Origin of the sequence: Streptomyces sp. NPDC052036 (assembly GCF_040680495.1) — a bacterium.
In the GTDB taxonomy this organism is placed as follows: Bacteria; Actinomycetota; Actinomycetes; order Streptomycetales; family Streptomycetaceae; genus Streptomyces.
On sequence record NZ_JBFAWW010000016.1, the window covers coordinates 1 to 114,688 of the forward strand.

General features: G+C 71.3%; 99 protein-coding genes, 1 pseudogene and 1 riboswitch. Of the genes and pseudogenes, 53 read left to right on the forward strand and 47 right to left on the reverse strand.

The window, feature by feature from the left end; all coding sequences use genetic code 11:
• Positions 1-121: 121 nt before the first annotated feature.
• On the reverse strand, positions 122-1,372 hold the full coding sequence (locus AB0L95_RS22185; protein WP_365163753.1) for a YncE family protein: 1,251 nt from the start codon (positions 1,370-1,372) through the stop codon (positions 122-124).
• A 235-nt stretch (positions 1,373-1,607) separates the two neighbouring features.
• Here AB0L95_RS22185 and AB0L95_RS22190 point away from each other — a divergent pair, with 235 nt between their 5' ends.
• A complete protein-coding gene (locus tag AB0L95_RS22190) occupies positions 1,608-2,252 on the forward strand; it encodes a TetR/AcrR family transcriptional regulator (protein ID WP_365163754.1) in 645 nt (214 codons plus the stop codon).
• A gap of 15 nt (positions 2,253-2,267) precedes the next feature.
• Here AB0L95_RS22190 and AB0L95_RS22195 read toward each other — a convergent pair whose 3' ends face one another.
• Positions 2,268-2,609: a hypothetical protein gene (locus AB0L95_RS22195; protein WP_365163755.1), complete on the reverse strand. Its 342-nt coding sequence runs from the start codon at positions 2,607-2,609 to the stop codon at positions 2,268-2,270.
• Positions 2,606-4,255, reverse strand: a complete 1,650-nt coding sequence (gene ctaD / locus AB0L95_RS22200; protein ID WP_365163756.1) for a cytochrome c oxidase subunit I — start codon at positions 4,253-4,255, stop codon at positions 2,606-2,608. The genes AB0L95_RS22195 and ctaD overlap by 4 nt, the downstream gene beginning before the upstream one ends.
• Positions 4,256-4,360: 105 nt before the next feature.
• Between ctaD and AB0L95_RS22205 the strand changes: the two are divergent.
• From AB0L95_RS22205 to AB0L95_RS22220, 4 genes and pseudogenes are all read left to right on the forward strand, one after another.
• Positions 4,361-4,852, forward strand: a pseudogene (locus AB0L95_RS22205) (sigma-70 family RNA polymerase sigma factor); the annotation flags it as partial.
• A 241-nt stretch (positions 4,853-5,093) separates the two neighbouring features.
• Positions 5,094-6,080, forward strand: coding sequence for a CU044_5270 family protein (locus AB0L95_RS22210; RefSeq protein WP_365163965.1), 987 nt, complete (start codon positions 5,094-5,096; stop codon positions 6,078-6,080).
• Positions 6,081-6,262: 182 nt separating this feature from the next.
• The gene (locus AB0L95_RS22215; protein ID WP_365163757.1) at positions 6,263-6,913 is read left to right on the forward strand and encodes a TetR family transcriptional regulator; all 651 of its coding nucleotides are present in this window, start codon (positions 6,263-6,265) and stop codon (positions 6,911-6,913) included.
• A 274-nt stretch (positions 6,914-7,187) separates the two neighbouring features.
• Entirely contained in the window at positions 7,188-8,399 is a 1,212-nt protein-coding gene (locus AB0L95_RS22220) for an FAD-dependent oxidoreductase (protein WP_365163758.1), read from the forward strand.
• A gap of 85 nt (positions 8,400-8,484) precedes the next feature.
• Here AB0L95_RS22220 and AB0L95_RS22225 read toward each other — a convergent pair whose 3' ends face one another.
• Positions 8,485-9,393: an EamA family transporter gene (locus AB0L95_RS22225; RefSeq protein WP_365163759.1), complete on the reverse strand. Its 909-nt coding sequence runs from the start codon at positions 9,391-9,393 to the stop codon at positions 8,485-8,487.
• A 68-nt stretch (positions 9,394-9,461) separates the two neighbouring features.
• Between AB0L95_RS22225 and AB0L95_RS22230 the strand changes: the two genes are divergently transcribed.
• From AB0L95_RS22230 to AB0L95_RS22240, 3 genes are all read left to right on the forward strand, one after another.
• Positions 9,462-10,319: a LysR family transcriptional regulator gene (locus AB0L95_RS22230; protein WP_365163760.1), complete on the forward strand. Its 858-nt coding sequence runs from the start codon at positions 9,462-9,464 to the stop codon at positions 10,317-10,319.
• 151 nt (positions 10,320-10,470) lie between these two features.
• The gene (locus tag AB0L95_RS22235) at positions 10,471-11,229 is read left to right on the forward strand and encodes a polysaccharide deacetylase family protein (RefSeq protein ID WP_365163761.1); all 759 of its coding nucleotides are present in this window, start codon (positions 10,471-10,473) and stop codon (positions 11,227-11,229) included.
• A gap of 25 nt (positions 11,230-11,254) precedes the next feature.
• Positions 11,255-11,779 carry a MarR family transcriptional regulator gene (locus AB0L95_RS22240; RefSeq protein ID WP_365163762.1) on the forward strand — a complete coding sequence of 175 codons (525 nt, stop codon included), beginning with the start codon at positions 11,255-11,257 and terminating at the stop codon, positions 11,777-11,779.
• Positions 11,780-11,806: 27 nt separating this feature from the next.
• On the opposite strand, the gene AB0L95_RS22245 is transcribed toward AB0L95_RS22240, so the two are convergent.
• Positions 11,807-13,534: an ABC transporter ATP-binding protein gene (locus tag AB0L95_RS22245; RefSeq protein WP_365163967.1), complete on the reverse strand. Its 1,728-nt coding sequence runs from the start codon at positions 13,532-13,534 to the stop codon at positions 11,807-11,809.
• 250 nt (positions 13,535-13,784) lie between these two features.
• Here AB0L95_RS22245 and AB0L95_RS22250 point away from each other — a divergent pair, with 250 nt between their 5' ends.
• From AB0L95_RS22250 to AB0L95_RS22260, 3 genes are all read left to right on the forward strand, one after another.
• Positions 13,785-14,873 carry an S-(hydroxymethyl)mycothiol dehydrogenase gene (locus AB0L95_RS22250; protein WP_365163763.1) on the forward strand — a complete coding sequence of 363 codons (1,089 nt, stop codon included), beginning with the start codon at positions 13,785-13,787 and terminating at the stop codon, positions 14,871-14,873.
• Positions 14,873-15,502, forward strand: a complete 630-nt coding sequence (locus AB0L95_RS22255; protein ID WP_365163764.1) for an MBL fold metallo-hydrolase — start codon at positions 14,873-14,875, stop codon at positions 15,500-15,502. The genes AB0L95_RS22250 and AB0L95_RS22255 overlap by 1 nt, the downstream gene beginning before the upstream one ends.
• Positions 15,503-15,801: 299 nt before the next feature.
• Positions 15,802-16,770 (forward strand): aldo/keto reductase, encoded by a 969-nt coding sequence (locus tag AB0L95_RS22260; RefSeq protein ID WP_365163765.1) that lies wholly within the window; start codon positions 15,802-15,804, stop codon positions 16,768-16,770.
• A gap of 58 nt (positions 16,771-16,828) precedes the next feature.
• Here the strand turns inward: AB0L95_RS22260 and AB0L95_RS22265 are convergent, their stop codons facing one another.
• The gene (locus AB0L95_RS22265) at positions 16,829-17,380 is read right to left on the reverse strand and encodes an RNA polymerase sigma factor (RefSeq protein WP_365163766.1); all 552 of its coding nucleotides are present in this window, start codon (positions 17,378-17,380) and stop codon (positions 16,829-16,831) included.
• 46 nt (positions 17,381-17,426) lie between these two features.
• On the opposite strand from AB0L95_RS22265, the gene AB0L95_RS22270 reads away from it, so the two are divergent.
• The 4 genes from AB0L95_RS22270 to AB0L95_RS22285 all read left to right on the forward strand — a co-directional run bounded on the left by AB0L95_RS22270 (position 17,427) and on the right by AB0L95_RS22285 (position 22,129).
• Entirely contained in the window at positions 17,427-18,830 is a 1,404-nt protein-coding gene (locus AB0L95_RS22270) for a serine/threonine-protein kinase (RefSeq protein WP_365163767.1), read from the forward strand.
• Between the two features lie 317 nt (positions 18,831-19,147).
• Positions 19,148-19,807: a DUF4232 domain-containing protein gene (locus AB0L95_RS22275; protein WP_365163969.1), complete on the forward strand. Its 660-nt coding sequence runs from the start codon at positions 19,148-19,150 to the stop codon at positions 19,805-19,807.
• Positions 19,808-19,997: 190 nt separating this feature from the next.
• A complete protein-coding gene (locus AB0L95_RS22280) occupies positions 19,998-21,251 on the forward strand; it encodes a hypothetical protein (protein ID WP_365163769.1) in 1,254 nt (417 codons plus the stop codon).
• Between the two features lie 86 nt (positions 21,252-21,337).
• Positions 21,338-22,129, forward strand: a complete 792-nt coding sequence (locus tag AB0L95_RS22285) for an SDR family NAD(P)-dependent oxidoreductase (RefSeq protein WP_365163770.1) — start codon at positions 21,338-21,340, stop codon at positions 22,127-22,129.
• Between the two features lie 16 nt (positions 22,130-22,145).
• Here the strand turns inward: AB0L95_RS22285 and AB0L95_RS22290 are convergent, their stop codons facing one another.
• On the reverse strand, positions 22,146-24,155 hold the full coding sequence (locus AB0L95_RS22290; RefSeq protein WP_365163772.1) for a glycosyltransferase family 39 protein: 2,010 nt from the start codon (positions 24,153-24,155) through the stop codon (positions 22,146-22,148).
• 231 nt (positions 24,156-24,386) lie between these two features.
• A complete protein-coding gene (locus AB0L95_RS22295; RefSeq protein WP_365163775.1) occupies positions 24,387-25,058 on the reverse strand; it encodes a 1,4-alpha-glucan branching protein in 672 nt (223 codons plus the stop codon).
• A 375-nt stretch (positions 25,059-25,433) separates the two neighbouring features.
• Here AB0L95_RS22295 and AB0L95_RS22300 point away from each other — a divergent pair, with 375 nt between their 5' ends.
• The 9 genes from AB0L95_RS22300 (at position 25,434) to AB0L95_RS22340 (ending at position 37,281) form a co-directional block, all read left to right on the forward strand.
• Positions 25,434-28,328, forward strand: a complete 2,895-nt coding sequence (locus AB0L95_RS22300) for a bifunctional glycosyltransferase family 2 protein/CDP-glycerol:glycerophosphate glycerophosphotransferase (RefSeq protein ID WP_365163776.1) — start codon at positions 25,434-25,436, stop codon at positions 28,326-28,328.
• Positions 28,325-29,458, forward strand: coding sequence for a glycosyltransferase (locus AB0L95_RS22305; RefSeq protein ID WP_365163778.1), 1,134 nt, complete (start codon positions 28,325-28,327; stop codon positions 29,456-29,458). The genes AB0L95_RS22300 and AB0L95_RS22305 overlap by 4 nt, the downstream gene beginning before the upstream one ends.
• 205 nt (positions 29,459-29,663) lie before the next feature.
• Positions 29,664-30,980 (forward strand): sugar ABC transporter substrate-binding protein, encoded by a 1,317-nt coding sequence (locus AB0L95_RS22310; RefSeq protein ID WP_365163779.1) that lies wholly within the window; start codon positions 29,664-29,666, stop codon positions 30,978-30,980.
• Between the two features lie 14 nt (positions 30,981-30,994).
• Positions 30,995-31,990, forward strand: a complete 996-nt coding sequence (locus tag AB0L95_RS22315; RefSeq protein ID WP_365163781.1) for a sugar ABC transporter permease — start codon at positions 30,995-30,997, stop codon at positions 31,988-31,990.
• Between the two features lie 7 nt (positions 31,991-31,997).
• Positions 31,998-32,837 carry a carbohydrate ABC transporter permease gene (locus tag AB0L95_RS22320; protein WP_365163970.1) on the forward strand — a complete coding sequence of 280 codons (840 nt, stop codon included), beginning with the start codon at positions 31,998-32,000 and terminating at the stop codon, positions 32,835-32,837.
• 29 nt (positions 32,838-32,866) lie between these two features.
• A complete protein-coding gene (locus AB0L95_RS22325) occupies positions 32,867-34,231 on the forward strand; it encodes a GH1 family beta-glucosidase (RefSeq protein ID WP_365163782.1) in 1,365 nt (454 codons plus the stop codon).
• 109 nt (positions 34,232-34,340) lie between these two features.
• Positions 34,341-35,018 carry a response regulator transcription factor gene (locus AB0L95_RS22330; protein WP_365163783.1) on the forward strand — a complete coding sequence of 226 codons (678 nt, stop codon included), beginning with the start codon at positions 34,341-34,343 and terminating at the stop codon, positions 35,016-35,018.
• 4 nt (positions 35,019-35,022) lie between these two features.
• On the forward strand, positions 35,023-36,402 hold the full coding sequence (locus AB0L95_RS22335) for an ATP-binding protein (RefSeq protein ID WP_365163784.1): 1,380 nt from the start codon (positions 35,023-35,025) through the stop codon (positions 36,400-36,402).
• A 183-nt stretch (positions 36,403-36,585) separates the two neighbouring features.
• Positions 36,586-37,281 carry a L,D-transpeptidase family protein gene (locus AB0L95_RS22340; protein WP_365163785.1) on the forward strand — a complete coding sequence of 232 codons (696 nt, stop codon included), beginning with the start codon at positions 36,586-36,588 and terminating at the stop codon, positions 37,279-37,281.
• Between the two features lie 24 nt (positions 37,282-37,305).
• Here AB0L95_RS22340 and AB0L95_RS22345 read toward each other — a convergent pair whose 3' ends face one another.
• Positions 37,306-38,508, reverse strand: a complete 1,203-nt coding sequence (locus tag AB0L95_RS22345; protein WP_365163786.1) for a Gfo/Idh/MocA family oxidoreductase — start codon at positions 38,506-38,508, stop codon at positions 37,306-37,308.
• A 183-nt stretch (positions 38,509-38,691) separates the two neighbouring features.
• On the opposite strand from AB0L95_RS22345, the gene AB0L95_RS22350 reads away from it, so the two are divergent.
• Both AB0L95_RS22350 and AB0L95_RS22355 read left to right on the forward strand, forming a co-directional pair.
• The gene (locus tag AB0L95_RS22350; RefSeq protein ID WP_365163788.1) at positions 38,692-39,885 is read left to right on the forward strand and encodes an ROK family transcriptional regulator; all 1,194 of its coding nucleotides are present in this window, start codon (positions 38,692-38,694) and stop codon (positions 39,883-39,885) included.
• Between the two features lie 67 nt (positions 39,886-39,952).
• Positions 39,953-40,141 carry a hypothetical protein gene (locus tag AB0L95_RS22355; protein ID WP_365163789.1) on the forward strand — a complete coding sequence of 63 codons (189 nt, stop codon included), beginning with the start codon at positions 39,953-39,955 and terminating at the stop codon, positions 40,139-40,141.
• A gap of 114 nt (positions 40,142-40,255) precedes the next feature.
• Here AB0L95_RS22355 and AB0L95_RS22360 read toward each other — a convergent pair whose 3' ends face one another.
• Both AB0L95_RS22360 and AB0L95_RS22365 read right to left on the reverse strand, forming a co-directional pair.
• The gene (locus tag AB0L95_RS22360) at positions 40,256-41,638 is read right to left on the reverse strand and encodes a S1 family peptidase (protein WP_365163790.1); all 1,383 of its coding nucleotides are present in this window, start codon (positions 41,636-41,638) and stop codon (positions 40,256-40,258) included.
• Between the two features lie 117 nt (positions 41,639-41,755).
• Positions 41,756-42,706, reverse strand: a complete 951-nt coding sequence (locus tag AB0L95_RS22365; protein WP_365163792.1) for a DUF3800 domain-containing protein — start codon at positions 42,704-42,706, stop codon at positions 41,756-41,758.
• Positions 42,707-42,966: 260 nt separating this feature from the next.
• Between AB0L95_RS22365 and AB0L95_RS22370 the strand changes: the two genes are divergently transcribed.
• Together AB0L95_RS22370 and AB0L95_RS22375 are read left to right on the forward strand one after the other, a co-directional pair.
• Positions 42,967-43,608 carry an HAD family acid phosphatase gene (locus AB0L95_RS22370; protein WP_365163793.1) on the forward strand — a complete coding sequence of 214 codons (642 nt, stop codon included), beginning with the start codon at positions 42,967-42,969 and terminating at the stop codon, positions 43,606-43,608.
• Positions 43,609-43,690: 82 nt separating this feature from the next.
• The gene (locus tag AB0L95_RS22375) at positions 43,691-44,095 is read left to right on the forward strand and encodes a PPOX class F420-dependent oxidoreductase (RefSeq protein ID WP_365163795.1); all 405 of its coding nucleotides are present in this window, start codon (positions 43,691-43,693) and stop codon (positions 44,093-44,095) included.
• Here AB0L95_RS22375 and AB0L95_RS22380 read toward each other — a convergent pair.
• Positions 44,073-44,420, reverse strand: coding sequence for a VOC family protein (locus AB0L95_RS22380; protein WP_365163796.1), 348 nt, complete (start codon positions 44,418-44,420; stop codon positions 44,073-44,075). The two genes, AB0L95_RS22375 and AB0L95_RS22380, sit on opposite strands and share 23 nt — an antisense overlap.
• Before the next feature lie 982 nt (positions 44,421-45,402).
• Positions 45,403-45,609: a hypothetical protein gene (locus tag AB0L95_RS22385; protein ID WP_365163797.1), complete on the reverse strand. Its 207-nt coding sequence runs from the start codon at positions 45,607-45,609 to the stop codon at positions 45,403-45,405.
• An 80-nt stretch (positions 45,610-45,689) separates the two neighbouring features.
• On the opposite strand from AB0L95_RS22385, the gene AB0L95_RS22390 reads away from it, so the two are divergent.
• Positions 45,690-45,947: a hypothetical protein gene (locus AB0L95_RS22390; protein WP_365163798.1), complete on the forward strand. Its 258-nt coding sequence runs from the start codon at positions 45,690-45,692 to the stop codon at positions 45,945-45,947.
• 298 nt (positions 45,948-46,245) lie between these two features.
• On the opposite strand, the gene AB0L95_RS22395 is transcribed toward AB0L95_RS22390, so the two are convergent.
• Both AB0L95_RS22395 and AB0L95_RS22400 read right to left on the reverse strand, forming a co-directional pair.
• The gene (locus AB0L95_RS22395) at positions 46,246-46,713 is read right to left on the reverse strand and encodes a DUF4231 domain-containing protein (RefSeq protein ID WP_365163800.1); all 468 of its coding nucleotides are present in this window, start codon (positions 46,711-46,713) and stop codon (positions 46,246-46,248) included.
• An 86-nt stretch (positions 46,714-46,799) separates the two neighbouring features.
• Positions 46,800-47,981 (reverse strand): permease, encoded by a 1,182-nt coding sequence (locus AB0L95_RS22400; protein ID WP_365163802.1) that lies wholly within the window; start codon positions 47,979-47,981, stop codon positions 46,800-46,802.
• Between the two features lie 192 nt (positions 47,982-48,173).
• Here AB0L95_RS22400 and AB0L95_RS22405 point away from each other — a divergent pair, with 192 nt between their 5' ends.
• On the forward strand, positions 48,174-48,866 hold the full coding sequence (locus AB0L95_RS22405) for a peptidoglycan-binding domain-containing protein (RefSeq protein WP_365163804.1): 693 nt from the start codon (positions 48,174-48,176) through the stop codon (positions 48,864-48,866).
• Between the two features lie 135 nt (positions 48,867-49,001).
• Here AB0L95_RS22405 and AB0L95_RS22410 read toward each other — a convergent pair whose 3' ends face one another.
• Entirely contained in the window at positions 49,002-50,930 is a 1,929-nt protein-coding gene (locus AB0L95_RS22410) for a phosphatase PAP2 family protein (protein ID WP_365163805.1), read from the reverse strand.
• A 378-nt stretch (positions 50,931-51,308) separates the two neighbouring features.
• Between AB0L95_RS22410 and AB0L95_RS22415 the strand changes: the two genes are divergently transcribed.
• Positions 51,309-53,132, forward strand: a complete 1,824-nt coding sequence (locus AB0L95_RS22415) for a hypothetical protein (protein WP_365163808.1) — start codon at positions 51,309-51,311, stop codon at positions 53,130-53,132.
• 29 nt (positions 53,133-53,161) lie between these two features.
• On the opposite strand, the gene AB0L95_RS22420 is transcribed toward AB0L95_RS22415, so the two are convergent.
• Genes AB0L95_RS22420 through AB0L95_RS22430 form a run of 3 tightly spaced genes read right to left on the reverse strand, consistent with a single transcriptional unit; the run spans position 53,162 to position 54,601 of the window.
• Positions 53,162-53,497 carry a hypothetical protein gene (locus AB0L95_RS22420; protein ID WP_365163809.1) on the reverse strand — a complete coding sequence of 112 codons (336 nt, stop codon included), beginning with the start codon at positions 53,495-53,497 and terminating at the stop codon, positions 53,162-53,164.
• Between the two features lie 36 nt (positions 53,498-53,533).
• The gene (locus tag AB0L95_RS22425; protein WP_365163810.1) at positions 53,534-53,737 is read right to left on the reverse strand and encodes a hypothetical protein; all 204 of its coding nucleotides are present in this window, start codon (positions 53,735-53,737) and stop codon (positions 53,534-53,536) included.
• A 9-nt stretch (positions 53,738-53,746) separates the two neighbouring features.
• The gene (locus AB0L95_RS22430) at positions 53,747-54,601 is read right to left on the reverse strand and encodes a nucleoside/nucleotide kinase family protein (RefSeq protein ID WP_365163811.1); all 855 of its coding nucleotides are present in this window, start codon (positions 54,599-54,601) and stop codon (positions 53,747-53,749) included.
• A 17-nt stretch (positions 54,602-54,618) separates the two neighbouring features.
• Between AB0L95_RS22430 and AB0L95_RS22435 the strand changes: the two genes are divergently transcribed.
• Both AB0L95_RS22435 and AB0L95_RS22440 read left to right on the forward strand, forming a co-directional pair.
• Positions 54,619-55,359 (forward strand): beta-phosphoglucomutase family hydrolase, encoded by a 741-nt coding sequence (locus AB0L95_RS22435; RefSeq protein WP_365163812.1) that lies wholly within the window; start codon positions 54,619-54,621, stop codon positions 55,357-55,359.
• Positions 55,356-57,713: a glycosyl hydrolase family 65 protein gene (locus AB0L95_RS22440; RefSeq protein ID WP_365163813.1), complete on the forward strand. Its 2,358-nt coding sequence runs from the start codon at positions 55,356-55,358 to the stop codon at positions 57,711-57,713. The genes AB0L95_RS22435 and AB0L95_RS22440 overlap by 4 nt, the downstream gene beginning before the upstream one ends.
• Positions 57,714-57,808: 95 nt before the next feature.
• Here the strand turns inward: AB0L95_RS22440 and AB0L95_RS22445 are convergent, their stop codons facing one another.
• From AB0L95_RS22445 to AB0L95_RS22460, 4 genes are all read right to left on the reverse strand, one after another.
• The gene (locus AB0L95_RS22445; protein WP_365163814.1) at positions 57,809-59,053 is read right to left on the reverse strand and encodes a serine hydrolase domain-containing protein; all 1,245 of its coding nucleotides are present in this window, start codon (positions 59,051-59,053) and stop codon (positions 57,809-57,811) included.
• A 204-nt stretch (positions 59,054-59,257) separates the two neighbouring features.
• Positions 59,258-59,563, reverse strand: a complete 306-nt coding sequence (locus AB0L95_RS22450) for a YkvA family protein (protein WP_365163815.1) — start codon at positions 59,561-59,563, stop codon at positions 59,258-59,260.
• 124 nt (positions 59,564-59,687) lie between these two features.
• On the reverse strand, positions 59,688-60,071 hold the full coding sequence (locus AB0L95_RS22455; protein WP_365163816.1) for a hypothetical protein: 384 nt from the start codon (positions 60,069-60,071) through the stop codon (positions 59,688-59,690).
• A 332-nt stretch (positions 60,072-60,403) separates the two neighbouring features.
• On the reverse strand, positions 60,404-61,324 hold the full coding sequence (locus AB0L95_RS22460; RefSeq protein WP_365163817.1) for a MurR/RpiR family transcriptional regulator: 921 nt from the start codon (positions 61,322-61,324) through the stop codon (positions 60,404-60,406).
• 202 nt (positions 61,325-61,526) lie between these two features.
• Between AB0L95_RS22460 and AB0L95_RS22465 the strand changes: the two genes are divergently transcribed.
• A complete protein-coding gene (locus AB0L95_RS22465) occupies positions 61,527-61,916 on the forward strand; it encodes a hypothetical protein (RefSeq protein ID WP_365163819.1) in 390 nt (129 codons plus the stop codon).
• Between the two features lie 111 nt (positions 61,917-62,027).
• Here the strand turns inward: AB0L95_RS22465 and AB0L95_RS22470 are convergent, their stop codons facing one another.
• The gene (locus AB0L95_RS22470; RefSeq protein WP_365163820.1) at positions 62,028-62,864 is read right to left on the reverse strand and encodes a hypothetical protein; all 837 of its coding nucleotides are present in this window, start codon (positions 62,862-62,864) and stop codon (positions 62,028-62,030) included.
• Positions 62,865-63,024: 160 nt separating this feature from the next.
• Here AB0L95_RS22470 and AB0L95_RS22475 point away from each other — a divergent pair, with 160 nt between their 5' ends.
• Entirely contained in the window at positions 63,025-64,008 is a 984-nt protein-coding gene (locus tag AB0L95_RS22475) for an aldo/keto reductase (RefSeq protein ID WP_365163822.1), read from the forward strand.
• A gap of 19 nt (positions 64,009-64,027) precedes the next feature.
• Here AB0L95_RS22475 and AB0L95_RS22480 read toward each other — a convergent pair whose 3' ends face one another.
• A complete protein-coding gene (locus AB0L95_RS22480; protein ID WP_365163823.1) occupies positions 64,028-64,315 on the reverse strand; it encodes a hypothetical protein in 288 nt (95 codons plus the stop codon).
• A gap of 251 nt (positions 64,316-64,566) precedes the next feature.
• Between AB0L95_RS22480 and tgmA the strand changes: the two genes are divergently transcribed.
• The gene (gene tgmA, locus AB0L95_RS22485) at positions 64,567-64,758 is read left to right on the forward strand and encodes a putative ATP-grasp-modified RiPP (protein ID WP_365163825.1); all 192 of its coding nucleotides are present in this window, start codon (positions 64,567-64,569) and stop codon (positions 64,756-64,758) included.
• A 14-nt stretch (positions 64,759-64,772) separates the two neighbouring features.
• Positions 64,773-65,729, forward strand: coding sequence for an ATP-grasp ribosomal peptide maturase (gene tgmB / locus AB0L95_RS22490; protein WP_365163827.1), 957 nt, complete (start codon positions 64,773-64,775; stop codon positions 65,727-65,729).
• Positions 65,730-65,786: 57 nt separating this feature from the next.
• Here tgmB and AB0L95_RS22495 read toward each other — a convergent pair whose 3' ends face one another.
• Together AB0L95_RS22495 and AB0L95_RS22500 are read right to left on the reverse strand one after the other, a co-directional pair.
• On the reverse strand, positions 65,787-67,424 hold the full coding sequence (locus tag AB0L95_RS22495; protein ID WP_365163829.1) for a serine/threonine-protein kinase: 1,638 nt from the start codon (positions 67,422-67,424) through the stop codon (positions 65,787-65,789).
• A gap of 175 nt (positions 67,425-67,599) precedes the next feature.
• Positions 67,600-68,832: a 4-hydroxybenzoate 3-monooxygenase gene (locus tag AB0L95_RS22500; RefSeq protein ID WP_365163831.1), complete on the reverse strand. Its 1,233-nt coding sequence runs from the start codon at positions 68,830-68,832 to the stop codon at positions 67,600-67,602.
• Positions 68,833-69,277: 445 nt separating this feature from the next.
• On the opposite strand from AB0L95_RS22500, the gene AB0L95_RS22505 reads away from it, so the two are divergent.
• Complete coding sequence (locus AB0L95_RS22505; RefSeq protein ID WP_365163833.1) at positions 69,278-70,759, forward strand: serine hydrolase domain-containing protein; 1,482 nt, start codon at positions 69,278-69,280, stop codon at positions 70,757-70,759.
• On the opposite strand, the gene AB0L95_RS22510 is transcribed toward AB0L95_RS22505, so the two are convergent.
• The 4 genes from AB0L95_RS22510 to AB0L95_RS22525 form a co-directional block, all read right to left on the reverse strand.
• Positions 70,725-71,519: a protein phosphatase 2C domain-containing protein gene (locus tag AB0L95_RS22510; protein ID WP_365163834.1), complete on the reverse strand. Its 795-nt coding sequence runs from the start codon at positions 71,517-71,519 to the stop codon at positions 70,725-70,727. The genes AB0L95_RS22505 and AB0L95_RS22510 overlap by 35 nt on opposite strands.
• A gap of 88 nt (positions 71,520-71,607) precedes the next feature.
• Complete coding sequence (locus AB0L95_RS22515; protein ID WP_365163835.1) at positions 71,608-71,958, reverse strand: UBP-type zinc finger domain-containing protein; 351 nt, start codon at positions 71,956-71,958, stop codon at positions 71,608-71,610.
• The gene (locus AB0L95_RS22520; protein ID WP_365163836.1) at positions 71,955-73,454 is read right to left on the reverse strand and encodes an ATP-binding protein; all 1,500 of its coding nucleotides are present in this window, start codon (positions 73,452-73,454) and stop codon (positions 71,955-71,957) included. Before AB0L95_RS22520 ends, AB0L95_RS22515 begins: the two co-directional genes overlap by 4 nt.
• Before the next feature lie 22 nt (positions 73,455-73,476).
• Positions 73,477-75,156, reverse strand: a complete 1,680-nt coding sequence (locus AB0L95_RS22525) for an FAD-dependent oxidoreductase (protein ID WP_365163838.1) — start codon at positions 75,154-75,156, stop codon at positions 73,477-73,479.
• Between the two features lie 130 nt (positions 75,157-75,286).
• On the opposite strand from AB0L95_RS22525, the gene AB0L95_RS22530 reads away from it, so the two are divergent.
• Positions 75,287-76,156: a universal stress protein gene (locus AB0L95_RS22530; protein WP_365163839.1), complete on the forward strand. Its 870-nt coding sequence runs from the start codon at positions 75,287-75,289 to the stop codon at positions 76,154-76,156.
• A gap of 111 nt (positions 76,157-76,267) precedes the next feature.
• On the opposite strand, the gene AB0L95_RS22535 is transcribed toward AB0L95_RS22530, so the two are convergent.
• The 4 genes from AB0L95_RS22535 to AB0L95_RS22550 all read right to left on the reverse strand — a co-directional run bounded on the left by AB0L95_RS22535 (position 76,268) and on the right by AB0L95_RS22550 (position 83,123).
• The gene (locus AB0L95_RS22535; RefSeq protein ID WP_365163840.1) at positions 76,268-77,023 is read right to left on the reverse strand and encodes a dienelactone hydrolase family protein; all 756 of its coding nucleotides are present in this window, start codon (positions 77,021-77,023) and stop codon (positions 76,268-76,270) included.
• Positions 77,024-77,229: 206 nt separating this feature from the next.
• Positions 77,230-79,779 (reverse strand): SpoIIE family protein phosphatase, encoded by a 2,550-nt coding sequence (locus AB0L95_RS22540; protein WP_365163841.1) that lies wholly within the window; start codon positions 79,777-79,779, stop codon positions 77,230-77,232.
• Between the two features lie 278 nt (positions 79,780-80,057).
• The gene (locus AB0L95_RS22545) at positions 80,058-81,992 is read right to left on the reverse strand and encodes an AMP-dependent synthetase/ligase (RefSeq protein WP_365163843.1); all 1,935 of its coding nucleotides are present in this window, start codon (positions 81,990-81,992) and stop codon (positions 80,058-80,060) included.
• 180 nt (positions 81,993-82,172) lie between these two features.
• Positions 82,173-83,123, reverse strand: a complete 951-nt coding sequence (locus AB0L95_RS22550; RefSeq protein WP_365163844.1) for a TauD/TfdA family dioxygenase — start codon at positions 83,121-83,123, stop codon at positions 82,173-82,175.
• 235 nt (positions 83,124-83,358) lie between these two features.
• On the opposite strand from AB0L95_RS22550, the gene efeU reads away from it, so the two are divergent.
• Both efeU and efeB read left to right on the forward strand, forming a co-directional pair.
• A complete protein-coding gene (efeU, locus tag AB0L95_RS22555) occupies positions 83,359-85,584 on the forward strand; it encodes an iron uptake transporter permease EfeU (protein WP_365163845.1) in 2,226 nt (741 codons plus the stop codon).
• A 47-nt stretch (positions 85,585-85,631) separates the two neighbouring features.
• Positions 85,632-86,912, forward strand: coding sequence for an iron uptake transporter deferrochelatase/peroxidase subunit (efeB, locus tag AB0L95_RS22560; RefSeq protein ID WP_365163847.1), 1,281 nt, complete (start codon positions 85,632-85,634; stop codon positions 86,910-86,912).
• Positions 86,913-86,960: 48 nt separating this feature from the next.
• Here the strand turns inward: efeB and AB0L95_RS22565 are convergent, their stop codons facing one another.
• Positions 86,961-87,980, reverse strand: coding sequence for an LLM class flavin-dependent oxidoreductase (locus AB0L95_RS22565; RefSeq protein ID WP_365163848.1), 1,020 nt, complete (start codon positions 87,978-87,980; stop codon positions 86,961-86,963).
• Between the two features lie 228 nt (positions 87,981-88,208).
• On the opposite strand from AB0L95_RS22565, the gene AB0L95_RS22570 reads away from it, so the two are divergent.
• A complete protein-coding gene (locus AB0L95_RS22570) occupies positions 88,209-89,630 on the forward strand; it encodes an aminotransferase class V-fold PLP-dependent enzyme (RefSeq protein ID WP_365163849.1) in 1,422 nt (473 codons plus the stop codon).
• Between the two features lie 47 nt (positions 89,631-89,677).
• Here the strand turns inward: AB0L95_RS22570 and AB0L95_RS22575 are convergent, their stop codons facing one another.
• Entirely contained in the window at positions 89,678-90,493 is an 816-nt protein-coding gene (locus AB0L95_RS22575; RefSeq protein WP_365163850.1) for an ABC transporter permease subunit, read from the reverse strand.
• Positions 90,490-91,434 carry an ATP-binding cassette domain-containing protein gene (locus AB0L95_RS22580; protein WP_365163851.1) on the reverse strand — a complete coding sequence of 315 codons (945 nt, stop codon included), beginning with the start codon at positions 91,432-91,434 and terminating at the stop codon, positions 90,490-90,492. Before AB0L95_RS22580 ends, AB0L95_RS22575 begins: the two co-directional genes overlap by 4 nt.
• 259 nt (positions 91,435-91,693) lie before the next feature.
• On the opposite strand from AB0L95_RS22580, the gene AB0L95_RS22585 reads away from it, so the two are divergent.
• From AB0L95_RS22585 to AB0L95_RS22595, 3 genes are all read left to right on the forward strand, one after another.
• Positions 91,694-92,461 (forward strand): NPP1 family protein, encoded by a 768-nt coding sequence (locus AB0L95_RS22585; RefSeq protein WP_365163971.1) that lies wholly within the window; start codon positions 91,694-91,696, stop codon positions 92,459-92,461.
• Between the two features lie 158 nt (positions 92,462-92,619).
• A complete protein-coding gene (locus tag AB0L95_RS22590; protein WP_365163852.1) occupies positions 92,620-93,981 on the forward strand; it encodes a lectin in 1,362 nt (453 codons plus the stop codon).
• Positions 93,982-94,110: 129 nt separating this feature from the next.
• Entirely contained in the window at positions 94,111-96,264 is a 2,154-nt protein-coding gene (locus AB0L95_RS22595; RefSeq protein WP_365163972.1) for an RICIN domain-containing protein, read from the forward strand.
• 81 nt (positions 96,265-96,345) lie between these two features.
• On the opposite strand, the gene AB0L95_RS22600 is transcribed toward AB0L95_RS22595, so the two are convergent.
• The 3 genes from AB0L95_RS22600 to AB0L95_RS22610 all read right to left on the reverse strand — a co-directional run bounded on the left by AB0L95_RS22600 (position 96,346) and on the right by AB0L95_RS22610 (position 100,679).
• Entirely contained in the window at positions 96,346-97,710 is a 1,365-nt protein-coding gene (locus tag AB0L95_RS22600) for an FAD-dependent oxidoreductase (protein ID WP_365163853.1), read from the reverse strand.
• Positions 97,711-97,814: 104 nt separating this feature from the next.
• The gene (locus AB0L95_RS22605; protein ID WP_365163855.1) at positions 97,815-98,924 is read right to left on the reverse strand and encodes a PP2C family protein-serine/threonine phosphatase; all 1,110 of its coding nucleotides are present in this window, start codon (positions 98,922-98,924) and stop codon (positions 97,815-97,817) included.
• 228 nt (positions 98,925-99,152) lie between these two features.
• Entirely contained in the window at positions 99,153-100,679 is a 1,527-nt protein-coding gene (locus tag AB0L95_RS22610; protein WP_365163857.1) for an NlpC/P60 family protein, read from the reverse strand.
• Positions 100,680-100,686: 7 nt separating this feature from the next.
• Positions 100,687-100,860, reverse strand: a riboswitch (cyclic di-AMP (ydaO/yuaA leader).
• A 389-nt stretch (positions 100,861-101,249) separates the two neighbouring features.
• On the opposite strand from AB0L95_RS22610, the gene AB0L95_RS22615 reads away from it, so the two are divergent.
• The gene (locus AB0L95_RS22615) at positions 101,250-101,777 is read left to right on the forward strand and encodes a hypothetical protein (protein WP_365163859.1); all 528 of its coding nucleotides are present in this window, start codon (positions 101,250-101,252) and stop codon (positions 101,775-101,777) included.
• Between the two features lie 110 nt (positions 101,778-101,887).
• The gene (locus tag AB0L95_RS22620; protein WP_365163861.1) at positions 101,888-102,085 is read left to right on the forward strand and encodes a hypothetical protein; all 198 of its coding nucleotides are present in this window, start codon (positions 101,888-101,890) and stop codon (positions 102,083-102,085) included.
• Positions 102,086-102,318: 233 nt separating this feature from the next.
• Here AB0L95_RS22620 and AB0L95_RS22625 read toward each other — a convergent pair whose 3' ends face one another.
• A complete protein-coding gene (locus AB0L95_RS22625) occupies positions 102,319-103,509 on the reverse strand; it encodes a PP2C family protein-serine/threonine phosphatase (protein ID WP_365163862.1) in 1,191 nt (396 codons plus the stop codon).
• Between the two features lie 173 nt (positions 103,510-103,682).
• On the opposite strand from AB0L95_RS22625, the gene AB0L95_RS22630 reads away from it, so the two are divergent.
• On the forward strand, positions 103,683-104,168 hold the full coding sequence (locus tag AB0L95_RS22630; RefSeq protein WP_365163864.1) for an SRPBCC family protein: 486 nt from the start codon (positions 103,683-103,685) through the stop codon (positions 104,166-104,168).
• A 131-nt stretch (positions 104,169-104,299) separates the two neighbouring features.
• Here AB0L95_RS22630 and AB0L95_RS22635 read toward each other — a convergent pair whose 3' ends face one another.
• From AB0L95_RS22635 to AB0L95_RS22650, 4 genes are all read right to left on the reverse strand, one after another.
• Positions 104,300-105,535: a cytochrome P450 gene (locus AB0L95_RS22635; RefSeq protein ID WP_365163866.1), complete on the reverse strand. Its 1,236-nt coding sequence runs from the start codon at positions 105,533-105,535 to the stop codon at positions 104,300-104,302.
• A gap of 38 nt (positions 105,536-105,573) precedes the next feature.
• On the reverse strand, positions 105,574-106,968 hold the full coding sequence (locus AB0L95_RS22640; protein ID WP_365163867.1) for an FAD/NAD(P)-binding oxidoreductase: 1,395 nt from the start codon (positions 106,966-106,968) through the stop codon (positions 105,574-105,576).
• Entirely contained in the window at positions 106,958-107,203 is a 246-nt protein-coding gene (locus tag AB0L95_RS22645) for a ferredoxin (RefSeq protein ID WP_365163868.1), read from the reverse strand. The genes AB0L95_RS22640 and AB0L95_RS22645 overlap by 11 nt, the downstream gene beginning before the upstream one ends.
• A gap of 178 nt (positions 107,204-107,381) precedes the next feature.
• Positions 107,382-108,059, reverse strand: coding sequence for a hypothetical protein (locus AB0L95_RS22650; protein WP_365163870.1), 678 nt, complete (start codon positions 108,057-108,059; stop codon positions 107,382-107,384).
• Positions 108,060-108,552: 493 nt separating this feature from the next.
• Between AB0L95_RS22650 and AB0L95_RS22655 the strand changes: the two genes are divergently transcribed.
• Together AB0L95_RS22655 and AB0L95_RS22660 are read left to right on the forward strand one after the other, a co-directional pair.
• Positions 108,553-109,170, forward strand: a complete 618-nt coding sequence (locus AB0L95_RS22655; RefSeq protein WP_365163872.1) for a hypothetical protein — start codon at positions 108,553-108,555, stop codon at positions 109,168-109,170.
• Between the two features lie 233 nt (positions 109,171-109,403).
• The gene (locus AB0L95_RS22660) at positions 109,404-109,850 is read left to right on the forward strand and encodes an SPW repeat protein (RefSeq protein ID WP_365163873.1); all 447 of its coding nucleotides are present in this window, start codon (positions 109,404-109,406) and stop codon (positions 109,848-109,850) included.
• A 70-nt stretch (positions 109,851-109,920) separates the two neighbouring features.
• On the opposite strand, the gene AB0L95_RS22665 is transcribed toward AB0L95_RS22660, so the two are convergent.
• Positions 109,921-110,985 carry a galactosyldiacylglycerol synthase gene (locus AB0L95_RS22665; RefSeq protein ID WP_365163974.1) on the reverse strand — a complete coding sequence of 355 codons (1,065 nt, stop codon included), beginning with the start codon at positions 110,983-110,985 and terminating at the stop codon, positions 109,921-109,923.
• A gap of 358 nt (positions 110,986-111,343) precedes the next feature.
• Here AB0L95_RS22665 and AB0L95_RS22670 point away from each other — a divergent pair, with 358 nt between their 5' ends.
• The 3 genes from AB0L95_RS22670 (at position 111,344) to AB0L95_RS22680 (ending at position 114,447) form a co-directional block, all read left to right on the forward strand.
• The gene (locus AB0L95_RS22670; RefSeq protein ID WP_365163874.1) at positions 111,344-112,123 is read left to right on the forward strand and encodes an SDR family NAD(P)-dependent oxidoreductase; all 780 of its coding nucleotides are present in this window, start codon (positions 111,344-111,346) and stop codon (positions 112,121-112,123) included.
• Between the two features lie 7 nt (positions 112,124-112,130).
• Positions 112,131-113,057, forward strand: a complete 927-nt coding sequence (locus AB0L95_RS22675; RefSeq protein WP_365163875.1) for a DMT family transporter — start codon at positions 112,131-112,133, stop codon at positions 113,055-113,057.
• 238 nt (positions 113,058-113,295) lie between these two features.
• On the forward strand, positions 113,296-114,447 hold the full coding sequence (locus AB0L95_RS22680; protein WP_365163975.1) for a glutathione-independent formaldehyde dehydrogenase: 1,152 nt from the start codon (positions 113,296-113,298) through the stop codon (positions 114,445-114,447).
• The last annotated feature ends 241 nt before the right edge of the window (positions 114,448-114,688 follow it).

A 114,688-nucleotide genomic window follows, 5' to 3' on the forward strand; every position in this document is an offset into this window, starting at 1 on the left:
CTCAACTCCCTCGCCGACTACCTCACCAAGGTCGGAACCGACAGCCAGAAAACAGAGGAGAACTAACCATCAGGATTTCTGGCGCATCACACTAGCGGAGGAGATCGTCCGGCCGAGGAGATCAGCCGGCGGAGGGACCTGTCCAGTCCGCCGGGACATGGGCCAGGCGAACCCGCTGGGGGTGGTCGCCGACCGGGACCGAGACGACCTTCTCGCCCGTCGAGAAGTCGATCGCGGTGACCTGGTCGGCGCCGCTCTCCGAGATGATGCAGTCCTTGCCGTCCCCGCTCACGGTCGCCCAGTAGGGCTTGGAGGCGGTGACGAGCGGGCCCTCCTGGAGGGTGGCGCGGTCGACGACGGTCGCGTAGTCGTCCATCGTCCCCGCGACGCACAGCTTGGTGCCGGACGGGTTCATCGAGATGCCGTGGTGGCGCGAGTCGTTGACCCAGGTCGTACGGTCCTCGCTGGTCGCCGGGTTCTTCGGCAGGGTCTTCACCCGGGTGATCTTGTCGGCGGCCACGTCGTACTCCAGGAAGCCGTTGAAGAACGACACCTGGAAGTAGAGCTTGGAGTCGTCCGGGGTGAACACGGCGGGACGCACCGCGTCGGAGAAGTCCTTGAGCCCGATGGCGTTGAGTCGGCTGCGCATGTCGATGATCTTGACCTGTCTGAAGGTGTGGGCGTCCACGACCGTGATGTGACGGTCGCCCTTGGTCCAGTCCCACGCCGGGTCGTCGAGCGAGGTGTTGACGTCGCCGATGGCCATGTTCCAGATGTACTTGCTGTCCTTGGTGAAGATGTTCTCGTGCGGCTTGTCGCCGGTGCCGAACTCGCCCAGTTCCTGTCCTGTGCCGATGTCGAGCACCTGCACCTTGTTGGCGGTCGAGGCGGAGACCGCGACCCGGGTCCCGTCGGGGGAGACCGCCATGTGGTCGGCGCGGTAACCCGCCACCGGGAACCTCCAGTTGATCTTTCCGGTGGCCAGATCGATGGACACGACGTCGGCGAAGCTCGGCCGGGAGACGACCATCGACCTGCCGTCCGGCGTGGAGTACATGTCGTCGACGAACTGGTCGTGCCCCTCGCCGACGCTGTTGCGGATGGCCATGAAGTAGATCCACTTGATGGGATCGGCGTTGATCTCCGCCATGCGTTCGGCCTTGTCGGGGATCACGTCGACGCGGCCGATCTTCGCGAAGTCGCCGCTCGACTTGATGACGTCGGCGGTGCCGTCCCAGTTGTTGCCGACGAACATCACTTCGCGCAGCGCGGTGGAGGTGTCCTGTGCCGAGGCCGCTGTCGCCGTCCCGCCGGCGGTCAGGGCGAGGGCGGCGGACAGCGCGAGCAGGTGCCGGGGTCTGAGGGCAGGCATGGTGGGGGTCCTGTCGTCGAGGGAGAGTGGCGGTCTGAACCTGGTGCGGGCATGACAATGCAGTCGGGGTGTGACGCCCGGCGGAGCCGGGTGGTGCGGGTCGCCGATTCTGAACATGTCCGGGTTCAGAATGACTTACTGGAAAGTAAGGAGGGTGCCGCCCTCTTCACAAGACTCCGTGCGCGACAAAATTGAGCGAGGGGCGAACACATCAGCGAGTGATGCGGGGGAGTGCGTGGCGGGCAGACTCAGACAGCCCACGGGGCGCTACGGCGGCAAGTCGGCCGAGGAACGGCAGGCCGAGCGACGCCGGCGGTTCCTGGACGCCGCGCTACAGCTGTTCGGCGACACCCCCGGCTACCGGTGCACCACCGTCGCGGCGCTGAGCGAGGCGGCGGGGCTGTCGACACGCCAGTTCTACGAGCAGTTCCACACCCTTGAGGACGTGCTGGCCGCCCTGCACCTCCAGGTCAACGACTGGGCGGAGCAGGCCGCGGCGGCAGCCCTCGCGCGCGCCCGCGACCTCCCGCTCGCCGAGCGCGCCGCCGCGGTCTTCGGGGCGTACGCGGCCGATGTGACCTCCGATCCGCGGCGGATCCGGATCACCTTCGTCGAGATCATCGGCGTCAGCCCACGGCTGGAGGAACAGCGGCTGGAACGCCGTTCCCGATGGGTGGAGTTCATCTGTGCCGAGGCCGCGCTGGCCGCCGAACGCGGCGAGGCGGCGCCGCGCGACTACCGGATCGCGGCCACGGCGTTCATCGGCAGCGTCAACGGCCTGCTGCACGACTGGCGGGCCGGCTGGGTGGAGGCGACCCTCGACGAGATCGTGGCCGAACTGGTGCGGCAACTGCTGGCCATGATGCGGCCGGCCGCATGAGCGGCGGCCCGGCCCTCACCCCGCCACGACGGCCAGCAGGGCCGCCGCGACGGTGAGCGCCGCACCGAGCAGACAGCCCGCGCACCACCTGCGGCGCAGGGCACGGTATCTGTCCTCGTACTCGGCGCGCAGTTGCGTGCCGCGCCGTGCCGTGTGCTGCCAGGAGCGGCGGGCGAGCGCCAGATACTCATGGGTGAATCGCTCCTGGAGCTCCTCCCGTTCGGTGGCCGTGAGCCAGACCAGGGAACCGGTGAAGCGCTCCGCCGCGGCGCGGCCCTCCACGACCGCCGCCTGGAGCAGCAGATGCCCCTCGATCTCGTTGACCAGCGCCCTCGCGTCCACCGGCCGGTCCGTCACCGGGGGGTCCTCTCGGGGTGGTGCAGGTCGAACGCGGGGGACTCGGAGCGGATCCGCGGCAGGGCCACGAAGTTGTGCCGCGGCGGCGGGCAGGAGGTCGCCCACTCCAGTGAACGGCCGTAGCCCCACGGGTCGTCGGTGCGCACCGGCTCGCCGTACTTGGCGGTCTTCCAGACGTTGTAGAGGAACGGCAGGAACGACAGGCCGAGGACGAACGAGAAGATCGTGGAGACCGTGTTGAGCGTGGTGAGGCCCTCCACCGCGAGATAGTCCGGGATCCGGCGCTGCATCCCGTTCGCGCCCAGCCAGTGCTGCACCAGGAAGGTGCCGTGGAAGCCGATGAACAGCGTCCAGAAGGTGATCTTGCCGAGGCGCTCGTCGAGTATCTTGCCGGTGAACTTCGGCCACCAGAAGTGGAAGCCGGCGAACATCGCGAACACCACGGTGCCGAAGATGACGTAGTGGAAGTGCGCGACCACGAAGTACGAGTCGGACATCGCGAAATCCAACGGCGGGGACGCCAGGACGACCCCGGTCAGACCGCCGAACACGAAGGTGATCAGAAACCCCGTCGCCCACAGCATCGGCGTCTCGAAGGACAACGAGCCCAGCCACATCGTGCCGATCCAGTTGAAGAACTTCACCCCGGTCGGAACGGCGATGAGGAACGTCATGAAGGAGAAGAACGGGAGCAGCACGCCACCGGAGACGTACATATGGTGCGCCCACACCGTCACGGACAGACCGGCGATGGCGATCGTCGCGCCGACCAGCCCCGTGTAACCGAACATCGGCTTGCGGGAGAACACCGGGATGACCTCGCTGATGATGCCGAAGAACGGCAGGGCGATGATGTACACCTCCGGGTGTCCGAAGAACCAGAAGAGGTGCTGCCACAGCAGGGCCCCGCCGTTGGTCGCGTCGAAGACATGGGCGCCGAACCGCCGGTCCGCCTCCAGGGCGAACAGCGCGGCCGCGAGGACCGGGAAGGCCAGCAGGACGAGCACGCCGGTCAGCAGCACGTTCCACACGAAGATCGGCATGCGGAACATGGTCATTCCGGGTGCGCGCATACAGACGATCGTGGTGATGAAGTTGACCGACCCGAGGATCGTGCCGAAGCCGGAGAGGGCCAGACCCATGATCCACATGTCAGCGCCGGCCCCCGGCGAGCGGATCGCGTCCGACAGTGGCGCATACGCGAACCAGCCGAAGTCCGCGGCCCCCTGCGGGGTGAGGAAACCTCCCACAGCGATCAGTGAGCCGAGCAGATAGAGCCAGTAGGCGAACATGTTCAGCCGCGGGAACGCCACATCGGGCGCGCCGATCTGCAGCGGCATGATCCAGTTGGCGAAACCGGCGAACAGCGGCGTCGCGAACATCAGCAGCATGATCGTGCCGTGCATCGTGAAGGCCTGGTTGAACTGCTCGTTCGACATGATCTGCAGACCCGGCCGCGCCAGCTCCGCGCGCATCAGCAGAGCCATCACCCCGCCGATGCAGAAGAACGCGAACGACGTGACCAGATACAGCGTGCCGATCGTCTTGTGGTCCGTGGTGGTCAGCCACGCCACCGCTGCGGTTCCCGGACGTCGCGCGGGCGCGGTGGGTAGCGCCGGACGCGTCGTGACAGTGTTGCTCTCCATGCCCCGCCTGTGTCCGCCGCCCCGCGGGCCGTCACACCCGGGGAACGCGACGAGCGTCACATCGAGGGGCGTGACGTACCCGAACCTGCCGGACACCAACGGAACATGAGCGACGACGAGAACTTCGCCGCTGCCTATCGCGCGCACTACTGGGCGGTCAGCCGCTATGTCGCGCGACGGCTCGACGGCGGCAGCGGCGACGTCGAGGAGGTGGTGGCCGAGGTGTTCACGGTGGCCTGGCGACGCCGGACCGACCTGCCCCCCTCCCCACTGCCCTGGCTGTACGGCGTGGCGCGCAACTGCCTGGCCAACACCGTACGGGGCCACGGTCGCCGTCGGCGGCTCCTCGACCGGCTGGGCAACGACGAGACCGCGCACCGGCGGCAGATCGTGGCGAGCCCCGACGCGGACACCCCCGGCGGCTGGGTGCACGAGGCACTGGCCCGGCTGGCCCCGGCGGACCAGGAGGTGCTGCGGCTCACGGCCTGGGAGGAGCTCGGCGTCGACGAGGTGGCCGTGGCGCTCGGCTGCGGCAGCCGGGCAGCGGCGATGCGGCTGCACCGAGCACGCAGACGTCTGAGAGCGGAGATCGACCGTACGCGGGTCACTCGGGCGCCCGGTGACGCGGCAGGCACGGTCCCCGACGTCGGCCGTGGCGCGTCGACGGCATCCTCCGGAGGCGCAGCGCCCCCGCACGATCCCTCCACCGCACCCTCCGGTGCCGAGGCGCCCGACCGCGACACCCCCACCGCACCGGCCCGCGCCATGGCGCCCCGGCGCGACACCCCGAAGGAGCACGACCATGGCTGACGGACACGACACGCGGGCCCAGCCGGCCCTGCCCGACGAACTCGCCTTGCTGCGCCACGCCAATCCCGTGCCCGCCTCGGACCTCCGCTACCAGGACGGCCCCCTCGGCCATGAGGCCGATCGCCGGCTGCGCCACCTGCTGCGCAGTGGCACACCCGCGCGCCGCACCCGGCACGTGCGCCGCTGGGTCTGGTCCCTCGCCGCGGCCGGTGCCGTCGCCGCGGTCGCCGCCACGCTGTTGCTGTCCGGGGCCGGCACCACGCCCGCCGTGGCCGCGCCCCGGCCGCTGACCGTGCGGGCCGGCTCCTCCCCCCTGCCCCTGGGGGAACTCGCCGACCGGGCGGCCGCGGCGCACGGCTCGCTGCCGTTGCGCCAGGGCACCCATGTGCAGACCTGGAGTCTGAGCCTGAGCAGCGGTCCCGGGTCCCGTCCGCCGATCACCCTGCCCGAGGAGCGCGTAGTCCGCTGGAGGGCGGACGACAGCCACACCGAACTCGTCGTGGCGACCGATCCCCGGCATCCGGGGAAACCCGTCATCACCGACGCCGACGGCACCCCGCGCACGGTTCAGGACGGGCATGTCCTCAGCCGGAAGACGTACTGGCCGAGCTGGAGCGACGCTCCGCCCCAGGCGCAGCCACCGCACACGGCCGCGGCCCTGCGCGCCTATCTGGAGGAGATCGAAACCACCACCACGATGAACACCTCCGAACTCGTCGGCGCCGTCTGCGAGTTGCTCGACAACTGGACGCTGGGCTCGCGGGAGGACGCCGCCTTGGTCCGTGTCCTCGCCGACGCCAAGGGCCTGCGCCCGGTCGGTGCGGTCACCGACCGGCTGGGCCGTCCGGGACAGGCGTATGTGTACGACGACGCCGCCCACGCCGGCCGGGGGATGCTGATCCTGGATCCGGTGACCGGCGCGGTACTGGGCCTGGAGAGCACCGCCACCCGGGCCGACCCCGAGTACGGCCTGAAGGCCGGTGAGGTGCTGTCGTACAGCGCCTGGATGCGCTGATCAGGGCTTGGGCGATGCCGGACGGCCGCGAGCCGCCCGGACCCTCGGACGCCGGCGGATCAGCGGGGTGCCGCCGTTGCGTAGGCTTCCGCCCGTGGACCTCGCCACCCCGGTCGAGGACCTCCGGCCGCTCGCGGGACTGGCCGCCGGAGGACCGCCCGCAGTCCCGGTGCGGTGGTGACATGGTCGGCAGGACAGGACGGGCGGAACAGGTCGGCGCGACGCGCGAGCTGATCCTCACCGCCGCGGAGCGGCTGTTCGCCGAGCGCGGAGTGCACGCGGTGTCCAACCGTCAGGTCAGCGAGGCCGCGGGCCAGGGCAACAACACCGCGGTCGGCTACCACTTCGGCACCAAGGCCGATCTGGTCCGCGCGATCGTCCGCAAACACGCCGCACGCATCGAGGACGTGCGCCTGCGGTTGCTGACCGAGACCGGCGACTCCACGGACGTACGCGACTGGGTGTCCTGTCTGGTGCGTCCCCTCCCCGAGCATCTTGCGGCGCTCGGCAGCCCCACCTGGTACGCCCGGTTCTGCGCCCAGGTGATGACCGACCCGGCGATGCACGCGATCATGGTCGAGGAGTCCCTCTCCTCGCCGTCACTGCGGCAGGTGCTCGACGGACTGCATCGCTGTCTGCCCGACCTGCCGCCCGAGATCCGGGCCGAACGCAGCGCCATGGCACGGGAGCTGATACTCCATCTGCCCGCCGAACGCGAACGCGCCCTGGCCGAGGGCATGCCCACGCCCCGTGCCACCTGGGGCGACGCCGCGAGCGGCCTGGTCGACGCGATCGTCGGCATCTGGCTGGCACCGGTCACGAACGGCGCCTGAGACACGGGAGTTGCGGACGCGGCCGGTGGGCGGACGAGGGCTGTCACTACGCCGTGAACGAACTCCCGTTCCCACGCGCTGTGTGTGTCGGACTACGGTGTCCCCAACTGTCCCTCCTCTGGTGGCCGTTCATACCCGACCACGCACCCGCTCTACCGAGCGTTCCGACGAACCGGCACCAGATGAATCCGACGAACGGGGAAGGGAACATGCGGATGGAACAGGACGAGCCGAGCGCCCTGCGCGACGCCCTGGCGATACGGACGGCCGCGCAGTGAGGCACATCGTGGTCGTCGGCGCGTCGGCCGCAGGTCTCGCCGCGGTCGAGACGCTGCGCCGCGAGGGGTACGAGGGCGCCCTGACCCTCGTCGGCGACGAAGCCCACATGCCCTACGACCGGCCGCCCCTGTCCAAGCAACTGCTGGCCGAGGCCTGGCAACCGGAGCGGCTGACGCTGCGCACGCCAGGCGATCTGCGCGCACTCGGCCTGGACCTGCGGCTGGGCGTCGCGGCGACCGGGCTGGACCTGGCGGCCCGCGTGGTCCGGCTGGCCGACGGCTCCACGGTCGCGTACGACGGACTGGTCATCGCCACCGGGGTGCGCCCGCGCCGGCTGCCCGGCGAGGGCGCGCACGTCTTGCGCTCCCTGGACGATGCGCTGACCCTGCGGGACGGGCTCGCCCCCGGCCGGCGACTGGTCGTGGTGGGCGCCGGGTTCCTCGGCGCGGAGGCCGCCGCCGCGGCCCGCGGACTCGGGGCCCGGGTGACCGTGCTGGAACCGGCGCCGGTGCCGCTCGCCCACGCGGTCGGCGAGGACGTCGGACGCGTGCTGGCACAGGCCCATCTGGACCACGGGGTGGAACTGCGCACCGGGGTCACGGTGACGGAGGTGACCGAGGAGGGGGTGCGGCTCGCGGACGGAGAGGTGGTCGAGGCCGATGAGATCCTGGTCGCGATCGGCTCGGTGCCCAACACCGGCTGGCTCGCGGACAGCGGTCTGGCGGTGGACGACGGGGTGGTCTGCGACGAGTACTGCGCGGCGGCCCCGGACGTGTACGCGGCCGGGGACGTGGCCCGCTGGCATAACCCGCTGTTCGGTGTGTCGATGCGGATCGAGCACCGCACCAACGCGGCCGAGCAGGGCATGGCCGCGGCCCGCAACCTGCTCGCGGCCGGACCGGGCAGACCGTTCGCACCCGTGCCGTACTTCTGGTCCGACCAGTACGAGCTGAAGATCCAGGCCTACGGGCATCTGCGCGGCCATGACGAGGTCGCCGTCGTGGAGGGGACCCTCGCCGCACGGCGTTTCCTGGCCGTGTACCGCACCGGTGACCGGGTGACGGGAGTCGTTGCCCTGGGCATGCCGCCGAAGGCGATCCGGCACTGGAGGCAGGCCGTCGCGTCGGGAGCGGCCTGGCGGGGGGCCGTGGGGTCCGACGCGGGAGCCGCGGTGCGTGAGGCCGCCCCAGGTGGTCTGTCGCTCTGACGACGGGAGGGCCGGGGGACCGGCCCTCCGCTCGCGTCCCACCGCACACTGCCGTCGGCCGAGCGCCGACGGCCCGCCGGCTCCGTCAGCGCCGTCCGGCCGCGATGCTGACCGCGTTGGCGGCCACGACAGCCCCGATGGCCGCCCACTCCAGGCTGCCCAGCCGCTGGCCGAGCACGAGCAGGCCGACGATCGCGGCCAGCACGGGGTTGACGCTCATGAACAGTCCGAACGCGGGCGCGGAGACCCGCCGCAGCGTGAACAGGTCCGCGAGATACGGCACCGCCGAGGACAGGACACCGGCCGCGACGGCGCACCCGGCCGCCTCGGCGGTCGGCGGGTGCCGAAGCACGACGACGACGCCGACGGGCAGGAACACGAAGGCGGACACGGCTGCGGCGGCTGCCGAGCCCTGCGCCCCGGGGACGCGCCGGCCGACGACACGGTTGAGCACGATGTACGCCGCCCAGCAGCAGGCGGCCAGGAGGCCGAGCCCCATTCCCCCGTAGTCCGCGGACGGCTGAGGGCGCATCAGGACGATGACCCCCGCCGCCGCGATCAGCGCACAGCACGCGTCGACGGGACGTCGTGACGCGGTCAGGGCGATGGCGAGCGGGCCGAGGAACTCCAGGGTCACCGCGAGCCCGAGGCCGATCCGGTCGACGGCGCTGTACAGGGACAGGTTCATCGTGCCGAACACCACGGCGAGCAGCAGCACCGGCCACCACTGCGGCCAGGTGAACAACCGGAGGCGGGGCCGGCCGACGGCCAGCAGGACGAGCGCCGCGACGTACTGGCGCACCGCGACGACGCCGAGCGGTCCGAGGACGGGGAAGGCGAGGGACCCGATCGCGGCGCCGGTCTGATTGGACAGACCGCTGCCGACCATGGTGACGACACCGGCCACGCTCGTGCCGGCGGACTGCGGCCCCGGAACCGGCGGATCGGCCGGGCCCACGGCGGGCGCCGCGGGGTCTGCGGATGCTGCTTGCATGCTCCGATGGTGGAAGGGCAGGAAGCTTGCGAAAAATGCATGCACCGGGCCACCCATACGCTTGAGTCATGCATGACGTGGAACTGCGGCAGTTGCGGTGTCTCCTGGCGATCGTCGACGAGGGCACCTTCACCGACGCGGCCATCGCCCTCGGCGTCTCCCAGGCGGCCGTGTCCCGCACCCTGGCCTCGCTCGAACGCTCTCTGGGCGTACGACTGCTGCGCCGTACCTCCCGTGAAGTCACCCCCACCCCCGCCGGAGTGCGCGTGATGGCGCACGCTCGGCGGGTGCTCGCCGAGGTGGACGAACTGGTCCGGGACGCGACCTCCGGCCCCGCCCGGCTGCGCATCGGCTACGCCTGGTCGGCGCTCGGCCGCCACACCCTCGCCTTCCAGCGGCGCTGGCGTGAACAGCATCCGGCGACCGAACTGCTTCTCGTACGCGCGAACTCGGCGACGGCCGGACTGGCGGAAGGAGCCTGCGACCTGGCGGTGGTGCGCAGACCGGTGGACGACCGGCGTTTCGACTCGGCGATCGTGGGGCTGGAACGGCGGCTGTGCGCCATGGCCGCCGACGATCCGCTGGCCAGGCGCCGTTCGGTGCGTCTCGCGGACCTCAGCGGGCGCACCCTGCTGGTGGACCGCCGCACCGGCACCACCACCGCGGACCTGTGGCCGCCGGACGCCCGCCCGGCCACCGAGGCCACGCACGACGTGGACGACTGGCTGGCCGCGATCTCCACCGGCCGTCGTATCGGCATGACGGCGGAGTCCACCGCCAACCAGTACTCCCGGCCCGGGATCGTCTACCGGCCGGTGCGTGACGCCGAGCCCATCGCCGTCCGACTCACCTGGTGGCGGGACGACCCGCACCCCGCGTTGCAGTCCGTGACCGAGCTGCTGATCTCGCTCTATCACCCGAGCTGACGCGGCAGCGCGGTGAGCGCCGCGCCGCCGACACCCGGCTGTCATCCTGGATCGTGACCCCGGTCGACCTCGCGCCGGGCCCCGCCCGCCCCCCGACCGGAGGGACACCCCTCGTGACCACCGCACGGCCCCGACCGGAGGGACCCTACGCATGACCGCCGCACGCCTGGTGCGCGCTGCCGCCCGTGCCGCGCTGCCCGTCCTCGCCGCCGCCCATGTCGCGCCCGTCGTCTCCACCTTCGGTCCCCTGCGCAACCGCGTCATGCCGCGCCTGTCCGGCCGTGGCCGGACCGGTCATGTCGCCCTCACCTTCGACGACGGCCCCGACCCCGGGTCCACCCCGCTGTTCCTGCGGCTGCTCGCCGACCGCGGCGTGCACGCCACCTTCTTCCTGCTCGGCAGCCAGGCGCACCGCTCTCCCGGTCTGGTCCGCGACATCGCGGCGGCGGGCCACGAGATCGGCGTCCACGGCTGGCTGCACCGTCCGCTGCTGCTGCGCGGCCCGCGCGCCACCTACGACGACTTCGCCCGCGCCCGTGACACCGTCGCCGCGATCACGGGGCGGCAGCCACGGCTGTTCCGGCCGCCCTACGGCATCATGTCGGCCGCCGCGCATCTGGCCGCCCGCCGCCTCGATCTCACCCCCGTGCTGTGGACCTGCTGGGGCGAGGACTGGACCGCCCGCGCCACACCAAACTCCGTCCATCGCACGGTCACGGCCGACCTCGACGACGGCGGGACCATCCTGCTGCACGACTCCGACTGCACCTCCGCCCCGGGCGCCTGGCGGTCGGCGCTGGGCGCGCTGCCGCTGGTCCTCGACACCTGCGAGCGGCGGGGGTACGCGGTCGGACGGTTGGCCGAGCACGGGTGGCCCGGTGCGGGGCGGCGTCCAATTTACTTGACTTAGTCAACGATATGGTAAACTCGGGCGTATGCCCACCTCACAGCCGCGTTCCGCCCCCGCCTCTCCGGAAGTGATCGAGATCGAGCGAGCGCTCAACCGCATCACGTATCTGAGCACGCGCGCCCGACAGCACGACCGGCTGATGGCGCTCGCGGGTGTGCCGCTGGACCGGGCCGCCGTCGCCCTGCTGCGGCAGATCGCCGACTCCGAGCCGCTGCGCCCGGGCGAACTGGCCAACCGGCTCGGCGTCGAGGCCTCGCACGTCACCCGGCAGGTGCAGCAGCTGCAGAAGTCGGGCTACGTCAGCCGGGTGCCGGACCCGGACGACCGCCGCGCCCACCGCATCGAACTCACCGCCCTGGGCCAGGAGGCCATCGACCGCATCCGCGAGACCGGCGTCCGTGGCATGCAGGCAGCCCTCTGCGCGTGGTCGCCCGAGGAACTCCGGCAGCTCGCCACCCTCTTCCACCGCATGGTCGACGACTTCCTCGCACACTCAGTCGACGACGAGGCCACTGAGGAGATCCTCACCGCCGCACACCCCGATTCCTGACCCGCTCCGAGCCTCGCGCCGGCGCCCTCAGCCGTCCGCCGCGAGGAACTGGGTCGCGGCCAGTTCGGCGTACAGGGGGTCCGCGGCCACCAGATCGCGATGGGTGCCGACCGCGCGGACGCGGCCCGCGTCCATGACGACGATCCGGTCGGCCGCCGTCACGGTGGACAGCCGATGGGCGACCACGAGGACCGTCGTCGACCGCGCCACATCCGCGACGGTGTCCCGCAGCGCCGCCTCGTTGACCGCGTCGAGCTGCGAGGTCGCCTCGTCCAGCAGCAGCAGACGCGGGCGGCGCAGCAATGCGCGGGCGATCGCGACACGCTGGCGCTCGCCGCCGGACAACTTGGTCCCGCGATGCCCGACGAGGGTGTCGAGCCCCTGGGGGAGGCGCCCCACCAGACCGTCCAGCCGCGTCGTTCGCACCACACGCGTCACCTCGGCGTCGTCCGCCTCGGGGTTGCCGAGCAGCAGGTTGTCCCGCAGCGACCCGGACAGAACCGGCGCGTCCTGCTCCACATAGCCGATGGCGGCCCGCAGCTCGGACAGCTCCCACTCGGCCACGTCCCGGCCGTCGACCGTGATGGTGCCCGACTCCGGGTCGTAGAACCGCTCGATCAGCGAGAACACGGTCGTCTTGCCCGCACCCGAGGGACCGACGAAGGCGGTCATCCCCCGGGCCGGCACCGCGAAGGTCACGCCGTGGTGCACATACGGCAGATCGTCGCCGTACCGGAAGCGCACCTCCTCGAAGGCGACGGCGGCCGGTCGCGCACCGGGCGACGGCAACGGCGCGCGCCGCACGGGCGGTTCGACGGGCAGCCCCAGCGCCTCCTGGATGCGGGCGAGCGCGGCGGAACCCCTCTGGTACTGGGTGACCGCGCCGACGACCTCCTGGATCGGCGACATCAGATAGAAGACGTAGAGCAGGAACGCGACCAGGGTGCCGACGTCGATCGCGCCGGTCGCCACCCGCGCGCCGCCCACCGCCAGCACGGTGATGAAGGCGATCTGCATCGCGAGGCCCGCCGTGTTCCCCGCGACTGCCGCCCATTTGGCGGCCCGCACGCTCTGCCGCCACGACTCCTCCGCCGCCGCGTGGACGGCCGCCTCCTCGCGGTACTCCGCACCCGACGCCTTGACCGTGCGCAGCGCGCCGAGGATCCGCTCCAGCAACGCGCCCATCGCGCCGACCGCGTCCTGCGCCTGCCGGCTCGCCCGGTTGATGCGCGGCACGATGACCCCGAGCACGGTGCCCGCGCCCAGCACCACGGCGAGCGTGACACCGAGCAGCACCACGTCCACCAGGCCCATCATCACCAGCGTCGCGACCAGGGTCAGCCCACCAGTGGCGAGCCCGACCAGCGAGTCCGTGGTGACCTCCCGCAGCAGCGTCGTGTCGGAGGTGATACGGGCCATCAGATCGCCGGGCTCGGTGCGGTCCACGGCGGATATCCGCAGCCGCAGCAGATACGACGACAGGGTGCGCCGCGCACCGAGCACGACCGACTCGGCAGTGCGCCGCAGCACGTACGAACCCAGCCCGCCCAGCGCAGCATTGCCGATCACGAGCCCCGACATGCCGAGCAGCGCCCCGGTGAGGGGCCGGTCGTGCGACAGGTCGTCGATCAGGCCGCGGGCCACGAGCGGCAGCAGCAGCCCGGTGGCCCCGGTGACGAGGGCGAGCAGCGCACCCGCGCCCAGCGTCCACCGGTGCGGTCGTACATACGCGAGGAGCAGTCGCCACGCGGGCAGCGCGGACTCCGGGGCCGGTGCCGAACCTTCGGCAGCTCCCGGTCCGTCCGGACCGTACACGTCCCGCGTGCCTTCCGCGCCGTCCGTGTCTTCCTTATCGGTGATGCTCACACCGCTCCTCGCGAAGTGTCACGGCATTCCCTGCGCCATGGGGGCGTTCAGCCTAATCCGCCGTGGATCATAGGTGTGGGCCGCCCCGGCCCGCTCCGGGCGCACCGCGCCCGCACCACCGACGGAAGGCAGCAGCAGCATGGCGCAGGAAGTACGCGGCGTGATCGCCCCTGGCAAGGACGAGCCGGTGCGGGTCGAGACGATCGTGGTGCCGGATCCGGGACCTGGCGAGGCGGTGGTGCGCATCCAGGCGTGCGGCGTCTGCCACACCGATCTGCACTACAAACAGGGCGGCATCACCGACGACTTCCCCTTCCTGCTCGGCCACGAGGCGGCCGGCGTCGTGGAGTCGGTCGGCGGGGACGTCACGGACATCGCCCCCGGCGACTTCGTGATCCTCAACTGGCGGGCGGTGTGCGGCACCTGCCGTGCCTGTCGGCGCGGCCGTCCCTGGTACTGCTTCAACACGCACAACGCCCGGCAGAAGATGACCCTCGCCGCCACCGGCCAGGAACTCTCCCCGGCCCTCGGTATCGGCGCCTTCGCAGAGAAGACGCTGGTCGCGGCCGGACAGTGCACCAAGGTCGACCCGTCCGTCTCCCCGGCCGTGGCGGGCCTGCTGGGCTGCGGCGTGATGGCCGGCATCGGCGCCGCCATCAACACCGGGAACGTCGGCCGGGGCGACTCCGTCGCGGTCATCGGCTGCGGCGGCGTGGGTGACGCGGCCGTCGCCGGGTCGTATCTCGCGGGCGCGGCGAAGATCATCGCGGTGGACATCGACGACCGCAAGCTCGCCGCCGCGAAGGAACTCGGTGCGACCCACACCGTCAACTCCCGGCAGGCCGACCCCGTCGCGGCGATCCGTGAACTGACCGGCGGCTTCGGTGCCGACGTCGTCATCGAGGCGGTCGGCCGCCCGGAGACGTACGAGCAGGCCTTCTACGCTCGTGATCTCGCCGGCACCGTCGTCCTCGTCGGGGTCCCCACCCCCGAGATGAAGCTGGAACTGCCGCTCCTGGACGTCTTCGGGCGCGGCGGGGCGCTCAAGTCGTCCTGGTACGGGGACTGCCTGCCCTCCCGCGACTTCCCCATGCTGATCGATCTGCACCTGCAAGGGCGGCTTCCGCTCGACAAGTTCGTGACCGAGACCATCGCCCTCGACGAGGTCGAGAAGGCCTTCGAGCGGATGCACCAGGGCGACGTGCTGCGCTCGGTGGTGATGCTCTGATGACCGCCCGCATCGACCGCCTGGTCACCTCCGGCACCTTCTCCCTCGACGGCGGAACGTGGGAGGTGGACAACAACGTGTGGATCGTCGGCGACGACCACGAGGCCATCGTCATCGACGCCGCCCATGACGCCGACGCCATCGCCGAGGCCGTCGGCGACCGGCGGCTGCGCGCCATCGTGTGCACCCACGCCCACAACGACCACATCGACGCAGCCCCCGCCCTCGCCGAGCGCACCGGCGCGACGATCTGGCTCCACCCGGACGACCTGCCGCTGTGGAAGATGACCCACCCGGACCGTCTGCCCGACCGCCGGCTGGACGACGGCCAGGTGATCGAGGCGGCCGGCACCGATCTGACCGTGCTGCACACCCCTGGTCACGCACCCGGCGCCGTCTGCCTCTACGACCCGGGTCTCGGCACGGTCTTCACCGGTGACACCCTCTTCCAGGGCGGTCCCGGGGCCACCGGCCGCTCGTTCTCCCACTTCCCGACGATCGTCGCATCGATCCGCGACCGGCTGCTGACCCTCCCGCCGGAGACGGTCGTCCGCACGGGACACGGCGAGTCCACGACCATCGGCGCCGAGGCGCCCCACCTCGACGAGTGGATCGCGCGCGGCCACTGACGCGAGAACGCGCCGGAAGACCGTACGCGAGAACGCGCCGGTACGCCGACGCGAGAGACGACAGAACGAGAGACGACAGAAGGCGTCCGGCCTCCGCCCCACGATCCGCGCACCTGGATCTGCGGCGCGGAGGCCGGACCAGCGCTCGGTCCCGTGCGCCCGGCCGGAGTTCTCGGACACCCCCTAGGGTGGGCAGAGATCACGTCGTCGGGGCCGACGGCGCCGTCGGCCGGTCGTGAAGCGGTCGTGTCCGGCGCTCCGCGACGCCCGGCCCCACCCCGAGGGAAAGCAGGAGTGGCATGGAGTACGTGAAGCTCGGTTCGACCGGTCTTGACGTGTCCCGGATCTGCCTGGGCTGTATGAGTTTCGGCCTCCCCGACCGCGGCACCCACACATGGAGCCTCGACGAGGAGGCATCCCGCCCCCTGATCCGCCGGGCGCTCGACGCCGGCATCAACTTCTTCGACACCGCGAACGTCTACTCGGACGGCACCAGCGAGGAGATCGTCGGCCGCGCGCTCGCCGAGTACGCCCGCCGCGACGAGATCGTGCTGGCGACCAAGGTGCACGGCCGGATGCGGTCCGGGCCCAACGGCGGCGGACTGTCCCGCAAGGCCATCATGACGGAGATCGATCACAGCCTCCGCCGTCTCGGCACCGACTACGTAGACCTCTACCAGATCCACCGCTGGGACCCCACGACCCCCGTCGAGGAGACGATGGAGGCCCTGCACGATGTGGTCAAGGCGGGCAAGGCCCGGTACATCGGAGCCAGCTCGATGTACGCCTGGCAGTTCTCCAAGGCCCAGTACACGGCGCGGCTGGGCGGCTGGACACGCTTCGTGTCGATGCAGAACCACTACAACCTCCTCTACCGCGAGGAGGAGCGCGAGATGCTGCCGCTGTGCGCGGACCAGGGCGTCGGGGTCCTGCCCTGGAGCCCGCTGGCCCGTGGCCGTCTGACCCGCGACTGGGACGAGACCAGCGAGCGCAGCCGCACCGACGAGTTCGGCAAGCGGCTCTACCAGGAGGGCGACCGGGCCATCGTCGACGCGGTGGCCACGGTGGCCGCCGAGCGGGGCATCCCGCGCGCCCGTGTCGCCCTCGCCTGGCTGCTCCACCAGAACACCGTCGCCGCGCCCATCGTCGGCGTCACCAAGCCGCACCACGTCGACGACGCGGTGGCGGCCCTCGACGTCCACCTCACCGACAAGGAGACCGAGGCGCTCCAGGAGCCGTACCGGCCGCACCCCATCAGCGGCCACTGACCGGGCGCGGCGAAAGACAGGCGGCGGTACGGGATCTCCCGTGCCGCCCCCGGGGTTCTCACATGCTGCCGGCCAGCCAGGGCCTGACCTGCCTGCGTGCCTCGTGCAGACGGGATTTCAGCGTGCCCAGCGGCACCCCGACACGTTCGGCGACCTCCGCGTACTCCAGCTGGCAGATGTCCCGGTAGACCAGTGGCGCCACCAGATGCGGATGTTCGCGCTCCAGCCGCTCCAGGGCCTCCAGCAGATCGATGCGGGACCCGGCGATCACGCTGGTGGTCCGAGGATCGACGTACTCAGTCGCGTCGATGGCCGCGGGCTGCTCGGCGGCCCGCCGCTTCAGTTCCCGGTACTTCTGCCGCGCGCAGTTGGCGACCACCGTGTACAGCCACGTGCTGAAGCGACTGCGGCCCTGGAACGTGGTGATCTTCCGCGCCACCTGGAGCAGCACGTCCTGCGCCGCTTCCTCGGCGTCCTCCCGGCACGGCAGGAACCGCCCGCAGCGCCGCAGGACGTCCGGCCCGATGAGCTGGAGCAGCCTGTTCAGGGCCACTCCGTCACCTGCGGCCGCGCGCCGAGCGAGCTCCTCGGAATCCGCGGCATCCCCCACTGGGAGCTCCCCTCGAAGTCGGTGTACGACCAGGCATGATAGTCCCATGCACTCCCTGGAGCGGATCGACCGCTACCGCCTGGAACGCCGCCTGGGCGGCGGCGCCTTCGGCACTGTCTGGCTCGCCCACGACGACGACCTCGAGGCGCTTGTCGCGGTCAAGGTGCTCGCCGACAACTGGGCCCACCGGCTGGACATCCGGGAGCGCTTCCTCTCTGAAGCACGCCTGCTGCGCCGGGCCGGTTCCAGCCGGGTCGTCCAGGTCTACGACATCGGCGAGCTGCCCGACGGCAGGCCCTACTTCGTCATGGAGTACGCCGACGGCGGCACCCTCGCCGACCGCCTCACCGACGGTCCGCTCCCGGTCGCCGAGGCCCTGCGGCTGACCGCCTCCTCCGCCCGGGCCGCCGCGGCCCTGCACGGCGCCGGGATAGTGCACCGGGACATCAAGCCGTCCAACGTCCTGCTGCGCACCGCGCCCGACGGCTCGGCCCGGTTGCTACTCGCGGATCTCGGCCTGGCCAAGAGCCTGGCGCAGGCCTCCGGACTGACCATGGCCGCGGGCTCCGCCGGGTACGCACCGCCCGAGCAGACCGAACCGGGCATGGGCATCGACGCCCGCGCCGACGTCTACAGCCTCGGCGCCCTCGGCTACCACCTCGTCACCGGCACGGTCCCGGCGCCGCCCGGCCGGGTGCAGCCCCCGGACCGGCTCCGCCCCGATCTGCCGCCCGAGGCCCGGCGGGCCCTGCTGCGGGCCATGGAACCCGACCGGGAGCGGCGCTGGCCGACCGCGGACGCCTTCGCCGACGTCCTCGACCGGCTCGCCGACGACGTAGCACCGCTCAGCCCGGCGCCCTCGGCCCCGGCACCCGCAGGTCCCCGCCGCCGTCGGGGGACCCTGCTGCTCGCGCTGGCCGCGGTCGCCGTCGCCGGCGGCACCGCGCTCGCCACCACCATGCTGCTCGACCGGACCGCGGCGGCGGACGTGACGGTCAAGGACGCCTCAGGACGGATCCAGGCCGCCGTGCCCGCGGCCTGGGGCCACCAGCTGCGCGACGCCGGCTGGGATCCGAAGACGCTGGGCCTGCCGAACGGGCACGAGCCCGCTCTCGGCGTCGCCGACGACCTCTCCGAATGGCCGGACCTCGGCAGCCATGTCAACGGCGCGTTCATCGGCCTGAGCGAGCACGGGGACCTCGCCGCCAAGGTGCGCGCCCTCACCCACTCCGGCTGTCACTACGAGGGCAGCCGTGACTACCGCGGCACGGCCTGGCAGGGCCCCATACGCACCTGGGACGACTGCGACGGCGGCAAGGGCTCCGTCACGGAGGCGGCCCTCGCCCCGGCCGACGGCACCGGCGGGACCCAGGTATATGTCCAGGTGCGCCAGGACGGCGGCAGCGACCGCACCGACCGGATCCTAGACTCGGTGCGGGTCACCGGCTGACCGCCCGCGCGGCCCGGCAGCCGGCCACGCCACACAACACAGCACAGCCCGTGTCAGCCGCCCCCCACACACACAGCGCATGTCAGCCCCCACACAACACAGCGCATGCCGGCCGTCCCCTGGCGGCGCACTCAGCCGGAACGCCCGAACTTTTCCCCCCGAGCACGCATCGGACAGAAAGGACGGAGCACACGGCACCGTCCGCACACGCCCTCCCAGGCGGTGAGTTTCGAGGAGCATCGATCATGTTGACCTTCCGGCGCGGCACGACGGGCCCGGACCACGATGGCACGGCCCCCTTCCTGACAGCACGACGCATGGTGTCGGCGCTGGGCGCGGTCGCCGCGCTGAGCCTGCTCACCGCCTGCGGCGGCCAGCACGGCACGACCGGCAGTGCCCCCCAGAAGCTGCCCGGGACGGCCCAGCCGGCCACCGGCGACCGGACGAGCGATGACGGCGCGTCGAAGGACACGAGCGGCGGCACCACGGCCGCCTCCTCCGGATCGAGCGACTCCGGTTCCAAGACCTCGGCGGGCTCCACCGGGGGCGGCACCACCAGCAGCCGCTGCCACACCTCCGAACTGCGCGCGTCCGTCGGTGCCAACAACCCCGGGGCCGGGCAGGAGAACTTCCCGCTCGTGCTGACCAACAGCTCCGGGCGGACCTGCACGATCGACGGCTACCCGGGCGCCGCTTTCGTAGACGCCTCCGGCAAGCAGCTGGGTCCCGACCCCAAGCGCAACGCCGGAAGCCCCGCCAAGATCACGCTCGCGCCGGGCCGGAGTGCCTGGGCGGGCCTGACGTTCTCCAACCCCGAGGTGAGTGGGGCCAAGACGGCCACGCCCGCGGCGATCCTGATCACCCCGCCCGACGAGCGGGACTCCCTGAAGGTGGCGTGGCCGGGCGGCGCGGTCCCCGTGTCCGACAACTCCTCCACCGCGCACCTGTCGGTCTTCCAGACGGGCACCGGCGCCTGACCCCTGCCCCCCTCCACCCCGCTGTCCGCTCGTCGGACAGCGGGGTTGTTCATGGAACCGTCGCGTTTGTCACAGAGCGGCAACACGTGCCGGGCGCCCCGATCTTTCCGCCGTCCTCGCCCATCGAACCCGTTCGACCGACATCAACGGAGGCTCCGCACGGGGCCGTGACGAGGAACCGGGGACGATCATGAACGGCATCTCACGCAGGCGTGTGCTCACCGCGGGCGCGACGGTGGGCGCCCTGGGCGCGCTGTCCGCCTGCTCGGGCGGTCTGGGCAGCCCGGACTCGGGCGGTGAGAGCCCCTCGCACCCCTCAGGCACGGCACAGGCCCGGCCCCTGAAGCTCATCGGCGACGGCTCCACCGCCGACACCGGCGCCCAGCCCCACCAGCCCAAGGCCGAGCGGCTGAAGCCCGGCCAGCGGCCGCCGCAGTTCGTGGTGTTCTCCTGGGACGGCGCGGGCGAACTCAGCAACCAGTTGTTCTCCCGCTTCCGCAAGATCGCGGCCGACCACAAGGCGTCGATGACCTTCTTCCTCAGCGGCATCTACGCGCTGCCCGAGTCCAAGAAGAACCTCTACCATCCGCCGCAGCACGCGGTCGGTGCCTCCGCGATCGGCTACCTCGCCGACCGGCACATCCACGCCACCCTCCAGCAGGTGCGCGCCGCCTGGCTGGAGGGCCATGAGATAGGCACCCACTTCAACGGCCACTTCTGCGGCGCCGACGGGGTGCGCAACTGGTCGTCCGCCGAGTGGAAGAGCGAGATCGACCAGGCTGTCCGCTTTGTCACCGAGTGGAAGACCAACACCGGTTTCACCGACCTCGACCCGCTGCCCTTCGACTACGGCAAGGAACTGATAGGCGGCCGCACCCCCTGCCTGGAGGGCCAGGCGGCCCTGCTGCCCACCGCCGCCGCACTCGGCTGGAAGTACGACGCCAGCTCGCCCGGCGGACTGCAGATGTGGCCCGGCAAAGTGCAGGGCGGCCGGATCTGGGACTTCCCCCTCCAGTCCATCCCGTTCTCCGGACACTCCTTCCAGGTGCTGTCGATGGACTACAACATGATGTTCAACCAGTCCGCCGGCAACCCTCTGGGCGACAAGTCCCAGTACGACGCCTGGCGCGCCCAGGCCCGCGACACCTACCTGGCCGGTTTCCAGCGCGCCTACGAGAGCAACCGCGCCCCCTTCTTCATCGGCAACCACTTCGAGCGCTGGAACGGCGGCATCTACATGGACGCCGTGGAGGAGGCGATCGGGCGGATCGCCGCGTACGACGACGTGCGCATGGTGTCCTTCCGGCAACTGGTGGAGTGGCTGGAGGTCCAGGACCCGGCGGTCATCAGGAAGATGCGCACCCTGGCCCCCGGACAGTCACCGCTCGGCGGCTGGGAGGAGTTCCTCGGCACACCGGCGTCCACGGCGCCCACCGGGAACTGACCGGAGGTTTTGGCCGTCGACGCCGGGTCGGCGGACCGTGGAACCGACCGTCGGCACCCGGCGACGGTCGCTGTAGCGTCCGTGGCATGGATCACACAAGGCGGTTCGAGGGGTACGGAGTTCTCATCACGGGCGCGGCGCGTGGCATCGGCGGCGCGACGGCCCGCCGGCTCGCCCAGGAGGGCGCCCGCGTCCTGGTCACCGACGTGGACGCGGAGGAGGCCGACAGGACCGCGGCGGCGCTACGGGACGTGGGCGCGCGGGCGGAGGCGTTCCGCTGCGACGTCGCCGACCGCGCCGGTGTGGAGGCGGCCGTCGCCCGCGCCGTGGAGGCCTTCGGGGCACTGGACGTCCTGGTCAACAACGCCTACGGCTGCACTCCCGACGCCCCGCTCTTCGAGGACGAGCCGGACGAGGTGTGGGCCCGCGACCTCGACCTCACCCTGACGGGGGCGTACCGCTGCAGCCGCGCGGCGCTCCCGCACCTCGTGGCCTCAGGCCGCGGCGCCATCGTCAACATCGGTTCCGTCAACGGCATCCAGGACTTCGGCAACCACGCCTACAGCGCCGCGAAGGCCGGCCTGATGTCCCTCACCCGTACCCTCGCCGGCCACGCGGCCCCCCGCGGGGTCCGCGTCAATCTGGTCGCCCCGGGCACGGTCCGGACCAGCGCGTGGCAGGACCGCGAGGCCGACCTGGCCGTGGCGAGCGAGCTGTACCCGCTGGGCCGGGTCGGCGAACCGGAGGACATCGCGGCGGCCGTCGCTTTCCTGGCCTCCCGCGACGCGGCGTGGATCACAGGCACGACGCTGTGTGTCGACGGCGGTCTGCTCGCCGTGAACACGGGATTCCGCCAGGCGGTACGGCAGCGCCGGTGAGCCACGCCGCAAGCGGTCACTCCCGGCGCGGTGACGGCCGGGCGTCGCAGCGGTAGAGCACCGGCAGATGGCCGCCCGCGCCGTATGCCGACGACGGAACCTTCGCGCAGTGCGTCGTGACCCAGTGCGCGACGGCGGCGGCGTCGGGGGCGAGCGGCGCGGGGTGCCGGCCCTTCTTGTGCGGGTGACGCAGGGCGACGTAGCGCAGTTCGCCCGAGCCGATCAGCCGCTGCAGCGCCTGCGGCGTGGGGTGGGGCACCTGCCCGGTGAACCCGCCCATCGGCAGCATGGGCACGTTCGCCGCGAGTATGTAGGCCGAGGCGTCGCTCCAGGCGGGCACCGCCGCAAGGTACTTCGCCCCGCCCCGGTGGGCTTCGAGGTAGGCCAGGAACCGCTCACGGGCCGGCGTCAGCCGGGAGGGACCGCCGCCGCCGGGGCGGCTGGCGGGGCCGACCCGGGCCATGCCGCCCGGCTGGTTGTAGCGCGGGGACAGTGCCGAGGCCGACCACACGGTCGGTATCAGCAGGACCGCGGCGAGCCCGGCGGCGAGTCCCGCCACGGCGATCCGCGGCCGGTGAGCGAGGCGCGCCCTGCGCCGACCGAGCAGCACCAGGGACACCACGCCCAGGACGACGGCGGCCGGGCCCTGCCAGCTGAGGAAGTGCCGGTAGCACAGCGTCAGGGCCACACACCACACGACATTCACGGCGATCACCGTCGGCAGCACCCACGCGCGGCGCCCGCCGCTCCGCCAGGCCCGCCAGGCCCGGACCAGCCCGGCGCCGCTCAGCGCCGACAGGGCCACGGCGACGACGCCCATGTAGTACGTGTGACCGGTGACGCTGCCGAAGCTGAACGCGGCGAAGAAGGTGGCCAGCCACACTCCCCACAGCACATAGCCGGTGAGCGTCCGGTCGGTGCGGCCCGGGCGGCGACGCCACGCCACCGCGAGCCCCCAGGCGAGGCCGAGCGCGGCCAGCGGGTACAGCCACCCCGTCTGCGTCGCCAGTCCCGGGCTGAACATCTTCAGCACGCTGTCGCCCAGGCCGGGGCCCGAACCGCTCGCCTGGTGCGCGGCCTGGCCGGTGTCGATGCTGCCCGTACCGGCCGCGTCGACACCGACCGCATCGAACCTGCTCAGGAAGTTGTAGCCCACGACCATGCTGTAGGCGGAGTTGTCCGTCGTCCCGTCTATGTAGGGGCGGGACTGCGCGGGCACCACCGTCGCGACGACCATCCAGGACACCGACACGGCCAACGTCACGACGCCGGCCAGGGCCATATGTCCGGCCCGGCGCCGCCAGGTCGTGGGCGCGGCCACCAGATAGGTGACGGCGAGGGCGGGCACCACCGCCCAGGCCTCCAGCATCTTGCACTGGAACGCCACCCCCACCCAGACCCCGGCGAGCAGCAGGGTGCGCAGCCGAGCCCGCTCCACGGCCCGCCAGGTGGCCTCGGCGGCCAGCAGCAACAGCAGGACGAACGGGGCGTCCTCCACTATCGACCGGCCGAGCCCCACCGTCACCGGCGTGAGCGTCAGGAACCCCGCGGCCAGCAATCCCGCCGGCACACCGGCCCAGCGGCGCACCAGCACATGGAGCAGCAGCACACAGGCCACGCCCTCGACCGCTTGGGGGAGGACCAGCGCCCAGGGGTGGAAGCCGAAGACCATCGCCGACAGGGCCTGGGGCCACAGAAAGCCGGGCAGCTTGTCGAGGGTGATCGAGTTGCCCGGGTCGAAAGAGCCGAAGAAGAAGGCGGTCGGGCTGTCGGTCATGCTGCGCACGGCGCTGGCGTAGAACACGTGATAGACGCTGCGGTCGATGCCCCAGGTGTCGAGCACGGCCGCGAGCGCCAGGAGGGACAACAGGACCGGAACCTCGTACCGTGGCCGGGGTGTTCCCGACGTCCATCGGAAAGGCCGCGCCCCGTCGTCGGGTCGGGTGCCGGCGGTCGTGGCCGCCGTGCCCGGGGCGGTGGGCTCGGGGCCGGACACAGTGGTCGGCTCGGAATGGGGGCTGAGCATGGATGGGCCCTTCCAGGACTCCCGCGGAACTCTTCACCGTCGCGTCGGTCCGGTCCCGTACCGCATACGACCGGACCGACGACCACGAAGAGGGAGTCGCACGCGCGTCGCGTTGCCCGACCTCCACAGGACCTCGGTAAGAACCCACTCACCAGCGTCCTACCCGGACGACACGCGGGGCGGGCCGTGCCCTCCGCGCGGAGGCCACACCCCGCTGCCCGACCGCCCGGCTCAGGACCCGGTGTCCGACAGTGCCGCGAACACGGCGCGGGGCTCGCCGCCGTCCGGGGAGCGCCAGCCCGCCGTGACATGCCCCGCCGCGCCGGCCGGGCCGCCGCCGCCCGGTTCCAGGACGCGCGTAACCCGGATGGTCAGGCGCCGGGCGAAGGGGGACCCGGTGGTGTCCACGGTCACCCGGGTGTCATCGGGCCCGGTCGTCACGGTCGTCGAGACGACCCCGGTGGCGAGGGCGGCGCCGTCGAACCGGACGGTGACGGACGGGTCGGGGGTGTCGCTGACGCTCTGCGCCTGAGGTACGGCACGGCCCTGGAGCAGCGCCAGCAACTCGGCCACCACCACCGGGTCATGCGTCCCGTCGTAGATCCACCGCTTCCCCAGCACGCCGTGCTCGGACGTCCCGATGAGCCCCTCGTCGGCTCCCTCCAGGGGCGCGGCCCGGTAACTGAGCGGTATGTGGTAGGCCACGGGCCGGTCGCCGGACTCGTCGGTGGTCACCATGAACTCGATCCCGACCTCGCCCCGGGGGTCGTCCAGCCGGAACCCGCCGGTCCGTGACAGCACCGGCTCGCCGCCGGAGCCGCGGTACCAGGGCTGGGCGGGCAGCCAGGGCGTCAGGAGTTCCAGCTTGGTGGGGGCCATGGTGGTGTGGTGAATGATCGACATGCCTGGTGAACGCCTGCTGCCCGGCGGGTGGTTCCCGCCCCGGCCGCCGTACGCCCGCTCACCCGGCAAACCCCCCGAACGGGTGAGCGTTCGTCATCCGCACCGGCCCCGGCACCCTGTGCCGCCTCCGCCACACGCCCGGCGGACGGCGGTCACGCGTCTCCTGGCGGGCCGTCACGTAGCGTGGGGAGGGCGCAGGGGCACCGGCCCCCGCCGCCATCAGTCGCGCGCCGCGCCCCTGCCGCTCGCAGGGGCACGGACCCAGTGCCGGACCCGGGCCCACCCTGTCCGCCGGACGTCTCCGCGGACGCCGCCGAGCCGCGGCGGTGACAGGTCGGCCGCCCGGAGAGCCGCAATCCGAGACGAGAGGTGGCCGTGTCGATCGATACACCCGAGTCAGGCGGGGCGGACCCGGACATCAGCGTCGTCGTCATCGTCTTCAACGACGCCCCGCGCCTGAAGACCGCCGTACGCTCCGTACTCGGCCAGACGCTGCGCAACGTGGAAGTGATCATCGCCGACGACTGCTCCACCGACGAGTCCTGCGAGGTGGCGCGGTCACTCGCCGCCGCCCACCCCGGCCGGGTGCGGGCACTGCGGCTGCCGGAGAACAGCGGCGGCTGCGGAGAACCCCGCAACCGGGGCCTGGCCGAGGCCCGCGGCCGCTATGTGATGTTCCTGGACAGCGACGACACCCTCGAACGAAACGCCTGCCGCAATCTGCTGGAGGCGGCCGAGCGCACCGGCGCCGATCTGGTCTCGGGACTCTGCGTCCGGGTGTACACCGACAGCAGGCACGGAAAGCGGGTGCCCTGGTACCCCTGGCTCTACCGGTCCACGCGCACCGTCGAGTCCATCGCCGAACTGCCCGACCTCTTCGTCTTCGACACCCTGTCGACCAACAAGTGCTACCGGCGGGACTTCCTCGTCGAGAACGGACTCGCGTTCCCCCAGGGCATCCACTACGAGGACCTGCTGTTCACGGCACAGGCCTACCTCGCGGCCGGGCGGATCACCCTGATCCCCCACACGGTCTACCACTGGAGCGTGGCGCAGAAGTCCACGGCCAAGTCGATCAGCAACCGGCGCCACGAGATCAACAACTTCACCGACCGGCTGGAGATCCACCGCCGTATCGACGCCATGCTGTACCGGCGCGGCCTCGACGAGTTGAAGCTGCACAAGGACATCAAGTTCCTCAAGCACGACCTCGTTCTCTATCTGCGCGACCTCCCCTTCCTCGACGACGACTACCGGCACCGCTTCGCGGAACTGGCCCGCGGCTACCTCCGGGACTTCCCCGAGGCGGCGTACGCCCGCCTGGACCCCGTCCACGCCATCTGCGCCTACCTGCTGACGCGGGAGGACTGGGACAATCTGATGCCGGCCGTCGACACCCTGATCAACCGCGGCAAGATCTCCGCGCCGCTCGCCGAGCGCGACGGCCGCGTCTACTGGTGCGACCGCTACCTGGACGACCCCGGGGCCCGCGAGATCATGGACGTCACGGGCCTCGGCCACCACGGCCGGCCGCTGGAGCAGATGTTCCTGCGCAATCTGCTGACCCGGTACGCCGTCCAGGGCGACCTGGTGCTCCTCGAAGGCGCGGTGGTCAACCCGCTCCACACCGTCCCCGCGGATGCCCGTCTCACCGCCGAGTTGGAGTTCCGCGCCCGCCGCCGCAGCCTGCAGACGTTCCGCTTCCCGGTGCGGACGATCCGTCACGAGGGCGACACCCTCGTCTGGCAGGCCTCCGTCCCCCTGTCCGGCCGCTTCCGGCCGCTGGGCGTCATCGACGAGGTCTGGGACGTCCGGCTGCATCTGCGGGCCGACGGCAGACGCACCACCAGCCGGATCACCGCCGGGAGCGTCGATCTGGAGGGCGTCGCCCCCGTCCCCGTACGGCCCCGCCTCTCCCGCCTCATGGCAGACCGGCTCGAACCACAGGTCTCCGCCAAGGGACATCTCGCCTTCCGGCTCGTCCAGCACGGCGCGGCGGCCCGGCGCGGCCGCGCCCTGGTGGACCGCAATCTGCACGGTTCCGCCGCCCGGACCCTCAAGGGCGCCTACCGCACGCTCCGCGCCGTCAGACGGGACCTCGCCTCCGGCACGCGCAAGGTCCAGATCTACCACCGCATGCTGCGACTGCTCCCGGTCCGCCGGGGCACCGTCGTCTTCGAGAGCCATCTCGGCAAGCAGTACAGCGACAGCCCCCGGGCCCTCTACGAAGAACTGCGCCGCCGCCGGCTGCCCGTCACCGCGATCTGGTCCTACGCGGGGGAGCGGCCCGTGGGCTTCCCCGAGGACGCCGAGCTCGTCCGCCGGTGGTCCTGGCGCTATCTCAGGGCGTTGGCCCAGGCCGAGTTCTGGATCGACAACCAGGGCTTCCCCCTCCGGCTGGCCAAACGCCCGGAGACCACCTACATCCAGACATGGCACGGCTCGGCCCTGAAGAAGATGGGGTTCGACGAGCCCAACCACCGGGTGATGTCCGAGCAGGAACAGCGTGCCTACCAGGAAGCGCTGGACCGCTTCGACCACTTCGTGGTCCGCAGCGAGCACGATGTGCGCACCCTTGCCCGCGCCTACCGCATCCCCGAGGCGAAGCTGCTGCGCACCGGATATCCGCGCAACGACGTCCTGGTACGGGCCGCCCGCGACCCCCGGACGCCCGACCCCGCCGCCCGCCGGCTCGCCGAACGCCTCGGCATCCGCCCGGAGCACCGCGTGCTGCTGTACACGCCCACGTTCCGGGCCCGTCCCGGCGGCGGTGTACAGGACTTCGACATCCCCTTCGACGTGGAGCGCTTCGCCGACCGCTTCGGGGACCGGTACACGCTCCTGGTCCGTTCCCACTATCTGAACCGGGTCGCGCTGCCCCCGTCGGTGGCGGACCGCGTGATCGACGTGACGGACGAGGCGGACATCACCCCGCTCCTGCTGCTGGCCGACGCCCTCATCACCGACTACTCCTCCGTGATGTTCGACTACGCCCTGCTGCGCCGGCCGCTCGTCTTCTACGCCTACGACTGGGAGGAGTACTCCCGGGACATGCGCGGCACCTATCTCGACCTGCTGGAGGAGGCCCCGGGGCCGGTCGCCCGCACGGAGGACGAACTCCTCGCCGCGCTCGACGACCTGCCGGCCGTGGGCACCCAGTACGAGGCGCGGCTGAAGGAGTTCGTGGACAAGTACGGCGAGTACGACCGCGGGGACGCGGCGGCTCGCATCGTGGACCGTTTCTTCGGACCCACGGGAGAGGCCCGATGACACAGCGTGAGATCTTCTTCGTCGCCAACGAGGTCAACGAGCTCGGCGGCGTGAGCCGTTGGCAGACCCAGATGGCCCGGCTGTTCGCGGAGCGCGGCCATCGCGTCCGGATCATCGGTATCGCCCCGCCCGAGGTGCCGATGGACCTCGGCACGCGTCCGCCGTTCGAGACGCTGACCCTCTACGACCGCCGGCCGCCGGCCCACCGCGAGCCGCACGTCCCGCTCGGCCGCATCGCCCCGGCGGCCCGGGCGGGCGGGGCGGCCAGACGGGCCGCCGCCGAGCGTCTGTCGGGCGTGTTCCGCGCCGCGGGGCCCGGTGCCGTGATCATCGTGACTCAGGTGTGGGCGATGGAGTGGGTGGCGCTCGCGGACACCGCCGGGCATCCGGTCATCGGCATGAGCCATGAGTCCTTCGAGGCGTCCCGGCGCTCCTCGCGCTTCGCGCGCGTACGGCGGTACTACCAGGACGTGGACCGGCTGCTGGTCCTCACTCAGGAGGACGCCGACCGCTGGGTGGGGCAGGGCCTCAACAACGTCGGCTTCCTGCCCAACCCGGTGCCGGTGATGCCGGCCGCCCCCTCGCCGCGCACGGAGAAGGCGGTGGTCAGCATCGGGCGGCTCAGCCACGCCAAGGGCGTCGATCTGCTGCTCGACGTGTGGGCCGAGGCGGCGCCCCGGCAGCCCGGCTGGATCCTGCGTATCCACGGCGCGGGCGACCACGAGCCGGAACTGCGGCGGCAGTGCGCGGAACTCGGCCTGGACGACTCGGTGGAGTGGGCGGGACAGACCGACGACGTGACCGGGGCGCTGGGACGGTCGTCCGTACTGGTGCAGTCGTCCCGGGGCGAGGGCTTTCCGCTGGTCCTGCTGGAGGCGATGGCCTGCGGTGTGCCGTGTGCCGCGTTCGACTGCTCCCCGGGAGTGCGCGAGATCATCCGGGACGGCGAGGACGGCCTGCTGGCCCGGCACGGCAACACCTCCGAACTCGCCCGTCACCTGGTACGGCTGATGGCCGACGAGAATCTGCGCGACGCGATGGGGGAGCGGGCACGGCAGAACGTGCGGCGCTTCGCCCCGGAGGTCATCGTCCGCCGCTGGGAGCAGCTCTTCGACTTCCTGGAGCGGTGAGGGACGGCGCCCCGGCACAGTTTCGGGGCGCATGTCCAAGAGTTGCGGCCGGTGTTCCGCGATGGTGTCAAAACCCTTGACGCATCTCCCTCTTGGGGTTTAACTCACGTCCTAAATTAAGCCATGAGGATCTTCCGGAGCTGAACGGAGAGGCTTCCGGAGCCCTCCCGGCGTTCTCGACTCCCGGAAAGGGACACCAGGAGCCATGCGCAGCATCCGAGCCGCGGCCGTAGGCGCCGTCACCATGTCACTCGCCCTTGCCGCCTCGGCCTGCGGAGGCGGTTCGTCGACGAACGGCGGGTCCGACGACTCGCCGAAGACGCTCACGTACTGGGCGTCGAACCAGGGCGCCAGCATCGAGGTCGACAAGAAGGTCCTCCAGCCGGAACTCGACAAGTTCGAGAAGCAGACGGGCATCAAGGTGAAGCTGGAGGTCGTCCCCTGGTCGGACCTGCTGAACCGGATCCTCACCGCGACCACCTCCGGCCAGGGCCCCGACGTGCTGAACATAGGCAACACCTGGAGCGCCTCCCTGCAGGCCACCGGTGCGCTGGTGCCGTGGGACGCCAAGAACTTCGACAAGATCGGAGGCAAGGCCCGCTTCGTCGACTCCGCGCTCGGCTCCACCGGCGTCCAGGGCAAGGACCCGGCCGCCGTGCCGCTCTACTCGATGGCCTACGCGCTCTACTACAACAAGAAGATCTTCGCCGACGCGGGTATCTCCCAGCCGCCCGCCACCTGGGACGAGCTGGTCGCCGACGGCAAGAAGATCCAGCAGAAGGGCAAGCAGGTCCTCGGCGCGGAGGGCTCCAACGTCTCGGAGAACATCCACCACGTCTTCGTCTTCGGCAAGCAGCACGGCGCGGACTTCTTCACCCCCGACGGCAAGGCCGACTTCACGAACGACGGTGTCGTCGCCGCGGTCAAGCAGTACGTCGACCTGATGGCCAAGGACAAGGTCATCCCCGCCGGCAACGCCGAGTATGCGCAGAACCAGTCCGTGAGCGACTTCGCCAAGGGCAAGACGGCGATGCTGCTGTGGCAGTCCGCGGCCGCCAACCTGAAGTCGCAGGGCATGAGCGAGGATCAGTACGGCATCGCACCGGTGCCCGTGCAGTCCGGCACCCCGGGGGCCGGCGCCCAGGTCGACTCCATGGTCGCCGGCATCAACCTGGCCGTCTTCAAGAACACGCACAACATCGACGGCGCCATGAAGTTCGTGAAGTTCATGACCAGCGACGACGAGCAGAAGATCCTCAACAAGGAGTACAGCTCCATCCCGCCGGTCAGCGCCGCCCAGTCCGACCCCGCCTTCACCGCCCCGGCGAACGTCGTCCTGAAGGACACCCTCGCCGAGAGCGCCGCCGCGCTGCCGCAGGTCGCGGACGAGTCCCAGTTCGAGACCACGGTCGGCGCCGCCGTCAAGGAGCTGTTCGCCGACGCCGCGGCCGGACGCGCCGTCACCACCGAGTCGGTGAAGGCGAAGCTGCAGAAGGCCCAGCAGCAGATGCCGACGAAGTGAGCACGGACACCGTCATGACGTCCACTGTTCCCGCAGCGGCCGACGGACGAACCGTGCCCGAGAACTCCCCCCGTGCGGCGCGCGGCCCGCGCCGCACCGGGCGGATCCGGCGCATCGGACTGCCGTATCTGCTGCTCCTGCCCGCCCTGCTCCTCGAACTCCTCGTCCATCTGGTGCCGATGGTGATCGGCATCGTGATGAGCTTCAAGGAGCTCACCCAGTTCTACATCCGCGACTGGGGCACCGCCCCCTGGACCGGTCTCGGCAACTACCGCGTCTCGGTGGACTTCGACGCCCCCGTCGGGGACGCGCTGCTCCACTCCTTCCTCGTCACCGTCGGCTTCACCCTGCTGTCGGTCGGGCTGTGCTGGCTCATCGGCACGGCGGCCGCCGTCTTCATGCAGGACACCTTCCGCGGCCGGGGCCTGCTGCGCGCGCTGTTCCTGGTCCCGTACGCGCTGCCCGTCTACGCGGCCGTCATCACCTGGGTGTTCATGTTCCAGCACGACAACGGCCTGGTGAACCACGTACTGCACGACCAACTGCACCTCACCGACAAGCCCTCCTTCTGGCTGATCGGCGACAACAGCTTCATCGCCCTGCTCACCGTGTCCGTATGGAAGGGCTGGCCGTTCGCCTTCCTCATCGTCATGGCCGGACTGCAGAACATTCCCCGCGAACTGTACGAGGCCGCCGCGCTCGACGGCGCCGGCATGTGGCAGCAGATCCGCCGGATCACCCTGCCCTCGCTGCGGCCCGTCAACCAGGTGCTGATCCTGGTGCTGTTCCTGTGGACGTTCAACGACTTCAACACGCCGTACGTGCTGTTCGGCAGGGCGGCCCCGCAGGCCGCGGACCTCATCTCGGTCCACATCTACCAGGCGTCGTTCGTCACCTGGAACTTCGGCACCGGCTCCGCGATGTCCGTCCTGCTGCTGCTCTTCCTGCTGGTCGTGACGGGTGCGTATCTCGCGGTCACCTCGCGTGGACGGAGGTCCGCCGATGTCTAGGTCCCCGATGGCCCCGCCCCGCTCCTTCCTGTGGTCCCGCCGCGTCTTCCTGACCCTGCTCACCAGCTTCGTACTGGTGCCGGTCTATGTCATGGTCTCCAGCTCCCTGAAGCCGCTCGCGGACGTCTCGGGACAGTTCCGCTGGCTGCCCAGCGGCCTGACGATCCGTCCCTACATCGACATCTGGTCGACGGTCCCGCTCGCGCGCTACTTCGTGAACTCGCTCATCGTGTCGAGCGCGGCGACGGTCTGCTCGGTCGTGATCGCGATCTTCGCGGCCTACGCGGTGAGCCGCTACGACTTCCGCGGCAAGCGGGTGTTCACGATCACCGTGCTGTCCACGCAGATGTTCCCCGGCATCCTCTTCCTGCTCCCGCTGTTCCTGCTCTACGTCAACATCGGCAACGCCACCGGCATCGCCCTGTTCGGGTCCCGCGGCGGGCTGATCCTCACCTACCTCACGTTCTCGCTGCCGTTCTCGATCTGGATGCTCATCGGGTACTTCGACTCGGTGCCGCGGGATCTCGACGAGGCGGCGCTCGTGGACGGCTGCGGACCGCTCGGCGCGCTGCTGAGGATCGTGGTGCCCGCGGCCGTACCCGGCATCGTCGCGGTCGCCGTCTACGCCTTCATGACCGCGTGGGGCGAGGTGCTCTTCGCCTCCGTGATGACCAACGACACCACCCGCACCCTCGCCGTCGGGCTCCAGGGCTACTCCACGCTCTACGACGTGTACTGGAACCAGATCATGGCCGCCTCACTGGTCGTCAGCGTTCCCGTCGTCGCGGGCTTCCTGCTGCTGCAGCGCTATCTCGTCACCGGGCTCACCGCCGGAGCCGTGAAGTGACCAACCCCCCTATTCCTGAGAGGACTTCTGTGTCCGAACGTATCGACCTCGCCGCGCTCCCGCAGGACTTCCTGTGGGGTACGGCCACAGCGGCGTACCAGATCGAGGGAGCCGTCGACGAGGACGGCCGCTCGCCGTCGATCTGGGACACCTTCTCCCACACCCCCGGAAAGATCGACAACAACGACCACGGCGACGTCGCCTGCGACCACTACCACCGCTGGCGCGAGGACATCGGGCTGATGAAGCAGCTGGGCACCAACGCCTATCGGCTGTCCATCGCCTGGCCCCGGGTGATGCCGGGCGGCGACGGGCCGGTGAACGCCAAGGGCCTCGCGTTCTACGACGCGCTGGTCGACGGCCTGCTGGAGGCGGGCATCACCCCGTCGGTCACCCTCTACCACTGGGACCTTCCGCAGGTGCTCCAGGACCGCGGCGGCTGGCCCGAACGGGACACGGCCGAGCACTTCGCCGCGTACGCGTCCGCCGTCGCCGAACGCCTCGGCGACCGCGTCACCCACTGGGCCACACTCAACGAACCCTCCTGCTCGGCCTGGATCGGCCATCTCGAGGGAAGGATGGCCCCCGGGGCCACCGACCTGACCGCCGCGGTCCGCGCCTCCTACCATCTGCTCCTCGGCCACGGCCTCGCCGTCCGGGCGATCCGCGCCGCGGCCCCGCGGGCCCAGATCGGCATCGTCAACAACCTCTCGACCGTCTTCGCCGCGAGCGACCGCCCCGAGGACGAGGCTGCGGCCCGCCGCCACGACGGCCATGTCAACCGCTGGTGGCTGGACCCGGTCCACGGCCGAGGCTTCCCGGCCGACATGCGCGAGGTCTACGGCGTCGAACTCCCCGAACATCCGGGGGACTTGGAGACGATCGCCGCGCCGCTCGACTGGCTCGGCCTGAACTACTACTTCCCCGCGACCGTCGTCGACGACCCGGCCGGCCCCGCCCCCCGCGCCCGCGCCGTACGCCGCCTGGGCGTTCCGCGCACCGGCATGGACTGGGAGATCGACGCGAGCGGCATCGAGACCCTGCTGCTGAGACTCACCCACGACTACGGCGCCCGCCGGCTGTACGTCACCGAGAACGGCTCTGCCTTCCCTGACGTGGTACGCCCCGACGGCACCGTGGACGACCCCGAGCGCCAGGACTACCTGGAGCGGCACCTCGCCGCCTGCGCCTCGGCGGCCCGCAAGGGTGCCCCTCTCGCCGGCTACTTCGCCTGGTCGCTGCTCGACAACTTCGAGTGGGCCTACGGCTACGACAAGCGCTTCGGCCTCGTCCACGTGGACTACCGCAGCCAGGTCCGCACCATCAAGGGCAGCGGACACCGGTACGCCGAGATCGTGCGCACCCATCGGGGGCGGGCCCGCAGAGCGGCCTGAGCCGGTCTCCTGCGGTGAGCGCGGGTGCGGGAGCCCGCGCCCACCGCAGGTCCGGCCGCTCGACGCGCAACCCCGGCCATCCCTCCGTAGGGTGGAGACGAGGTCGGCGATGCGAGTGCTGGTGATCGAGGACGAACGAGGACTCGCCGAGGCGATTGCCCACGGGCTCGCCGAGGAGGGCTTCGTCGCCGATGCCGTGTACGACGGCGTGGACGGGCTCTGGCGGGCCGTGCACGAGCCGTACGACGCGATCGTGCTGGACCTGATGCTGCCCGGCCTGTCCGGGTACGAGGTCCTCAAGCGGCTGCGCGCGGCCCGTGTGTGGACCCCCGTGCTCATCCTCACCGCGAAGGACGGCGAGTACGACGAGGCCGACGCTCTCGACCTCGGCGCGGACGACTATCTGAGCAAGCCGTTCTCCTACGTGGTGCTGGTCGCCCATCTGCGGGCGTTGCTGCGCCGCGGCGCCCCCGCCCGGCCCGCGGTGCTCGCGGCCGGCGACCTGGCCCTGGACCCGGCGCGGCGCCGCTGTCATCGTGCGGGCCGGGAGATCGCGCTGACGGCACGAGAGTTCACCCTGCTGGAATTCCTGCTGCGCCACCCCGACGAGGTGGTCAGCAAGACCGACATCCTCGACCATGTGTGGGAGGTGAACTTCGACGGCGACACCAATGTCGTCGAGGTCTATGTGGGCTATCTGCGCCGCAAGATAGACGCTCCGTTCGGCCGCCGGACGATCGAGACCGTCCGCGGGGCGGGCTACCGGCTGCACGGCACCGGGAGATGAACCCGTGCGCGTCCCCGTCCCCGAGTGGTGGGCCCGCCGTTCCCTGCGCCTGAAGCTGACCGCCGCGGCGGCATTGATGATCGCGGTGGCCCTCGTCGGCGCGGCATCCCTGCTGGTCGTCTGGCTGCGCACCAGCCTCATCAGCGGACTCGATCAGACCGCCTTCCAGCAGGCCCAGGTCATCGCCGCGAACCAGGAGGACGGCGGCCTGCCCCGCACGCTGCCGCTGTCGGGCAACGGTGACACCGCCATCCAGATCGTCGACGCGGCGGGCGGCGTACGGTCCAGCTCGGCGAATCTGGCGGGCCACCCCCCGCTGTTCCACTTCGTCCCCATCGCCTCCGAGACGCCCAACCACATCCACACCGTGCACGACCTGCCGCTGACCGGGGCCGAGACCTGGCGCGCGGTGGCCCTGCCCGCCGGGACCGACAGCGATCCGCTGACCGTGTACGTCGCCGTCCCGACCGCCCCCGTGGACCGCAACCTGGCCGCCCTCACCGCCGGGCTGGCCATCGGCATACCGCCGGCCGTCGCCCTGCTCACCGGCGTCGTCTGGCTGCTGACCGGCCGGGCGCTGCGGCCCGTGGACGCCCTGCGCGGCCAGACCGCCGAGATCACCGCCGTCGACCTCGGCCGCCGCCTGGACGTACCGCCGGCCGACGACGCCCTCGGCCGGCTGGCCCGCACCCTCAACGACCTGCTGGCCCGGCTCGACGTCGCCACCCGGCACCAGCGGCAGTTCGTCGCGGACGCCGCGCACGAGCTGCGCAGCCCCCTCAGCAGCCTGCACACCCAGCTGGAGGTCGCCGTGCGGCACCCCGGCTCGGCGGCCTGGGAGACCCGAGGCCCCGCTCTGATCGAGGAGAGCGAGCGGCTGTCCCGGCTCGTCGACGACCTGCTGCGGCTGGCCCGCCTCGACGCCCGGCCCCAGCTGCGCAAACGCCCTGTCGACCTGGACGAGATCGTCTTCCGGGAGGTCTGCCACGCCCGGCTGCACACCCACCTGCTGATCGATCGGCACGCGGTCAGCGCCGCCCGTGTCTACGGCGACGGGGACGCCCTCGCGCGCGTCGTGCGCAATCTGCTGGACAACTCCATCCGGTACGCCGTCGACCGGATCGACGTCAGCCTGCGCGTCCATGACGGTATCGCCTGCCTGGTCGTCGCGGACGACGGACCGGGCATCCCGGTGGCCGACCGCGGCCGCGTCTTCGACCGCTTCACGCGCCTGGACGGGGCCCGCGCCCGGGGCACCGGGGGCAGCGGGCTCGGCCTGGCGATCGTGCACGACATCGTCGCCGCCCACCACGGCCGCGTCGACATCGAGGACAACGCCCCCGGCGCCCGCATCGTGGTGCGGGTACCCGCCACCGACCTGTGACCCGTCAGACGGCCGAGCTGCGGCGATCACCTACCATGGACGGTCGGCGTGCGGCAAGGACCGCCGAGGACCGACCGGGCAAGTTCACCGTTTCGTCACAGAGTGGCCGTCCCTACAACCGGCACCCCCGCGCGCCGGTCTAGTTGGCAGAGGCCGCAGAACACGCGAAAGGGGAGGCCGGTCATGAGGGACATAGGCAGACGGGGAGCCGTGGCGCTCGGCATCACCGGACTGGTGGCGCCGCTCGCGCTCGCGCTCGGCACGGCGCCCGCGCAGGCGGCGAGCTGCACCACACAGACCGGGCCGTATCAGAAGCAGGTCGAGAAGTTCCTCGGACGCCCGGTCGACGGCAGGCAGTCGTCCGCCGACTGCACGGCGATCCGGGCCTTCCAGAACAAGCACGGCATCACCCCCGCCATCGGCTACGCGGGTCCCGTCACCTGGGGTGTGATGGACCTCATGAACAAGCAGAAGGCGGTGGGCAACAAGCCCAACAAGGACGGGAAGTGCCCCGTCAACAAGGGTCGCATCGCCTGCGTCAACCTCACGCTCCAGCTCAGCTGGATCCAGGACGGCAACCGTCTCGTCTACGGCCCGGTGGCGGTCCGCACGGGCCGCGACGGCTACGAGACCCGCACCGGTCTGAAGAAGATCTACTGGCGCGACATCGACCACGTGTCGAGCGTGTACCACGTGCCGATGCCCTACAGCCAGTTCTTCGACGGCGGGCAGGCCTTCCACTCGGTGGGCCTGAGCATGTGGAACCCGCCGGGATCGCACGGCTGCGTCAACATGACCTCGACCGATGCAAAGAAGTACTGGTCACTGCTGAAGAACGGCGACGACGTGTTCGTGTACGGCCGCAAACCGGGCACCTGAGGCACCCGGCCGGCGGCGGGATCCTCACACCTCGGGCGCGTCGCCGAAGTCGGGTATCTCCAGTCGGACACCGTCCCTCAGGGCCGACGCGTGCGCGACGATCCCGGGCAGGGTGTAGCGGGCCGCCACCCAGGCGTTCACGGACGGCAGGCTACGGGTGGTGACCGCGGTCACGAAGTCGTCGACCAGGAAGTGGTGGCTTCCTTCATGGCCGTTGTGCAGCCGGTCGAACGCCCGGGGCAGCCGGGACCGGTCGTGCACGGGGGCGGAACCGGAGGTGAAGGCGGCCCGTAGCTCCGGCGCGATGTGCTGGAGCGACGGGTCGTCAGGCGCCATGGTCGGCTTGGGCTCCAGCAGCTCCGTGATGTCCTCGACCCCGTTCTTGTCCTGCCACAGGGCCACCGTGGCGAGCTGCTCCATGCTCGCCTCGGTGCCGAAGAACCGGAAACGCGACTCCCGGATGTGCGAGGGATAGCCGACCCGGCGGAACTCGTTCGTGCGGAAAGAGCCGCCGCCCGCCACCTCGAACAGCGCCGTCGCGTTGGAGAAGTCGTTGTCGAACTGGCTGATCCGCCTGTCGAAGACCCCGTCCCCGCGCTCGTCCCGCACGCCGATCGCTGACACGCTCACCGCATGGGTGCCCCAGGCGCCGAGCACACCGCCCACCGAGTGGGTCGGGTAGAGCAGCGGGGGGTAGCTGGCGGTCGCCTTCCATGCCTCTCCGCCGCTGTACCGGTAGGCGTCGTAGAAGCCCAGGTCCATGTCGTGGACGTAGTCGCCCTCGGCGTAGAAGAGCCGTCCGAAGGCACCCTCGGCGATCCGGTTGCGCGCGTGCACCGTCGCCGGGTTGTACTGGCTGGTCTCCCCCATCATGTAGGTCAGCCCGGTCGCCTTCACCGCGTCGATGACGGCCGCGATCTCCTCCTCGGTAATAGCCATGGGGACCGCGGAGTACACGTGCTTGCCGGCGTTCAGGCCCTGGAGCACCAGGGGACCGTGCGTCCAGCGCTGGGTGAAGATCGCGACCGCGTCGACGTCCTTCGACTCCAGCATGGCCTCGTACGACGGGAAGGTGCCGGCCAGCCCCTGGGCGGTGGCGAGCCGCTCGGCCCGATCGGGCAGCAGGTCGGTGACGTAGACGTCGCCGACGCCGGGGTGGGCCTGGAAGAGGGTGGCGAACTGGCCGGAGAACTGTCCGGCGCCGACGATGCCGAGCGAGAACGTCATGAAACGGGGCCCTTCCCTGGGATGGTCCTGGACGGCGGGGCTGCATCAGTCCGCGACTTACTTTTGTTGTGAAACAATCCCCCCGTCAAGACTTCTACGGCCTCTACTTCTCGGGCGGTCTCGCGTCCTAGAGTCGGCCTATTGGTTCCATGACGAAAAGAAACCGGTGGGAGTCCGCACCCCATGACCACACATGCCGCCAGCTGGCTGCCGCTGAGTCCCGGCGAGCGCGCCGTGGCGATCGAGGTGCTCGTCCACGGCCCTCTCTCGCGCACGGAACTCGCACACCGGCTGAACCTGTCGGCCGGCAGCCTCACCCGGCTCACCAAGCCGCTGATCGAGTCCCGGCTGCTGGTGGAGGTCCCCGACGGAGGCGGCACGATGCAGACGCGCCAGGGCCGCCCGTCCCAGCCCCTCGACATCGTCGCCGAGTCCCGTGCCTTCCTCGGCTTCAAGATCACCCAGGAGAGGGTCTACGGCGTCGTCACCACGCTCAGAAGCAAGGTCACGGCCCGGCTCGACCGGCCGCTCACCAGCCGTGACCCCGAGGACGTCGCGGACCTCCTGGCCGAGATGGCCACCGAGCTCGCCGCCGGTGCCCCCGGGCTCGCAGGCATCGGGATCGGCGTGGGCGGCCGGGTCCGGGACCGGGCGGTGGTCGGGGAGTCCCCCTTCCTGCTGTGGCGCGACGTCCCGCTCGCCTCCCTGGTGGAGCGGCGCACCGGGCTGCCGGTGGTCGTCGAGAACGACGTCGCGGCCCTCGTCGAGGCCGAGACCTGGTTCGGAGCCGGCCGTGGTCTCGACCGTTTCGCCGTCCTCACCATCGGTGCGGGCATCGGCTACGGCCTGGTCCTCGGCGGCAGGCGGGTGCCGTACGCGGAGGAGGACCGCGGGTTCGGGAGCCACTGGATCATCGACCCCCACGGTCCGCTCACCCCCACGGGGGGACGCGGCAGCGCGACCTCGCTGCTGACCATCCCCAGCATCCGCTACCAGATCCGGGCCGCCACCGGCCGCGATCTGACCTACGAGGAGATCCTCGGCCTCGCCGTCGCGGGCGAGCCCATGTGCTCCCGCGTCGTCGAGGAGGCGGCGCGTGCCCTGGGCACGCTGGTCGCCCAGATCGCCAACTTCGCCATGCCCCAGAAGATCCTGCTGGCGGGGGAGGGAGTCGGCCTGATGGACGTCGCCGGGACGACGGCCTGGGAGACCATCCGCGCCCACCGCCATCCGCTGGCCGCCCCGGTCGGCCTGGAGACCAAGGTCTCCGACTTCCACGACTGGGCCCGTGGGGCGGCGGTCCTGGCGATCCAGGTGCTGGTGCTCGGAACCGTCGAGGGCTGGCGGGGGGAGCTCAAGGCGGGTCACGGGAAGTGATCAGCTTCACGGTCCGGAATGACGGAAGACGTCCGATTGCTCACAGCGCCTTCACGTCAGGCCTCGTATGCTTCACGCCATGTCCACCACTCCCCAACCCGCAGCGGAACGATCCGCCGACGAGGTCAACGAGGAGATCCGGGCCCTGTGGGTCCGGAGCGGCGGGACGCTGACGATGGAGGAGCGGCAGGTGTATCAGCTGCTCGTCCTGGAATGGGCGGCGGCTTCTTCCTCGCAGTCCACGAAAGCGGCGTGACCGCTCGGCCGACCCCAGGCGTGTTGTCCCGGGGCGGCCGTCCGACGGCGACCTTCCCGGCACCTCCACCTCCACCCCCTCTCCCCCCGACCCGCCCGGCCGGCCCCGGTGCCCTCAGCCCCAGGTGCCGGAGTACGCCCGGCGATAGGCGTTGCGCTCCTGTTCCGTACGGATGTACCGGGTGGCCACCAGGGCGACCAGACTGCCCGCGATGACCAGCAGACCGGGCCCGACGTTGCGCGGGTCGGTCAGTCGGGAGAGCAGACCGTCGGCGCTGTCGGTGGCCCCCATCTGCTGGACCGCGCCGGGTGCCGCGGACCCGGGCGCCGGCGAACCGGGCGCGATGGCCGCGCCCTGGGGGGTCGAGGCGGACGCCGCGGGCGCGGGGGACGCGCCCGACTGCCCGGTCAGCTGGACCCCGAGCGTCGCCATCGCGTTCGTCAGCGGCTGGAAGAACGTCGTACCACCCGCCTGGCAGTCCCCGCTGCCGCCCGACGTCACCCCGAGCGCGATGCCCTCGGAGAACAGCGGGCCGCCGCTGTCGCCCGGTTCCGCGCAGACCGTGGTCTGGATGAGGCCGGTGACCGTACCCTCCGGGTAGTTCACCGTCGCGCCCAGCGCGGTGACCTCGCCGTCGTGCAGACCGCTGGTGCTGCCGCTGCGGAAGACCTTCTCCCCGACGATCGGGTCCCCGGCCGCCGTGATGCGCACCCCGCGCCCGCCGCCGATCGCCACGACGTTGTCGCCGGGGGTCTGCTGGCCGTTCTCGTACCGGATGAGCGAGAAGTCGCCGTTGCCGGGGAACTCCGAGGTCACTGTCCGGCCCAGTTGCGTGCGACCCGTGTTGTCCGAGAACCAGAGCGTGCCGCCGGGTCCGCAGTGGCCGGCCGTGAGGATGAACTCGGTCTGCCCGTTCGTCACGTTGTAGCCCGCCGAACAGCGGCCGCTGGTGGAGAAGACGGGCTGGGCGCCGTTCACCCGGGTGGTGAACTTCCCCTGTGTGCGCTGCATGTGCACGAAGTCCCCGATGCCGCCTGCGAGTTTCTTCATCCGCGACCAGTCGGAGGCGGAGACGCTGCTGTCGGCCTCCACCATGACCTGGTTGGTGCGGTAGTCCACGACCCAGGCCGTGCCCGTCACCTTCGGGGCGGAACTGAGCGTGTGCGTGGCCGACTTGAGCTGGTCCATGCTGTGACTCACCATCTTGGGCCGCGCGCCGGCCGCCTTCACCTCGGCGGCCGCGGCGCTGTCGGTGACGGCGACGACGGGGGTGCCGTCGTCGGCGATCCAGTTGCCCGCCGTACGCGAGGTGCCGAGCCGGGACACGAGCGTGGTGCCCGTCCGGGAGACACTCTTCGCGGCCGTGCCGCCGGGAGCCTGCGCACCGGACGGTTCGCTCGCCAGGGCCTGGGTGACCATCAGACCTCCCAGGAGCAGCCCGCCGAGGGCCCCTACACGTGCCCCCCGCCGGACAATCCGTCGTCGTGCATGCCTCATCCATGGCTCCGAAACCCGAACGGCACGGCGTCGCCACCGCGGGGCGCTCCGGTCGTCGAGCACCCTCCCTCCTCTACGTGCGACCACGTCGCCGCGTTCACCGGCAGACGGCCAGGATCATGTGGTCGGCGCGGTCGAGGAGCCCCGCAGCAGCACGCCGCTGCGTTCGTCGCCCCACAGGGAGTCCCCGCCCACGTACGGCCGCAGCAGCACGGTGAGGGCCGGGTCACTCCGTCCGTTCAGCTCGTCCGAGGCGATCTTCCGCGCGATTCCGGCGAGGAAGTCGGCGAGTTGGACCCGTGCGTCGTCACGCGAGTCGACCAGCCGGAACCCGACGACCCCGCTCGCCTCCGTGATCCAGGCGATGCGCTGGGCAGTGAGCACGTTCTGCTCGTCGTGCACGAGTGAGACGGGGTGCCTGTCGCCGCGCCAGTGTGCCGCGGTCCGTACTATCGCCGGTATCAGGGGGTTGAGCATGGGCACGACCCCCGGGCTTCGGGCGAGGCGGTCCCGGTGTGCCAGCGCGCGCTCACGGGAGCGTGCCAGCAGCGCGAGGATCTCGCCCGACTCGTCGTGGGGGTGCGCCCGGCGCAGTGCGTCGAGGGCGCGGAAGAACTCCTCGACGGGGGCGCCGGGGTCGCCGTTGGTCCTCGCGCGCACCAGGTCGTTGGACGCCCCCAGGAAGTGCCGCCACTGCTCGTCCCCGAACCGCTCGCCACCGCCCCGGAAGAGGCTCAGCGCCGCCGCCGGATCTCCGAGCAGCAGGTCCACCACCCGTTCGACGACGAAGAACGCCTTCTCCACGAGCAGCACATGGGCGTGCCCGTACAGCGGTCCGGAGGCGCCGAGCAGCCACTCCAGCGTCGACCGGTGCTTCTCCCGGAGCAGATGGTTCGCCTTGTACTCCTCCGCGGGGGACCGGATCCGGTCCCGGATCTCCTGGACGTGACCGGCGGCCGAGGAAAGAGGCATGTGCACACTGGCGTGCGCGAAGACATCGGTGTTGCCGCTGGTGAGGTTCTCGCCGTCCGAGCCGGACTCGTCGCAGGCCACCTCGCGCGGCGGCACGGCCGCCTCCGTCCGGACACCGCTCCCACGATCCCAGGTCACTGTCTCGCCCCCTGCCTCGTGCCCAGGAGGATCATCCCGCACCCGGGGCCCGGCCAACCGCTTCCGCTCGGGCTGAACCCTACTCGCGAGTAACTGTCTACCGGCAGGTAACACTTCAGTCGCCTGCCGTCCATCATTGGACGTGAACATGTCCAGCGCGGCGATGGTCGGGGAACTGTCGCCGCATTGACGTGCAAGGACACAAGGAAGGCACGGGTATGACAGGACGTGGTGTGGGGCGCCGGATCGGCGCGATCTCGGCGGTAGTGGCGCTGGGTATCGGCGGCACGGTCACCGCGGCGCAGACCGCGGTCGCGGCTCCGGCCGGGACCACCGCGAGCGTGGCTGCCGCGCAGGCCTCGGGGGTCGACTACGCCACCTGGCAGGCGGACGTGAAGGCGGTCATCGACCAGGCGACGCCGTACGTCGCCCAGCGCACCGCGAACGCGGCCGGGCAGAAGCTCGCGATCGTCTTCGACATCGACAACACCACGCTGGAGACCGACTTCCACCCCTGGTACGAGCTGCCCACCCCGGCCCTCCAGCCCTCCCTGCAGCTGGCCAGGTACGCGAAGTCCCGCGGTGTTTCGGTCTTCTTCGTCACCGCGCGCCCCGGCATCATCGCGGCCGAGACCAAGTGGAACCTGAAGACCGTGGGTTACCCGGTCGACGGTCTGTACGTGCGGGATCTGCCGGACCTCTTCGACGAGGTCAGCGCCTACAAGACCGGCAAGCGCGCCGAGATCGAGGCCCAGGGCTACACGATCATCGCGAACGTCGGCAACAACACCTCCGACCTGGTCGGCGGCCACGCCGAGCGCACCTTCAAGCTGCCCGACTACAACGGCCAGTTGTCCTGACGCGGCCTCCCGCACTTCCGGGCGCCGGTACGGGCGTACGTCCGTACCGGCGCCCTGTGCGTGCCATGCCTAGACTGCGCCCATGGACGCAACCTCGCTGGGCCGGCTCGCCACGGGCAAGTACCTGTTGATCACCAGCTACCGCAAGAACGGCACCCCGGTCGCCACGCCGGTGTGGGTGGTGTCGGACGGCGACGCGCTGGGTGTCTGGACGGCCGCGGACTCCTGGAAGGTGAAGCGGATCCGGGCCCGCTCCGACGTCCTGATCGGCCCCTGCGACCTGCGTGGCAACCCGACCGGCGACCAGATCCCCGCCACCGCCGAGATCTGCGACCGGACCACCACCGCCCGGTACCGGGGACTCATCGCCCGCAAGTACGGCATCCTCGGCCGCCTCACCCTCCTCGGCAGCAGGCTGCGCCGGGGCGAGCAGGGCACGGTCGGCATCCGGGTGACCCCGCACGTCACAGGTGGCTCAGCACATTGACCACCCGCCCGTCGGGATCCCGCACGAAGAAGCGACGCACCCCCCACTCCTCGTCCCGCAAGGGGTGCACGATCTCCGCGCCGCTTGCCCGCATGACCGCGTGGACCGCATCCACATCGTCCACCTCGACAGTCAGATCGGGCGAGACCGGGGCCGTCTGGTCCTCGGTCATCAAACTGACCTGAGCGAGCGGACTGGCCGGCGAGGCGAGTGTCCGGATCCAGCCGTGATCCATGACCTCCTCAAAGCCCAGCCGCCCGTAGAACTCACTGCTCTCCCGCAAGGACCGCGCCCGGATGTTCGGCACGACGCGGCGGATGGCCATCGACGACTCCTGGAAACTCGGACGCAGCGGACACCGGACGCGCTCCTTGAGGCGAACCGAGGAGGCGCCCGCCGCCCGACCACGATGCTCACCTCGGTACCGCCGCGACCATACCGGGAGACCACCCGGGGTCGGCGCCCTCCCGCCGAAGCGACGGGAAGGCCCTGACGCGGCGACTGATTGACCGAGAGAAGGCGCGGCGACCTGTCTTCGTGCCGGAAGGCGTGGCGGTTTCCAGAGTGAGGCGTGGCGAACCGTGGCGAACTGTCGGCTCGGTCCATTGAGCGCCGGACGGGCAGGTATGTTGCGAGACGTCCGGCGGTCTCTCCTTGAGCACCTGCCCAAGTCGGGCAGGTCCCAACGGGGTTGGGGATGCAGAGAGACAGGAGGCCGGGCCGGATGGAGCGATCGACAAGGCAGGGGAGGTGTCGCAGGCGCCGCCGACGGGGGGACTGGGTGGAGTTAGCGGCTCTGTTCCTCAGTGCGATCACTGCCATCGCGGGGTGCGTCGAACACTTTTGGTGACGCATGAAAGGTGAGCCGGACGGCTGGCCGGGCAAGAGTGAGCCCGGCCGACTCATGCTCGGCCGGGCTCACCCGCCCCGCGCACGAGCCTGGCTTTGGGCTGCATCCCAAAGCCAGGCTTTGTGCGTACGCGAGGAGAGCAGGGTCCCGCTGGCGTGTCCATCCGGGAGCTACGAGATGAGGTAACCCCAAGGCGTGGCCGTCCGGCAAGCCGGGGCGTGACGACGGCTGGCAATTTGCGTGCTTTTGTCGATGGCTGATGATCTTGCTGAGCCTGGCGTTTGCATGGCGAAAAACCTGGAAGCCCAGGTGGAGGGTTCGAGGGGTGGCGAAACCTGGCGTATGGGCGTTTGGCAGAGGTCAATCGCAGCACGCAACCATCAAGTTTGTGGTAAAGAGCCCTGGCCGCGAGTACGTTGCCGCGATGAGTCCCGAGGTCGGGCTGGCGGGGATCGGTTCAGCGAGGGGATGCCGAGCACCGGCGCCGCACGGCCGCCCCGAGGCCGGCACCGGCGCAGAGAACCGTCAGCCCCAGGAAGAACACGATGGACGGACTGACAAAGCCGGGCACCATGTCGTACGACGCACTGCACTTCTGCGTGAGCGGGAAGAGCTGGTGGTCGATGAGGTCGTATTGCGGGTCGTACCGCTGGTGGAGGACCAAGGTGCAGAATTCCTCCTTGTCCAGCGCGAACGTGTGCCACGCGCCGTACCCGCACGTCAATGTCGCGAGGAGCAAGGAGATTGCCGCCGCGACGACCCAGCTCTCGGGCGCTGGGCTGGCCGGTGTCCTACGTGGACGTGCCTCCGGAGAGGTGGGAGGCCTGGCTCCCGGAGCTGGGGATGCCGACGCATCTCGAACAGCACGTCGCCACCATGGCCCAGCTGCACCGGGACAACCGTTACGACCGCACGGCCGACGGCGTCGAGCGCGTGACGGGCACCCCCGCCCAGTCGATCGAAGCGTTCGTGGCCGCCCGCAGGGACTTCTACCTGGGCTGAGTCGTCCCGGCCGGGCCCTCTTGACCGTATCTCGACCAGTGCAGATGGTGATCGTCACCAGGCTCATGGGTTCACACACCGCCAACCACCGACGAGCCCCCTCCCAACCAGGAGAGGGGCTCAGGGGCAACACGGACGTACACAAGCTCGGAGACAATCTGCGACGTGCGTGCAGGCCCCGGCAGCAGCGTCCAAGCCCAGGCCGACGGCACGAGGATCGAGCCAGCGTGACAACATTGGTCAAGACGTTGGGTACGACCACCAAAAGAAGGGGCTATGGAACATGGTTGACGCCCAGTCAGGTTCCCTGCGTCGGCAACGGTGGTGTCGTGTGCTGGTGTTGGGTGTCGGACCATTCGCGGAGTTCGTTCGTGCCGACCTCCTCGATCGCCGTGTGCAGGGCCGCTCGTGCCGCCGTGTCGCGTTCGGACGGGGGGAGCAGCAGATAGCGGTCGACGGACCGGCGCAGGGTCTCGCGCGACTGTGATGCGAGCACCCAGCGTGGCGCGGGGTTGAACAACTGGCGCATGCCGGTGAAGAAGACGGCGCTGCCGGCGATGAGCGCGGTCAGCCAGGCCGGTGCGTGCAGACCCGCCGCCACGACCGTCGAGGACGTGGCGAGCAGGGCGCCGATCTCCGTGAGGTAGTGCTCCCGCCGGGCCCGGTCACGCTGGCGGGCGTAGAACCCCAGGTCCTTCTGTGCCAGGGCCAGCAGGGGGTCCGCTTGCGAGGTCCAGTCCTCTTCGGCGTTCGCCTGTCGTCTCATCGGGCTATCATCGGACCTCGCCGCGTCGGCGGGGAAGTGATCCCGGGTAACGCCCGTGTTCGGGGGCGGGGTCGGGGTGTGGCAGGTCAGTGGTGGCCCTCGTGTGCCCCGGTGTGCTCCGCGTGTCCTGCGTGTTCGGGGGCGCCGCCCATCATCCGCAGCATCGCGGGACCGCCGGTGCGCAGGAAACGTACGAGCAGGGCGGCGGTCAGCAGCAGGAACGCGATGTTCAGCCAGGTCGTGTAGTTCCAGCTGACGCCCTCCGCGGGGATCCTGGCACGGGACTGGTCGGGGACCAGGCCGAGGCCGCCGAAGAGGAACTCGACGACGTACCCGGCGACCACCATCGCCGCGTAGAAGGTGACGAGGAGGAACGCGGCCATACGGGCCCCGTAGTACTTCCGGTAGATGTTCAGGATGGGCAGGATCAGCAGGTCGGCGTAGATGAAGGCGATCACCCCGCCGAAGCTGATGCCGCCCTTCCACAGCACCACCGCGAGCGGGACGTTGCCGATCGAGCACACGAAGCTCGCGATCGCCACGAGGGGTCCGATGAGCGGTCCGACGAGGCGGCCCGTGAGCGGATGGCTCGTCAGGAAGAAGGCGCGCCAGAAGTCGTCGGGCACCCAAGCGGCGATCGCGCCGGCGATCAGCAGACCGACCACCAGGTCCCGCAGGATCGCCGCCCACTCCATGACGAAGATGTGCGACACGGAGGTGAGGCCCTCGCGGGAGAGCAGCCGGCGCAGGAAGCCCCCCTCGCCGCCCACCGACATGTCCATCGCCGCGTGCCCCTCCATCGACCCCGCCAGCCCCCGCTCGGCCTGCTCATGGGCCTGCCGCAGCAGTCGTTCGCGCAGCAGGAGGCGGAAGAGCACGGCGAGGACGACGATCATCACGGGGCCGCCGACGAACTCCGCGACCGTGAACTGCCAGCCCATCAACAGAGCCAGGATCACGCCGAGTTCGACCACCAGATTGGTGGAGGCGATCTCGAAGGCCATCGCTGCCGTGAAGTCGGCGCCCTTGCGGAAGAGGGAGCGCGCCAGGGCGACCGCCGCGTACGAGCACGAGGACGAGGCCACGCCGAGCCCCGCGGCGAGAGTCAGTGTGCGGGGCCGGTCGTCACCCAGCAGCCGTACGACCGTCGCGCGGCGCACCACCGCCTGCACCACGGCGGACAGCGTGAAGCCGAGGATCAGTGCCCAGGTGATCTCCCAGGTCATCGAACCGGTGATGGACAGCGCGTGCTTGATCGCGTCCCACATGCGGTGCCCTCTCCCTGACGGTCCGGAACTCGGGCACTATACCCCTAGGGGGTATGGAGCGGGAGGGGGCGCGCCACTGGCGACCCCGTGGCCCTGTCCGAAACTGTGGCTTCCCGGTGAACCGGTCGGCATGCCTTCACGTATCACTCCCCGGGGATGCGCCCACGGCCGCGGGGACGGAAGGAGAGCAGTGTGTCGACACCGCCCGAGCAGGTCCAGCCGATGCGGCGCCCGGTACTGGAACCCACGTATGTGATGCGCCGTCGCCGCACGGAGGCGCTGGCCGAGTTGGTCAGACAGCTTCGCGACGGCGACACCCGTCCACCGGAGCCCGAATACGAACCGATCGTCGTCCATGTCGAGCCGGCATCCGCCGAGGACGCGACGGAAGAACTGCCCCCGGTGCCGGCCGCCCCCCGCCGGCAGAGCCGGGCCCGGCGTGAAAGACCCGTGGACGACGGGCTCACCCTGCGCCGCGCGGCCATCACGGTCGGGGTGACGGCGGCCGCCCTGATCGGCTTCGGCGCCGCGCTCCTGCTGCCCGGTGCGGGGAACGACGGCGCCTCGGGACAGGCGGCCGCCCCGCCCGCCCGGCCGCCCGTCAACGGCACTTCCGCCTCCGCCCCCGTCCAGCAGCAGAACACCGACCCCGACGGCGCGGGCACCCTGCGCGAGGGCGACAGCGGGCCCGAGGTGACCGAACTGCAGCAGCGCCTGCTGCGCATCCCCGACGTCTACAAGAACGGCTCCACCGACGGCCGCTACGACGCCATACTCACCGCGGCGGTCGCCCGCTTCCAGCTCTGGTACGGCATTCGCGGCGACGAGACGGGCGTCTACGGCAACGACACCCGCCGCGACCTCGAGTCCCGCACCCCGCTCTAGCGGGTGCGGCGGCGGGCAACGACAGGCGTACGGCGGCCGCTCACCCTTGAGTCGTACGCTCCGTGCCCGCTCACGCGGTACGGGCGCGTCGTGCGTTCCCCTCGCACGACACGCCCGTCACCGTGTGGCGCCCGCCTACCGCTTGAGCAGCCGTACCGCCAGCCCCTGGGCCGTGTACACCGGCACGGCCCAGTAGCGGTCCGACGCGACCGTGACACGTCCGAACTGCCCCCGTAGCGACCGGGTCGCGATCACCGGGACCGCGGCTCCCGGTGCCGGCGGCCGCTCCTCGTCCAGCCGGAGCGAGAGCACGCTGCCGCGGTCGAGCACCACACGCCGTTCCACCGTCAGCGCGGGCGTGTGGCCCGCTCGCAGCGTCACGTCCACGGTAGCGGCGGCCGTCTGCGTGTAGGACCCGCACACCCGGACGGCGCCGCTCGTCCGCAGCGTCCCGCCCGCCACCCGTACATCCCCGTGTCCCAGCGCGCCCGGCGAGGCGGCGATCAGGGTGCCGTCCTCGACCACGGTCCCGCCCGTGTAGCGGTTCGCCCCGGTCAGGGCCAGGGTTCCGGTGCCCCGCTTGGTCAGGGAGCCCCAGCCGTCGATGTCGTTGCGCCAACTGTCGTGCGCGCCGAAGCCGCCGGAACGCGCGTCGAGGGTGACGCACACGTCCGAGTCGAAGGAGCCGTAGCCGTCCGCCGCGGCGAACAGGTCGAGCCGCCCCCACTGCTCGAACCCGTCCAGCAGCACATAACCGGAGGACAGCGCGGTCGTCCGCAGCACCTCTCGGCGCTGCGCCGCGTCGAGGTAGGGCAGGCGTGTCTCCAGCAGCACCTCCGCCCCCTTCGGCACGGTCAGGTCCGTGCCGCGACCGTGGCGGGTCAGCACATACGTCAACCGGGGCCGCACGGCACGGGCGTTGGCGCTCCGGTCGGCGTACGGGTCGGTGGCGGTGCCCGCCGAGTGCGCGAACGCGTACAGCGTGTCGGCCGTGGTTCCGGTCCGCTCCTGGAAGTAGGCGAGGGCCTGGGCACGCGCGACGGCCTTGAGTTCCGCGTTGGCCGGGTCGGCGAGGGTGGCGGCGGCCAGCGCGGTGGCCATGATGCGCCCGCCGATCACATCGACGGGGGAGTGCATACCCGCCACGATCCGGGTGTGGCTGAGCTCCAGGGCACGGGTCACCAGCTCCTGGAAGCGCTCGGGCACGGCATAGGCGTAGGCGAGGGCGGCCAGGTGGAAGGCGTTGGTGTGGCCGCTCGGGAAACCGCCGTCATCGGTCGGCGAGGTGCCGCGCTGCCGCAGCAACTGCGGGGCGACGACCACGTCGGACTCGTAGACCGGGTAGCCGAGCGCGTCGGTCCGGCCGGTGTCGACGACCTCGCTGCTCTCGTTCATGCGCCACGGACGCGGGTACTGGTAGGCGTACTTGGCGGGGTTGCCCGAGGCGTACGGGCCGCGCACGGTGTCGACCAGCTCGGCCACCTTGCCGAGCGCGGAGTCGTGCGCGCCCGCGCCGAGCGCCGACCCGGCCGGGGCGTTGGCCGGCACCGCGTCGTTGACGGTCGTCGTGGGCGTGCCGTCGGGTGCCTGGGTGATCGACGTGACCGCCTTGGCACCTTCCCGGTAGAGGCCGGCGAGCGGGCCCAGGCCGGCGATCATCGCGTAACTCTGGTGCTGGCGGTCGTAGAGGAAAGCCTCCTTCGCCTGTGCGTCGGAGCGGGCGGAGGTGATGTGCGCGCAGTAACGCATGGTGGCGCGCAGCACGTCGGGCCGGAGCGGGGTGCCGGTGTTCCAGGCGCCGCCCGTCTTCCACACCTGGCTCATACCGCCGAGGACACGGACCACGGCGTTGGTCTCGGGCGTCAGGTTCGCCAGGACGTTGGTCCGGTAGTCGTCCACGAACGCGGCGGGCGCGGTGGCCGCCTTCGCGTCGGCGGCGGCGAGCCAGGTGACGAACGCGGGCGCGGCCTGTACGCCGGCCGAGGCGCCGAGGGAGGTCTTGAAGAACCCTCGTCTGTTCATGGCGAGTCGACCGGTGGTGGCGTGCCCGGCGGATGACGGCATGGGGGTGCCTCTCTGGAGTTCTTCGGCCGTGCGGCCAGGGGGGAGGTCATGCGATCGGCGGTGACACACGGCGCGTTCGGTGACCCATGAGTCAGAGGATCGCCGTCGAGTCATGTGAGGCCTGCGTGAAGATTTACGGCCGTGCCGTGTCTCTCCGACGAGGGCCCGGCGACCGGGACATGTCCTCGCGGTGAAGGCGGTCGGCCCGGCTCACAGGAACGAGCACGCCGGTGCCCCTTCGCGGCCCGGATCGTCGTCGTACGGCGCGATGTTCGCCCTGTCGACGCCCGAGCTCCGCCCGAGCCTCACCCGCCCTCCCGTCTTTCCGGACAAGCTGGCAGAGGGGCCGGCGACCTCCGGCAAGAATGGGCTGACGACGTGCATCTCCCTTACCAGCGTGGACCGTTGCACGACCTGGCGGACACCCCGGAGACCTACGACGCCGTCCTCGCCGACGTCGCGGAACAGGCTCTCGCGCGCATGACGCCGGAGGGCAGCCTCGAACACCCCGGCGCCCTCCAGGACATCGGCGACACCTCGCTGGGCATCACCTCGCTGCTGGCGCTCGCCTGGCAGCGGACCGGGGACCCGAGGCAGGCCGAGGCGGTCCGCCGCAGTCTCGCCTTCCATCTGCGCGAGCGGGTGTTCACCGAGGACAACCCGGGCTATCCGAATCTCACCGTGCGCAACTCGGGCCTGCCGTACGCCCGTTACGTCCTCGCGCCGGGAGCGCACCCCATCGGTGACTGGCCGAGCACGGTGTGGGCGCTGCTCCAGGCGGTCAACGTCCTGGACGCGGCCGACGGCCTCCTCGACGGCGAACAGCGGGCGGCGCTCACGGCGTTGGCGCACGGCTACTGGCGCCGGCTCACTGAGGCGACCTTCTTCAATCCTCAGGAGGCGGGCAACCAGGCCATCGGCTGTGTGGTCGGCGGCCTGATGCTGGCGCGCCGTCTCCCCGGCCCCGAGGGCGAGCAGGTCCGCGAGCGGGCGCTGCGTCTGTACGCCGACGAGATCCACGCCCGTCGTGTGCCGGACCGGGGCGCGCTGCTGCCGCCCGAGCACAACGGCGCCTACGACAACAACTACGGCCCGATCTCGCTCTCTTTCCTCGCCCAGGCACACCGGGTGAGCGGCGAGGACGTCTTCGCCGAGGACGGCGACGCACTCGCCCGCTACATCGACGCGCGCCTCACCAACGGCGGCTTCGACATCGGCGGTCCGCGCTTCAGCGAACAGCACTGCGGTTTCGAGGCCGTGCTGGGGCTGCGCTACTTCAGCCGGCGCATCCGCGCCGACCTGGGCCGCTACCGGGGCGACACACGCTGGGGGCGGCATGCGGCCCAGTCCGACGGGGGCGTCGACGGGCACTTCGCCTTCATGCTGGTCTGGCAGATCCAGGACCCCACCCGCTGGCACCGGGCGCCGTCGGCGGCCATCGCTCGCCATCAACTCCGGGCCGGCGCGGTCTCGGTGGCCTTCGACGGCCGTATGACCCCGGCCCTGGTCGAGGCGGCAGGCACGTATTACCTGCCGGCCGCGGTCGACCGCCGCCACGGTTTCGGCCCGGTCGTCGACGGCTTTCTGCTCTGCCGCCCGATGGGCGCGGTCCGGGTACGGGACGTCCGTACGGACGGATGGGCGGCCAAACTGGTCACCCAGCCCGTCGTCGACCGCGGCCATGTCCTGCGCCATGTGCGGTCCCTTTACGTCACCGACGGAACCCACCTGTGGGTCACGGTCGCCGTGGAACGCCTCGGCGGGACGCCGTACCTGCTGGCCGGGATGCCGTACGCCGCGGACGACGGCGACCGGGTGCTCAGGACCGCGGAGGGCGAGGTGGCGTCGGCGGGCACCCTGTGTCTGACGCACCCCGAGGGCGCCGACACCTTCGACGCGCGCTCGCACCTCACCCAGGAGGAGGCGGCGTTCGACCTGGCGGCCGACCCGCGCGTGTACGGCGACCCGGACGAGGGCTGGCGCCATCTGGTCGCGTGCACCGCGCTGGAGGCCGGACCGGCCCCGGGCGCACCGGAGGAGCTGCACCTCTTCGCCGTGCGCTACGGCCCCGGCGGCCCGTTCGCTCCGGCCTTCGACCGCTCGGAGCAAGGACTGACCGTGCGCACGGAGGTCTTCACGGCCACGATCGGCGACCCGACGGGCGACCCGCACGGCGAGCCGCGGCTCACCCTGCACGGATGACCCCGGGGACCGGGCCGGTCGGGGCACGGTCAGCAGCGAAGGCCGACGACGCCCCACCGGCGCCGGTCCGCCTCGGCGACCACCTCGCCCCGTCCGCGCAGCAGCGACGCGAACTCGGCGTGATCCGACATCCACTTCTGCGGACCGCGCGCCGCATGTGCGTCGAAAGGCTCCCGCAACCCGTCCACGAGCGGCTCCGCCCGCGCCCAGAGCCGGGCCAGGCCCGACACCTCCGCCGGAGCACGGCCCAGCAGCAGCCCCGACCGCCAGGACCCCCGATCGTGCGGGGCGTGCTCCTCCGCGGGGTCCCACCGGATCCCCAGTCCGACGAGGAAGGCGTCGAGCGCGTCGCGCAGCTCGGGCACGGCGTGTTCGGGTACGACGTCCCAGACCTCGCCGGCTCAGAAGTGGGGCTTGTACGAACCGAGGGTGTCGCGGAACTCGTGGACACCCCACCACGGCCCGTCCAGGGACGTCGGCCAGAACCAGCCGGCGTCCACGACCGCCGCGTCCGACTCCTCGTACAGCCGGTCCAGCCGCTCCCCGGCCGGAATCGCCTCAAGGCGCGCCCAGTCGACGGCCATGACGGTGATGCCCAGACCCATGGCGGGGTTCTACGGCCGAGCCGGGTACGTGCCCGCCGTCGGCAGCGCGGTCTCGGGGACCACCAGGTCCGCGCGGTGGCGGGTCGTCGCCACGAGGTTCGCGTTGCGCTGGTCCGTGCCGGCCACCCACGCCACCGCGCTCTCGTGGTCCTTGCCGAACTCCTCGTGCCGGGCGACCAGCCGCCGGACGCGCTCGGGCTCGGCGATCTCGCAGAACCAGACCTCGTCCACCAGCGACCGGACCCGCGCCCAGGCGCCCGTCTCCAGCAGCAGGTAGTTGCCCTCCGTCACGACGAGACGCGCCGACGGCGGCACCGGAACCGCTCCCGCGAGCGGCTGTTCCAGCACCCGCTCGAACCCCGGCGCGTACACGATCTCGCCGGCTGTCTCCTCGTGCTCCTCGCGCAGCCGCCGCAACAGCGCCGCGTACCCGGCCGCGTCGAACGTGTCCGGTGCGCCCTTGCGGTCACGGCGGCCCAGGCGGTCCAGCTCGACGTCCGCGAGGTGGAAACCGTCCATCGGGACATGTGCCACCCACGCGGGCCCGTCGCCGTTCAGCTCCCGGACCAGGTGTTCGGCGAGCGTCGTCTTGCCCGCGCCCGGGCTGCCGGTGATGCCGAGGATCGCACGGCGACCGGGCCGCCCGAGGGACGCGGCCCGCTTCACAAGGTCGTCGAAGGTCATAGGTGTCCGCGCTCGCTGCCGGGTCGTGAGGAGCCCGCTGGTGCGGCGGGCCGGATCAGGACATTGGACCACCTGGGCGCACAGGAACGCGAGAGGGGTGGACCGGCGGGCGCCACTGCGCCGACCGCGGGTGCACGCCCGACGGAATGTGGGCTTCACCACCCTCTGCGCGGCGCTCATGAGGGAAGGTGACTCCTATGACAGAGCTCGGTCTTCCGGACGGCATCCAAGCCTGCCTCTTCGACCTCGACGGTGTCATCACCAAGACCGCCGTCGTCCACGCGGCCGCGTGGAAACAGACGTTCGACGATTTTCTGCGCCGACGGGACGGGGAGTCCTACCGCCCCTTCGACGAGGTCTCCGACTACGACGAGTACGTCGACGGGCGGCCCCGCGCCGATGGTGTCCGCACCTTCCTCGCCTCCCGCGACATCCGGCTGCCCGAGGGCGCACCCGACGACCCGCCGGACCGGGACACCGTCCACGGCCTCGGCAACCGCAAGAACGAACTGCTGCTGGAACTGATCCTCACCCGCGGTGTCGAGACGTACGAGGGCACCATCCGCTACATCGAGGCCGTGCGTGCCGCCGGGCTGCGCACCGCCGTCGTCTCCTCCAGCGCCAACTGCCGTGACGTCCTGCGGTCGGTCGGCGCCGAGGACCTCTTCGACGTGCGCATCGACGGGATCGTGGCCGCCGAGCGGCAGCTGCCGGGCAAGCCGCACCCGGACACCTTCCTCGCCGCCGCCCAGGACCTCGGCGTCGAGGCGAAGGCCGCCGCCGTCTTCGAGGACGCGCTGGCCGGCATGGACGCCGGGCGCTCGGGCCACTTCGGGTACGTCGTGGGCGTGGACCGCGTCGGCCAGGCGGACGCGCTGCGGGCGCACGGCGCCGATGTCGTCGTACCGGATCTCGCGGAACTGGGGGAGCGCTCGTGATCACGCACGCCTCGTACGCCGTCGAACCCTGGGTGCTGCGCGAGCGGGGATTCCATCCGGACGTCCTGCCGCAGAGCGAGTCGGTGTTCGCGCTGTCCAACGGGCATGTCGGCTGGCGCGGCAACCTCGACGAGGGGGAGCCGCACGGACTGCCGGGCTCCTATCTCAACGGCGTCCACGAGCGGCATCCGCTGCCGTACGCGGAGGCGGGGTACGGCTACCCGGAGTCCGGACAGACCGTCATCGACGTCACCAACGGAAAGATCATTCGTCTGCTGGTGGACGACGAGCCCTTCGACCTGCGCTACGGCCGGCTGCGCTCCCATGAGCGCGTCCTCGATCTGCGGGCCGGCACCCTCACCCGGACCTGCGAGTGGACCTCGCCCGCCGGTACGACGGTCCGGGTGCGCTCCACCCGGCTCGTCTCCTTCACCCAGCGCGCGATCGCCGCCGTCGCCTACGAGGTCGAGGCTGTAGACGCACGGGCCCGGATCGTGGTGCAGTCGGAACTGGTCGCCAACGAGCAACTGCCGGGCCACGACGGCGACCCACGGGCCGCCATGGTCCTGGAATCGCCGCTGGAGGCAGAGGAGTGCTTCGCGAAGAGTGGCCGGCTGAGGCTGGTGCACCGCACCCGCAGGAGCGGCCTCAGGGTCGGCGCCGCCGCCGACCACCTCGTCAGCGGCCCCGACCCGACCACCACCGACAGCGAGGCGAACGAGGACGTCGCCCGCCTCACCATCGCCACCGCGCTGGACCCGGGCGAGCGGCTGCGCGTGGAGAAGTTCGTCTCCTACGGCTGGTCGGGCACCCGCTCGCTGCCCGCGGTCAGCGACCAGGTGGACGCGGCGCTGGCCGCCGCCACGAGCGGGGGATGGTCCGCCCTCCTCGCCGAACAGCGCGGTTACCTCGACGAGTTCTGGGCGCGCTCCGACGTCGAGATCGACGGCGACGAACAGATCCAGCAGGCCGTGCGCTTCGCCCTGTTCCATGTGCTGCAGGCCGGGGCCCGTGCCGAGCAGCGGGCGATCCCCGCCAAGGGACTGACCGGCTCCGGCTACGACGGTCACGCCTTCTGGGACACCGAGATGTTCGTGCTGCCCCTGCTCACCTACACCTCGCCGGGCGCGGTCGCCGAGGCGCTGCGCTGGCGGCAGAACACCCTGCCCGCGGCCCGGGAGCGGGCCGTCCAACTGGGGCTGCGGGGCGCGGCGTTCCCCTGGCGGACCATCGAGGGCTCGGAAGGGTCGGCGTACTGGCCCGCGGGCACTGCCGCGTTCCATGTGAACGCCGACATCGCCGACGCGGTCGTCCGCTACACCTCCGCCACCGGCGACGAGCGCTTCGACCGGGACACCGGGGTGGAACTCCTGGTGGAGACGGCCCGGTTGTGGCGCTCGCTCGGCCACCACGACCACCACGGCACGTTCCACATCGACGGCGTGACCGGCCCCGACGAGTACAGCGCGATCGCCGACGACAACACGTACACCAACCTCATGGCCCGTGCGAACCTGCTGGCCGCGGCCGACGCCGTCGAACGCCATCCGCGACGGGCCGCGGAGCTGGGCGCCGACGAGGAGGAGAGCGCCGCCTGGCGGGAGGCCGCCGAGGCGATGCACATCCCCTACGACGACGAACTGGGCGTGCACGAGCAGCACACCGGGTTCACCCGCTACCAGCGCTGGGACTTCGCCTCGACGCGCTCCGACCAGTACCCGCTGCTGCTGCACTTCCCCTACTTCGACCTGTATCGCAAGCAGGTGGTCAAGCAGGCGGATCTGGTGCTGGCGATGTACACGTGCAGCCTCTCCTTCGACGCCGAGCACAAGGCGCGTAACTTCGCCTACTACGAACCCCTCACCGTGCGCGACTCGTCCCTGTCCGCCTGCTGCCAGGCGGTCATCGCGGCCGAGACGGGTCATCTGCGGCTCGCCTACGACTATCTGCACGAGGCCGCGCTGATGGATCTGCAGGACCTGGAGCACAACACCCGCGACGGCCTGCACATCGCGTCCCTGGCGGGTACCTGGATGGCGCTCGTCGCGGGCTTCGGCGGACTGCGCCATCACGGGGAGCGGTTCGCGTTCGCGCCGCGGCTGCCGGAGCAGTTCGGCCGGCTCGCCTTCACGCTCGAACTGCGGGGCTGCCGACTGCGGGTGGAGATCGGCCGCACCACGGCCACGTACACCCTGCTGAGCGGTGGGCCGCTGGCGATCCATCACCACGGTGAACCGCTCACCCTGGACGCGGACAAGCCGCAGACCCGCGACATCCCGCTCGTCAAGCCGCGCCCGGCCCCGGAGCAGCCGCTGCACCGGCGGCCGAACCACCAGCCTGGCAGGGAGGGGTGACGGCGCCCTCGGGCGCCGGGTACGCCGCCTGATGTCCGGCACGGGCGCCGGTGTGTGCCGTGCGGCCGGGGTGGGACCCCGGCCGCACGCCGCCGCTAGTGGCGGGTGATGGCCGGGGCGATGTCCTCGTGCCGCTCGGTCGGTGCCGCGCCTCGGGTGACGGCCTTGGTCGCCTGTGTGCCGCAGAAGGCGGCTTCGAGCGTACGGGACAGGGTGTCGAGGACCGACGCGTTGTTGGAGGTGTTCGCGAGCGCCGTGACGCTGCGTCTGCCGTCCTGCGAGGTGAACGCGTAGGTGTAGTAGCCCTGGACGGTGCCCGTGTGACCCACCACCGAGATGCCGCACGACAGATCACGGCGGCGCAGCCCGAGCCCGTAGCCCTGGGTGCTGTTGACCGGCTCCCACTGCTCCATCTGTGTCAACTGCGCGGCGGGGAGCAGCTTGCCCTGCACCAGCGCCGAGAAGAACCTGTCCAGATCGCGGGTGCTGGAGATCATCGCACCCGCGCTCTGCGCCCAGGAGACGGTCTGCTCGGTGGAGTCCACCAGGGCCGCACCGGCCTGGTCCGGCGTGAGGTAGCCGTGCGCGTGCTGTCCCGGGATCGCGGTGTCCGGGTGTACGTAGAACGTGTCGCGCAGTCCCAGCGGCTCGATGATCCGGTGGGTGTACTCCGTCCGCACGGAGTGCCCCGTCAGCTTCTCGATGAGCATGCCGGCGACGACGAAGTTGGTGTTCGAGTACGAGTACGCCGCCCCCGGGGCGTTGGTGCGCGGCTTCTCCAGCGACAGCTTCACCAGGTCCTCGTAGGAGAAGACCTTGTTGCGCACCGCCTCGAAGCCCGGCACGGTCTGCGCGAACATGTCGTTGGTGTAGTCGTACAGACCGCTGCGGTGGCTGAGCACATGCCGCACCGTGATCCGGTCGTCGGGCAGCAGCCCCGGCAGATACGAGTTCACCGAGGCGTCCAGGTCCAGCTTGCCCTCGCCGGCGAGTTGCAGCAGGACGACCGTGGAGAAGCTCTTGGTGACACTGCCGATCCGGAAGCGGTCCGTCGCGCGGATGCCTCGTCCGGTGGACCGGTCGGCGACACCCTCCGCCGCCGTGTACTGCGTGCCGTTGTCGTCGACGCGGGCCATCGCACCCGGGGCGCCCTGTGACAGCGCCGTACGCAGCACCCCGTCCAGCGCGGCCATGTCGGGCGCCGGCAGCGGCTTGGCCGTGGCCGTCGTGGTGGCGGGGCCGGGGCCGGCCGTGGTGGTGGCGGCGTGCGCGGGGACCGCCAGGAGGGACAGCAGGACCGCGCCGAGCGCCGTGCCCTTGCCCACCGTTGCTGAGACCATCAGCTCTTCTCTCCCAGTTTCCTTCTCCCGGTGCCGGTTCTCGGCCCGGACCGCGCCCCGGATACGGGCGCCGGCACCATCTGTACGCCCCGCAGAGGCACGCCGGTTGCATCCACGCGGAGAAAGTCGTCGGGGAGAGTGAGGAGCCGGGGCGTCGGCCGCCGAACGACCGCGACGGGACACGGTCGCGCGGGCCGTCGCCCGTCAGTCGGGCAACGCGCCGTCGCCGCGCCGGAGTTCCCGCACCGGCACGGCCGCCCGCATCGACCTCAGGGCCAGCAGCAGCACGGCGATGTCGTCGAGATAGACGGGATCGGGGAGCAGATCGGTCGGCAGCACCAGATACAGGACCGCGCCCCAGAACACCCAGCGGGGCCCCGTCGGCAGTCCGGCACGGCGCAGGTCGCGGCGAGTGCGGACCAGCCGCAGCAGCAGCGCGAGCGCGACGCCGAGCAGGGCGGCCGCGAGAACCGCGATGACGGCGATCACGGTCCAGTTGATGGAGTCCATGCACAGCTCCGGGCATCCGTAGGAGTCGTCCTCTCCTACGGATGCCCGGCTTCGCGGCGGACAGTGCCCGTGCCGCGCCGAATGCCCCGGACGGTCGCGGCGGGAACGGGCCTACGGGGCGCGGTCAGTGGCCGCGCGCGGCGCTGCTGTCCACCAGGGCCTGGGTCACGGCGCGCACGCTGCGCGCGATGTGCTGGAGCTGCATCAGCTCGGCGGCGTAGAGCCGGATCGTGTGCTCGATGACCGACTCGGGCAGCCCGAGTGCGGGCAGCTCCGCCCGCGCCGTCTGCAGCGCGGTGCGGGCGACCCGGACCTCTTGCTGCACCTGGATCTGCGCATGCCGGGCGAGCAGGACCGGGTGGCGGATCAGGGCCGGGTAGCTGGCGTAGCGGGCGGGGACGAGTTCGCGCAGCCATTTGGCTGCCGACCGCTCCCAGTCGTAGCTGCCGGGTGTTTTGACCTGGCACGGCCAGTCCGAGCTGATCGGCGAGTACGTCGTCAAGGCCATGGTCTTCGCTTCCGGGTCACGTCGGCTCAGGATGTACGGCAACTTGGGGGCGGCTCCGGCCAGGGGAGGGCCGGAGCCGCCGCCATGGACGCCCGCGCAGGCAGGGCCCGGCCGGACACCCGGCGCCCGTGGGTAGGAGCGGACGGCCCCGGTGGTGCGGTCGGCGTGGCCGGGAGGGGAAGCCCGGGTCACGATCCGCGAGCAGTATTTATATATACCGGCAGATACGCAAGGACATGAAAAAATTCACCCGCGGTTTGGTGCGATTGATCCCGTCTTGAGGGCGCGGCCCTCGCGAGCCTTTGAGGAAGACTTGAGGGTGGGGGCCGGGATCAGTCCCTGAGGAAGAACTGATGCTGGTCGGCGATCTGCTCGTACTCGTCGAGCCGGGCCTGTGTCCGCTCCGGGTCGGCGTCGGTCATGGCCTGCAGCAGCGCGGCGGCGATCAGTCCGGGGGCGGCATAGGAGTCGAAGACCAACCTTGAGCCGGTGCCCGTGGCGAAGACGACGTCGGCCTCGTCGGCCAGCGGCCCCAGGCCCAGATCGGTGATCAGGGCGACCTTGAGCCCCGCACTGCGCGCCACCCGCAGCGCGGTCAGGCTCTCCTGGGCGTGCCGGGGCATACCGAACGCCAGCACCCAGGTGCCGCCCGCCTCCCGCGACTGGAGCAGCGCGTCATAGGCGACGGTGCCGCCACGGGTCACCAGCCGTACATCGGGGTGGACCCGCCGGGCCCCGTAGGCGAAGTACTCGGCGAGGGAACCGGAGATCCTCAGGCCCATCACGGTCAGCGGCGTCGACTCCGACAGCGCCCGCCCCAGGCGGATCACCCGGTCCGGGTCGGCGAAGTCGCGGCGCAGGTTCTCCAGGTTCTCGATCTCAGCGTCCACGGCCGCCTGCAGCTCGTTGCTGCGGGCTTCCGCCGGGGGGCTCGGAGTGCCAAGCGTGCTCAGGGCGATGGCCTGAAGCTTCTCCCGCAGCGCCGGGTAGCCGCTGAAGCCGACGGCCGCCGCGAAACGCGTCACAGAGGGCTGGCTGACGCCCACCCGCTCGGCCAGGTCCGTGATCGACAGGAACGCCGCCTCGGTGATGTGCTCGATCAGATACTGGGCGATCCGGCGGTGCCCGGGGGACAGACGCGGACCGTCGAACAGCTCTCTGAGCTGGGACGTCGAGCTGGCTCCCGCCTCCGGGGCCGTCTTCCCGGCAGTGATCGCAGATGCCTGCGCGCGTGTCTGCTGCGGCGATGGCACCGGGCCGCCTCCTTCATGTCCCTCGGACTTTCAACATAGCTCACGGGCAGCGCTGACCAGGGACCTTACGGCTCACTTCACGGCCGGCTCCCCGACAGGCGCACCCGCCGCCACGGCCGTACCGTCGAGCATGGGGAGCCGGGGGAGGGGTACCCGCGTCGCCCCGCGAAGGACGCGCCGGCCATGAAGGAGAGGAGCGGCCGTGAACTCGCCCGTAGCGCACGTACCGCAGGTCGAGGTGGTGGTCAGCGACTGCTCGGCGACAGACGCCGGGAGCCTGTTCGCCGAACTGTGCCGGCATTTCGGCTCCGACCGCTGCGCCACCGACACACCGCACGAGACCACCGGATCCCGGCCCACGATGTGGACCGGCACGTTCGACACCTCGGCGTCCCCCGGCGAATCCCCCGGGACGGCGTCGACACCGCCTCTGTCCGGTTCCGTGAAGGCCGAACTGCAGGGCGAGCCCCAGGCGGTGGAGCGTCTGCGTCAGGCTCTGGACGAGACGTTCGTCGTCCATCAGCTGGGCGTGGTGGCGGGTGACCAGGAGGTCGACGTCGAGCTGCGGCTGGAGAGCCGCCGGCCGGCCTGAGTCCACCGCCTCACCGGCGGCACAGTTCAGAGGGCGCGGCCGTCCGCGCCCTCTCGTCCGGACACGGCCGTGACTGCCCGGGGCCGGCCCTTCGGGGCAACGGGCCGGGGCTCACTCGTGGGGCGTCGGCTCCAGACAGCGGTGGAGCGAGGCCGTCAGCGCGGTGACGAAGGCGTCACGGGTGCGGCCGGACACCAGGTCCAGGGAGAGATAGGGGTTGAGGTCCTCCAGCTCGACCAGCAGCAGGTCCCCGTCCCGGGTGCGGCAGGCGTCCACGCGCTGGACCCCTCGGTCCAGCGTGTTCCAGTCGATGAAGCGCCGGGCGAAGGCCAGGTCGGCGTCCGTGGCTTCGTAGGGTTCGAGGACCCAGCGCCGCTCGGGGTCCGGCGCGTGCAGCGCGTACTGGAAGGCGTCATCGACGTAGTAGAACGACACCTCGTAGCGGAAGTCGATGCGCGGCTGGACCAGGATGTCGCCCCAGGTCAGCTCTGGCAGCCGGGAACGGGGCACGAAGTCCAGGCCGATGGAGTCCGCCCCGGCCTTCGGCTTGACCGCGTACCGGGCCGCGGCGGGCAGCCGGCCGAGGTCCTCGGGGCGGTCCACGGTGGGGATGACCGGGAAGCCGGCTTCGGTGAGATCCAGCAGGTACCGCTTGCCCGCCATGTCGGCCCGTCCGGTCAGCGGGTTGTACACCCGGGTGCCGTGCGCGGCGGCGCGTGCGCGGAAGGCGTCGTAGGCCTCCTGGTAGTGCAGCACCGGCCCGCTGTTGCGTACGACGACGGCGTCGAAGCCGTCCATCAGCGCGGCGGCGTCCAGCGGATGGCACAGGGCGATGTCGAAGTCCGCGCGCAGCCGGGACGAGAGGTCGATGTCCTCGTCGCAGTAGCGCCGCCCGCGTGCCGGATACGCCAGGTCGGTCACGTACAGCAGGCGGGGGCGGGCGGGCATGGGCGTCTCCTTGGTCGGTGCGCCCCAATCTAGTGCCCCGATCCAGTGCCCCGGCCGGTGCCCGCTTCGGGTGGTGCCCGTCACCCGTGGGAGCGTGCGTCGGCGGCGCGCTGGACGGGGCGTCCCGTGCGCGGGCGGGCCCGGGTGACACACTGGCCGCATGGAGGAACGAGAATTCCGCAGGTCGGGGCAGCATGCGTCGGTCATCGGCCTCGGCACCTGGCAACTGGGCGCGGACTGGGGCGATGTCGACGACAAGACCGCCCACGAGGTGCTGGAGGCGGCGGCCGAGTCCGGCGTGACGTTCTTCGACACCGCCGACGTCTACGGCGACGGGCGCAGCGAGCAGACCATCGCCGCCGTCCTGCTCGGCAGGCCCGACCTGCATGTGCTGGTGGCGACCAAGATGGGGCGCCGAGTCGACCAGATCCCGCAGAACTACGTCCTGGACAACTTCCGTGCCTGGAACGACCGTTCGCGCCGCAATCTCGGCGTCGACCGGATCGACCTGGTGCAGCTCCACTGCCCGCCGACACCCGTCTACTCTTCCGACGAGGTCTACGACGCTCTCGACACGCTCGTCGAGGAGGGTTGTGTCGCCGCGTACGGCGTGAGCGTCGAGACGTGCGCCGAGGCGCTCACGGCGATCGCCCGCCCGAACGTGGCAAGCGTGCAGATCATCCTCAACCCGTTCCGGATGAAGCCGCTGCGCGAGGTCCTCCCGGCCGCGCGGGGGGCGGGTGTGGGCATCATCGCCCGGGTACCGCTCGCCTCCGGCCTGCTGTCGGGGAAGTACACCAAGGACACGGTCTTCGCGGTCAACGACCACCGCTCGTTCAACCGGCACGGCGAGGCCTTCGACCAGGGCGAGACCTTCTCCGGCGTGGACTACTCGACCGGCGTGGACGCGGCGGCGGAGTTCGCCGCGCTCGCCCCGGAGGGCTTCACCCCGGCCCAGCTGGCGCTCGCCTGGATCATCCGGCAGCCCGGTGTGACCACCGTGATCCCGGGCGCCCGTTCGGCGGACCAGGCCCACGCCAACGCGGCGGTCGCGAGGCTTCCCGCGCTGCCGCGGGAGACGCTCGACGCGATCGAGGACCTGTACGACCGGCGCATCAAGGAGCAGGTGGAGGACCGCTGGTAGAACCGAGTCCGGCCGGGTGTCACGCCGTCAGGGCCGAGCGGCCGGTACGGGTCGTGCCGCGTGCGGCGGCCCGTACCCGGTAGGTGGTCTTCGCCCGGTCCACCACTGGATCCCCGAGCACGATCCGTCCGGCCACGAGCAGCGCCTCGCACTCGTCGGTGGGCAGTGCCGTATGACGGCCCCCGGCCTCCCAACAGCCGTAACGGCGGCGGCCGTTGGCATGCACGGTGAGGAAGACCGGTATGCGCTGGTCCATGATCAGGCGCAGCACTTCGGCAGCACGGGCACTGAGCCGAGGGCGCGTCATGGTCGGTCAGCCTTTCGGGGGGCAGGGGCGGGCGGTCGTCCCGCCCCGGGGCGAGATGATCTTTACCCCGCATTGTTGCCGAGCGCACCGACAGTGCGCATCCGGCGTGCCGAGGAGTTCCCTGGAGGGCGACGGCCAGGTCCTGACAATGTGATGACCTTCACCCTGATGTGGCGGAAAGTGATGAATTCCTTACGGGTGGCGGACGTAAAGGGTTGTGAAGAGACGACTTTGGACCGTGGAGGTTTTTCGTGCGACCTTTCACCCTCAACTACGCCGTACCCCGCGGGGTTCCGGTCGTGGTGACGCCGTACCGCTTCGACGCCCGTCGGCAGTTGAACGTGCTGCCCGACGGCCGGCCCGCCGTGAGTGATCGGGCGCTGCTCCACGCGGCCGGTACGACGACGTCCACCGCCGGCTCCCAGACGCACTTCGACGACTGACGGCCTGCACCCGGATGACGGTCCTCATCCTCACGTCGGAACAGGACGTGACCGCGGACTTGGCGGTGGCCGTGCTGCTGCAACGGGGTGTTCCCGTGATGCGGCTGGATCCCGCCGACCTCCCCGGCAAGGCGGTGCTCGCCGCCGACTACGCCCACGGCGACTTCGACGGCCATCTCTCGGTCAACGGGCATGTGCTGAGCATGGGCGGGCTCCGCTCGGTGTGGGTGCGCAGGCCGGGCGAGCCCGCCGCCCACGCGGCACACGCCTCCCGCTGGCTGACCGCCGAGACCCGGCAGGCCCTGTACGGCATGCTCTTCTCGGCCTCGACCCGTTGGATGAACCATCCCCGCAACGCCGACCAGGCCCGCTACAAGCCGTGGCAGTTACGGATCGCCCACCTCAGCGGCTTCGCCGTGCCGCCCACCGTCATCACCACCGCCCCGCGCGTCGCCGAGCAGTTCGCCGAGGAGTGCCGCGAGGTGGTCGTGAAGTCCGCCTCCGGGCCGCCGCCGGACGACCCGGAGCTGGCACTGCCCACCACGCTCATCGGGCCCGACACCGACTTCTCCGCCGTGGCGGCGGGCCCCGTCCTGCTCCAGCGTCATGTCCCCAAGCGGGCCGACATCCGGCTGACCTGTGTCGGCACCCGTCTGTTCGGCGCGCGCAAGAGGGCCGCGCCGGGCCAGATCGACGGCCGCTACGGCGACACCGGACACTCCTGGGAGGCCACGGAGGTGCCGGAGCGCATCGCGAAGTCGGTGCACGAGTATGTGGCGCTGTCCGGACTTGCCTACGCGGCCTTCGACTTCGCCGAGGACGAGGACGGGCTGTGGTGGTTCCTCGAGTGCAATCAGGGCGGCCAGTTCGGCTTCATCGAACTGGAGACGGGGCAGGCGATCGCGGAGGCGGTCGCCGACTGGCTCGCCCCGCGGGCGTCGGACCGCCGTCTCCCCGAGGTCCGTTGGTGACCCGCCCCGCCGGTGTGCGGGTGCGGGCGCGGTGCCTCGGGCCCGGCGGGCCTGCCGTCACCCCGAAGTCGTCCGGAAGCTGCGCAGGATCGCGTCCAGGGCCTGCTGGTCGGCCTTGCTGTCCGCGTCGGCGGCCGGGGTCGTCCAGCGCAGGGAGAAGCCGCGACCGCCGCCGGTGAGGAAGCCGCGGCCGTAGGTACGCACCCGGACGCCGTCCACCGTGGACAGCCACACCATGTCGGCACCCGGGTGCCCCTGGTAGGTCACGGCGTGGACGGTGCCCACCCGCGCGAAGTCCTCGTCCGTGCTCCGCAGGGACGTCTCCAGGTTCTGCCAGACCGCGACCGGGTCGTCACCGAGGTGGACGCCGGCGGTGACCGTCAGGGTGCGCGGGTCCTTGCTCGCGCCGAAGGTCACCCGGTAGGTGTCCTGGGCGGCCCGGGTCGTGCTGAGGCGCTTCCATCCCCGTGGCAGGTCGACGGAGAAGCCCTCGGCAGCGACGAAGCGTTCGAAGTCCGGCTGTGGAGCACTGGGGGCGCGCGACGAGGGGGTGGCGGACGGGGAGACAGACGGGGGCGAGGACGGGGAGGCGGTCCCCGTTCTGCTCGCCTCCGTGGGGAGCGTCCGTCCGGAGCCGTCGCCGGACGGGGCCGCCGAGACGGCGGGCGGCCCGGAACGGGTCGGCGCCGCACCGGCCGTAGGAGCGCCGCCGTGGTGGCCCGCGGTGGCCAGGACGGCGACGGACGAGGCCACGACCACCAGTCCCGCCCCCGCGAGCACCGACCGCCGTACGGCCGGTGTGCTCCAGGCCCGTCCCGCTCGGTGTGCCACGAGCAGGGCGGCGTTGGGGCCGGTCGCAGGCGCCTCCTCGGCGGAGTCCTCCAGGTCCCCGTTCAGGATGCGCTCCAGGGAGGCACGCACCACCGGCTCCGGCACCCGCTCCAGGGCGCTTCGGCGCAGCAGTCCCGTCACGGCCGGCGTCAGCGGGCCGGACTTCACCGGGGTGCGCAGCGGCAGCCGGTCCACGGCGCGCAGGGTGGCCTCGACGTCACCCCGGTCCTTGACCGGCGGACGGCCCTCCGTCATCGCGTACAGGAGCGCGCCCAGCGCCCACTGGTCGGCCGCGGGACCGGCGCTCGACCCGCGCGCCTGCTCGGGGGAGGCGTACGCGGGCGCGGTGACCCGCTGGGTGACGGACGCGCCGACCAGCCCGAACCCGGTCACCACGACACCGCCGTCCTCCCGCACGAACACCTGGCCGGGGCTCAGGTCGCCGTGGGTCATGCCCCTGCGGTGGGCGGCCTCCAGCACATCGAGGATGCCGACGCCGATCCGGGCGGCCCGCACTTGGTTGAGGGGCCCTCGGGCCAGGACCTCGCCCAGGGGCGTGCCCTCGATCCGTTCCGTCACGGTCCACAGGACACCGTTGTCCTCGATCACGTCGAGGACGGTGGCGGCCCCCTGCGGGCACAGCAGTTGCATCGCCTCCGCATCGCGCAGGATCCGGGCGACCGTGCGGCGTATGCCGGCCTCGGGCGTCAGCGGGGCGAGCCGCGACCCGATCAGCGTGACCGGCCGCCCGAACTCCACGTCCTCGCCGAGCCCGACGGTCCGTCCCTCCTCCTGCTGGACGACTTCGAGCGTCCGGTACCGACCGGCGATCAACTCCTCGGTGGAGACCTGCCAGTGGTCCATCGTCACCCCTTGCTGCGCACCAGACTCTCCGGTCTCCCGGATGTACGGCGGACGTGACGGTGGGTGTTCAAAGAAAGGAGATTTCTTCGCGCCGGATTTCTCACGGCCCGTGTGCGCGGCTCCTACATCCACGCACACATGCGGAAACGCTCCCCCTCGACTACTGGCCAGTAGGTTACTTTGGGTTACCGGGAGGGGGTGCGCCGATGTACGACTCGGCGAAGGCGGCCGCCGCGGCGGGCGAGTGGAACAGCCGCCGCAGCCGGGCCGTGGCATTGCCCGCGCGGAACGGATCGCCGGACGAGGGGCCGTGCAGCAGCTCGGAGAACCACTCCGAGAACTCCTGGTACTCCCACACCCGGCGCAGGCAGGCCGCCGAGTAGCCGCGCAGTCCCTCGCTCTCGCCCCTGCGGTGGTACGCGATCAGCGCGTCGGCCAGCAGCAGCGCGTCGTGCAGGGCGAGGTTCATGCCCTTCGCGGCGATCGGGGCGACCAGGTGGGCGGCGTCGCCCGCGAGGAACAGTCTTCCGTACGCCACCGGCTGCACCACGTAGTTGTGCATGTCGAGCACCCGCTTCTCGATCAGCGGGCCCTCCGCCGGCGGCGGCGCCCCCGCCACGGCCAGCCGCGTGTGCAGCTCCGACCAGACACGTTCGTCCGGCCAGTTCTCCGGGTCGTCGCCCGGCGGGCACTGCAGGTAGTAGCGGGTGACCTGCGGGCCGCGGGCCATATGAGCGGCGAAACCACGCGGATGGATCCCGAAGACGACACAGTCCGACGACGGCGGCGTCTGCGCGAGCAACGCCAGCCAGCCCACGCCGTAGTCGAGCCGTGCGAGGCGGGAGCGCTCCGCGGGCAGCGCGGCCCGGGTCACCCCGCGGGCCCCGTCGCACCCGGCGACGATGGTGCAGGCGATCCGGCGGCGCGCTCCCGAGTCGGGATCGGTGTACGACACCGACGGCCGCTCGGTCCCGATGTCGTGCAGCTCGACCTCGCGCACCCCGAACCGGATGTCCCCGCCCTTGACGTCCGCGTACTCCCGCACCAGGTCGGTCACCAGCAACGGCTGGGGGTAGACGAAGTGGTGGTGGCCGGAGATCTCCGTGTACGGGAAGCGGTGCCGTTCGCCGTCGAGGCGGAACTCGCAGAAGCTGTGCGTGGGCGCCTGTTCCAGCAGCCCCCCGGCGAGCCCGTGCCGTTCCAGGGCCCGCACCGCCCATTCCTCCAGGAACCCCGCCCGGGGCCGCTGCTCGATGAACTCCCGGCTCTCGGCCTCCAGGACGACACAGTCGACGGAGGCGTCCCGCAGGATGTTGGCAAGGGTCAGTCCGGCCGGTCCGGCGCCGACGATGACGACGGGCACGCGCTGTTCGGGCGGTGGGAAGGGGGTGGGGGAAGAGTCGATCACCCGCTCATTATGGCGGTGTACCGTCAACGTCGTACCCGGCGCACCCGTGTTGTGCGGCTCAGCGCAGCGACTCCCGCAGCGCGGACAGCAGTTCCCTGGCCGACGACTCGATGAACTCAGGTCGCGGATGATGCCGACCGCCTCCTCCAGCATCTCGTGCCGGACCTCGACCGAGGGCCGGCCACGGCCCACCACATGGTCGACGAGCGCACGCGGGCCCGCCTGCTCGGTCATCATCGTCTATCCGATGTGCACCATGCCGACGCCGGTTCCCGGTCGGCGGACGCGAAGACGGGACGGCGGAACCGTCTCCTTCGAGATCCTTTTCCGCCTGGATCATGGACATGCCCCGACCGGACGGTCAGGATGGCGGACACAGCAAGGATGGCGGATACACCGAACCGCAGCGGTGCCCGCCATCCGCGACCGTCAGGAGGCCCGCCGGATGAGCGCCCGTCCGCTGCCCGTCAGCACGCCCGCCGAGCAAGGCGTCGACGCCCGCGGGATCCACGCGTTCCTCGACGCGGTCGAGGCGGCCCCGGACATCGAGCCGCACAGCCTCATGATCCTGCGTCACGGACGCCTGGTGGCCTCCGGCTGGTGGGCGCCGTACACCGCCGACCGCCTCCATCTGCTGTACTCGCTCAGCAAGAGCTTCACCTCCACGGCCGCCGGGGTGGCCGTCGCCGAGGGGCTCCTCGACCTCGACGCGCCCGTGATCTCGTACTTCCCGGAGTTCGAGGCGGACATCACCGACCCGCGCAGCCGCGCCATGCTGGTCCGGCACGTCGCGTCCATGGCGAGCGGGCACCTCGCCGAGACCAATGACGAGGCGTTCGGCACCGACCGGGCCGAACCCGTGCGCGGCTTTCTGCTGATCCCGCCGGACCGGGACCCCGGCACCGTCTTCGCTTACAACCAGCCCGCGACCTACACCCTGGCCGCGATCGTCCAGCGCTGCGCCGGCCAGTCCCTCACCGAGTATCTGCGTCCCCGGATCCTGGATCCGCTCGGCATCGGCGAGGTCGCCTGGACCGAGCACCCGCGCGGCCGCGCCCTCGGCTTCAGCGGACTGCACGCCACCACGGACGCCATCGCCCGCCTGGGCCTGCTGTACCTCCAGGACGGTGTCTGGGAGGGCAGGCGCCTGCTGCCGTCCTCCTGGATCGCCGAGGCGACCCGCCCGCACATTTCGACCGCAGGCGGCACCCCCGAGGGCGACCGGTCCGACTGGCAGCACGGCTACGGCTTCCAGTTCTGGATGTCGCGGCACGGATACCGCGGCGACGGGGCCTATGGCCAGTTCTGCGTCGTGCTGCCCCAGCACGACGCCGTGATCGCCACGACCGCGGCCACCGGGCAGATGCAGAAGTTCCTCGACGCGATGTGGCGCCATCTGCTCCCCGCGTTCGGCCCCGACCCGCTCCCGGGCCGCGCCGACGAGGACAAGGCGCTCCAGCACCGCCTCGACGGGCTCGCCCTGCCCCCGGTCGCCGCCGACCCCGCGCCCACGACGGCCTCCGGGCGTTGGTCAGGGGCCCGGCTCACGCCGGAGGGCGGTCACTGCGCCGACCAGCCCGGTCTGACCGCGGCCGAGATCTCCGGCCCGGACGGCGGCTGGACCGTGACCCTCGTGGAGGGCGACGACCGGCTGGTGCTGAGCGTTCCCCGCTCCGGCTGGGCTGTCGACGAGGGGCGGGTCCCCACGGCCGTGACCGGCGGCTGGACGGACCCGGACACCCTGCGGCTCGACGTCGTGTTCCTTGAGACACCGCACCGCCTCACCGTGACCGGCACCCTCGACGCGGACAACCCCGGCGCCGGCACCTTCACCGCCCGCTGGCGCACCGCCCCCCTGCACGGCAGCCCGCTGCGCCGCAACCGGGCACCCCTCAGTTCCCGAGAGGGGCGGGCACCACGCGGATGACCGCGGCGGTGACACTGTCCTCGCCGCCCGCGTCCAGGGCGCGGCTCACCAGCGCCCGCGCATCGGCCAGTACGTTCCGCCCCTGCCGCCCGAGCACCCTCAGCAGCCCGGCGGCGTCCGGCAGATGCCGCCACAGACCGTCCGTGCACAGCAGCAGTCGGCCGGGCACCCGGGGCCGGTGCCCGCGCACCCGTGCGGTCACCGGCCCGGCGTCGGCGCCCAGCCAGGCGGTGAGAGCGTCGTGTTCGCCCGTGTCGTCCTCGGACAAGAGCAGGCCCGGCCCCTCGCCGGGCAGCCAGTAGGCCCGGCTGTCACCGATCCAGGCGCTCCAGATCCCCTCCGGACCGGCGACGCCCGCGACGAACGTACAGGCGGGCGCTCCGTCCCGTGCGGCCGCCAGAGCACTCACCGCCCGGCCCGCGCGCCCGGCGGCCTCGGCCAGTGCCACCTCCGGCAGCTGGCCCTCCCGCAACCGGGCGATCAGGGCCGCCGCCCCGGCCCGGACGGCGACCCGGGCCGCACGCTCCGGCCGCGGTGACAGGGACACCCCGTCGCAGACCACCCCGACCGTCCAGAGCCCGGTGGCAGCCAGCGTCAGGGCGTCCGCGTTGACCTCCCGCCGGGGCCCCCGGTCGCTGACCCCGGCCGCGTCGGCGCCCACCGTGATCTCCACATGCGCGCGGAACGCCGGCTGCGGCACGCCGCACCGCCGGCAGACACCGTCGGGCGCCACCGTGTCGCCGCATCGGACACATTCCATGGTGATGGCCATCAGCCGGGAACCTCGACTCGCCCCGGCCCGCCGCAGCCCCGGACCGGCGGCAGCCGACGGGCCGTCAGGCCCGCGCCTAGCGGAGCGTGTCCGCCCAGTTCGCCGGGACACGGCCCGTCGGCCCCGGCACCGACTGGTCGCGCGGATGGCTGACCGGCGGAGCCAGCTCCGGCCCCGATTCGTACAACTCGGAGGTGGTGTAGTCCCAGAACCAGTCCTCCTCCGGTTCGAAACTGCGGATCACCGGGTGCCCGGTGGCTTGGTAGTGGGCCGTCGCGTGCTTGGAGGGGGAGTCGTCGCAGCAGCCGATGTGCCCGCACTGCGCGCAGCGCCGCAGATGGACCCACCAACCGCCCGCAGCGTCGCACTCCGCGCAGCCCGTGCCGCCGGGCGGGACGCTGGGGTCGATCCCGCTGGCTGTCGTCATGATGCCTCCACTGGTGTCTCGGAACCGGGCTGCGTGCCGGAGTCCTGCTGCTGGGCGTCGGACTCCGCGGCGGTGAGCGGCAGCCACACCTGGAACCGGGTGTCCCCCGGCTCGGAGCGGACGTCGATGCTGCCGTGGTGCTTGTTGACGACGATGCGCCAGGAGATGTCCAGACCGAGTCCGGTGCCCTGGCCGACCGGCTTCGTGGTGAAGAACGGGTCGAAGATACGGCCGCGGATCTCCGTCGGGACCCCGGGACCCGTGTCACGGAACTCGACCAGCAGCCGGTCCCGGTCGAGTGCCGTCCGCACGGTCAGCGTCCCGTCCCCGTCCACCTCGTTCATGGCCGACACCGCGTTGTCGACGAGGTTGGTCCACACCTGGTTCAGCTCGCCGGGGTAGGCGGGGATGTCCGGCAGGGTGCGGTCGTAGTCCTTGACCACGGTGATCCGGGGGCCGATCTTGGCGGAGAGCATCAGCAGGGTGCTGTCGAGGAGTTCGTGCACATCGACGACCTGGTACGGGGCCCGGTCGAGCTGCGAGTACTGCCGCGCCGCGTTCACCAGGGTGGAGACCCGCGTCGTGGAGTCCTCGATCTCGATCATCAGCAGCTCGGTCTCGACCGTGTAGTTGAGCCAGCGGATCGCGCCCTCCAGGGTCCCCTCGTCCACGGCCGCCGCGACCTGGTCCAGCCAGTCGATGTCGAGGCCGGCCTGCACAAAGGTCGGCGCGAGCTGCCAGGCGTCCGGGATGCCGTGGTCGTCCAGCCAGTCACCGAGCGCGTCCTCCCGGTCGGAAGCCTCAAGAGGACTGAGCTGGACGGCCTTCGCGACCTGTTCCGCCGTCCGCTCCTGGATTTCCACCAGCGTCAGCAGCGCGTCCGGCTCGTACCGCCCGGCCGCGATCACCCCGAGCTTGTGCCGCATCCCGGCCACCCGCTCGCGCAGCGCCGACGTGGCACGCACGGCCGCGGCCGCCGGGTTGTTGAGCTCATGGGTGAGCCCCGCGGACAGCGAGCCCAGCGCCAGCAGTCGTTCTCGCTGGTTGACGACCTCCTGGATGCTCTTGGTGCCGAAGAACAGCCCCTCCAGCAGATGCACCGCCATCGGGAACCAGTCCCGCATCACGGCGGCGAACGTGTGCGCGGGCAGGATGAAGAACCGCGAGGGTTCGGTGACCCGCATCGACCCGTTGTACTGCACGGCCTGCGCCCGGTCGCCCAGGTACGCCTGGAAGGCGCCCGAGTACACGCCGCGTTGCGAGGTCCGGGTGACCTCCACATCGTCGTTGCCGACCCGCCGAGAGAGCACCAGCGTGCCTTCGAGGAGCACGAAGAAGCAGGTGGCGGGGTCGCCCTCGGCGTACACCGGGCCGGGCTCGAACTGCTCCACCCGCCCTTCCCGGCACAGTCGCGCCAACTGCTCGTCGCTCAGCTTCTCGAACAGGAAGAGCGTCTTCAGCTCCGCCTTGTCGCACGACATCGGCCGGCCGCTCATGTCCGCTCCCCGGGCTGTGGGTTCATGACTGCTCCAGATACCGGTGGACGAGCATCACGGCCATCGCCCCCTCGCCCACCGCGGAGGCGACGCGCTTGGCGGACTCGGCGCGCGCGTCACCCGCCACGAACACACCGGGGACGTTGGTCTCCAGGTGGTACGGGGGCCGGTCCAGCTCCCAGTCCGGCGGCGGCTGCCCGTCGCACGTCATGTCGGGGCCGGTCAGGATGAAGCCGTGGTCGTCGCGCAGCACGGTCCCCTCCAGCCACTCCGTCAGCGGAGCCGCCCCGATGAACACGAACAACCATGGTGTATCGACGAGTTCGGTCTCTCCCGTCGACACGTCCCGCAGCGTCAGCTGCTCCAGGTGCTCGGCGCCGTGCGCCGACTCCACCACGGTGCTGGTGCGCACGACGATGGTCGGCGTCTCGGCGATCTGCTGGACCAGATAGTGCGACATCGACGCCGACAGCGACTTCCCGCGTACGAGCAGGGTGACGGACTTGCAGTTGCGGGACAGGAACATCGCCGCCTGGCCCGCGGAGTTGGCGCCGCCGACGATGTACACGTTCTGGCCCGTACAGGCGGGGGCCTCCGTGAGCGCCGCGCCGTAGAAGACCCCGCGCCCGGTCAGCTCCTTCAGGCCCGGAGCCGCCAGCTGCCGATAGGACACACCGGTCGCCAGGATCACGCTGTGTGCGGAGATGGCGGGCCCGTCCGAGAACCGCACGATCCGCGCCGCCCCGTTGACCTCCAGGGCGGACACCTCCCGCGCGGTGAGGATCTCCGCGCCGAACTTCTTGGCCTGCCGGCGCGCCCGGTCGGTCAGCTGCGCGCCGGACACGCCGTCGGGGAAGCCGAGATAGTTCTCGATCCGGGAGCTCTGCCCGGCCTGTCCGCCGGTGGCGGAGCGCTCCACGAGCAGCGTCCGCAGCCCCTCCGACGCCCCGTACACCGCGGCCCCGAGCCCGGCGGGCCCGCCGCCGATCACCACGAGGTCGTAGAAGTCGGCGGTCGGGTTCGTCGCCAGCCCCACGTGCTCCGCGAGCTGCGCGTCCTCCGGCGCGACCAGCGGGGTGCCGTCCGGGGTGACGACGAGCGGCAGCTGCTCACCGTCCTGTCCGGCCGCCGCCAGCAGCCGCCTGCCCTCCGGGGTGTCGACCGAGTACCAGCGGTAGGGCACCTGGTTGCGGGCGAGGAAGTCGCGGACCCGCGCGGACCGTGCCGACCAGCGGTGCCCGACCACCTTGGTGGTGGGAACCGGCCGGTAGTCGGAGGTCCGCCAGGCCTCCAGCAGATCGTCCAGGACCGGGTAGAGCTTCTCCTCCGGCGGGTCCCACGGCTTGAGGAGATAGTGGTCGAGGTCGATCACATTGATCGCGTCGATGGCCGCGTTGGTGTCCGCGTACGCGGTCAGCAGCACCCGCCGGGCACCCGGGTAGACGTCCAGGGCCAGTTCCAGGAACTCGATGCCGTTCATCTCCGGCATCCGGTAGTCGGCCATGATCACGGCCACCAGGTCGCCGCGCAGCTTCAGCTCCTGCAGCGCGTCCAGCGCGCTCTGGCCCGACTCGGCCCGCACGATGCGGTACGACTCGCCGTACCGGCGCCGCAGATCACGGGCCACGGCGCGCGACACCCCGGGATCGTCGTCCACGGTCAGGATGACGGTCCGTGCAGCTGCACCGGCAGCCTGTGTCATAGAGTCTCCCGCCCCGAACTCTTCGCGTCCCGCCCATCGTATGTTCGATCGACGGGTTTCGCCTCGGAACCCGGTGAGCATCGGAACCGGTAGCGTGTGATCACCGGAGCGCGAACGAGGAGGCAGCCGTATGACCCGCCCCGTCACCGTGGGAGTGGACGGATCACCGGAGAGCGTCGCCGCGGCGGCCTGGGCGGCCCGCGAGGCAGTACGCCGTGACCTCCCGCTGCGGATCGTGCACACCTGGCAGTGGCAGTCGTACGACCTCGCCCCGACCGCCGATCGGGACGCCCAGGCCGAGTGGGCGCGGCAGCTCGCGCAGGAGGCCCGGGCCACGATCGTCGAACGGCACCCGGGGCTGACCGTGACCGCCGAGGCCGTGGAGGGTGGTTCCGTGGAGACGCTGGTCGCGGAGGCGGCCGCGGCCGAACTGCTGGTGCTGGGCTCGCGCGGGCACGGCGCCCTCATGGGCTTCCTGCTGGGCTCGGTGGGCCGGCAGGTGATCGCCGACTCCGCCGCGCCGGTGGTGCTCGTGCGCTCGGACGACCAGGCCACGGCCGAGGCGACGGGCCGGGCGATCGTCGTCGGTCAGCACGGGGATCCGGAGGACGGCGCGGCCGCCCTCGGGTTCGCCTTCGCGACCGCCGAGGCCAGGGGAGCGGCCGTGCGCGTCGTACGGGCCTGGACCCTGCCGCCCGTGTTCGCCTACAGCCCCGCCTCGCTGAAGCTGCTCGACGAGGCCGGCGGTCTGGAGCCGTACGAGCGCAAGGCGCTCGACGAGGCGCTGCGGCCCTGGCGGGAACGCTTCCCGGACGTAGCGGTGACCGAGCACGTGGAGATGGGCAGCGCGGGCCAGGTCCTGCTGGAGGCCGCCGCCGAGGCCCAGCTCGTGGTGGTGGGACGGCACGCGGGCCTGCCCGTGGGACCGCGCATCGGCTCGGTGGCGCACGCGCTGCTGCACCACGCGCCCTGCCCGGTGGCGGTCGTACCCCCCGCCTGATCGGGTCGGCCTCGGCCCGGCGGTCCGGACACCGGCCCGCGGGCACCCGCCCCGGCGCGGCTCGAAGAGCCCCACCCGGGCGGTCGCCTCACCCTGTCGCCCGGACCGTGCCTACAGGGCGCGGTCCAGGAGGGCCAGCAGCTCCGTCCAGTGGCGCTCCGCCGCCTCGGCGTCGTAGTGCGAGGTGTCGGCCTGGGTGAAGCCGTGCGGGGCGTCGGGATAGACCTCGCACCGGTGGCGCACCCCTGCCTCCGTCAGCACCTTCTCCAGCAGCTCGATCTGCTCCGGCGGCAGCGAGGAGTCGTGGTCCGCGTGGCCGAAGTAGGCCTCCGCGGTGATGCGGTGGGCCACCAGGTGCGGGCTGTCGGGGGAGTCGGTGGCCAGTCGTCCGCCGTGGAAGCCGGCCACGGCGGCGATCCGCTCCGGGTAGGTGCCGGCGGCACGCAGGGAGAGCCGGGCACCCATGCAGTAGCCGGTGACACCGACCGGGCCGTCGGCGGCCTGCGGGCAGTCGGCCAGCCAGCGCAGATAGGCTTCGGCGTCGCGGTCGGCGACCTCGGGCGTCAGCTCCTGGATGAGGGGCATGAGCTGCTGGAAGAGCTCCGGCCGCTCGGACGTGTCGATGAACTCGGGCATCTCCACGACGGGAGCGCGCCCGTGCCGGTAGTAGAGATTGGGGACGAGGACGGTGTAGCCGTTCTCGGCCAGGCGGTCGGCCATCGCCTTCAGACCGGGGCGCAGTCCGAAGGCGTCCATGTAGAGCAGGACCGCGGGGTGGGGGCTGTGGTCGTCCGGGTAGGCCAGATAGGCATCGGCCGTACCGTCCGGGGTGCGGATGTCCACGGACGTTCCACGAACGGCGGTCATAGGGGTTCTCCTGACTCTCGACGTCAGGCCGGCGGCGGTACGGCCGGACCTGCGGACAACATCATCGCAACGCCGCCCGGCGGTCCGCGCCCGGGATCACCTCGGGGCGGACCCGTACACCGGGCGTTCATGCGGAGGGCGCGATCCCCGTCGACAGGCGCCCGGATCACGGGCCGGAACTCGCGCAGCGCGGGGCGGCGTTCGTGTCATGTCTCACCGAGGTCGTCGGCGTTCTCGGTCTCGAGGACGTCGTCGATGCCCTCCGTGCCGTGGAGGCGGGTCGCGAGGAGGACCGCGATGTCGTCGGGGCGGTCCGCCGTGTGCCGGGCCCGCTCGGTGAGCCGGTCCGCCATCCCCGTCAGGGACAGGCCGCCCTGGCGGTGGGTTCCGTACTTCGTGCGGGACAGTTCGGCGCGCAGCGCCTCGACTCCCTCGTCGATGTCGGCCCCCGGACACTCCACCAGGCCGTCGGTGTACAACGCGAGCACGGCACCGGGCTCCAGCCGCAGATGGGTCACCGGGTAGCTGGCCTGGGGGTCCACTCCGAGCACCAGTCCGCCGGGCAGGTCGAGTACGTCGGTGCGGCCGTCCGGATGGCGCAGCAGGGGCTGTGGATGCCCGGCTCGCGCCGCCCGGGCGTGCCCCGTGACCGGGTCCAGCCGGACATAGCAGCAACTGGCGAACTGGCCCGGGTCGAGGTCGATCAACAGCCGGTTGGTGCCGCTCATCACCTGATGCGGGGCGTGGTCGCCGAACGCGAACGCCCGGACGGCGCTGCGCAGTTGCCCCATGGTGGCCGCAGCCTGCACCCCGTGCCCCTGGACGTCGCCGATGACCAGCGCCAGCCCGTCGCCGGCCTCGATGACGTCGTACCAGTCGCCGCCCACGTCCATGCCCTGGGTGCCGGGCAGATAGCAACCCGCCGTCTCCACCTGCGGATGGGTGGACAGCCGGTGCGGCAGCAGGGCCTCCTGCAGCCCCCGCGCGAGGGCGGCCTCGGAGTCGTAGCGCCGTGCCCGCTCCAGCGCCTGCGCGATCAGCCCGGCCAGCGCGGTGAGCACCGTGCGCTCCTCGTCGCTGAAGACGCGGGGACACTCGAAGCCGAGGGTGCAGGCGCCGACCGGCCGACCGGAGGCGATCAGCGGCAGGAAGGCCCGGGAGCCCTCGGTGGAGTCCAGCGGGATGGCCGGGTAGGCGGCCGCGAACTGCTGCATCGACTCGTAGAACAGGGGGCGGCCCGTGGTGAGCGTCTCCACGCTCGGCAGTCTGGCGTCCAGCCCCACCCCGTCGAACTGCGCGAGGTACCCGGACGGGAAGCCCGTCTCCCAGGCCAGATAAAGATGCCGCTCCTGCAGCAGATGGATGGCCAGCCGGTGTCCGCCGAACGCGGGCAGCAGCTCGCGCATCACCACTTCGGACACCTGGCGCGCGGTCACGGCCTCGGACAGCGCGATCGCGAGGATGACGGGGCGGTACGCCGGCGCCGTCGCGTCCCAGGGACTCAGCTGGTCCGCCGTTCTGCTCGACGCCTCGCCCACCGAGGCCGTATCCGCGGTGTGACCGAACGGCATCACCCGGCAGGTGAGGACATCCGTGCCCGGATAGACCGAAAGGGTGAGCCAGTCGCCGTCCCCTTCCCCGTCGGCGCCCTCCACGGGACGGCGGACCTGGAAGTGCACGGGCTCCGGAGCCAGCAGCGCCGCCCGCAGATGGTCCTCGTACGCGGGCCGGTCCAGCCACGGCAGGGCGTACCAGAGGTGCCGGCCCACCAGGTCCTGCGGCGAACTGCCGAGCAGATCGGCGGCGCGCGGATTGACGTAGGTGATCAGGCCCATCCGGTCGAAGGCGAACACGCCGTCGGGCAGCAGGTCCGTGGCTCCCTGTGCGGCGGGGCCGGGCCCCGGATCGACCACGAGACCCCCGACCCGGTGCAGGCCCCCCGGCGCCGGATTCTCCGCCCAGAACTCCAGCAGACGCTGCCCGCCGTCCTTGGCCCGCACCCGCAGCGGGCGGGTCGGCGGGAAGCCCCCGGCGGTCTCGCGCAGCGCCGACAGCACCAGGCGTGCGTCGTCCGGTGAGACGGCCTCGGCGAGTGCCTCGGGCGACCCGGCGAGGTCCTGCACGGCACCGCCCGACAGTTCCTGGAAGGTGTCGTCCCCGGTCACCGTCGTCTCGGCCGGGTCCCAGACGAAGTGCCCGATACGGCTCCGGAGCCGGGCGGCGGCCGGGGGGCGCACACACAGCGGCGGGCCGTCCCAGACCACCGGGTCCCCGGCCTTCTCCAGGGCACCGAGGTCCTCGGCGAGGCGTTCCGCGGTCGCCATCATCCGGTCCAGATCGAGCAGTGCCTCGATGGCGTCCGGTCCCGAGGGGCGCAGCACCGTGAGGACGCCGTACGTCGTCGTGGCGCCCACCACGGGCACGTACACCGAGCCGAAGCGGAACGGCAGCCCGGCCGCCAGCTGGGGATAGCGCCGCATCGTCTCCGTGGCGTCGTTGAGCACCACCGGGACCCCGAGCCGGAACGCGTCCGCGACGGGGAACGGCCGGTCCAGGTGCAGCCGTGACCACGGCCGGAACAGGCTCGCGGGCAGCCCGGCGAGCACGGCCAGACGCAGCACCTCTGGCGTGCTCGAGCGCAGGTACACGCCGCCCACCAGTCCGCCGGCGGCGTGGATCGCGTCCGCCACGGCGCCGGTCAGCACGGCGGTGGCCGTCCCGGGCGCGCTGTCCGCGCTCTCGGCGCTCCCTTGCATCGGTCTGCCCTCGTCACGGGCCGTCGGGTCGGGTAACACAGCAAGAATGCGCCGTACCGCCCCGCATGCGCATCCGGACGACCCGGGGCGGCGCACTCTCCGGTGTGCTCCGGGCCGGGTCGGCGGGGCCGTGGACGGGCGTGCGGGGCCGCCGGTGCCGGGACGGACGCTCCCCCCGCCCGGGTGTGCCGTCTGCTGGGTGACGGGTCCCGCCTCGCGGTGAGCGCGCCCCGGCCGGGGCCCCTGCCGGCGTACGCCGCGCCGGAACGCGGGCCTGCCTACCTCACCCGGCGGAACACATCGTCGGAGGCGTCGTCCCAGGCGGGCGGCTCCTCCGCTCTCCGCTCCCGGGGAATGCGCGACGAGGACTGGTACATGGCGTCGATCTCGACCGCGTACCGGCGTACGACGGCGTCCCGGCGCAGCTTCATCGAGGGCGTCAGCAGTCCGCTCGCGACGTCGAAGGGCTCCGGCAGGATACGGAAGACCCGGATCGACTCGGACCGGGACACCGTGGTGTTGGCCGCGGCCACCGCCCGGGTGATCTCCTGTCGGAGGGCGTTCTCCTCCCGTGCCTCCCGCCCCGCCGTGTCGCCCTGAGTGAACAGACCGCCGCGCCAGTGCGCCACGAACTCGGGGTCCAGGGTGATCAGGGCGCCCACACAGGGCCGGTTGTCGCCCACGACCACGGCCTGGTGAATGAGCGGATGCGCCCGCAGCCGCTCCTCCAGGGCCGCCGGAGCCACGCTCTTGCCGCCGCTCGTGACGATGATCTCCTTCTTGCGGCCCGTGATGGACAGATATCCGTCTGAGTCCAGCTGCCCGAGGTCGCCGGTGGCCAGCCAGCCGTCTCGCAGCGTCGCACGGGTGCCTTCGTCGTCGTTGACGTACCCTTGGAACACCGACGCCCCGCGCACCAGGATCTCCCCGTCCTCGGCCACCCGTACCTCGATCCCCGGCAGGGGGCGTCCCACGGTGCCGGACTTCTCCCGCCCGACCGGCTGCACGGTGATGCCCCCGCCCGTCTCGGTGAGTCCGTAGCCGTCATGGACGGGGATCCCGATACCGGCGTAGAACAGGGCGAGTTCACGGTTCAGCGGCGATCCGCCGGAGACGGCGCCGTACACCCGGCCGCCCAGTGCGGCGCGCAGTTTCCGGTACACCGCCTTGTCGTACAGGGCGTGCTGAAGCTTCAGATCGATGCCGGGGCCGGGCCCCGTTCCCATCCGCTGCCGCTCCATGGCCAGGGCGTAGTCCTGTGCCGTGCGCACGGCCCGCTCGAACAGGGCGCCGCGGCCCGCCTGCTGGGCGGTGCGCAGGAAGTTCTTGTAGAGCTTCTCGAAGACGAACGGGACCGCGTACAGATAGGTGGGACGGAAGGACTGGAACGCCGCTGCCAGGGCGTCCGCACTGAGCTCGGGTTCATGTCCCATGAGCAGTCCGCCGCGCAGACACAGCCCCTGGATCATCAGTCCGTACACATGGGAGAACGGCAGGAAGGCGAGCACGGCGGGCTGCTGGCCGGGCGGTGCTCCGGTGTGTCCCCAGCCGGCCAGGATCGTGTCGCAGGGGCTCGCCAGATTGCGGTGGCTCAGGGCGCAGCCGCGGGGGCGGCCGGTGGTGCCGGAGGTGTAGGCGACGACCGCGGTGGAGTCCGGCAGCACGATCCGGCGGAGCGAGTCGACGAGGGCGGCCGGCACCGGACGGCCTCGCAGTACGAGTGCCTCCAGGGCACCGGAGTCCAGCTGCCACACGTGCCGCAGCTGCGGCAGCGAGGCGCAGACCGACCCGACGGTCATGACGCCCTGCTCGTCCTCGACGACCACTCCGACGCAGTCAGCGTCCCTGAGGATCCACTCGACCTGTTCGTGCGAGGACGTCGGGTAGATCGGCACGACCTCGGCCCCGATCGCCCAGAGCGCACAGCTGAACAGCGTCCACTCGTAACGGGTGCGCGCCATGACGGCCACCCGGTTACCGGGGCGGATGCCCGAGGCGACCAGTCCCCGGGCCAGATCGACCACCTCGTCGCGGAGCTCGCTCGCGGTCACCTGGGTCCAGGGCGCGTCGGCGGGACCGGTGCGGCGGGCGATCAGCGGCAGGCCGGGGTCCCGGCTCGCCGTGTCGAAGACGCTGTCCGCAAGTCCCCCCGACACGACCGGTTCTGACGCCGTCGCCGGGGCGGCCGCCCGGGCGTTCCCGAAGTCGCGCATGCGCCGTTCACGAGCCCTTCCTGCGACGCCCCCGACGCGTGCGGCATCGGCGGAGCTCGAATCTAGCCCAGGTCGCCGCCCGACGTGGGGGGAACCGACAAGGAACCCACAGCAGACGGGAGTACGGGCTCTACGGGCCGACGGGCGCCCGTCCAGGAGCGCCCCGTGAGGGCCGTCGGCTCACCAGCGGCCCGGCTCCGTGCCGGTGATCGGTTCCGAGGGCCGGCCGTCCGGACCCACCGGGACCTCGCCCGCGAGCATCACCCGGTGCATGATCCGGGGGTGCTCCGGGGTGACGACATCGCCGGGGGCGAGATGGATGGTGGCCCGGTTGTCCCAGAAGGCGACGCTGCCGGGCTCCCAGCGGAAGCGGACCGTGTACTCGGGGCGGGTGGCCTGTTCCAGCAGCATCTGCAGCACATGTCCGCTCTCGGCGCGCGAGAGCCCGCGGATCTGCTCCACGTAGTAGCCGTTGACGAACAGCGACCGCTCGCCGGTCTCCGGGTGCACGCGGACGAGGGGGTGCTCGGAGGCCACCTGGTGGTCCAGCAGATGACGCAGATACGCGTCGCCGCCAGGCCGCGCCTGGTAGCCGACGCCGAGCCGGTGCTCGGCCCGCAGACCGTCCACGAAGCGCCGTACGGGCTCCGAGAGGCCCGCGTAGGCGGCGGCCAGATTCGACCACTGGGTGTCCCCGCCGTACGGCGGTACGGTCTCGGCCCGCAGGATCGTCGCCGCGGGCGGATCGACACGTGCGCCGTGGTCGCAGTGCCAGCCCCGCAGCAGGGAGTGGCGCCGGCGCCGTAGCCACTCGTCGTGCTCCATGCCGTAGCGGCCGCCCAGTTCCAGCCGGTCGGCCGTGGTCTCGATCTCCGGGAAGTCCGCGGGTGAGGCGCTGCCGCGCCTGCCCAGGACGACGGGGTCGCCGAACCGCCGCGCGAGCGCGATGTGCGCGGCATGGTCCAGTTTCTGCTCCCGGAAGAAGACCACCTTCCAGCGCAGTACGGCCGACCGGATCGCGGCCACCGTCGCATCGTCCAGGTCGCCGGCCAGATCGGCCCCGGTGATCTCGGCGCCGATGCGGCCCGCGACGGGCCTCACCGAGACCCCGGTTGTGCTCTCCGTCGTCATACGGCCTCCGTCGGTCGTGCGGGCGGATGTCACGGGCCCAGCATGGCCCGTCCCGGAGCCGTGCGAAAGATCACACGGCCCCCGCGCACCCCGCCTCGCGTGGGTCCTTTTACCGTGCCATTGCCTTCTCATGGGTGATTGACGACACGCTTGTAGTCATGATGGTTCGGCACAAGTAAGGCATGCCTTCGCTAACCTGCACGACCGTGGCGGGGGGCGTGCCGGGGAGGGTCGCATGTGGGATGACGCGTTTCCGAGCTTTCTCATCGGACTGCGGGAAGGGCTCGAAGCGGGACTCATCGTCTCCCTTCTGATCGCGACCCTTGTGCGGGCGGGCGCCAAGTCCCGGCTGCCGCAGGTGTGGACGGGAGTGCTGGCCGCGATCGCGCTCGCGCTGAGCTTCGGCGCGGTCCTGACGTTCACCGCCGCGTCCCTGTCGGCAACCGCCCAGGAGGCGTTCGGCGGCACCCTCAGCGTGATCTCCGTCGCGTTCGTCACCGCGATGGTGTTCTGGATGCGCCGCTCGGCCCGCAGTCTCTCCGGTGAGATCAAGCAGAAGGTCACCGAGGCGCTCGCGATGGGCGCGGGCATGCTGATCGTCACCTCGTTCCTCGCGGTGGGCCGCGAGGGCCTGGAGACGGCGCTGTTCCTGTGGACCACGGCCCGTGCAGCGGGCGAGTCCGCCGGTCCGCTGACCGGCGCCGGTATCGGCCTGGTCCTCGCGGCAGGCCTGTGCTGGGGCCTCTATCGCCGGGTCCTGAAGATCAACCTGACCAAGTTCTTCACGGCGACCGGCGCGGTCCTCATCGTGGTCGCGTCGGGTGTGCTCGGCTACGGTCTGCGCGATCTGCAGGAGGGCGGGGTGCTGCCCGGCAAGAGCGCGTACGCCATCGATCTGAGCGGCAGCATCGACGCGGGCTCCTGGTACAGCACTCTCGTCCAGGGCGTGTTCAACCTGACGCCGACGATGACGTGGTTGCAGGTCGCGGGCTATGTCGCGTACCTCGCCACGGTGATGACGCTGTTCGTGCGCGGCGTACGCACCACCCCGTCGGCCAGGCCCGCGCCCGAGCCCGCGGTGAAGACGCCCGAGCGGCCCGAGGCCGCTGCGAAGGCCGGCGGGAAGCCTGAGGCCGCTGCGAAGGCCGGCGGGAAGCCCGAGGCCGCTGCGAAGGCCGGCGGGAAGCCTGAGGCCGGCGAGAATCCTGAGGTCGCCGTAGAGGCCGGCGGGAAGCCCGAGGCCGCGCAGGCGCCCGGCTCCCGGCCCGCCCCGCGTGCTCCCGAGCCGGTCGCCCCCGAGCGTCGGCGTCCCGTCTGGGTGGTGCCCGTCGCCGTCGTCGCCGTGCCCGCCGTGCTCGCCGGGTTCACCGTCGCCCTGAGCGGCTCGAAGCCCGCGAGCGCCCAGACCGTCGCCGTCTCGGAGACCGACTGCGGCAAGGGCTTCAGCGCGCCCCGGCCCGGACGGCAGACCTTCCAGATGCACAACACTGGGAACAAGACCTCCGAGGTCTATCTCGTCGACCCCGCCAGCAACGCGGTCTACGGCGAGATCGAGGGACTGGCCCCCGGGACCACCCGCGACCTCGTCGCCACGGTCGCCGGCGGCAGCTACGCCTGGCGCTGCGTGCCCACCGGCGGCAAGGCCGTCACCTCCAAGGCCGTCCGCGTCACCGGAGGCGGCGGGGCCAGGGCCGTCGTACCCGTCTCCGAGAACGACCTCGCCGCGCCCCTGAAGGCGTACCAGGCGTACGTCGGCCAGGGCCTGGCCACCCTCGTCACCCAGACGCGGAAGCTGAGCGACGACATCGCCGGCAACCATCTCGACACCGCGCGCACCGACTGGCTGACCGCCCACCGCACCTACTCCTCGCTCGGCGCCGCCTACGGCACCTTCGAGGACTTCGACAAGAAGATCAACGGTCGGGCCGACGGGCTCCCCGGCGGGGTGAACGACCCGGACTTCACCGGCTTCCACCGCGTCGAGTACGGGCTGTGGCACGGCCAGTCCGCCGACCAGCTGAAGGGTCCGGCCCAGCAGCTCGCCGACGCGGCCGCGGGGTTGCAGAAGGCGTTCCCCACGCAGACCTTCGACCCCGGCGACCTGCCCCTGCGCGCCCACGAGATCCTGGAGAACACCCTTCAGTTCGAGCTCACCGGCGACACCGACCAGGGCAGCGGCACCGAACTGGCCACCGCGGACGCCAACCTGTCCGGCACCCGTGAACTCCTCACCGTGCTCACGCCCCTGCTGGCCCGCCGTGCCCCGCATCTGCTCCCCGCCGTCGACGCGGACATCGCCCGGGTGCAGAAGCTGCTCGACGGCGCCCACCAGGGCGACTCCTGGACCCCCGTGGACCACCTCGACGCGACCACCCGCGCCCGGCTGAACGGGGCCACCGGACAACTCCTCGAGGACCTCGCCCCCATTCCGGACCTGCTGGAGATCCGGAAGTCCGCCTGATGACCGATCCGCGCACAAACCACATGACCACCGAAGGGAACCTCCGCATGCCGTCCGCCGAAACGCCCGCCCACCCGGGCGGCTGCCCTGCCGGTGCCGGCCGTCGTTCCTTCGTGAAGACGGCCCTGGGTGCGGGCGCCGCCGGCGCCGCCCTGGCGGGTGGCGGGTTCGCCCTCAGCCAGGCCGGCGCCGGCGAGGCCCGCGCCGCGGACGACACCGACACCGCGAAGGTCGCCTTCCACGGCATCCACCAGGCGGGCATCATCACTCCCGCCCCGGCCGCGGCCACCTTTGTGTCCCTCGACGTCGTCGCCGACAGCCGCCAGGAACTCACCGACCTGTTCCGGACCATCACCGAGCGGGCCCGCTTCCTCACCGCCGGCGGCACCCCGGAGGACCTGGGCGTCGGTGCCCCGCCTTCCGACAACGGCATCCTCGGGCCGGAGGTCCCCGCCGACGCGCTGACCGTCACCGTCGGCGTCGGCGCCTCCCTCTTCGACGACCGCTACGGTCTCGCCGCGGCCAAGCCCCGGCGGCTCACCCCGATGCGCACGTTCCCCAACGACAACCTCCGGCCGGCCGAGTGCCACGGCGACCTGTCCCTGCAGATCTGCGCCGCCCGCCAGGACACCGTGCTGCACGCGCTGCGCGACATCGCGCGGCACACCCGGGGCGCCATGCAGATCAAGTGGCGCATCGACGGCTTCCAGAACACGCCCCGCCCCACCGGCGCCCAGCGCAATCTGCTCGGATTCAAGGACGGCATCGCCAACCCGGACGTCAGCTCCGCCCGTGAGACGAACCGTCTGATCTGGGTGGGCGAGGGACAGGGCGAACCCGCCTGGGCCGCCGGGGGCAGCTACCAGGTCATCCGGATCATCCGGATGCTGGTGGAGTTCTGGGACCGGGTCTCACTGACCGAGCAGGAGAAGATGTTCGGCCGCCGGAAGGACACCGGCGCCCCGCTGGACGGTGCCAAGGAGACCGACACGCCCAACTACGCCAAGGACCCGCAGGGCACGGCCATCCCGCTCGACGCCCACATACGCCTCGCCAACCCCCGCACCGAGCGCACGGACAGCTCCCGCATCCTGCGGCGCGGCTACAACTACGACCGGGGCATCGACAACGTCGGCAATCTCGACATGGGCCTGGCCTTCTGCTGCTACCAGCAGGATGTGCAACGCCAGTTCGAGGCCACCCAGACGCGGCTGATCGACGAGCCCCTTGTCGACTACATCTCGCCGACCGGGGGCGGCTACTTCTTCGCGCTCCCCGGCGTGCGGAACTCCTCGGACTGGCTGGGACGGGGACTGCTGACGGCCTGAGGGCCCTCGACGGTCACCGGCCTGCGCGCCCCTGACCGTCCCGGCCCCTCAGTCGGCCGGCCGCCAGCCGAGTGCCGGGCCCAGCCGGGTCGCGATGTCGGTGAGGATCTGCACATAGTCCTCGTGCTCGAAGGTGAACGGCAGGGCGAACGCCACCTCCGTCACCTCCCGGAACGCGGCGTGTGCGTACAACTGTTCGGCGATCTGCCCGGACGGCCCGACGAGGTCCGGCGCGAACATCATCCGTGCCGGGCCCTGCGGGGTCGCCGTGCGGGGCATCCGCTGGGCCGCGTAGGCCTCGTACCTGGCGCGCTGTTCCGGCGAGGCGCTGTCGGTGGGGATGACGACCAGGCCCTGCGAGACACGGGCGCGGTCGCCGTCGGGGTGCTGGGCGCGGAACGCGCGGATGTGCGAGAGCTGCACCTCGGCGAAGTCCTCCGACTCCTCCGCCTTGACGACGCTGCTGGTCAGCAGGTTCATGCCGTGCTCGCCCGCCCACCGGGCCGAGCGCAGGCTCCCGCCGCCGTACCACATGCGCCTGCCGAGGCCGGGGGACACGGGCTGCACCCGGTCGGAGAACACCTCGAAACCCTCCCTACCGCTGAAGTCGGTGGCGGGCTTTGCGCGCACGAAGTCCAGCAGCCGCTGCACGCGCTCGTAGCCGAAGTCCTCGGTCTCGGCGGTGCGCGGGTAGAGCGCCTGCTTCACATGGTCGTAGTGCATCGGCGGGCCCACGCTGACCCCGGGGTTGAGTCGGCCTCCGGAGAGGATGTCGACGGTCGCCAGATCCTCGGCCAGCCGCAGCGGGTTCTCCCAGCCCAGCGGGATCACCGCTGTGCCCAGCTCGATCCGGCTCGTACGCTGGGAGGCGGCGGCGAGCACGGCGACGGGCGAGGAGATCCCGTACTGCAGATGACGGTGACGCACCCAGGCGCTGTCGAAGCCGAGCCGCTCGCCCAGCTCGATGATCTCCAGCGTCGACTCGTGCCCGCGGCGGGGATCGGCCTCGTCGAACAGGCCGATGGTGAGAAAGCCGAGCTTCTCCAGCGGTGTCGAGGTCGGCGGCACAGGGCTCCTCCAGGGTCCGTGGCGTCTGCGGCGTACGCCGTTGCCTCGTTCGATTCTCTCAGGTGATCGTTGCGCGGGTGTGACGAGGCGTGTGCCGTGCGGCGTGCCCGAGGGAAGATCTCTTCCCGCGGCCGGGGCCCATGTCCCTTCGAACAGGCGGAGGATGAGGGCAGCCCGTTCCGTGACGGTGACGGGACGGGGCGGCCGGCCGGACCCGAGGGGGGACCCGTGGAACACGAGCACATCGCCGAAGACTTCGCCCGGTTACGCGCCGACGAGTTCGGCTACCTCGACGCCGGCGGACATGTCTACCTCGACCACACCGGGGCCGGACTGCCCCCGCGTTCCCAGGTCACGGGCAGCGCGCAGCGGATCACCGGTGGCCTGTTCGGCAATCCGCACTCCGAGAGCCCTGCCTCCCGCTCCTCCGGCCGGCTGCTGGCCGAGGCGCGGCAGGCGGTACTCCGCCACTTCCGTGCGGACCCGGCCGAGTACACGGTGGTCTTCACCTCGAACGCGACCGGAGCCCTGCGGCTGGTGGGGGAGGCGTACCCGTTCACCCGCGGCAGCAGGCTGGTGATGTCGCTGGACAACCACAACTCCGTGAACGGACTGCGGGAGTACGCCCGTGCGAGGGGGGCGTCCGTCGCCTACGTACCGGTGGGCGGCCCGGGCCTCCGGCTCGACGAGCAGCGGCTGGGGGGCGCGCTGACCGCCCGCCGGCACGACCCCCGGCGCGGGCGCGACGACGCGCGCGGGCTGCTGGCGTATCCGGCGCAGAGCAACTTCACCGGCGTACGGCATCCGCTGGACTGGATCTCCCGGGCCCAGGCCCTCGGCTACGACGTGCTGCTCGACGCCGCCGCCTTCGTCCCCACCCATCCACTCGACCTCGGCCGTGTGCACCCGGACTTCACCGTGGTGAGCTGGTACAAGGTCTTCGGCCACCCCACCGGTGTCGGCAGCCTGATCGCCCGCAGGGAGGCGCTCGCCCGGCTGCACCGCCCCTGGTTCTCGGGCGGCACGATCCACGCGGCCAGCGCACAGGCGCAGTGGCATGTTCTGGCCGCCGACGAGACGGCCTTCGAGGACGGCACCGTCAACTTCCTCGCCATACCCGATGTCACCGCCGGACTCGCCTGGATCGACGGCATCGGTGTGCATCGGGTGCGGGCCCATGTGGCCGCCCTGACCGACCGACTCCTCGGCGGGCTCGCGGAGTTGCGCCACAGCGACGGCTCCCTCCTGGTCCGGGTGTACGGACCGGGGGCCGGGGAGCCGGACCGCGGCGGCACCGTCGCACTGAACGTGCTGGGCGCGGACGGTCGTGTCGTCGACGAGCGGATCGTCAATCACGACAGCGCCGCACGTGGTATCTCCCTGCGCACGGGCTGTTTCTGCAACCCGGGCGCAGGTGAGGCGGCCTTCGCGCTGCCCCTGCCCCGGCTGCGCGCCGCCGCCCATGGCCGGCCGGGTTCCCTGGAGGACTATCTGGAGGTGCTGGGCCTGCCGTCGGCGGGTGCGGTCCGTGTCTCCCTGGGGGTGTCGTCGCAGCCGGGGGACGTGGACGCGTTCCTGCGCCTCCTCCGCGAGACCTACCGCGACGGGACCCCGGCCCCCGACGGCCTGCCGGCACGGGCGGGGTGCTGAACACGCCGGTGGGGGCGGGGCGTCGTAGCGGTGCCGGGGCGACGGGATCAGGTGTCCCGTCGTCTGAGGGCCACCCCCGCGCCGGCCAGCGCGAGCAGTGCGTACAGACAGAACACCGCGAACCCCGTCCAGGGCGCCAGAGTGTGGGGCTGTTGCTGCACATGGACGAGGCCCTGGCCGGCCGTGCTCGGCAGATACGGGTTGACGGTGTCGAGCCATGACGAGGGGAGAGCCTGGGCGAGCAACGGCAGCACCAGCAGCACACCGAACAGGGTGGCGATACCGCCCGCCGTGCTGCGGATCAGCGCGCCCAGGGCCACGCCGATCACACCCACGACGGTCAGATACAGACCCGCGCCGAGGACCGCGCGCAGCACGCCGGGGGAGCTCAGCGAGGTTCCCCGGTGCGCGCCGGACAGTGCGAACTGCCCCAGCAGGAAGGCCCCCAGGGCCGCTGTCGTCATCGCCCCCCAGGCGACTGCCGCGTACACCAGGGCCTTGGCCCACAGCACCGGAAGGCGGCGCGGCACCGCGGACAGCGAGGCCCGGATCATGCCGGTCGCGTACTCGCCGCTGACCACCAGCACACCCAGGACGCCCACGGCCAACTGGGCCAGGAAGAAGCCGCGCAGACTGACCAGCGTCGGATCGAAGGCGAGCCTCTCCTCGGGCGGCAGACGGTCCCAGCGCACGGCGGTGAAGTAGCTGAACAGAAAGCCCAGGCCCGTCATCGCGACGACGGCTGCGAGCAGCGTGAACAGCGTGGAGCGCAGCGACCGCAGCTTGATCCACTCGGAGCGGATCACCCGCAGCTGGGTGACGTGGCCCCGCCCCGCCTCGGGAATCGCCGTGGCCGTCGTCATGCCGCACGCCTTTCCCCGGCCGCGCCGACGAGTTGCGCCGCCGGTGCCTGGTACTCCACGGCATCCCGGGTCAGTTCCATGAACGCCTCCTCCAACGAAGCCCGCTGTGGGGTCAGTTCGGCCAGTGCGACGCCGTTGTCGGCCGCGATCCGCCCGATCCGCTCGCTGGCGAGGCCCGTCACCTGGAGCACGCCCGGCTCCTGTGACGCGACGGACACGTCCGGACCGGCGAGCAGGGTGCCCAGTCGTCCCGCCTCGTCCGTGCGCACCCGCACCACGTCCCCGGCGGCCCGGGCGACGAACTCCGCGACCGATGTGTCCGCGATCAGCCGCCCCCGCCCGATCACGATCAGATGCTCGGCCGTCAGCGCCATCTCCGACATCAGATGCGAGGACACCAGGACCGTACGTCCCTCGGCGGCCAGCTTCTTCAGCAGAGTGCGGATCCAGACGATGCCCTCGGGGTCGAGGCCGTTGACCGGCTCGTCGAGCAGTACCGTCGCCGGGTCGCCGAGCAGCGCACCGGCGATGCCCAGCCGCTGCCCCATGCCCAGTGAGAAGCCGCCGACCCGTTTCCGCGCCACCTCGCGCAGTCCGACCAGGTCGATCACCTCGTTCACCCGGCGCCGGGTGATGCCGGTGGTCGCGGCGAGCGCGAGCAGATGGTGATAGGCGCTGCGCCCGGTGTGCACGGAGCGCGCCTCCAGCATCGCTCCCACCTCGTGCAGCGGCGCCCGGTGTGCGGCGTAGCGCCTGCCGTTGACGAGGGCCCGGCCCGAGGTGGGTGCGTCCAGCCCGAGGAGCATCCGCATCGTGGTGGACTTGCCGGCCCCGTTGGGCCCGAGGAAACCGGTCACGACGCCGGGGCGCACGGTGAAACTCAGGCCGTCGACGGCGGTTCGCTCTCCGTACCGCTTGGTGAGGGAGTGGGCCTCGATCATGTCGTGTCCTCGGTCATGCTCTCCACCCTGGTACGCGCTCGGCCGCCTGTCGCGCGGGACTGCTCCGCCCGGAGGCGACTCGGCCCCTCCGCGCGACGACGCTCGTCGACCGCTCGTCGACCAGCCCTCACCCGGCCCGACCGCCGATGTCCGCCGTGTCGCAAGGGTTCCGCGGTGTCGTTCTGGTGCTGTTTGTTGTTCTGTGCATGCCAAACAGGCAAGCCCCCACCGTCGCCACCCCCAGGAGGACGCAGTGAGAGTGGAGAAGGGCTCCCGTATCCGCAGGCTGTCGCTGGTCGTCGGCACCGCCGTCGCGCTGGTCGTCGCCTTCCCCGGCATCGCTCTGGCCGACCCGCCCCGGGCCCTGCCCGCCCATGCCGACGATCTGGAGCAGACCTTCCAGCCGGCCTACGACTACGACACGGACGGCTGCTACCCGACGCCCGCCATCGGCCCCGACGGAACCCTCAACGGGGGTCTGAAGCCGACCGGGGCGCTCAACGGCAGCTGCCACGACGCCTCGGACCTCGACAACACCAACGGCTACAGCCGTTACAAGTGCAACAACGGCTGGTGCGCCATCCTGTACGCCCTCTACTTCGAGAAGGACCAGGCGCTGCCCGGCAGCAGTATCGGCGGCCACCGCCACGACTGGGAGCATGTGGTGGTGTGGGTGCAGAACGGCCAGGCCCAGTACGTCTCCACGTCAGCCCACGGTGACTTCGACATCTACAGCCGGGACCGGATCCGCTGGGACGGCACACACCCCAAGGCCGTGTATCACAAGGACGGTGTCGGCACCCACTGTTTCCGCCCCGCGAACAGCAACGACGAGCCGCCGGAGAACCACCGCCACACCTGGCAGTTCCCCGCGCTCGTGGGCTGGAACGGCTACCCCGCGGGGATACGCGACAGGCTGAGCCAGGCCGACTTCGGCAGCGCCCACTTCGGTCTGCGGGACGACAGTTTCGCCTCCCATCTGGCGAAGGCCGAGCCCTCCGGGATCCCGTTCGACCCGAACGCCTGACGGAACCGTCCGGCGTCCGTGGGGGACGGGCGCCGGCCGGCGTTCTCAAGGGTCAAACAGTGGTCCGGACCAAGTACTTGACACTCCCTTAGTTCACTTCTTAAATCGCGGTCTGAAGTAACTCTCACCTCACCCCCCACGTGAAGAAAGGGAGAGTCATGCGCGCTTCTACCACCGTTCGCGCCGCTTTGGCCGTGTCCCTGCTGGCCCTGTCCGCCACCGCGCTGTCCGCGTCCCCCGCTGCCGCCGCCACCGGAGCCGTCACCGGTCTCGCGGGCAAGTGTCTCGACGTCGCCGGGGCCAACTCGGCCGACGGAACGCCCGTCCAGCTCTACGACTGCAACGGCACCGCGGCCCAGCAGTGGACTGTCGGCACCGACGGAACCCTTCGCGCCCTCGGCAAGTGCCTGGACGTGACCGGTAATTCGACCGCCGACGGCGCCCGCGCCCAGCTGTGGTCGTGCACCGGCGGAGCGAACCAGAAGTGGACCGTCACCGCAGCCCACGACATCGTCAACCCGCAGGCGAACAAGTGCCTGGACGTCACGGGCAACAACTCCGCCAACGGCACCCCCACCCAGATCTGGAGCTGTACGGGCGGCGCCAACCAGAAGTGGACGGCCCCCGCGGCCGGAGGCACCACCCCCGCCGCGCCGATGGCCGTGGCCCCGTACCTCTACAACGGCTGGGGGAGCCCGCCGAGCCCGACCACGATCACCAACGCCACCGGCGTCAAGTGGTTCACGCTGGCCTTCGTCCTCAGCAACGGGTACTGCAATCCCCAGTGGGACGGCAGCCGCCCGCTGACCGGCGGAGTCGACCAGCAGACGGTCACCACGGTCCGGGCGAACGGCGGCGACGTGATCCCGTCCTTCGGCGGATACAGCGGCAACAAGCTGGAGAGTTCCTGCTCCAGCGCGGGCGAACTCGCGGCCGCCTACCAGAAGGTGGTCAACGCCTACGGGCTGAAGGCGATCGACATCGACATCGAGGCCGACGCCTACAGCAACCCGACCGTCCAGCAGCGCACGGTCGACGCCCTGAAGACCGTGAAGGCGAACAACCCCGGCCTGAAGGTGTACGTCACCATCGGCAGCGACCAGAGCGGCCCCGACACCAGCCTGATCAACCGGGCCGCGGGGTCGGGCCTCACGGTGGACAGCTGGACCATCATGCCGTTCGACTTCGGCGGCGCCGGCCAGAACATGGGAACGCTCACCCTGCGCGCGGCCGAGGGCCTGAAGTCGGCGCTGAAGAACGCCTACGGCTACAGCGACGACCAGGCCTACCGCGACATGGGCATCTCCTCGATGAACGGCGTCACCGACCAGAACGAGACCGTCACCGTCGCCGACTTCCGCACCATCCTCGGCTACGCCCAGCAGCACCATCTGGCGCGCCTCACCTTCTGGTCCGCCAACCGCGACCGCCCGTGCACCGGCGGCCCGGCCGACAGCTGCTCCGGCGTGAGCCAGCAGGACTGGGACTACACCCGCGTCCTCGCCGCCTACACCGGCTGACCGAGGCCGTCCCACCCCCCACCCCGTCATGGCCGGCCACCGGCCGGCCCAGGAGGAACCGTGCTTCGCTCCCTCACCCATCCCCTGGCGGGCCGCCGCCGGCGCGCCCGCCACCGTACGGCGGGCGTCCTGGCGCTGGTTACCGCCGCCTCGGCACTGAGCCTCGGCTCCACGGCCGCCCCCGCCTCCGCCGCCCCGGCCGGCCTGCCCGACGGCTATGCGACGGTCGTGAACAGCGGCAGCGGCAAGTGTCTCGACGCCCGCGCCGCGGCCACCGCCAACGGCACCGTCGTCCAGCAGTACAGCTGCAACAACTCAACGGCCCAGCAGTGGAGTTTCACCGCCACCGGTGACGGCTACGTCCGCATCAACAACCGCAACGACCCGGTGCAGGTCGTGGACGTGACCGATGTGTCCACCGCGGACAGCGCGCCCGTCCAGCTCTGGACGTACGCCGGCGGCGACAACCAGCAATGGCAGCCGGTCGACGAGGGCGGCGGTGCCTACCACTTCGTCAACCGGCACAGCGGCAAGTGCCTCGACGTCCCGGCCGCCTCGACCGCGGACAGCGTCCAACTCGCCCAGTACACCTGCAACGGCACCGCCGCCCAGCGCTTCCAGGTGGCGCCCGTCTCCTCCGCTCCCGGGGACATGGACCTCGGCCCGAACGTGGTCGTCTTCGACCCGTCCATGTCCTCGTCCACGATCCAGAGCCGGCTCGACTCCATATTCCAGCAGCAGGAGACCAACCAGTTCGGCTCCCAGCGCTACGCCGTGCTCTTCAAGCCCGGCACCTACAGCAACGACGTCAACGTCGGCTTCTACACCCAGGTCCTCGGGCTCGGTCTGTCACCCGACGCGGTCTCCATCAACGGTGCCGTGCACGCGGAGGCCGACTGGTTCCAGGGCAACGCCACCCAGAACTTCTGGCGCGGCGCCGAGAACCTCTCGGTCAACCCGACCGGCGGCACCGACCGCTGGGCGGTGTCCCAGGCCGCCCCGTACCGGCGCATGCATCTGCGCGGCAACCTGGCGCTGGACGACGGCGGTTGGTCGAGCGGCGGCTACATGGCCGACAGCAAGATCGACGGGCAGGTGCGCTCCGGCACCCAGCAGCAGTGGCTGACCCGCAACTCCCAGCTCGGCAGCTGGACCGGGTCCAACTGGAACATGGTCTTCGTCGGCAGCCAGGGAGTTCCGTCGACGAGCTTCCCCAACCCCCCGTACACCACGGTCGACCGCAGCCCGGTCACCCGGGAGAAGCCGTTCCTCTACGTCGACGACGCGGGCGCCTACCGGGTGTTCGTGCCGGGCGTGCGCACCGACTCGACGGCCACCAGCTGGGCCTCCGGGACCGACGCGGGCAGCTCGCTGTCCCTCGACCAGTTCTACGTCGTCAAACCCGGCGCGACCGCCGCGCAGATGAACGCGGCGCTGGCGGCGGGCAAGAACCTCCTGGTAACCCCCGGTGTCTACCATCTCGACCAGACGCTGAAGGTGACCCGTCCCGACACCGTGGTGCTCGGTCTGGGCCTTGCCACCTTCGTCCCCGACAACGGCATCACCGCCATGACCGTCGCGGACGTGGACGGTGCCAACGTCGCGGGCCTGCTGTTCGACGCCGGAACCACCAACTCGCCGACCCTGATGGAGGTCGGGCCGTCCGGTTCCTCGGCGTCCCACACCACCGACCCGACGTCCCTGCATGACGTCTACTTCCGGGTCGGCGGCGCCGGAGTCGGCAAGGCCACCACGAGCCTGGTGGTCAACAGCCGCAACGTCATCGGCGACCACATGTGGATCTGGCGCGCCGACCACGGCAGCGGGGTGGGCTGGACGCAGAACACGGCGGACACGGGCCTGATCGTCAACGGCGACGACGTGACGATGTACGGCCTCTTCGTGGAGCACTTCCAGAAGTACCAGACGGTCTGGAACGGCAACGGCGGCCGCACGTACTTCTACCAGAACGAGATGCCGTACGACCCGCCGAACCAGGCGGCCTGGATGAACGGCTCGACCCAGGGCTACGCGTCCTACAAGGTGGCGGACTCGGTCACCAGCCACCAGGCGTACGGGCTCGGCAGCTACTGCTACTTCAGCGCCAACCCGGGCGTCACGGCGGAGCACGCCTTCGAGGTGCCGAACACGTCGGGGGTGCAGTTCCATGACATGGTGACCGTCTCGCTGGGCGGCACCGGAACGATCCGGCACGTCATCAACGACCGTGGCGGACCGTCCAACGCGTCCACGAATGTGGCGAACCTGGTCTCCTACCCCTGACCGGTCCGCACCGGGACCGCCGGCCGGGACGTTCCGGCCGGCGGTCACGCCGTCCCGCTCTTGCGGGGCGGCGTCGTGCGCTCAGGCTCCGCTCTCGCGAAGCATGTCCTCCCGCTCCACGAGCTTCACGCGCTCACGGCCCTGCGGGGCGCCGAGCGCCTTCTCCGCGGCGTCCAGGCGGTACCAGCCCTCCCAGGTGGTGAAGCGGATGTTCCGCTCGGTCAGGAACGCCTCCACCGCCTCGGGCGCCGGGGAAGCCGGCGTGTGCAGGCGCCTGTTGGCATGGTCGTCCAGCAGATTGGCCACCGTCTCGTTGGCGTCGCCCTTGGTGTGACCGATCAGGCCCACCGGACCGCGCCGGATCCAGCCGGTGACATAGGTGGACTGCAGGTGCTCGCCGCTCTCCTCCACGACGCGCCCGCCCTGGTCCGGCACGGTGCCCGACGCGAGGTCCCAGGGCAGCTTGGGCAGCGGGTCGGACAGATACCCGACCGCACGGTAGACCGCGCTCACGTCCCAGTCCCGGAACGCGCCCGTGCCCTTGACGTTGCCGGTGCCGTCCAGGGCCGTGCGCTCGGTGCGCAGACCGACGACCTTGCCGTCCTCGCCGAGGATCTCGGTGGGCGACTCGAAGAGGTGCAGGAACAACTTGTGCGGCCGGTCGCCGACGTCCCGGATCGCCCAGTTCTCCAGCGTCTTGGCGACCATGTCGGCCTGCTTGTTGCCGCGCCGCGTCGCGATCGACCCCTCGTCGTAGTCGATGTCCTCGGGGTCCACGATGACCTCGATGCTGGGGGAGTGGTCCAGCTCCCGCAGCTCCATCGGGCTGAACTTCGCCTGCGCCGGGCCGCGGCGGCCGAAGACATGGATCTCCAGGGCCCTGTTGGCCTTGAGGCCGTCGTAGACGTTCGGCGGGATCTCGGTGGGCAGCAGTTCGTCCGCGGTCTTGGCCAGGATGCGGGCCACGTCGAGCGCGACGTTGCCCACGCCGAGGACGGCGACCTTCTCGGCCGCGAGGGGCCAGGTCCGCGGCACGTCCGGATGTCCGTCGTACCAGGAGACGAAGTCGGCCGCGCCGTAGGAGCCCGCGAGGCCGATGCCGGGTATGTCGAGGTCCCGGTCGGCCGTCGCGCCCGTCGAGAAGATCACGGCGTCGTAGAACGTGCGCAGGTCGTCCAGGCTGATGTCGGTGGGGTAGTCGACGTTGCCGAACAGACGGACCTGCGGTTTGTCGAGCACCTGGTGCAGGGCGGTGATGATGCCCTTGATCCGCGGGTGGTCCGGGGCGACGCCGTAGCGGATGAGGCCGAACGGGGCCGGCATCCGCTCGAAGATGTCGATGGACACGCCGGGCTCGGCGGCCACCTCGGACTTGAGCAGGGCGTCGGCGGCGTAGATCCCGGCGGGGCCGGCTCCGACGATGGCTACCCGCAGGGGGCGCGGCATGATCAGGTTCCCTTCGAGCGGTGACAGACGGCTCGTCGGAAACCTTAAACTAAGGCAAACCTTACTTGGTACGCGGGTTGCCTCTATGACGTCATAAGTATGCCTTATGGCTCGCCTCGGGGCTCCGGGGTGAGGAGAAGCATCGTGGCGTCGTCGCGGACGGAGCCGCAGAAGCGCAAGAGATCTTCCCACACCTGCCGGGTCGTCGCGGTGGGCTCGTCGTCGGCGAACCGGGGGAGCCGGTCGACCAGAGGATAGAACGTCCCGGTCGCGTCCCGTGCCTCCCAGATGCCGTCCGAGGCCAGGAACAGCCGGTCCCCGCCTTCCAGCTTCCGGACGACCTCGTCGTACGTGCCCCCTTCGCTCAGCCCGATCCCGAGCGGTGTACCGGACGGCACCTCCAGCTCGGTTGCCTTGCCGTCGTGGAGCAGTACGGGCGCCGGACTGCCGCAGGCGATGATCCGTACCGTCCGGGCGTCGGGGGAGAACTCCAGCAGCACCGCCGTCGCGAACAGCTCCGCGAGCCGGGCGTCTCCCGAGTCCACGAGCAGCCTGCGGTCGAGGCGGGAGGCGACCGAGGGCAGATCGGGCTGGTCGAGCACCGCTTCCCGGAATGCCCCGAGCAGCGAGGCGACGGTCGAGACCGCCGACAGCCCGTGCCCCTGCACATCGCCCATGACCGCCCGTACCCCGGTGGGGCCCTCGCGCACATCGAAGAAGTCGCCGCCGACGAGCGTCCCGCGCTGGGCCGCGCGGTACAGACCGGCGCAGTGGACCAGCCCCACCTGCTCGCGCAGCGGCGGAACCAGCGCGTTCTGGGCCGCCTCCGCGACCGTGCGTTCGACGTTGAGCTGGGCGTCGCGATGGCTGCGCACATACGACACGAACACGCTCAGCACGGCAACGAAGCTGATCGTGAGCAGGTCCGTGCTGCCCGGCCGGTCCAGGTGGAAGACGCGGGTGTGCTGCAGTCCTACGACGAGAAGGCCGAGCCCGGCGGTGGCCGCGGGCCCGTAGGACAGGACGGCCAGGGGCGGGATGGCTCCCAGAAGGAATCCGATGTCCAGCGGCGAGGGTGCGACCAGGCTCACGATGCCCACGATGATCAGCAGGACCACGGGCAGCACCTTCACCCACCAAGGGGGTGGCGCGCCGCTCAGCCAGCCTCTGCGGTCCCTCTTGCGGTGGATCCGCTCGACAATCGGGCCTCTCACATCCCCTACGCTGCTACGCGAAACCGCCTGCCGCAATGCCGACGGCCGCCGCGTGATCGGTCCGAACTCGCAGGTGGAACGGTCGGAACAGCCGCAGGGACGTCCCTTCGGACACACTCCGCCACCGGTGATCGACGAACGGTCGCCCGCGAGCCCGGTTGAGGTCCGTCGACGGCGCCGGGGGCGAACCGAGCACGCCCGCCCCCGGGTCACGTCACGCGGGTGGCCTCACGCGGGCCGCATCACGCTGTGGATCGCCGCCTCACCGGCGTAGAGGACCGCCTCCTCGCGGATGAAGGCGCCCGGGCCCGGAGCGTGGATCATCATGCCGTTGCCGGTGCTCAGGCCGACATGGCCGGCGTCCGGATTGAAGAACACGAGGTCGCCGGGCTGGATGTCGATGAGGGGAACCACCGTGCCGACCACCGACTGGTCGCGGGCCGCACGCGGGAGAGTCACCCCGGCAGCCCTCCAGGCGGCCTGTGTGAGACCGGCGGCGTCGTACGACTCGGGTCCGGCCGCGCCCCAGAGGCAGGGCCTGCCGATCTGCGCACGGGCGAAGGCGACCGCCTTCGCGTACTTCGTGTCGTACCCCGGCTCCTGCGCCCCGCCGATCCCCAAGGGGAGTCCGGCGCCCGATACGACCTCGGCGCCGGGCAGCGGTTCGGCGGCGGGGAACGGTTCGGCGGTGGGGAACGGCTGCGGGGTGGCGAGGAACGGTTCGGGGGTGGGCAGGAATGGTTCGGGGGCGGGGAGTTCGGGTGCGGCGGGCAGGGGGTCCATGGTCGGGAACGCCTGGGGGGCGGCGAGGAACGGTTCGGCCGCCGTGGGCAGTTGAGGGTACGTCAGTGGATCCGGGGTGAGGGGAGCCGCGGGGGCGGTGGCGTAGAGGCCCGCGTCGGGCGAGGCGGCCGGGAGGTCCATGCCGAGGGCGGACGGCTGCTGCCACTGCCAGGCCTCGTGGACCGCGAGGCCGTCCTGCCCCTCCGTCGAGCGCCAGGCGTCCATCGCGGGACTGGGCTCGACCGCCGGGGACGGCGTGCCCTGCCGCGCGGACCGCTGGGCCAGCAGGTCACGGGCCGCGGAGAGCCTCTGCCGGGTGTGCTCCTTGGCGGTCTGCGGGGCGGACGACTCGGGCTCGGCGGCCCCGGCGGGCGTGACCTGGGGCGTGTCCGGCAGCTTCGGCGGGGCAGCGGGCAACGCGGCCATGGGGCCGGCGGTCAGCTCCGCAACGGGGCCGGCGGTCAGCTCCGGGACGGGGCGCGCGGCCGGTTCCGCGACGGCGGCGGTCAGCTCGGCCACGGGACGCGCGGCCGGGCCGGCGGTGAGTTCGCGGTCGGGCCGATCGGCCAGGCCCAGCTCGCGGAGAAGGAGGACGAGGTCGCTCACCGGAATACTCGCCGGTTCCGAGGGCCGGGCCGAGGACGAGCTGTCCGGCATCCTGTCGCGCGGCAGTGCCGCCGGAACGGTCGGCCCCAGACTCAGACGCGCCGCCTCGAACCACTGCCGGGCCATGTCCTCGAGTGCCGGGTCGACGCGTCGGCGATCCTTGTCGAGTACCGGGTTGGCACGCCTCTGCGTCCCCGTCGCCACCGCGCGCGTCGCGTTGAAGGTTCCGCTGTCGGTCTCCGCCCGGTCGTACAGGCTGCGGATCCGCTGCTGGACCTCGTCGCGGCTCGGACCGTCGTCCTCGGTGAACCTGCGCATGCCATGGGGGCCGAAGCCTCCTGGGCCCGGGGTTCGCTCCGGCGCCATGGGGTCGTACTCCTTCCGTGCTCCGCCTACCGGGTTAGCTGACGGGTTCGGGCGGACGGATCCGGAAGGTGTGCCCTACGGCCCCTGCCTCGGCGAGCAGTTGAGCCGATTCACCCCGTGGTCGGTTGGGTCCCCGGTTCCGGTTGCGGTCGAGGTGCATCGGATTCGGCGGAGGCCGTGCAACCCGGCGAGGTTCGCCGGAGGGAGTCGCTTGGCCTAGCCGTCAACTTAGCCAACTTGTGTGCCTGGCGTGAAGATTGAAGCGCGAAATGTCCGATACCTAAGTGTGATTTTCGTCTGGGCGTTCCCATCGAGCTTCGCTTTTCACTGATCCGCTCCTCGACCGGTCGTCGCTTTCCGGGCGGAACGGAGCGCGAGGACGCTCGCGCGCCGCCCGGTGGCGCTGAGCGCCCCGGCCGGCAGGGCGCTTCGCTCGCGCCACCGGGTCCATCGGGGCCCGATTGCGCGCTCTCGCCTTATATTTCTGATATTCCGCTATTCGGCTGGTTAAGCATGATCAGTCCGGTGCTGCGGCACGATGACGTGGAGCGATCAGGAGGGTCATCCCCCATGCGACGCAGGCCCAAGGCGGACGACTCCGACGCCCGGGCGCGCATCGCCGAACGCCGGGCGCGTGCCGACTACACCGGCGGTGTCTACGGCTCCCTGCTCGCCGCCTCGGTGGTGGTCGGCGCCGGTACCCACGGCCCGTTGCCGCGGGGCGAAATGGTGCTGCTGCTGGTCAGCACCGGCGTGGTGTTCTGGATCGCGCATGTGCACGCCCAGCTGTTCGGCGCCCGCCTGGCGCAGTCGCGCCTGGACCGCGCGACCGTCCTGCATGTGTGCCGTGACGAGTGGCCGATCGTCAAGGCAGCCGTCCCGCCGGCCGCCGCGGTCGCCGTCAGCCCGCTGCTGGGCCTGGATCTGCGGGGCACGGTCTGGCTGTCGCTCTCCGTGGCAGTGGCGGGGCAGATGGGCTGGTCGGCCGCCGCCGCACGCCATGCCGGGGCCTCCTGGCGCCTGGTGGCCGTCTCTGCCGCGATCAACCTGGTGATCGGTCTGCTGATCATCGTGTTCAAGATCGCCGTGAAGGACTGACGGCGGAGCCGTTCACCTGCCCCAGGTGAGGTGCGGGGACGCACCGGGGCGGACCATCACGGGGAGAGGCGCACGTCACCCGCCCCAGGCCATCCGCGAGAGAGCAGCTCATGCGCTATGAGATCCGTGTCGACGGGCAGATGTCGGAGACGCTGGCCCAGGCCTTTCCGGAGCTGGAGCACGTCACCATGTCCGGCCAGACCCTCCTGTTCGGCCCCGTCCTCGACGATGCGCAGGTGTACGAGCTGCTGGCCCGCTGCCAGTCCCTCGGACTGCACGTCGTGGAGATGCGCCGACTGCCGGAGTGACGCAGACCGCGCCCGCTCACCCGTTCCGGGTGAGGCCCGCCGCCGGATGCCGTGGGCACGCTGAAGGCGCCAGGGGCCGCTGTCGGGGCACACGCCCATGGGCGGCTCTGCCCCCAAGGCCGGCTGGCTGGTCTTCGGCCTGGTGCCGCCCTCCCTCGGCGTCTTCTCGTACGTCGTCGTCCGCGGCAGGGACTCCGGGTCTCTCCGCCTCCTTCAGCACCTGAGGGTGCGGATCACCCGCCCTGCGGCTGGTTCTGCGGACGGTGACGGAAGCCGTCGGCGTGAATGATCCGCGGGTGCGGACGCCCGTGATGGACGCTCGGGGTCCGGCGCAGGGCGATGAGCGCGGCGTCGTCGTCCAGGCGCCCGCCGGTGTGGGAGAGCAGATCGCGACGGATGCGGTGCAGCAGCGTCTCGGGGCACTCCTCGGTCCACTGGGCCGCGCGGTCCGCGAGCGGATAGAAGCGGCCGGCGGCGTCCCGGGCCTCGATGACGCCGTCGGTGTAGAGCAGGAGGGTGTCGCCGGGCTCGAAGGAGAACACGTCCAGGTGGTAGTCCCCCGGGTGCGCCGAGCCGATCCCCATCGGGGGTGCCGGGTGCACGCTCGGGACGGTGACCACATGACCGGGGCTGAGCAGCAGCGGCGGAGGGTGCCCGCAACTGGTCATGCGGGTGATCGGGTCGCCGTCGGGGATCTCCATCAGCAGGGCGGTGGCGAAGCGTTCGCCCAGTTCCTCGGGCGGCTCGAAGTCGGCCAGATAGCGGGTCACGCTCTGCTCCAGGGTGGCGGCCAGATCCGGCAGCGACGACTGCCGATGGCCCGCCTCACGGAAGGCACCGAGCAACAGGGCGGCCTCGCCGATGGCCGAGAGGCCCTTGCCGCGTACGTCGCCGATCAGGACGCGCACCCTGCTGTCCGCGCGGGTGGCGGCGTACAGGTCGCCGCCGATCTGCGCCTCGTCCTCGGCCGCCAGGTACAGGCAGGCCACTCTCAGGGGACCGATGTGTTCCGGCAGCGGCCACAGCAGGACGTGCTGTGCCGCTTCGGCCACCGACCGGACCTGGGCCAGTTGTTCACGGTGCCGGTCCCTGATGGCGCAGTAGACCACGATCATCACCGACAGTACGAACAGGGTGAGGATCTGCACGATGTGGTTGGTGGTGCCCAGCCCGCCGTGCAGGACGGCGATGATGATCTGCGCTATCACGGCCAGTGCCCCGATGAGGCTGGACAGGCGGGGCCCGGCGAACGAAGACGTGAGGGCAGGCGCGATCACCAGTGCGGGGCCCAGATGGATGCTCTCGGGAGAGTGGATGTCCACCACCATGATCGCGACGATCAGCGCCAGGGGGAGCAGCAGGAGGGCATGGCTCGACTGCCACGACTCTCGTAGCCCCGCGACGGCCCTTTGCCGGAGACCCATGCCTACCACCCTGCCTCGCCATCGGTCGCACGGCCACCGGGTGAAGGCCGCGCCCGCCGACAGTCGGGGCGTCACCGCCGTAAACGGGTCCTCGCCGGGTACTCGGCGCGATGACCAGGATCCGAGCGGCGGGCCCCCGGCCGGTCGCGGTCGATCAGCCGAAGGAGGCGCAGATGAGCATGGTCAGGGAAACGGTGGAGGTCGAGGTCCCCCTCCGTACCGCCTACAACCAGTGGACCCAGTTCGAGGAGTTCCCGAATTTCATGGAGGGGGTCGAGGAGGTCAGGCAGCTCGACGACCGCCACACCCACTGGACCACCAAGATCGGCGGTATCCGCCGGGAGTTCGACACCGAGATCATCGACCAGCTTCCCGACGAGCGGATCACCTGGCGTACGACCAGCGGTGACACCCGGCAGAAGGGCTCGGTCCGCTTCCAGCGCGTGGACGACATGCACACCCGGGTGGAGCTCGTGATGGACGTCGAGCCCGCCGGGGCCGTGGAGCGGACCGCGGACACCCTGGGGGTCATCGACCGGCGCGTCAAGGGAGACCTGCGACGCTTCAAGCAGTTCATCGAAGAGCGCGGGAGTGAATCCGGAGCCTGGCGGGAACGGATCCGGCCCGGTGACTCCGGCAGCCCCGGTGCGATCGGCTGAGGCCGTGGCTCGGTGGCTCCGTGGCTCCGTGGCGCCTCGCCGTCTCCGGCGGCCGGGGCGCCGCGGTGCGTCACCGTCTCCGGGCGGCCGGGGCGCCGCGGTGTGCCGTGGGCGAGGGGGCGGACGTTCGCTCAGGGACGCAGATCGCCGAAGCTGATCCGCAGGTGGCGCGGTCCGCGCAGCACCGCGTTCTGCCGGTAGGGAGGTGGGTCTTCCACCAGGCGGGGGTTGTCGAGGCGGCGGGCCAGTTCGGCCAGGGCGATCTGCGCCTCCAGTCGCGCGAGCGGCGCGCCGAAGCAGCTGTGGATGCCGCTGCCGAAGCCCAGATGCTGGATGTCCCCGCGGTCGGGGTCGAACCGGTCGGGGTCCCTGAAGCGCTCGGGGTCCCGGTTGCCCGCGGCCAGCACCAGCCAGATCCGCGATCCCTTCGGGATGGTGATCCCGCGTATCTCGATGTCCGCGATGCAGGTCCGCTGCGGCACGAGCTGCACCGGTGGCTCGTAGCGCAGCAGTTCCTCCACGATGTTGACGGCCAGTTTGGGGTCCTCGCGCAACCTCTCGAGGTACTCCGGGTGCCGCAGCAGGGTGAGCATGCCGTTGGTGATCAGGTTGACGGTCGTCTCATGGCCCGCGATCAACAGCAGCACCGCGGTGCTGAGCACCTCCATCGTCGTCATGGTGCCGCCCGGGCCATGGCTCGTGACCAGTTCGGACAGCATGTCCCCGGTGGGTTCCTTGCTCCGCTGCTCGACCAGCTGGGCGAGGTACATGCCCAGCTCCATCCGTGCCTCCTGCGCCGCGCGCCCGCGCTCGGCGTCGTCCCTGCCGGTGTCCGGGTCAAGACTCGCCACGATCGGGTCGACCCAGGCACGAAAGCGCGGCTCGTCCTCGCGCGGCACGCCGAGCAGCCGGCAGATCACGGTCACCGGGAAGGGATACGCGAACTGATCGACCACATCGATCTCCCGGGCCTCTCCGAAGCCGTCGATCAGAGCGGAGACGATCTCGGCGAGTTCACCGCGCATCGATTCGATCTTGTAGGGGCTGTGCGGGGGGCCGAAGGGGCGGTTGGCGATCCGGCGCAGCCGGTCGTGCTCCGGCGGGTCCTGCCGGATGAAGCTCGGCGGCAGCCCCGTCTCCGACGCCCCGCCCGCTTCGTCGGCGCCCGCGGCGGCGAGGTTGGCGGCGTCGGAGCTGATCCTCGGGTCGTGCAGCAGGTTGAGGATGTCCCAGTAGGAGCTGACGAGGTACGGGCCGCCGTCCTCCTCGTGCAGCACCGGGGTCTTGTGGAGCTCCTTGTACAGCGGATACGGGTTCGCGCGATGGGCGTAGTCGGTGATCTGGCGCAGGAGCGAGTGGTGCGTCATGAGGGGTCCTCGGGGCGTGAGGTCGGGCCGGCTGTCGGTCAGTGGTGGGCCGGGGTGAAGACCAGCCGCCGATCGGTCGGCGAGTAACCGCTCAGGGTCACCGTCGGTCCGTGGCTCGGCAGGGACGGGTCGGGGAAGTCGGACGGGACCGGTCGCTGGCCCTCGGGACGGCGGTCCACCGTCGGGAACTCCACCGGGAAGGGCGCGGCCGTCTCGATCTGCCGCTGGTAGAAGTCCAGCCAGCGTGTGTTGTCGAAGCTCACGGCGGCGATGACCCGCCCCTGGTAGCCGTACGCCCCGACGAAGCGGCGTTCGGCCAGCGAGCCCTGCGTGATCATGATCTCGTCGCCCATGGAGGGGACGCCGACCGACTTGATGTTCACGCCGAACTGCGACGACCAGAAGGCGGGGACCCAGATGTGCGGGCGCCGGTCGGCGCTGGCGTTGATCATGTTGTGCGCGGCGACCTCCGCCTGGCTGACGGCGTTGCCCCAGTGTTCGAGAGACAGGAACTGATAGCCGAACAGCGGGTGCGGGGAGCGTGCCACATCGCCCGCGACATAGATGTCGTCGGTGACGATGCCCCGGAAGTCGAAGGCCCGGCACCCCGCGTCGCAGGCGATGCCCCGAGGGCCCGCGCCCAAGCCTGATCCGGCCAGCCACTCGGTGTTGCGGGTCGCGCCGAGCGACACCACCACCACGTCCGCCTCGACGATGTCGCCGTCGGAGAGATGCGCGGCCCGCACCCGGCCCGCCGGGTCGCCCTCCAGGGCGGCGACCATGATGCCGGTGCGCAGGTCGACGCCGTTCTCGCGGTGCAGTTCCGCCGCCACCGCGCCGATCACCCCGCCGAGCGCGCCCACCAGGGGCGCGCCCCCGCGCTCCGCCAGCGTGACCGCGATGCCCTGTTCCCGGCAGGCGGAGGCGATCTCCGACCCGGTGAAACCGGCGCCGATGACGAGCACACGGCGTGGCGAGGCCCTCAGCCGCCGTTCCAGCCCCACCGCGTCATCACGGGTCCGCAGCACGAAGACGCCGTCGAGTTGGGCTTCCGCCTCCTTGGGCCAGGGCCGGGCGCGTACGCCGGTCGCGATCAGCAGCCGGTCGTACTCCACCTCGTTCCCGTCCTCCAGCCGTACCCGTTTGGCCGACAGATCGAGGCCGGTCGCCGCGACCCCGAGGAGCCACTTGGCGTCGATGTCCCGGCGCCGGGGGAGCTCGGTGTACTGGGGGGAGGCCTTGCCCAGCAGGACCGCCTTCGACAGCGGCGGGCGGTCGTACGGCTCGTAGGGCTCGTCGCCGATCATGGTCAGCGAACCGGTGAAGCCCTCCTCGCGCAGTGTCTCGGCCGCCCGCAGGCCCGCGAGGGAGGCGCCCACGATCACGATCCGGCCCTCGCGCCGCAGCCATACCAGATGGTCGTCAGCAGTCATGGGAGGCCTCCTGACCGGCCCAGGCCGGCGGATCGGCCGCGTCGTCCAGTCCCTCGGCCGTGATCGCCTGCACGGGACAGGCGGCCACGGCGCGCGCCACCTTGTCCCGGTGCTCCTCCTCGGCCCGCGGGTTGTAGACCAGGGACTCCTCACCGTGCATGGCGAAGACGTCCGGCGCCAGGAACGCACACTGCGCATAGCCCTGGCACCTGTTGAGATCGACGACAAGCCTCATCACCACTCGCCCCTTCCGGCGGCCAGGTCCGCCGGGCGCCTCACGCTCCGCGGGCACCCCCCGGACGGCGGTCATCTCCCCACGCCAGCATGGGAGACCCCTGGGGGCCCGCGCTCGCGGGGCGGGCCGAAGGAGTGAGGACCGGCCCGAGGAGTGGCCGCAGTCCCCGCGTCCCCTCTCAGGCCGCCGCCGGGGTGCCGGGCCGGGAGCGGCCCCACGCCGTGAGGATGTGGACGCTGACCAGCAGCGCCCACGCCGGGAACACCAGCTCCGACCAGGGGACGGCGGTCGCGACGAACAGCAGCGTCAGGACGGTCAGAAAGCCCAGCAGGGCGAGCCAGCGGGGGAGCACTCCGATGCGGTACGCGATCGCCGACAGAGAGCAGGTGCAGACCGCCGCCATCCGCATCGCGTAGTCGATCAGCAACGTGTACGCGAAGTGGCGGCCGTAGGCCCAGGTGGGCCCTCCGGGGGCGCCGCGGGACGGGGACGTGGTGTCCAGCACGGCCGCCGCCGCCGCGGCGGCCTCGAACAGCGTGGCCACGAAGATCAGCCCGCTGCCGAGGAACACGGTGGCGAGGAACTTGTCCTCCGCCGCCCCGATATGGGTCCGCACGACGCCGACGAACCACAGGAAGAAGATCCCGGCGAACGGGACGAGCGCGAGCGCCGCCCGTACCGCGCTGAGCCGCGCGGAATCGGCCGACGCCTCAGGGACGGGTGCGTTGGCGCCCTCGGGGATGCCCAGCCGGATCAGCACGATGACCGCCGTGAGCAGGACCGCGAAGACGACCCCTGCCAGCCCGGCGGCGCGCGGGGTCTGCAGTACCTGCTGCTTCGGCTCCGTTGTCTCCATGGGTGCTCGCTTCCTCCGCGCCGGACCTTGCCACCAGCAAGCCGCCGGCCGGAGGGTGCCGCCACCGGAGGGCGGCCGAACGGCAGACCATGACCGGCTCCGCACGGCGGTCGGCCGCGGCGTGTCGGCCCGCGCCGTGTGCGAGTCCCGGGCGGACGGCGACCGCTCCCCTCCTTCGGAGGGCCCGACAGCGGAAGTCCCCGACCGAAAACCGGACTGACGGGTCGTCGGAAGTCAACGCCCCTTAATCATAAGGAAATTGACGCCTCGGCAAGTCATCTGCGTCCGGCGTGTCGTGTCCTGCCGTAGGGCGGCCCGCGGTGGGCGACGACGCCGCGACCTGGCGAAATGACGGGGCGTCAGAGACAGCACTGCTCCAATCGGATTCATCCTCATATAGTCGGTATGTCCTGTATGACACGGCTCGATCCGGTCTGTACTTTCAATCACGCATCGGTTCACAGCCGACGTGTCTGAGAACAGGAGAAGTGACATGGCAACGCGTTCCATCGCTGTTACCGCGGCCGTCGCGGCCGGCGCCGCCCTCGTGGCCACCGGCATCACGTACGCCTCCGCCGCCTCCGAGCCGGCCCAGGCCGCCGCCTTCGCTGCCCCCCAGGGGAACAGCGGAAACAACAACAATAACAACAACAACGACAACAACAACGACAACTCCAAGGGGCGCGAGGGCGGCGGCGGCGGGCACGAGGAGCACGAGCACCACCACAAGGGTGAGGGCCGCATCTTCGTCAACGAGCGGGAGTACTCCCCCCACGAGAGCAGCTGCATCACGGTCGTCAGCGGCCTCGGAGCGAACAGCCTCAACGTCCGTAACGACAGCAAGAAGTTCGTCGAGGTCTTCAACGGCGCGACGTGCGACAACGGCGCCCCCATCGCCACGGTCGGCCCGCACAGCTCCAGCAACGGCCTCTTCCCCCGCCATGTCCGTGGCGGTGTGAAGGTCAAGCACGGTGTGGTGGGCAGCATCCGGATCGTGCACCGGTTCGACGAGGGGCACGGCGACAACGGCGACAACGACGACAACGACGACAACGACTACGAGTACCACTACAGCTACAGCAACGGAAACGGCAACAACGGCGGCAAGTGACGTCGCACTCGCCTCGTGCACAGAACGAGAACCCCGGCCCGCCGGAATCGGGCCGGGGTTCCGGTCTGTGTGACCGTCGACGGCGCGTTACACCCTAGGGCGTCGGCAGGCCCCCGCACGGACGCATGGCTCTCATCTCGGCAAAGAGTGCGAAAGTCGCGTAAACCCCCCGAATGGGGGAATCTTGTACAGGGCAGAGGCATTACAGCACTCGTGGAGAGGAGACGACAGCGATGTCGTATCCGCATCACTCCAGTGAGATGGGCACGCACCCCGAGATAGCAGAGATGCGGGAACGGTTCGAGCGTGCGGCCTCCGGCAAAGCGGTCATCATCGAGGGCCTGATCATGCTGGCGGGCATCTACGCCGCCATATCGCCCTGGGTCATGCACTTTTCGGGGGCTGAGCCCAACCTCACTGTGAACAACCTGATTGTCGGCCTCACCATCGGCCTCATCGGAGTCGGTCTGGCCATGATTCCGGAACGGATGCTCCGCATGGCGTGGCTGGCCGTTCCGCTCGGTATCTGGCTGGTCATCTCGCCCTGGGTGGTCACCGCCGCCCACGGCGCACGGGCCGGCGTCCTCTGGAGCAACTGTGCGGTCGGCGCCGTGACGATCCTGCTGGGACTGGCCGCGATGGGCCTGACGATCGGCGTCGCCAACCGTACGCACCGGTGAGCCGGAAGGCATGAGCGCTGCGCGCCGTACCCCACATGCCCCCGGCAGGTCCGGTACGGCACCGGCGCGCTCAACCGGCGCCCGCACCGCAGAGTGCGAGCAACCGGGTGAGGACGTCGTCGCGGAAGAGCGTGCGCCCCCGGGCGATCCTGCGTTCCCGCTCGGGGCCGGCCGTGGTGAGTCGGCCCAGCGAGCCGAGCAGTCCGGCGCCGTCCGCGGCGAACTCCGACAGGCCGAGTTCGGCCATTCGTCGTACGCCGTCCGCGCCGTGTCCCGGCAACGGGCGGTAGCCCACCACCGGCAGTCCCGCGGCGAGGGCCTGGACGGCCGTCTGCCCGGCGGCGTTGTCCACCAGGGCGCCCGCCGCACGCAACAGGCCCGGCATGTCGGACACCCAGCCCAGCACGACGGTGCCCGGCACCCCGGCAAGCTCGTCACGGAGCCTTTCGTTCCGACCGCACAGCACCACCGGCAGGAAGCCGTGCCCGGCCAGCAGTGCGGAGGTGGAGGCCAGCTGCGAGCCGACTCCCCAGGCGCCCGCGGAGAGCAGGACGGGCGGGCGCCCCGGGGTGTGCCGGGCGAATCGTGCGGACCACTGGGCCGCCCCGGGGGCCGTGGCGAGGAACTCGGGGGCGACGACCGCGCCGGGCGCCTCGGCGGGTACGGAGATGTCCTGGCGCACCTCCCGCGCGGCCTCGTCCGTCAGGCAGAAGTACGTGTCGTTCCCCGGATGGAGCCATTGCCGGTGAACGGCGAAGTCGATCACCAGAACGGCGCTGGGCACCGTGAGCAGTCCCTTGGACCTGAGATGACCGGTGAGCTGTGCGGCGAGATGGAACACGGGAACCACCGCGTCCGCCCCGGTGCGGTCCGCCAGCTCCCGCAGACGGTGCCCGGCCAGGCGGGCCAACGGCACACCACTCGGCCGGCGGCCCCTCCCGCGGCGTAGAAATGTGCGGTACAGGGCCGCGTACGCCCAGGGATAGTGCCGTACGGACGACCGGTAGAAGCCCCGCAGCCCGGGACCCAGGCCGTACGGCAGCAGCCCCAAAACGTCCACGACCTGGGCGTGGTGGCCGTGCTGCACGGCTCGGCGCGCCAGTTCCGCGGCCACCGTGTCGTGTCCGGACCCCATGCTCGCGCTGACGATCAGCAGCCGTCTCGGCGCGCTCATGGACCGCGCCGCTCACCGGCCACCGGAGGAGCCGCGGCGACCGTTCGCGTCGCCTGCCGTCGCCGAGCAGGGAAAAATACAGCCATCAGTACCGATTGTCCCTTTTCATGGTCTTCCCCACACATCCATGCGTTCCGAGCTTCGGGGCGAGGCGGGCGGGTACCCGTCCCGCTCCGGCCGGAACCCGAGAGCAGTAGCCGTCCCGCCCGCCCGTCCGGTTTCGCCGTCGCAGCCGAGGTCAGCCGCCATGTCCCATGCTCCCTCCCGCGCACGATCCGTCCCCGGCCCGCCCGCGGCCACGCCGGGCCCGAGTGCACGCATGGGCCGTCGGGGGTCCGCAGGCCGGGCGGTCACCCGGGGCACGGCGCTCGTGACCGGCGCGTCCTCCGGGATCGGCGCCGCCGTGGTCGGCCGACTGGCCGCCGAGGGGGGCTGGAGCCTGGTCCTGAACGGCCGTGATGTGCCACGGCTCACGGGTGTCGCCGCCCAGGCGTCGGCCGCAGTCTTCCCCGCGGACCTCACCCGGCCCGGCGCCGACCGGCGGCTGGCCGAGTTCGCCCTCGAACGTGTCGGCCGGGTGGACCTGCTGGTGGCCGGTGCGGGCATCGGCTGGGCGGGTGATTTCACCACCATGCCCCCGTCCGCCATCGCCGAGGTGATCGAGGTCGACGCGCTCGCCACGATGCGCCTGATCCGGCATCTGCTCCCGCACATGGTGGACGCCGGATCCGGACGGATCGTGATCATCGGCTCTTTCGCGGGCACCGTCGGCGTCCGCGGCGAGGCCGTCTACTCCGCCGCCAAGGGAGCGCTCGCCACATTCGCCGACGCACTGCGCTACGAGGTGTGGGGCACCGGCGTGGGTATCAGCCTGGTGATCCCGGGGGTGGTGGACACCCCGTTCTTCGACCGCCGGGGCGTGCCCTACCGGCGCAGCAGGCCGAGGCCGGTGCCGGCCGAGCGTGTGGCAGACGCCGTCTGGCGTGCCACGGTCCGCGGCCGGGACGAGATCTACGTCCCCGGCTGGCTGCGTCTGCCCGCCCGGGTGCGCGGCGCGGCGCCGGGCTTGTACCGGCGGCTCGCGGCCAGGTTCGGGTGAGTGCCGGGTGAGCGTCCTCACCGTCGTCCTCGCGCTGTTCACCGCGCTCTCCAATGCCGCGGCGTCCGTGTTGCAGCGCCGGGCGGCGACGGACCAGGACGAAGGCGGCCGGGGGATCCGGCAGGCTGCCCGCTGGCTCGCCCAGGTGCTGCGTCGGCCGCACTGGCTGGCGGGCACCGGTCTGCTCGCGCTGTCCACCGTGTTGCAGGCCTCCGCGTTGGCCGTCGGCAGCCTCTCCGTCGTCCAGCCCCTGCTGGCCACCGAACTGCTGTTCACCCTGATGGTCGGAAGCGTGGTCTTCCATCGGCGCCCCGACCGCCGTACCTGGCTGGCGTTCGCGGCACTCGCCGCCGGGCTCGCGCTTTTCCTGGGGTCGGCGGCGCCCTCCGCCGGGCGGACCACGGCCGTGGCGGGCCGCTGGATGGTGACAGGAGCGGCGGTGCTGTGCGCCGTGGCGGTGCTCGTCGTGGCGGGCCTCCTGGTGACGGGATCGCCGCGTGCCGTGCTGCTCGGCCTGGCGTCGGCCGTGTCGTTCGCCGCCACCGCCGCGCTCATCAAGGAGGTCGTCGGGCAACTCGGGCACGGTGTCGATGTCGTGCTGACCCAGTGGCCGCTCTACGCGGGGATCGCCGCCGGAACGGTCGGCTTCCTGCTGCTGCAGAGCACGTTCCGAGCCGGCTCGCTGTCGGCCTCGCAGCCGGCGCTCACCCTGGGGGACGCGCTGACCAGCGTGGCTCTGGGGTGGGTGCTGTTCGAGGAGCGCATCGCCCTCGGCGTCCGGGTGCTGCCCGAAGCCGTCGGCGTGGCGCTCATCGGGGCGGGCAGCGTGGGCCTGGCGAGTGCCCTGGCCGCGGGCGGAGCCTGGGACACGGCGCCGGTACGACGCAACGGCTCGGGTCCCGGCGCCCAGGAGCCGACGCCGCAGCGGTCGTGAACGAGGCCCGCCGAGCCCAGTGACGTGGCGGCTACCAGAGTTCCTGGGGCGGGTCGCGGGCGCACCCGATGTGGGTTGCGGCCCGTGCCGCGCGGGCGTTACCTGGAAGTAGCCGGCGGTGAGACGAGAGCGCCCAGGGGCCACGGCACAGACCGCCGGCCCGCGCCTTTCTGTGTGCCCCGGTAGCGCCCCGACCGTCGCCGCCGTCATGTCGGCGTGCGACGCGGAGGTGACCCAGGTGAAAGCCGTCGTCTACGAGAAGCCATTCAATGTGACGGTGCGCGAGGTCGACGATCCACAGATCGAGCATCCGAACGATGTGATCGTGCGCGTCACGTCGACCGCGATCTGCGGCTCGGACCTGCATATGTACGAGGGGCGGACGGCCGCGGAGTCGGGCATCGTCTTCGGCCACGAGAACCTCGGCATAATCGAGGAGTTCGGCAGCGGTGTGGTGTCGCTGTCGCAGGGTGACCGTGTCGTGATGCCCTTCAACGTCGCCTGTGGATTCTGCAAGAACTGCCTGGCCGGCAAGACCGGTTTCTGTCTGACGGTGAATCCCGGCTTCGCCGGCGGGGCCTATGGATATGTGGCGATGGGCCCGTACAAGGGCGGCCAGGCGGAGCGGCTGCGGGTGCCCTTCGCCGACTTCAACTGCCTGAAGCTGCCGCCGGGACGCGAGTTCGAGAACGATTTCGTCCTGCTGGCCGACATCTTCCCGACCGGCTACCACGGCTGTGAACTCGCCCTGGTGTCCACCGGCGACAGCGTGGCCGTCTACGGTGCCGGGCCGGTGGGGCTGATGGCCGCCTACTCGGCCCTGCTGCGCGGTGCGGCGAAGGTGTTCTGCGTCGACCGGGTGCCCGAGAGGCTCGCCAAGGCGGAGGAGATCGGGGCCATCCCCATCGACTTCACCCAGGGCGACCCGGCCGAGCAGATCAAGGCGCAGACGAAGGGTGAGGGCACCGACAAGGGCGTGGACGCCGTCGGCTACCAGGCCCAGGCGCACGACGCGAGCCACGAGGAACCCGCCGTCGTCCTCAACGCGCTCGTCGAGACCGTACGACCGACCGGCCTGCTCGGTGTGCCGGGCCTGTATGTGCCTTCCGATCCGGGCGGACCGGACGACCACGCCAGGCACGGCCAACTGCTGGTCTCCATCGGCAAGATGTTCGAAAAGGGGCAGCAGATGGGCACCGGTCAGTGCAACGTCAAGCAGTACAACCGCCAGCTGCGTGACATGATCATCGCCGGTCGGGCCAAGCCCAGCTTCGTGGTCTCCCATGAGCTGCCGCTCGACCAGGCGCCGCAGGCGTACGAGAAGTTCGACAAGAGGGTCGAGGGCTACACCAAGGTGGTCCTGCACCCCGGCCACGCTCTCGCGGCATGACAACCCACGACACGCCCCGACCGGTGCCCTCGCCGGCCGGGGCGTGATCTGTGAGTCGGATGGTTCACCTGCTCGGTGCCCGACGAGGCCGCGCGCGAAAGCGGCTTTCCTCAGGGGGCCGTCACGGCCGTCGCGCACCGACGATGCCGTAACTGCGCTGTGCGGCATGCTTCTTTGTGCTCCCGTGCGCCCCCTTGGGCGGAGGAATTCGGGCGCCCGTACGGGTTGCACTGGGCAGGAA

Coding starts and splice junctions, on each gene's coding strand:
- AB0L95_RS22185 (WP_365163753.1), bottom strand. CDS start 1,372: ATGCCTGCCCTCAGACCCCGGCACCTGCTCGCGCTGTCCGCCGCCCTC.
- ctaD (WP_365163756.1), bottom strand. CDS start 4,255: ATGGAGAGCAACACTGTCACGACGCGTCCGGCGCTACCCACCGCGCCC.
- AB0L95_RS22215 (WP_365163757.1), top strand. CDS start 6,263: ATGGTCGGCAGGACAGGACGGGCGGAACAGGTCGGCGCGACGCGCGAG.
- AB0L95_RS22225 (WP_365163759.1), bottom strand. CDS start 9,393: ATGCAAGCAGCATCCGCAGACCCCGCGGCGCCCGCCGTGGGCCCGGCC.
- AB0L95_RS22230 (WP_365163760.1), top strand. CDS start 9,462: ATGCATGACGTGGAACTGCGGCAGTTGCGGTGTCTCCTGGCGATCGTC.
- AB0L95_RS22235 (WP_365163761.1), top strand. CDS start 10,471: ATGACCGCCGCACGCCTGGTGCGCGCTGCCGCCCGTGCCGCGCTGCCC.
- AB0L95_RS22240 (WP_365163762.1), top strand. CDS start 11,255: ATGCCCACCTCACAGCCGCGTTCCGCCCCCGCCTCTCCGGAAGTGATC.
- AB0L95_RS22250 (WP_365163763.1), top strand. CDS start 13,785: ATGGCGCAGGAAGTACGCGGCGTGATCGCCCCTGGCAAGGACGAGCCG.
- AB0L95_RS22255 (WP_365163764.1), top strand. CDS start 14,873: ATGACCGCCCGCATCGACCGCCTGGTCACCTCCGGCACCTTCTCCCTC.
- AB0L95_RS22260 (WP_365163765.1), top strand. CDS start 15,802: ATGGAGTACGTGAAGCTCGGTTCGACCGGTCTTGACGTGTCCCGGATC.
- AB0L95_RS22270 (WP_365163767.1), top strand. CDS start 17,427: ATGCACTCCCTGGAGCGGATCGACCGCTACCGCCTGGAACGCCGCCTG.
- AB0L95_RS22275 (WP_365163969.1), top strand. CDS start 19,148: ATGGTGTCGGCGCTGGGCGCGGTCGCCGCGCTGAGCCTGCTCACCGCC.
- AB0L95_RS22280 (WP_365163769.1), top strand. CDS start 19,998: ATGAACGGCATCTCACGCAGGCGTGTGCTCACCGCGGGCGCGACGGTG.
- AB0L95_RS22285 (WP_365163770.1), top strand. CDS start 21,338: ATGGATCACACAAGGCGGTTCGAGGGGTACGGAGTTCTCATCACGGGC.
- AB0L95_RS22290 (WP_365163772.1), bottom strand. CDS start 24,155: ATGCTCAGCCCCCATTCCGAGCCGACCACTGTGTCCGGCCCCGAGCCC.
- AB0L95_RS22295 (WP_365163775.1), bottom strand. CDS start 25,058: ATGTCGATCATTCACCACACCACCATGGCCCCCACCAAGCTGGAACTC.
- AB0L95_RS22305 (WP_365163778.1), top strand. CDS start 28,325: ATGACACAGCGTGAGATCTTCTTCGTCGCCAACGAGGTCAACGAGCTC.
- AB0L95_RS22310 (WP_365163779.1), top strand. CDS start 29,664: ATGCGCAGCATCCGAGCCGCGGCCGTAGGCGCCGTCACCATGTCACTC.
- AB0L95_RS22315 (WP_365163781.1), top strand. CDS start 30,995: ATGACGTCCACTGTTCCCGCAGCGGCCGACGGACGAACCGTGCCCGAG.
- AB0L95_RS22320 (WP_365163970.1), top strand. CDS start 31,998: ATGGCCCCGCCCCGCTCCTTCCTGTGGTCCCGCCGCGTCTTCCTGACC.
- AB0L95_RS22330 (WP_365163783.1), top strand. CDS start 34,341: ATGCGAGTGCTGGTGATCGAGGACGAACGAGGACTCGCCGAGGCGATT.
- AB0L95_RS22340 (WP_365163785.1), top strand. CDS start 36,586: ATGAGGGACATAGGCAGACGGGGAGCCGTGGCGCTCGGCATCACCGGA.
- AB0L95_RS22345 (WP_365163786.1), bottom strand. CDS start 38,508: ATGACGTTCTCGCTCGGCATCGTCGGCGCCGGACAGTTCTCCGGCCAG.
- AB0L95_RS22350 (WP_365163788.1), top strand. CDS start 38,692: ATGACCACACATGCCGCCAGCTGGCTGCCGCTGAGTCCCGGCGAGCGC.
- AB0L95_RS22355 (WP_365163789.1), top strand. CDS start 39,953: ATGCTTCACGCCATGTCCACCACTCCCCAACCCGCAGCGGAACGATCC.
- AB0L95_RS22360 (WP_365163790.1), bottom strand. CDS start 41,638: ATGAGGCATGCACGACGACGGATTGTCCGGCGGGGGGCACGTGTAGGG.
- AB0L95_RS22370 (WP_365163793.1), top strand. CDS start 42,967: ATGACAGGACGTGGTGTGGGGCGCCGGATCGGCGCGATCTCGGCGGTA.
- AB0L95_RS22375 (WP_365163795.1), top strand. CDS start 43,691: ATGGACGCAACCTCGCTGGGCCGGCTCGCCACGGGCAAGTACCTGTTG.
- AB0L95_RS22380 (WP_365163796.1), bottom strand. CDS start 44,420: ATGGCCATCCGCCGCGTCGTGCCGAACATCCGGGCGCGGTCCTTGCGG.
- AB0L95_RS22395 (WP_365163800.1), bottom strand. CDS start 46,713: ATGAGACGACAGGCGAACGCCGAAGAGGACTGGACCTCGCAAGCGGAC.
- AB0L95_RS22400 (WP_365163802.1), bottom strand. CDS start 47,981: ATGTGGGACGCGATCAAGCACGCGCTGTCCATCACCGGTTCGATGACC.
- AB0L95_RS22410 (WP_365163805.1), bottom strand. CDS start 50,930: ATGCCGTCATCCGCCGGGCACGCCACCACCGGTCGACTCGCCATGAAC.
- AB0L95_RS22425 (WP_365163810.1), bottom strand. CDS start 53,737: ATGGGTCTGGGCATCACCGTCATGGCCGTCGACTGGGCGCGCCTTGAG.
- AB0L95_RS22430 (WP_365163811.1), bottom strand. CDS start 54,601: ATGAGCGCCGCGCAGAGGGTGGTGAAGCCCACATTCCGTCGGGCGTGC.
- AB0L95_RS22435 (WP_365163812.1), top strand. CDS start 54,619: ATGACAGAGCTCGGTCTTCCGGACGGCATCCAAGCCTGCCTCTTCGAC.
- AB0L95_RS22445 (WP_365163814.1), bottom strand. CDS start 59,053: ATGGTCTCAGCAACGGTGGGCAAGGGCACGGCGCTCGGCGCGGTCCTG.
- AB0L95_RS22450 (WP_365163815.1), bottom strand. CDS start 59,563: ATGGACTCCATCAACTGGACCGTGATCGCCGTCATCGCGGTTCTCGCG.
- AB0L95_RS22455 (WP_365163816.1), bottom strand. CDS start 60,071: ATGGCCTTGACGACGTACTCGCCGATCAGCTCGGACTGGCCGTGCCAG.
- AB0L95_RS22470 (WP_365163820.1), bottom strand. CDS start 62,864: ATGCCCGCCCGCCCCCGCCTGCTGTACGTGACCGACCTGGCGTATCCG.
- AB0L95_RS22475 (WP_365163822.1), top strand. CDS start 63,025: ATGGAGGAACGAGAATTCCGCAGGTCGGGGCAGCATGCGTCGGTCATC.
- AB0L95_RS22480 (WP_365163823.1), bottom strand. CDS start 64,315: ATGACGCGCCCTCGGCTCAGTGCCCGTGCTGCCGAAGTGCTGCGCCTG.
- tgmB (WP_365163827.1), top strand. CDS start 64,773: ATGACGGTCCTCATCCTCACGTCGGAACAGGACGTGACCGCGGACTTG.
- AB0L95_RS22495 (WP_365163829.1), bottom strand. CDS start 67,424: ATGGACCACTGGCAGGTCTCCACCGAGGAGTTGATCGCCGGTCGGTAC.
- AB0L95_RS22505 (WP_365163833.1), top strand. CDS start 69,278: ATGAGCGCCCGTCCGCTGCCCGTCAGCACGCCCGCCGAGCAAGGCGTC.
- AB0L95_RS22510 (WP_365163834.1), bottom strand. CDS start 71,519: ATGGAATGTGTCCGATGCGGCGACACGGTGGCGCCCGACGGTGTCTGC.
- AB0L95_RS22515 (WP_365163835.1), bottom strand. CDS start 71,958: ATGACGACAGCCAGCGGGATCGACCCCAGCGTCCCGCCCGGCGGCACG.
- AB0L95_RS22520 (WP_365163836.1), bottom strand. CDS start 73,454: ATGAGCGGCCGGCCGATGTCGTGCGACAAGGCGGAGCTGAAGACGCTC.
- AB0L95_RS22525 (WP_365163838.1), bottom strand. CDS start 75,156: ATGACACAGGCTGCCGGTGCAGCTGCACGGACCGTCATCCTGACCGTG.
- AB0L95_RS22530 (WP_365163839.1), top strand. CDS start 75,287: ATGACCCGCCCCGTCACCGTGGGAGTGGACGGATCACCGGAGAGCGTC.
- AB0L95_RS22535 (WP_365163840.1), bottom strand. CDS start 77,023: ATGACCGCCGTTCGTGGAACGTCCGTGGACATCCGCACCCCGGACGGT.
- AB0L95_RS22540 (WP_365163841.1), bottom strand. CDS start 79,779: ATGCAAGGGAGCGCCGAGAGCGCGGACAGCGCGCCCGGGACGGCCACC.
- AB0L95_RS22545 (WP_365163843.1), bottom strand. CDS start 81,992: ATGCGCGACTTCGGGAACGCCCGGGCGGCCGCCCCGGCGACGGCGTCA.
- AB0L95_RS22550 (WP_365163844.1), bottom strand. CDS start 83,123: ATGACGACGGAGAGCACAACCGGGGTCTCGGTGAGGCCCGTCGCGGGC.
- efeU (WP_365163845.1), top strand. CDS start 83,359: ATGTGGGATGACGCGTTTCCGAGCTTTCTCATCGGACTGCGGGAAGGG.
- efeB (WP_365163847.1), top strand. CDS start 85,632: ATGCCGTCCGCCGAAACGCCCGCCCACCCGGGCGGCTGCCCTGCCGGT.
- AB0L95_RS22575 (WP_365163850.1), bottom strand. CDS start 90,493: ATGACGACGGCCACGGCGATTCCCGAGGCGGGGCGGGGCCACGTCACC.
- AB0L95_RS22580 (WP_365163851.1), bottom strand. CDS start 91,434: ATGATCGAGGCCCACTCCCTCACCAAGCGGTACGGAGAGCGAACCGCC.
- AB0L95_RS22590 (WP_365163852.1), top strand. CDS start 92,620: ATGCGCGCTTCTACCACCGTTCGCGCCGCTTTGGCCGTGTCCCTGCTG.
- AB0L95_RS22600 (WP_365163853.1), bottom strand. CDS start 97,710: ATGCCGCGCCCCCTGCGGGTAGCCATCGTCGGAGCCGGCCCCGCCGGG.
- AB0L95_RS22610 (WP_365163857.1), bottom strand. CDS start 100,679: ATGGCGCCGGAGCGAACCCCGGGCCCAGGAGGCTTCGGCCCCCATGGC.
- AB0L95_RS22615 (WP_365163859.1), top strand. CDS start 101,250: ATGCGACGCAGGCCCAAGGCGGACGACTCCGACGCCCGGGCGCGCATC.
- AB0L95_RS22620 (WP_365163861.1), top strand. CDS start 101,888: ATGCGCTATGAGATCCGTGTCGACGGGCAGATGTCGGAGACGCTGGCC.
- AB0L95_RS22625 (WP_365163862.1), bottom strand. CDS start 103,509: ATGGGTCTCCGGCAAAGGGCCGTCGCGGGGCTACGAGAGTCGTGGCAG.
- AB0L95_RS22630 (WP_365163864.1), top strand. CDS start 103,683: ATGAGCATGGTCAGGGAAACGGTGGAGGTCGAGGTCCCCCTCCGTACC.
- AB0L95_RS22635 (WP_365163866.1), bottom strand. CDS start 105,535: ATGACGCACCACTCGCTCCTGCGCCAGATCACCGACTACGCCCATCGC.
- AB0L95_RS22640 (WP_365163867.1), bottom strand. CDS start 106,968: ATGACTGCTGACGACCATCTGGTATGGCTGCGGCGCGAGGGCCGGATC.
- AB0L95_RS22645 (WP_365163868.1), bottom strand. CDS start 107,203: ATGAGGCTTGTCGTCGATCTCAACAGGTGCCAGGGCTATGCGCAGTGT.
- AB0L95_RS22650 (WP_365163870.1), bottom strand. CDS start 108,059: ATGGAGACAACGGAGCCGAAGCAGCAGGTACTGCAGACCCCGCGCGCC.
- AB0L95_RS22655 (WP_365163872.1), top strand. CDS start 108,553: ATGGCAACGCGTTCCATCGCTGTTACCGCGGCCGTCGCGGCCGGCGCC.
- AB0L95_RS22660 (WP_365163873.1), top strand. CDS start 109,404: ATGTCGTATCCGCATCACTCCAGTGAGATGGGCACGCACCCCGAGATA.
- AB0L95_RS22665 (WP_365163974.1), bottom strand. CDS start 110,985: ATGGGGTCCGGACACGACACGGTGGCCGCGGAACTGGCGCGCCGAGCC.
- AB0L95_RS22670 (WP_365163874.1), top strand. CDS start 111,344: ATGGGCCGTCGGGGGTCCGCAGGCCGGGCGGTCACCCGGGGCACGGCG.